The organism is Rhizobacter koreensis (assembly GCF_013366375.1).
Classification (GTDB): domain Bacteria; phylum Pseudomonadota; class Gammaproteobacteria; order Burkholderiales; family Burkholderiaceae_C; genus Schlegelella_A; species Schlegelella_A koreensis.
On sequence record NZ_JABWMJ010000007.1, the window covers coordinates 223,646 to 334,419 of the forward strand.

Sequence of the window (110,774 nt, forward strand, 5' to 3'; positions counted from 1 at the left end):
CGCCGCCGCGCCGACATCGCCGCGCCCCGGGCGCCGCTCGGCCGCCGAGCTGCAGCAGGACGTGCGACGCATCCTCGGGCGCGTCGCCCCCGACGCGCCGGTGCGGGCGCGCTTCCAGCACCGCATCGACGGCGTCGTCATGCACCCGGTGTGGGGGCTCGTGCTGCTCGCGGCCGTGCTGTTCCTGATGTTCCAGGCCGTGTTCTCGTGGGCCAACCTGCCGATGGACGCCATCAAGGCGGTGATGGCGGGCGCCGGCGCGTGGACCGGCGAGCACATGGCCGAGGGGCCGCTCAAGAGCCTGGTCGTCGACGGCGTGATCGCCGGCGTCGGCAGCGTGATCGTGTTCCTGCCTCAGATCCTCATCCTCTTCTTCTTCATCCTGCTGCTCGAGGACTCGGGCTACCTGCCGCGCGCTGCGTTCCTGCTCGACGGGCTGATGGGCAAGGTGGGGCTCTCGGGGCGCGCGTTCATTCCCCTGCTGTCGAGCTTCGCCTGCGCGATCCCGGGAATCATGGCGACCCGCACGATCACGAGCTGGCGCGACCGCCTCGCGACCATCATGGTCGCGCCGCTGATGACCTGCTCGGCGCGCCTCCCGGTCTACGCGCTGCTGATCGGCGCGTTCGTCCCCGACCGCGCCGTCGGCCCGTTCAACCTGCGCGGCATCACCCTGTTCGTGCTCTACGTCGCCGGGGTCGTGTCGGCGATGGCGATCGCCTGGGTGCTCAAGCGCGTCTGGATGAAGAGCCGCTACCAGCCGCTGATGCTCGAGCTGCCGCCCTACCGCGTGCCGAACCTCCGCAACCTGGGGCTCGGCCTCTGGGAGCGCGCGATGATCTTCATGCGCCGGGTCGGTGGAATCATCTTCGCGCTGATGGTGCTGCTGTGGTTCCTGTCGAGCTTCCCGGCGCCGCCCGAGGGCGCGACCGGGCCGGCGATCCAGTACAGCGTCGCCGGCATGATGGGACGCGCGCTCGAGCACGTGTTCGCGCCGCTCGGCTTCAACTGGCAGATCTCGATCGCGCTGGTGCCGGGCCTCGCGGCACGCGAGGTCGCGGTCGGCGCGCTCGGCACCGTCTACGCCATGTCGGGCGGCGACGAGGTCGCCGACGCGCTGACCCCGGTGATCGCCGCCGGCTGGCCGCTCGCCACCGCGTTCGCGCTGCTCGCGTGGTACGTGTTCGCGCCGCAGTGCATCTCGACGCTCGCGGTGGTGCGCCGCGAAACCAATTCGTGGCGCTATCCGCTGCTGATGGCGGGTTACCTGTTCGCGCTGGCGTACGTGGCGGCGTTCGCCACCTATCGCATCACGCTCTGGCTCGGAGGCTGACATGGCCCAGACGATCGTCGTCGCCCTGCTCGTGACCGCGTGCGCGGTCTACGCCATCTGGACGCTGCTGCCCGCGGCGGCACGGCGCGCCCTCGCGCGCCGCCTCGCGGACGTGCCGGCGCCGGGCGCCGTGCGCGGCTGGCTGCGCGCGCGCGCCGTCGCGACCAACGCCTGCGGCTGCGACGGCTGCGACAAGGCGCCGGGTGCGCCGAAGGCGGCTGGAGGCGATGCGGCCGGCGCTCGCGGCACCGTGACGGCGCAGCCGATCCGGATCCATCGACGCGTGACGCGCTGAGGCTGCGGGCGCTCCGCTCGCCCCGCGCCGCTACGCCTTCGGCGCGATCCCCATCGCCTTGTCGCCGAGGCCCAGCGGCAGCGGAAAGTGAACCGACTCGATCGCGCCCGGCAGGCTGCGGATCGAAACGGCGCCGAGCGCGCGCAGGCGCTCGATGACCTGCTGCACCAGGATGTCGGGGGCCGACGCGCCGGCGGTGAGGCCGACGCGACGCTTGCCGTCGAACCAGGCCGGATCGAGATCGTCCGGGCTGTCGACCATGTAGGCGTCGGTGCCGAGGCGCTCGGCGAGCTCGCGCAGGCGGTTGCTGTTCGAGCTGGTCGGGCTGCCGACGACGATGACGACGTCGACCGACGGCGCGAGCAGCTTGACCGCGTCCTGGCGGTTCTGCGTGGCGTAGCAGATGTCCTGCTGCTTGGGCTCGCGGATGCCCGGAAAGCGGCGCTTGACGGCAGCGACGATCTCGGCGGCGTCGTCGACCGACAGCGTGGTCTGCGTCACCACCGCGAGCGGCCGGTCGGCCGGCACCGTCAGGCGCTCGACGTCCTCGACGTCCTCGACGAGGTGGATGCCTTCGCTCAGCTGCCCCATCGTGCCCTCGACCTCGGGGTGCCCCTTGTGGCCGATCATGATGAAGTCGTAACCCTCGCGGTGCAGCTTGGCGACTTCGACGTGGACCTTGGTCACGAGCGGACAGGTCGCGTCGAACACGCTGAAGCCGCGCGCCGCCGCCTCCTGGCGGATCGCCTGCGAGACGCCGTGCGCGCTGAAGACGAGCGTCGCACCGGCGGGAACGGCGTCGAGCTCCTCGATGAAGATCGCGCCCTTGGCCTTGAGGTCCTCGACCACGTAGGTGTTGTGGACGATCTCGTGGCGCACGTAGATCGGGGCTCCGAACTTCTTGAGCGCGCGCTCGACGATCTCGATCGCGCGGTCGACCCCGGCGCAGAAGCCGCGCGGCTCGGCGAGCACGACCTCCTCGACCCCGCTCACGGGAGCGGCAGCGAGAGCGCCGATGGATGGTTCGATGGTGGTCAGGGTCACAGCACGCCGATCAGCTGCACGTCGAAGCGGACCGGCCGCCCCGCGAGCGGGTGGTTGAAGTCGAAGGTCAGCGTCTCGTCGTCCACCTCGCGGATGACGCCGGCGTAACCGCCGCCGCCGTCGGGTGTGGGGAAGCGCACCACGTCGCCGACCTGGTAGCCGCCCGCCCCGTCGCCGAGGCGCTCGACCATGGCGCGGCCGACCCGCTGCACGAGGTCGGGGCTGCGCTCGCCGAACGCCTCGCCGGGCGCGAGCTCGAAGGTCGCCGATTCGCCTTCCGCCATGCCGACGAGGCGCGCCTCGATGGCCGGCGCGAGGTCGCCGGTGCCGAGCGAAAGCGTCGCTGGCTGGCCGGCGAAGGTGTCGACCACCGCCTCGCCGTCGGGCCCGCTGAGGCGGTAATGAAGGGTGAGGAAGGACCCCGGCGTCACACGATTCAAGGGGGGTTCGGCCGCAGGGCCGCTTGGTAGACTGGCCAGCGATTTTACGAGGCACCCCGCGCGCCGCCCGAAAGCTTCGATGGTGCTGAAGGACATTCCCGCCGACGCGCGCCCCCGCGAGAAGCTGCTGGCCCAGGGCGCCGCTGCGCTCGCCGACGTCGAGCTGATCGCGCTGCTGCTGCGAACCGGCGCCGCCGGCGTCTCGGTGCTGCAGCTCGCCGAGACGCTGCTCGCGAGCTGCGGCGGGCTCGCCGGCCTGCTGCACGCGGGTCCCGCGCAGCTCGCGCGCGTGAAGGGGCTGGGACCGGCCAAGCGCGCCGAGCTCGCCGCCGTCGTCGAGCTCGCGCGCCGCTCGCTGGCCGAGCAGATGAGCGCGGCGCCGGTTTTCGACTCGCCGGCGCGCGTCAAGGACTACCTGCGGCTGCAGCTCGGCGAGCGCGACCACGAGGTGTTCGCCGTGATGTTTCTCGACGCGCAAAGCCGGCTGGTCAAGCTCGAGGAGATGTTCCGCGGCACCCTCACGCAAACCAGCGTCTACCCGCGCGAGATCGTCAAGCGCGCGCTCGACCTGCAGGCGGCGGCGGTGATCCTCGCGCACAACCATCCCTCGGGCGCCGCGGAACCCTCGCGCGCCGACGAGTACCTCACCCAGACCCTGAAGAACGCCCTGCAGCTCATCGACGTCCGCGTGCTCGATCACCTGGTGGTCGGGCGCGGCGCGTCGGTGTCGTTCGCCGAGCGGGGGCTTTTGTGAAGCGCGCACCGGCTGCGAAAACGCGTCGCCTCGACGACCTCGGCGGGCTGAAGGCCGCGCTGCGCAGCGCGCGCGAGGAGGCCGCGGCGCAGGCGGCTGCCGAACGGGCGCGCGAGGCCGAGTCCAGGCGCGAACGCGAGCTCTTCACGCGCACGGTCGGCACGGTGGTGCCGCTGCGCAAGGTGGCGCCCACGGTGGTGCCGCGGCCGCGCCCGCCGGCCGTCGCGCAGCAGCGCAGGCGCGACGAGGAAGCCGTGCTCGCCGAGTCGATCTCCGACGAGTTCGACGTCGAGACGCTGCTCGACACCGACGACGCGCTGTCGTTCCGGCGCCCCGGCATCGGCGTCGAGGTGCTGCGCAAGCTGCGCCGCGGCGTCTGGGCGCTGCAGGGCGAGATCGATCTGCACGGCAAGCGGCGCGACGAGGCACGCGAGGCGCTCGCCGCGTTCCTGCGCGACGCGGCCGGCAACGGCGTGCGCTGCGTGCGCATCGTGCACGGCAAGGGTCACGGCTCGCCCGGGCGCGAGCCGGTGCTCAAGGCCAAGGTCAAGACCTGGCTGGTGCAGCGCAAGGAGGTGCTGGCGTTCGTGCACGCGCGCGCCGCCGACGGCGGCCACGGCGCCCTCATCGTGCTGCTGCAGCCGTCGCGAGCCGGCGGCGCGGCGGCCGGCAAGGACTGACGGCCGCCCTCGCCGTCAGCCGAGCAGCCGACCGGCCGCCTGTCCGACCGCGAACGCCGCCGGCGAACCCGGCGTGAGCTCGAGCAACAGGCTGCGCTTGAGCACGGCCTCGCGCACCAGCGGGTCGATCGGGATCTCGCCGAGCAGGTCGAGCGCCAGGGGCTCGCCGTTCAGAGGCTTGTGCGGCACGACGAAGCGGTCGACCACCAGCTGCAGCTGGTTGCGCACGGTGCGCCCCTCCCCGGGCGCGCTGACCTGGTTGACGAGCACGCGGACCCAGCGGCGCTTCTGCTGCACCGCCAGCACCTTGATCGTCGCGTAGGCGTCGGTCATGGACGTCGGCTCGGGGGTCGCGACGACGAGCACTTCGTCGGCGAGCGAGACCGCGTAGAGCACCACGTCGGAGATGCCGGCGCCGGTGTCGAGCAGAATGCGGTCGTAGCGCGGCGCGAGCGTCTCGATGACCTGCACGAGCTGCTCGCGCACCTCGGGCGTGAGCCGCGAGTACTCGATCAGCCCCGAGCCGGCGAGCAGCACCGAGAAGCCACCGGGCGCGGGCAGGATCGCGTCCTCGACCGGGACGCCCTTGGTGAACACGTCGTGCAGGGTGACCTTGGGCACCAGGTTCAGCACCACGTCGAGGTTCGCGAGGCCGAGGTCGGCGTCGAGCACCAGCACGCGCTCGCCGCGCCGCGCCAGCGCGGCAGCCAGGTTGGCGGCGACGAAGGTCTTGCCGACGCCACCCTTGCCGCTGGTGATGGCGAGGATCCTGGCGCGGCTCATTCGAACTCCGCGAACTGCGAGGTGCCGAACAGCAGGCCCTTTTCCTCGGGGCTCACGATCGACACCGTCGGCTGCTCGAGGCACGAGCGATTACGGCCTTCCGACTTCGCCCGGTAGAGCTGCTGGTCGGCGCGCTCGACCCAGAGTTCGGCCGACGAGCGCACCCACTGCGGCGCGAACGCCCCGCCGACGCTCACCGACACCGAAACGCGCTGGCCGGGCCCGATCGCCACCGGCGACAGCAGCACGCTTTCGCGGATGCGTTCGGCCACGATGCGGCCGAACGCCGGCGCGCAGTTCGGCAGGATCATCGCGAATTCCTCGCCGCCGTAGCGCGCGACGGTGTCCATCGGACGGATGCAGTCGGCGAGCACGCGCGCCACCGACTTGAGCACCAAGTCACCGCTGGAATGACCGAAGGTGTCATTGACTTTCTTGAAGTGATCGATGTCGATCAGCAGCACGAGCGCCGGTTCGCCGGCGCGCGCGACGCGGTCGACCTCGCTCGCGAGCGCCATCTCGAAGTGGCGCCGGTTGGCCAGCCCCGTGAGCGGATCGCGGCTCGAGAGCTGGCACAAGCCGTTGATCACGTCCTGCAGCCACGCCGTGCTGCCCGCCGTCGCGGTCGGCGACAGCGCGTAACCGGATTGCTGAAGCAGTTGCAAAGCCCCGTCCAGCCGCAAGGCGGTGACGTCGCTCGGTTGGAATTCTTTGAGGAATTGCACGAAGGTCGGCGCGGGGCGAATCAGTCTAGCGACAGAGGTCGTGAATGCTGGCGTGAAAAGCGGACGCAATCCAGGGTTGTTGAAGGCCACGCGGTGGGGCGTTGTTGCGGCGCGTCGCGGGCGCGAACGCCTGCACGTTCGACGTGCCGTCGCGGCCGTCGCGCAGCGGGCCGACGGCGGCGACGGCGCGGCCGGACGCCCGCCGACTCACGCCGGCAGGAACAGCGACTGCAGGTCGCTCAGGAAGTCGAGGCCGCGCGCGGTCGGCCGCACGCGCACGAAGTCGCGCTCGATCAGCCCCTTGCGCTCGGCCTCTTCGAGCGGCCCGGCGATGCTGCCGAGCGGCAGCCCCGTGCGCTCGCCGAAGCGCGCCAGCTCGAAGCCGTCCACCAGGCGCAGCGCGTTCAGCATGAACTCGAACGCGAGCTCGCTGCGCCGCACCTCGCTCTCCTGCGAGAGCGCCGCGCCGGCGAGCGCGCCCTCCATGTAGCGGACCGGATCGCGCCAGCGCACCTGGCGGATCACGCGGTGCGCGAAGCTCAGCTTGCTGTGCGCGCCGGCGCCGATGCCGAGGTAGTCGCCGAACTCCCAGTAGTTGACGTTGTGCACGCAGCGGTGCCCCGGCCGCGCGTACGCCGACACCTCGTAGCGCTCGAGTCCTGCGTCGGCGGCGCGCGCGGTGATCGCGTCGAGCATGTCGAACGCGAGATCGTCGTCCGGCAACGGCGCCGCCGGCGCGCGCGTCGCGAACAGCGTGTTCGGCTCGATCGTCAGGTGGTAGATCGACAGGTGCGGCGGCACGAAGCCGATCGCGCGCGCGACGTCGGCCTCGAGCTCGGCCATCGTCTGCCCGGGCAGCGCGTACATCAGGTCGAGGTTGAAGGTCTCGAACGCAGCACGCGCCTCGGCGACCGCCGCCGCCGCCTGCTCGGCGTCGTGAACGCGGCCGAGCGCGTGCAGCTTGGCGTCGTCGAAGCTCTGCACGCCGATCGAGAGCCGCGTGACGCCGGCCTGGCGATAGCCCCGGAAGCGATCGCGCTCGAAGGTGCCGGGGTTGGCCTCGAGCGTGATCTCGCAGCCCGGCTCGAGTGCGACTCGCGCGCGGATGTCGGCGATCAGCCGGCCGATGGCCGTCGGCGAGAACAGGCTCGGCGTGCCGCCGCCGATGAACACGCTCACCACCCGACGGCCCCAGATGAACGGCAGCGCCGCCTCGAGGTCGGCGCAGAGGGCGTCGAGGTAGCGCTGCTCCGGCAGCTCGTCGGGGCCGGCGACGCCGACGGGCAGCGCATGCGAGTTGAAGTCGCAGTACGGGCACTTCCTCAGGCACCACGGGATGTGCACGTAGAGCGAGAGCGGCGGCAGCGCGCCGAGCGCGATCGTGCCCTCGCGCATGTAGCGCGCGAGCCGCTCGGCAGGGCTGCCATCGGGGGCAGCCGGCGTCTGCTCGGCGATCGGGATCACGGCGCGCCCCGGCGCGTCACGCGGTCGGCGGCCCGATGCGCCACGCCTCGGCGATCAGCTCGCGCATCGCGGCGGCGGCGCGCGCGCGGTGGCTGTGCCGGTTCTTCGTGCCGGCGTCCAGCTCGGCGACGCTCGTGCCGAGCGCGTCGACGAACACCAGCGGGTCGTAGCCGAAGCCGCCGCTGCCGCGCGGCGCGTCGAGGATGCGCGCGTCCCAGCGTCCGATCGCGACCAGCGGTTCGGGGTCGTCGGCGTGGCGCACCGCGACCAGCGTGCTGACGAAGCGGGCGCGGCGATCGGCCGTGCCGGACAGGCGTTCGAGCAGCAGGCGGTTGTTGGCCGCGTCCTGCAGCCGGCGCCGCGCCTCGCGCTCGGCACCTGCGGGCGCCTCGACGCTGCCAGCGTAGACGGCCGACTGCACGCCCGGTTCGCCGCCGAGCGCGTCGACGCAGAGGCCCGAGTCGTCGGCGAGCGCCGGCAGCCCCGCTGCGCGCGCGGCATGCCGTGCCTTCGCGAGCGCGTTCTCGATGAAGGTGAGGTGCGGCTCTTCGGCCTCGGCGATGCCGAGCGTGCCCTGCGCGACGAGCTCGACGCCGGCCGGCGCGAGCAGCTGCTGCAGCTCGGCGAGCTTCTTGGCGTTGTTGGACGCGACCACGACCCGGCGCGGCGTGCTGGCGGGCGTTGTCCCCATCGTCAGCGCGCGAGCCCGAGCGCCTCGCGCTGGCGCATCACGAGCTCGGCGATGCCATCGCGCGCGAGGTCGAGCAGCGCGTCCATCTCGGCGCGCGAGAAGGGCGCGCCCTCGGCCGTGCCCTGCAGCTCGACGAAGCCGCCGGAGCCGGTCATGACGACGTTCATGTCGGTGCCGCACGCCGAGTCCTCGACGTACTCGAGGTCGAGCAGCGGCGTGCCGTCGACGATGCCGACCGAGACGGCAGCGACCGCGTCGCGGATCGGCGAGCGCTGCAGCTTGCCTTGCGAGTGCAGCCAGCTCACCGCGTCGTAAGCGGCGACGAAGGCGCCGGTGATCGCCGCCGTCCGGGTGCCGCCGTCGGCCTGCAGCACGTCGCAGTCGAGCGCGATCGTGCGTTCGCCCAGCGCGCCGAGGTCGAACACGGCGCGCAGCGAGCGCCCGATCAGGCGCTGGATCTCCTGGGTGCGGCCGCTCTGCTTGCCGCGCGCGGCCTCGCGGTCGCCGCGCGTGTGGGTGGCGCGCGGCAGCATGCCGTACTCGGCGGTGAGCCAGCCCTCGCCGCTGCCGCGCTTGTGCGGCGGCACGCGCTCCTCGACCGAGGCGGTGCACAGCACCTGGGTGTCGCCATAGGCGATCAGCACCGAGCCTTCGGCGTGGCGCGTGAAGCCGCGGGTGATGGTGACGGGGCGCAGCGCGTCGTGTGCGCGGCCCTGGGTTCTCTGGAAGGTCATTGCCGGATTGTCGGCGAGCGGCGCGGCCGCGTCGCCGGCAGGGCGGCGGTCAGGTCTTCTTGTGCTGCGACGAGCGCTTGATCGCCTCGTTGATCTCGCGGATCGAGCGCTCGATCTCGGCATCGTCGAGCTCGTCCGGCTCGTCGGTGCCGAGCACGCCGGCCTGGATCGTCGACGCGAAGACGGCGTCGCCGAGTTGCTGGGTCTGGATGCCGCTGCTGCCCTGGCTGCCGCCGACGCCCTCGAACTCGACGGCGATCACCGACACGTTGTCGCTCTTGGCGCCGCCGTTGCGGAGCGCCTGCTCGACCAATTCGGGCACCGAATCGGAAATGGCAAGCGAGGCGAGCTGGTCGGTGATCACCGCGTCGGTGACGCTGCCCCAGAGGCCGTCGGAGCAGAGCATGACGCGATCGCCCGGCTGCAGCATCACCGGCCCGACCGTGTCGACCACGGGCTTGCCGGGGCTGCCGAGGCAGGTGAACAGGACGTTCCGGTTGTAGCGGTCCGGCATCGGGACCACCTGGCTCATGGTCTGCTGCAGCTCGCTGTACGAGTGATCGCGGGTCCGGGCGATCAGCTTGTCGCCGCGCACCAGGTAGAGCCGCGAATCGCCGCAGTGCGCCCAGTACGCCTCGTTGCCCTGCAGCACGCAGGCGACGATGGTCGTGCGCGGCGTGTCGAGCAGCGCCTTCTGGGTGGCGTAGCGCAGCAGCTGGTGGTGACCGGCGACGATCGCCTCCTGCAGGAAGCGCAGCGGGTCGGGAAGGGTCGGTTTGCACTCGCGCTGGAACATCGCCGCGAGCATCTGCAGCGAAAGCTGCGAGGCGACCTCGCCTTCCGGGTGACCACCCATGCCGTCGGCGAGCGCGAAGAGGCCGGCTTCGCGGGTATAGCAATACCCCATGCGGTCCTCGTTCTTCTCGCGGCCGCCGCGCCGGCTGATCTGATAGACCGAGAAGCGCATGCTCATGCGGCGTCTCCCGCCGCCTGCCGGGCGGCCGCCGTGCGCCGCGCGTGCGGCGGTTCGATGCGGCTCATCGTCAAGCCTTGGCCGTCAGGTTCTCGAGCTGGAGCTTGAGACGTTCGCTGAAGCTGAGCTTGGTGTACTGGCGCTCGGTCTCGCGCGAGAGCTCCTTCTGCAACGCGAAGACGCTCTGCGGGCGCGACAGCGGGTCGAGCGACATGCACCACTCGGTGACCTCGATCAGGTTGTCCGAGTAGACGTTGCGCAGGCGCGAGAGGCTGAGCGCGAGGCGGTCCTTCTCGATGCGCTGGGGTGCATCGTTCGGCGGATAGCCCTGCATGCAGGCGTAGACGCAGGCGCCGATCGCATAGATGTCGGTCCACGGCCCCAGCGAGCCGTCGCGGCGGTACATCTCGGGCGCGGCGAAGCCCGGCGTGTACATCGGCCGGATGAAGTTGCCTTCCTTGCTCAGCACCTCGCGCGCCGCACCGAAGTCGAGCAGCACCGCCTTGTTCTCGTTGGTGATGAAGATGTTGGCCGGCTTGATGTCCAAGTGCAGCATCTTGTGCTGGTGGACGATTCTGAGCCCGCGCAATATCTCGTCGAACAGCGAACGAATTGTCGATTCCCGAAACACCTTGTCACGCTTGAGGTCGCGTGCGGTGACGATGAAATCCTGCAGGGTATCGCCCTGCAGGTAATTCATCACCATGTAGACGGTTTCGTTCTCGCGGAAGAAATTGAGCACCGAGACCACGCTCGGGTGCGATATCTGGGCGAGCGAACGGCCTTCCTCGAAGAAACTCTTGAGGCCGAGCCGATAAAGCGGCTGCTTTTCCGGCTTGACGCGCGGCGTCAGCTCCCCGGGCGAGCGCTCGGCCAGCGACGACGGCAGGTATTCCTTGAGGGCGACCAGGTGGCGGTCGGCGTCCTCGCAGAGGTAAACCACCCCGAAACCGCCGGCGGCGAGTTTCTTGATCACCTGGTAGCCGCCCACCACCGTGCCCGACGGCAGAGGCGCTGGTTTCGGCTTTGACATAATGACCGGTTTGAGGGCGAAAGCGGCATGGCAGTTTACAGCATGACCGGCTATGCGAATGTCGGCGCCGACGGGGATCCCGGCCCAGCGGCAGCATTGCACGGTCCGGGCGCGAATCGCGATATCGACGGCGCGCCCGGCGCGTCGCTCTCGGTCGAGATCCGCTCGGTCAACGGTCGCTTCCTCGACCTCGCATTCAAGCTGCCGGACGAGTTCCGCACCCTCGAGCCGCAATTGCGCGAGCTGATGACCGCCCGCTTCAAGCGCGGCAAGATCGAGCTGCGCCTCACGAGCCGCAGCGACGCCGACCCCGCGGCGCGTGCGCCGGAGCCGGCGCAGCTTGAGCGGTTGGCGCAGCTCGAGTCGCTGGTGACCGCCCGCCTCAAGCACGCGCGCGGCCTCACCGTGTACGAGGCGCTGCAGTGGTGCCGCGGCGGGGCGCCGGTCGAGCGCGCCGACGACGGCCGTGCCCTTGCACTGGCGGCGCGCTGCATCGAGAGCCTAGCGCAGGCGCGGGCCCGCGAGGGCGCCCGCCTCGCCGCGATCCTGCTCGAGCGGGTCGAACTGCTGCGCTCGCTCGCGGACAAGGCCGAGCCGCTGGTCCCGGCGGCGGTGCAGCGCCAGCAACAGCGCTTCCTGGAACGCTGGAACGACGCGCTCGCGGCGAGCGGCGCCGCCGACACCGTGTCGCGCGAGGCCAGTGTCGAGCGCGCCCTCAACGAGGCGGCCGCCTACGCGATCCGCGTCGACGTGGCCGAGGAGCTCGGGCGCTTGCGCTCGCACCTCGACGAGCTCACGCGGCTCATCGACGCCGGCGGCGAGATCGGCAAGCGCCTCGACTTCCTGATCCAGGAGCTGCTGCGCGAAGCCAACACGCTCGGCTCGAAGTCGTCGTCGTTCGAGATGACCGCGATCGCGGTCGACATGAAGGTCGCGATCGAGCAGCTTCGCGAGCAGGTCCAGAACGTCGAGTGACGTGCATCACGGCGCCGGCGTCGCCTGCGCCCTTAGACTTTCGCCCTTCCCGAAACCGCCCCGCGCCAGCGCCGCGGGCCCTGATGGACTATCCCGGCAACCTCTTCGCAATAGCGGCGCCGAGCGGCGCAGGCAAGTCGAGCCTCGTCAAGGCGCTGCTCGAACGCGACTCGGACCTCATGCTGTCGATCTCGCACACGACCCGTGCGCCGCGCGGTCAGGAGCTCGACGGCCGCGAATACCACTTCATCGATCCCTCGACGTTCCGCACGATGATCGCGGCCGAGCAGTTCGTCGAGTGGGCCGAGGTGCACGGCAATCTCTACGGCACGTCGAAGGCGGCGATCGCCGACCGCATCACGCTCGGCCACGACGTCGTGCTCGAGATCGACTGGCAGGGTGCGCTGCAGATCAAGCGCCTGTTCCCGAACGCGGTGCTGATCTTCATCCTGCCGACCAGCTGGGACGAACTCGAGAAGCGCCTGCAGCGGCGCGGCGAAGACGGTGACGAGGTGATCGCGCGCCGCATGGCGAACGCCCGCGAGGAGGTCTCGCAGGTCCGCCACTTCGACTTCGTTATAATCAACGCCCTGTTCGACGCGGCGCTCGCGGACCTTATCGCGATCGTCCACGCGCAGCGGCTGCGCTACGCAGCGGTTCGCAGGCGCAGGCCCGCCGTGTTCGCCGCCCTCGATCTCTGATCGGGCGCTTCTTTTCCACTCCTCGGCTGCCGCGCCGGCCCCTGGCGCGTCGATCGTCATTCCAGGATCCCTCGCATGGCTCGCATCACCGTCGAAGACTGCCTCAACAAGATCCCGAACCGTTTCCAGCTGGTGCTCGCTGCGACCTACCGCGCGCGCATGCTGAGCCAGGGTCACGCGCCGAAGGTCGACACCAAGAACAAGCCGGGCGTCACCGCGCTGCGCGAGATCGCCGCCGGCGAGATCGGCCTCGAGATGCTGCGCAAGGTTCCGGTCTGACCTTCCCTCGCGGGGCCTGAGCCGCCCCGGGTGCGCAGGGCCGCGCCGGCAAAGACCAGCCCGCCGCCCCTCCGGCGGATTGGCGCTAAATTCAGGGCATGAGCCCGCCCTCCTCCGCGCTGCACGAAGCGCCCGCGACAGCCGGCAAGCGTGCACCGGCAGGGCTCCACGCGGCGCATGCGCCGACCCCTCCCGCTCCCCCGTCCGACGCCGCCGCCGCGTCGTTCGATGCGCTGACCGGGAAGCTCGATTACATGGACGCCGCCGACATCCGGCGCGTCCGCGACGCCTACCGCTTCGCCGACGAGGCGCACCTCGGGCAATTCCGCGCCAGCGGCGAGCCGTACATCACGCATCCCATCGCGGTCGCGGGCCTGTGCGCCGAGTGGAAGCTCGACGTGCAGGCGATCATGGCCGCGCTGATGCACGACGCCATGGAGGACTGCGGCGTCACCAAGCCCGAGCTGATCGAGCGCTTCGGCGCGCCCACCGCGGACCTCGTCGATGGTCTGACCAAGCTCGACAAGCTGCGCTTCTCGACCCGCGAGGAGTCGCAGGCCGAGTCGTTCCGCAAGATGCTGCTGGCGATGGCGCGCGACGTTCGCGTGATCCTCATCAAGCTCGCCGACCGCCTGCACAACATGCGCACGATGGACGCGGTCGAGCCCGCCAAGCGCAGCCGCATCGCGACCGAGACGCAGGACATCTACGCGCCGATCGCGCACCGCCTCGGGCTCAACCAGACCTACCGCGAGCTGCAGGAGCTCTCGTTCAAGCACCTGCACCCGTGGCGTCAGGCGGCGCTCTCCAAGGCGGTGCTGAAGGCGCGCGGCTATCGGCGCGACATCGTCGACCGGGTGCAGCGCGACGTCGAGAAGGCGTTCGCGCAGGCCAAGCTGGAAGCCCAGGTGTTCGGGCGCGAGAAGACGCTGTTCTCGATCTACCGCAAGATGCGCGAGAAGCACCTGACGTTCGCGCAGGTCAACGACGTGTTCGGCTTCCGCATCGTGGTCTCGACGCTGCCCGAGTGCTACCTCGCGCTCGGCGTGCTGCACCAGCTCTACAAGCCGATGCCCGGCCGCTTCAAGGACTACATCGCCATCCCGAAGGGCAACGGCTACCAGTCGCTCCACACCACGCTGGTGAGCCCGCTCGGCACCGCGGTCGAGTTCCAGATCCGCACCGAGCCGATGCACGCGGTGGCCGAGAAGGGCATCGCGGCGCACTGGCTCTACAAGACGCACGGGCAGGCGCAGGAGGCGCAGCGCGTGGGCGCGATGTGGCTGCAGTCGCTGATCGACATCCAGGACGAGACGCGCGACGCCAGCGAGTTCCTCGAGCACGTCAAGATCGACCTGTTCCCGGACGAGGTCTACGTCTTCACGCCGCGCTCGAAGATCCTGGCGTTGCCGCGCGGCGCGACACCAGTCGACTTCGCGTACGCGATCCACTCCGACGTCGGCGACCACTGCGTGGCCGCCAACGTGAACGGCGAGCCGGTCGCGCTGCGCACCGTGCTGCGCAGCGGCGACGTGGTCGAGATCATCAGCGCGCCGAACGCCCGGCCGAACCCGGCCTGGCTCAACTTCGTCTGCACCGGCCGGGCGCGCTCGCGGATCCGCCACTACCTCAAGAACATGGAGCTCGAGGAGTCGCGCGACCTCGGCGAGAAGATGCTGGCCCAGGCGCTGCGCGCCAAGGGTCTCGAGCTGCCGGGCGACGAGCCGCTGGAAGCGCAGATCTGGCAGCAGCTGCTGCGCTGGAGCGGCAACCGGGCGCGCGACGACCTGTTCACCGACATCGGGCTCGGCCGCAAGATCGCGACCATCGTGGCGACGCGCCTGGCCCGCCTGCTTGCCGAGCACGGGGTCAAGCCGGACGCGCTCACCCTCACCAAGGGCCGCTTCGCGGTCGACGACGTCGCCCCGGCACAGGGCCACGTGCTGATCGACGGCAGCGAGGGCGCCTCGGTGCAACTCGCGCCGTGCTGCCGGCCGATCCCCGGCGACACCATCGTCGGCAACCTGGGCCGCGGCGAGGGCCTGGTGGTGCACACCGCCGAATGCAGCGTCGGCAAGCGTCTGCTCGAGCGCGACAGCGAGCGCTGGATGGGCGTCGACTGGGCCGAGCAGCCGATTCGCGCGTTCGAGACCGCCGTGACGCTGCTGGTGCGCAACGGCAAGGGCGTGCTCGCACAAGTGGCGTCGTCGGTGAGCCACGCCGAGGCCGACATCACGCACATCGACATGGGCAACGACCCGGCCGCCGAGACCACCGAGCTGACGCTGCTGCTGAGCGTGCGCGACCGCCTGCACCTCGCGGAAGTGATGCGCACCTTGAAACGCTCGGCGCCGGTGCTGCGCGTCGCCCGCGTCAAGCCCTGACGCGCGGCGGGCGGCGCCCGCCTCAGCCGAGCCAGCCGAACACCAGCGGCATCAGGAACGCCGCGAGCACCACCTGCAGGCCGAGCGCGATGCCGGCGTAGGCGCCCGCGTCGGGATCGACCTGGAGCGCGCGCGCCGCGCCGATGCCGTGCGCCGCGGTGCCGATCGCGAAGCCCCGCACGGCGAACGAACCGATGCCGAGCGCGTCGAACAGGTACTTGGCCGAGAGCGCGCCGACCATGCCGGTGACGACCGCGAACACCGCGGCAAGCGCGGGAACGCCGCCGATGCGCTCGGCGATGCCCATGGCGACGGGCGCGGTCACCGACTTCGGGACGAGCGAACGGATCACGTCGAGCGGCAGCCCGAGCGCCCAGGCGAGCCCGACCGCGACCAGCGCGGCGGCCGCGCCGCCGGCGAGCGCCGCGAGGGTCAGCGCGACGCCGCGCCGGCGTACCTCGGCGCGGCGCAGCCAGAGCGGCCACGCCAGCGCGACCACCGCCGGGCCGAGCAGCACGTGGACGAACTGCGCACCGGCGAAATACGTCGGGTACGGCGTGCGCGTCGCGACGAGCACGACACCGATCGCGACCACCGACCAGAGCACGGGATTGGCCCACGGCGGCCGGCCGAGGCGCTCGTAGAGCCCTTGCGCGATGCTGTAGGTGAGGAGCGTCGCCGTCAGGCCGAAGAGCGGCGTCGACGCGAGGTAGACCCAGAGCTGGACGAAGTCAGCCACGCCCGGCCTCCCCGGTTGTTCGACCGTCGCGCAGCAGCGCGCGCAGCACGAGGGCGGTGACGGCCATGCCGACCCAGGTCGACAGCACGATCACCAGCAGCAGGCGCAGCCCGTACTCCGAGACGACGTGCAGGTGGGTGATCACGCCGGCGCCGACCGGCACGAACAGCAGCGAGAGGTGCGCGAGCAGCACGTCGGCGGCGGCGCCGACCGGCACCCGCACCGCGTCGACGCGCAGCGCCACCAGCAGCAGCAGAAGGCCGAGCACCGGCCCCGGCACCGGCAGCGCGAAGGCCCGCGCGATCGCCTCGCCGACCGCCTGCAGCAGCAGCAGGTAGGCGACGCCGCGCAGGGCGTTCATGGATTGATGGCTCGCCGGTCGCCGCAGGCGCGGGGCCTGCGGTCGTCGGCGCTCAGCCGGCCCGCGAGGTCCGCCCGGGGTGGCAGCCTGGGTCGAAGCGACGACTGGACGAGGGCAACGGCGCGCACGCTGCGATGATCGCCCAACGGCGCGTCCGGCGTGGCGACCCGCGCGACGTGGAACAAGCCCCGCGCCCGGCCCGCCGCATGTCCCGAGGCGCGCCACCTTGACGCTCGTCCGATCAGAATGTCCCTCAGCGCACCACCAAGGAGGCCCACTCATGGCGCTCTATCGCTTGCAGGGACACGCCCCGCAGGTCGCCCACTCCGCGTTCATCGCCGCCGAGGCGACACTGGTCGGCGAAGTGATCGTCGGCGAACACGCGAGCGTCTGGTTCGGCGCCAGCGCGCGCGGCGACAACGAGCCGATCCGCATCGGCGCCGCGAGCAACATCCAGGAAGGCGCCGTGCTGCACGCCGACCGCGGCTCGCCGCTCACGATCGGCGCCAACGTGACGGTCGGGCATCAGGCGATGCTGCACGGCTGCACGATCGGCGATGGCTCGCTGATCGGCATCCAGGCGGTGGTGCTGAACGGCGCGGTGATCGGCCGCGAATGCCTGGTCGGCGCCGGCGCCATCGTCACCGAGCGCAAGGTGTTCCCCGATCGCTCGCTCATCCTCGGCGCACCCGCCAAGGTGGTGCGCCAGCTCGGCGAGGAGGACGTGGCACGGCTCGCGCAGAGCGCGCGCGGCTACGTCGAGCGCGCCGCGGCGTGCCGCGACGGCATGGAGCGGGTCGGCTGATGGACGCCGGCACCGACAAGCCCGCCGCGAGTGGCGAGACCGGGATCGACCCGCGCTACCTGCACGACTGGAGCGGACTCGAGCGCGGCACGCCGCGCGTGCTGCACCGGCCGCGCAGCACCGAAGAGGTCGCCGCAATCGTCGCGGCGTGCGATCGGGACGGCTCGAAGATAACCGTGCAGGGCGGCCTCACCGGCCTCGCCGGTGGCGCGGTCCCGGCCGACGGCGACGTCGTCATCAACCTCGAGCGCATGAACGCGATCGAGCACGTCGACAGCCTCGAAGGGATCATGCAGGTGCAGGCCGGCGCCACGTTGCAGCAGGTGCAGCTCGCAGCCGAGGCGGCCGGCTGGTACTTCCCGGTCGACCTCGGCGCGCGCGGCAGCTGCCAGGTTGGCGGCAACGCATCGACCAACGCCGGCGGCATCCGCGTGATCCGCTACGGCACGATGCGCGACGCGGTGCTCGGCCTCGAGGTCGTGCTCGCCGACGGCAGCGTCGTCACGTCGTTGACGCGGCTCGTCAAGAACAGCGCCGGGCTCGACCCGCGCTTTCTCTTCATCGGCTCCGAAGGCACGCTCGGCATCATCACCCGGCTCACCCTGCGCCTGCAGCCCAAGCCCGGCGACACCGTCACCGCGTTCGCTGCGCTGCCGAGCCTCGACGGCGTGACGAGCCTCCTGCGCGACCTGCGGCGCGCGCTCGGGCCGTCGCTCAGCGCGTTCGAGTTCATGTCGACGCGCTTCGTCGACCTGTCGCTGCGGCTCACCGGCGTTGCGCGACCTCTGGAAACCGCGGCGCCCTGGTACGTGCTGCTCGACGCCACCGGCGCACCCGGAGCCGACGTCACGCCGGCGCTGCACCAGGCGCTCGAGCACGCGATGGCGGACGGACTGGTCGCCGATTGCGCGGTGGCCGCGAACGGCGCTCAAGGCCAGCGCTTCTGGCGCGTGCGCGAAGGCATTCCCGAGATCCTCACCGAGCTCAAGCCGCTGATCAACTTCGACGTCGGGCTGCCGTGGGTCGAGACCCGCGGCTTCATCGAGCGCGCCGAGGCGACGCTCACGGCGCGCTTTCCGGAGGCGACGCACCTCTTCTTCGGTCACCTGGGCGACAACAACATCCACGTGGTGAGCGGACCGCATCGCCCCGTGGACTTCCACGCCGTCGACGAAATCGTCTATGGCGAGCTGCACGGGCGGCGGGCGACGATCAGCGCCGAGCATGGCATCGGCTTCATCAAGAAGCCGTTCCTGCACGTCACGCGCAGCCCCGAGGAGATCGCGCTGCTGCGGCGCCTGAAGACGGCGCTCGACCTGAACGCCACGCTGAATCCGGGGCGTGTCTTCGATTGACCCTGCGCGGCGCGCCATCCGCGGCAGCGGGTGGCACGCCCGGCCGATCTGCGCGAGGATCACGGATCGCCGCCCTTGCGCGCACCTGACCAGACGGAGAGCTTCCTGATGACCGATTCACCCGAGAACCCGATGGGCCTGATGGGCTTCGAGTTCGTCGAATTCGCGGCCCCCGAGCCGAACACGCTCGAACCGATCCTCGAGCGCCTCGGCTTCACCCACGTGGCGACGCACCGCTCGAAGGACGTCGTGCTGTACCGCCAGGGCGACATCAACTTCATCGTCAACCGCGAGCCGAAGAGCTACGCCGCCTACTTCGCCGCCGAGCACGGCCCGTCGGCCTGCGGGCTCGCGTTCCGCGTGCGCGATTCGCACAAGGCGTACGCGCGTGCGCTCGAACTCGGCGCCCAGCCGATCGACCTGCCGACCGGGCCGATGGAGCTGCGCCTGCCCGCAATCAAGGGCATCGGCGGCGCACCGCTCTACCTGATCGATCGCTTCGAGGACGGCAAGTCGATCTACGACATCGACTTCGAGTTCATCGAGGGCGTCGAGCGCCGCCCGTTCGGTCATGGCCTCAAGTGCATCGACCACCTCACGCACAACGTCTACCGCGGGCGGATGGCGTTCTGGGCCGGCTTCTACGAGAAGCTGTTCAACTTCCGCGAGCTGCGCTACTTCGACATCGAGGGCGAGTACACCGGCCTCACCTCGAAGGCGATGACCGCGCCTGACAACAAGATCCGCATCCCGCTGAACGAAGAATCGTCGAAGGGCTCCGGCCAGATCGAGGAGTTCCTGATGAAGTTCAACGGCGAGGGCATCCAGCATGTCGCCTTGCTGACCGACGACATCCTGGCCACCATCGACGGCCTTGCGATGGCCGGCGTGCCGCTGATGACCGCCCCCAACGACGTCTATTACGAGATGCTCGAGGAGCGCCTGCCCGGCCACGGCCAGCCGATCACCGAGCTGCAGACGCGCGGCATCCTGCTCGACGGCAGCACCGACCCGGTCACCGGCCGCACGCGCCTGCTGCTGCAGATCTTCTCGGAGGCGCTGTTCGGCCCGGTGTTCTTCGAGTTCATCCAGCGGAAAGGCGACGAGGGTTTCGGCGAAGGCAACTTCAAGGCGCTGTTCCAGTCGATCGAGCGCGACCAGGTGCGGCGCGGCGTCATCGCCACCGCCTGATCGCGGCGCCAATAGGCAGCGCAGGAGCTTCGATGCAACGCCAGCTCAACGCACCGCTCAAGCACGGCGTCGCGGCCGCCGACCCGCAGCCGCCCGAGCGCCCCGACTGGACCGTCGACCAGGGCTGGGAGGCGTACAGCGCGCAGGACCACGGCGTCTGGCGCACCCTCTTCGAGCGCCAGCGCCGCCTGCTGCGCGGCCGCGCGTGCGACCCGTTCGTGCAGGCGCTCGACGACCTGCCGATCGGCCCTGACGAGATCCCCGACTTCCGGCGCCTCTCGGACATCCTGATGGCGCGCACCGGCTGGCAGGTCGTCGCGGTGCCCGGGCTGGTCCCCGACGAGGTGTTCTACGAGCACCTCGCGAACCGGCGCTTCCCCGCGGGCAACTTCATTCGCAAACCCCACGAGCTCGACTACCTCGAGGAGCCGGACGTGTTCCACGACGTGTTCGGGCACGTGCCGCTCCTCATGCATCCGGTGATCGCCGACTACACGCAGGCCTACGGCTTCGGCGGCCTGCGCGCCAAGCAGCTCGGCGTGCTCGACAAGCTGGCGCGCGTCTACTGGTACACGGTCGAGTTCGGCCTCGTGCAGCAGGCCGACGGTCTGCGCATCTTCGGCGCCGGCATCGCGTCGTCGGCCCTCGAGGCGGTGTTCGCGCTCGACGACCCGTCGCCGAACCGCCTGCGCTTCGACCTCGAGCGCGTGATGCGCACGCGCTATCGCATCGACGATCTGCAGGAAACCTACTTCGTCATCTCGGACCTCGACGAGCTGCTCGAGCTCGCGCGCATCGACTTCGCGCCGATCTACGCGCGCGTCGCCGAGCAGCCCGAGCTGGAACCCGGCAGCGTGCTGCCCGAGGACCGCGTGATCACCCGCGGCACCGGCACGTACCACGCGGCGCGCCACCCGGCGCGCTGAGCCGTCCACTGCGCAGACGCTGGCGCTCGTGGCGCCGCTCGGCATCGCCACGCCCCTCGGACGCGCGATGAGAAACGCCCGCACGAGGCGGGCGTCGGAAGGCGAGCGCGGCGCGCGATCAGCCCGCGACGTCAGTCGAGCTGAACCCCGCTGCGCTTGACCGTCTCGCCCCATTGCTGGAACTCGGTCCTGATGTAGGCTGCGGCCTCGTCGGGGCTCTTGCTGGTGCGCGGCAGCGCGCCGATCGCGAGCAGCTGCTGCTCCGTCTCTGGCATGCGCATCACGCTGTTGGTCGCCGTGAACGTGCGCTGCACGATCTCCTTCGGCGTGCCCGACGGATAGATCAGCATGATCCAGGTGACGGCGTTGAAGTCCTTGAAGCCCTGCTCGTCGAGCGTCGGGACGTTCGCGAAGGCGCCCGGCAGCCGCACCCGGCTGCCGACCGCGAGCACGCGGAGCTTGCCCGACTCGGCGAGCGGGCGCACCGCGGCGGCGGTTTCGAGCGCCATCGACACCTGGCCCGAAACCACGTCGGTGAGGCCGGGGCCGCTGCCCTTGTACGGCACGTGCACGACCTCGATGCCGGTGCGGCGCTTGAAGTTCTCCATCGCCAGGTGCGACACCGTGCCGTTGCCCGACGACGCGTTGGTCAGCTTGCCGGGGTTGGCCTTGGCGTGGCGCACCAGGTCCTGCACGCTCTTGACCGGCAGCGACGGGTTCACCGCGAGCACGAACGGCAGGTCGGCGACGAGGCCCACGGCCTCGAAGTCCTTCAGCGAGTCGTACGGCACGCTCTTGTAGAGGTGCGGGTTGGTGGCGACCGCCGACATGTGGGTCAGCATCATCACGCTGCCGTCACTCGGCGACTTGGCCGTCGCGCCCATGCCGATGCTGCCGCCCTGCCCCGGACGGTTCTCGATGATGTAGGTGTCGCCGGTCTGCGCGCGCAGCTTTTCGGCGAGCACGCGAGCGACCGCATCGGTGGCCTGGCCGGGCGGAAAGCCGACGATGATCTTGACGATCTTGCCGCCAGGTGCCGGTTGCGCGAAGGCGCTGCCGGCGACGACCGAGCCGGCGGCCGCCAGCAGCAGCTGCCGGCGGGTGGAATCGAGGGACATCTTCTTCTCCTGGGTGTGATCAGCGGGCGAACAGCACGCCGGCCAGCGTGAACAGCGAGCCGAGCGCGGCCGCCGGAGCGAGCCACCAGGTCGGCACCATCGGCCGATCGGTGGACGCGCTCGTGGCGAGCGGGGTCGATGCGGTGGAAGGCGCGTGAGCCGCCGGCAGCGTGGTCGCCACCGGCGCGCTGAGGGGCGGGAGCGCCGGCGCGGTCGTCGTGGTCGGCGGAGTCGGACTGGTGGCGGCGGCGGGGCTCGCCGTCGCGGCACTCGGCACGGCACCGCTGGCTCCCGGCGCGCTGCCGGCGCCGGTCACGCCGGCGAGGCCGGCGGTGGTACCGGCGAGGGGCGCCGCGCCGCCCGGCGACGCGACAGCGTCCGGTGCCGACGACGCGGCAGGCGCCGCTCGAGCGGCTTCAGACGCTGCCGAACCAGCGCCTGCCGAGGAGCCGGCGCCCGCGCCGCCCGCGGGCGGCGCGCCGCCCGCATCGTCGGCCGGCGCGACCTGCTTCCTGAACGCCTTGAAGAAGTCGTCCGACATCTTGCGGGCGACGCTGTCGATCAGGCGCGAGCCGACCTGCGCGAGCTTGCCGCCGACCTGCGCCTTGGCGGTGTACGCGAGTTCGGTGCCGCCGTCGGCGTCGCGCAGGCTGACGCTCGACGTGCCCTTGCCGAAGCCGACCGCGCCGCCCTGGCCTTCGAACACCATCACGCAGCTTTCGGGCGGCCGGGCCTCGGTGATCTTCAGCAGGCCGTTGAAACGCGCCTTCAGCGGGCCGATCGCCGCCGCGACGATGACCTTGAACTCGTCCGGGCTGGTGCGCTCGACCGACTCGCATCCCGGCAGGCACTGCTTGAGGACGGCGGGGTCGTTGAGCGCATCCCAGACCACCTGGCGGGGCGCGGGGATCTGCTGGAGTCCGGTGATTTCCATGGCTTGCTCGCTCCTGGCTGCTCAGTGCTTCTTCTTCATCTCGGCCGACGTGTTGACGATCGAGTGCAGGCTGCGCGCGTAATCGATCGCGCCCTGCTCGTCCATGCGCGGGGCCACGCGCAGGTACTCCTTGAGGCCGAGGATCGCCGGGCGCGGACGGCTCAGCAGCACGTCGCAGAAGCGCTGCACCTCGGCGTCGAGGCCGGCCGCCGGAACGACCGTGCTGACGATCCCGAGCGCCATGGCGCGCTCGGCGTCGATGAAGTCGGCGCCGTACGCCATCCACAGGATCGCGTTGCGGTTGACACGGTCGTAGAGCGCCGACATCACCATCGTCGGCATCACGTTGTGGGTGATCTCCGGGATGTTGAAGGTCGCCGCGTCGCTCGCGAAGCTGACGTCGCAGAGCGCCGCGATCGCGGTGCCGAAGCCCATCACGCGGCCCTCGAGAACGCCGATCACCGGGACCTGCGAACTGCGCATCGCCTTGTAGCTGTCGAAGATCGCGTTGTATTCGGGCCGCCGCGCGTACGCCTCGGCAGCCGGTGGCGGCATGCCGGGATCGCGCACGCGGCCGGTGCAGAAGTCGGGGCCGCAGCTGCGCAGGAGCACCGCGTCGGACGTCTCGTGCGCCTTCAGGATGGCCGCGCTGAACTCGGCGGCCATGGCGTCGGAGATGCCGTTGTCGCTCGGCCGGTTCAGGGTGACGCGCAGCAGGCGCCCGTCCTGTTCGATCTTCAGTTGCTCGCTCATTGCTTCTCCAGCAGGAAAGGTCAGGAATCGGTCGAGGTTGCGTCCGACCCGACGCGCTCGAAGTGGCGCAGCAGTGCCGCGTCGAACGCCTCGGGAGCGTCGATGTTCGGCAGGTGGCCGGCGTTCGGGATCAGCTCGAGCACCGAGCCCTCGATGCGGCCGCGCAGCTCCTCCATCGCCTGCGGCAGCACGCCGTCGTTGGCGCCGACGATCATCGTGGTCGGCACGCGGATGCGATCGACGCGGTCGAGGTAGTCGAGCCCCTGGATCGCGCGCGCGCAGGCCTCGAAGCCGTCGAGCGACACCCGGCCGGCGGCGGCGCGAAAGCGCTCGGCCACCTCCGGGTGCGATTCGACGAAGGCCTTGCCGAACCAGCGCTCGATGGTGGGGTCGGCAAGCACCCCGCAGCTGCCGCTTCGGCGCGCCTGCTCGATGCGCTCGTCCCACGGCGCGGCGACCGCCGGCGGCGCGTCGGCGCGGCCGTCGCAGAGCACGAGGCTGAGCAGGCGGTCGGCGTGGTCGATGCCGAGGCCGAAGCCGCTCATCGCGCCGAGCGAGAGCCCGACGTAATGCGCGCGCTCGAGGCCGAGGGCGTCGAACACGGCCAGGGTGTCGGCGCCGAGATCGTCCATCGTGCAGCGGTTGCTCTTGGCTTCGGACTCGCCGTGACCGCGGGTGTCGATCCGCACCACGCGAAAGCCGCGGCTCGCGAGGAGCTCCGCCTGGGCGTCCCACATCATGCTCGACGACAGGATCGAGTGCGCCATCACGACCGCCGGCGCGCCGGCGTCGCCCTGGATGCGGACGGCGATCGCGCCGTCGGGGCCTGCGATCTTGCGGGTCTCGATATCGCTCATGCAACCTCCTTCACGGGAGCCGGCGACGGCGCGGGTGCAGCGGCACCGCGCGGCGTGGCCGCGCGCAGCACGCGCCAGATCGCCTGCGGCGTCATCGGCAGCGCGTCGATCGAAGCGCCGGCCGGCGCCAGTGCGTCGTTGATCGCGCTCGCGATCGCGGCCGGGCCGCCCAGATAGCCCGCCTCGCCCGAGCCCTTCTGGCCGAACTCGGTCAGCGGCGACGGCGTGCAGTGATCGACGATCTTGATGCTCGGCACCTCGGTCGCGCTCGGCAGCAGGTAGTCCATGAAGGTGCCGGCGAGCAGCTGGCCTTCGTCGGAATACGCGAACTTCTCCATCAGCGCGGCGCCGATGCCGTGGGCGACGCCGCCGTAGGTCATGCCGTGGACGACGTCGGGGCTGATCATGACGCCGCAGTCGTGGCCGACCGCGTAGCGCCGGATCGTCGGCTTGCCGGTGTCGCGGTCGACCGTGACGAGCACCACGTGCGACTCGAACGAGTGCGCCGGGTACATCTGCACGCGGCCGTCCTCGGTCGGCATCTTGCCGCCGCCGGGAACCTCCCAGACGAACTTCTCCTGCAGGCCAGGCTCGATGCCCTCGGGCATGCGGTGGTAGTGGCGATGCGCGATCTCGACGAGCGCGTCCCAGCCGATGCGGCGCGACGGCTCGGCGCGCACGAACACGTTGCCGTCCTCGTAGACCAGCTGGTCCTCGGACACCTCGAGGTTGTGCGCGGCGATCTTCAGCAGCTTGGCGCGCAGGATCTTCGCGGCACCCGCCGCGGCGCCGCCGAGCATGATCGCCATGCGGCTGCCGACCGGGCTGTTCGACGGCAGCGCGCCGAGCGAGTCGGCGTGGATCACGCGGATGCCGTCGGGCTCGCGCTGCAGGATCTCGCCGACCACCGTCGAGACCAGCGTCTCGTGCGCCTGGCCCGAGGTCGAGGTGCCCATCAGCGCCGTGATCGAGCCGTTGAGGTCGATGCGCACCAGGCACGAGTCCATCCAGGTCGTGGTCTGGTTCTTCGGGTTGAAGAGCGGCTCGAAGGCCGAGTTGCCGCCCGACGGCTCGAGGCAGGTCGAGACGCCGATGCCGGCGAGCAGGCCTTGCGCACGCAGCCGGTCGCGCTCGGCGACGAGGTCGTCGTACGACGCCGCTTCGAGCGCCTTGTCGAGCACGGCGTCGTAGTCGCCCGAGTCATAGTGGGTGCCGCTCGGGATGAGGTACGGGAACTGGTCGGCCTTGATCAGGTTGCGGCGGCGCAGTTCCACGCGATCGATGCCGAGGAAGCGCGCGACTTTGTCCATGCCGAGCTCGATCGCATAGTTGGTCGGCGACTGGCCGAAGCCGCGCACCGCCTCCTGCGGCGTCTTGTTGGTCATGACCGAGATCGCGTCGTACGAGACGCTCTCGATCAGGTACGGGCCGACGATCGCGCCGACGGGCTTGCCGAGCTGCAGCGGCGAGCGCCCCGAGTACGCGCCGATGTCGTCGATGGCGCGCATGCGCATCGAACGCACCTTGCCTTCGCTGTCGAACGCGAGCGTGACGTCGAAGATGCGGTCCGGGCCCTGCATGTCGCCGCCGCGCATGTTCTCGAGGCGGTCTTCCAGGAAGCGCACCGGGCGGCCGAGCTTCTTCGCGAGATAGGCGACCACCAGCGTCTGCTTGAGGCCGCGCTTGACGCCGTAGCTGCCGCCGACGTCGACGTCGTAGTGCACGCGGACCTGGTTGCCCGGCAGGCGCATGTGCTTGGCGAGCAGGTCCGGGTACTTGGGCATCTGGATCGAGGCCCAGACGTCGAGCATCTGCGTCGCGTCGTTCCACGCGCAGGTGACGACGAAGGTCTCGATCGGCACCGTCGAGCTGCGCGCCCAGCGCGCCCGGTAGCTCAGGCGATGCGGCGCGGCGGCGAAGTGGTCGTCGACGTCGCCCCACACGAAGTGACGGCGCCAGATCACGTTGGAGCCGTGGCGCGGGTGAACCAGCGGCGCGCTCTCGTCCATCGCCTCCTCGGGATCGACGACGTGCGGCAGCGGCTCGTACTCGACCATCACCATCTCGCTCGCGTCCTCGGCGAGCGCACGCGACTCGGCGACCACCGCGACGACGTACTCGCCGGCATAGCGCACCACGCCCCGGGCGAGCGGGAAGCGCTCGACCGCGGGCGCGTCGACGCCCGGCATCATCGGGTCGATCGCCGCATTGAGCTCATCGCCGGTGATGACGTCGATGACGCCCGGCATCGCGAGCGCCGCCGAGGTGTCGATCGAGACGATTCGCGCGCTCGCGTAGGGGCTCGCGACGATCGCCACGTGCAGCAGACCCGGCGGCTGGACGTCGGCGGCGAACTTGCCGAGCCCGCTCACGAAGCGCTGGTGCTCGACGGCACGCCGGTGGCGCCCGATGTACTTGAAGGCCGCGTAGGCGGTGTACTTCGGCTCAGCCACGCTGCTCTCCTCGAATGGAGGTGTTGCCCGGGTCGGCAGCGCGCGCCACCGGGTTGCCCTTGGGCTCGTAGCCCGGTGTCGTCGCGAGTTTCACCGCGTCGACGATCTGCTGATAGCCGGTGCAGCGACAGATGTTGCCGCCGATGGCGTCGCGGATCTGGTCCTCGTTCGGCTGCGGCGTCTTCTCGACCAGCGCGTGGCAGGCGACCAGCATGCCGGGCGTGCAGTAGCCGCACTGCAGCGCGTGCGTCTCGCAGAACGCGTCCTGGATCTTCGAGAGGCAGCCGCGCGGCGCGAGGCCCTCGACGGTGGTGACTTCGGAACCGTCGGCCTGCACCGCGAACATGCAGCACGAGCGCACCGGGTCGCCGTCGAGCATCACGGAGCACGCGCCGCAGATGCCGTGCTCGCAGCCGACGTGGGTGCCAGTCAGGCCGAGCTGCTCGCGGATGAAGTCCACCAGCGTGGTGCGGGGCTCGACGGCACGCTGCCGCACGACGCCGTTGACCTTGATTTCGATGTTGACGAGAGAAGACATGACGAACCCGTTGAAGGCGCCTCAGCGCTGCGGCGCCGCGCCGGCCGCCGCGCGCTGGATCGCGCGGGTCAGCATGACGGTGGCAAGGTGGCGGCGGTACTCGGCGTCGGCGTGCAGGTCGGCGCCCGGTTCGGTGCGCGCCGCACAGGCATGCGCCACCTCGTCGGCGAGCGCGCCGTCGATGCGCGCGCCGACCAGCTGCTCGGCGTAGTCCGGAAAGGCGACGGGCGTGCCGTCGACGCCGCCGAGGCCGATGGCGGCGCGTCGGCACACGCCGTCGGCATCGAGCTGGAGCTGCGCGGCGGCGGCGGCCATTGCGAAGTCGCCGTGGCGCATCGCGGTCTCCTCGAACGCGGTGCCGATGCCGGGGCCGTCCCAGACCGGCCACTCGATTTCCACGAGGCACTCGGTCTCGCCGACGGCGGTGAACATCGGGCCGAGGAAGAAGTCGCTTGCGGCGAGCTCGCGGTCGCCGTCCGCCTGGCTGCGCAGCCTGAGCGTCGCGCCGAGCACGGTCGCCGCGAGCGGAATCTCGGCCGACGGGTCGGCATGCACCAGGCTGCCGCCGACCGTGCCGCGGTTGCGGGTCTGCACGTGGCCGACCCAGTGCAGCGCGTCTCGCAGCAGCGGCAGCCTCGTGTGCAGCGCGTGGTCGTCCTCGACGTCGCGCTGGCGCCTGGCCGCGCCCATGCGCACGCTGCCAACGCCGGCGTCGGCGTACTTGAGCGCATCGATGCGGTTGATGTCGATCAGCACCGCCGGACGCGCGAGCCGCATCGCCATCATCGGCACGAGGCTCTGGCCGCCGGCGATCAGCTTGGCGTCCCCACCGTGCTGGGCGAGCAGCTCGAGCGCGTGGTCGACGCCCTCGGCGCGCACGTAGTCGAACGCGGCCGCCTTCATCGGCAGCTCCGCAGGGTGCTGAGACGCCGCACGGGTGCGTGGCCGGGCGGCGTGGATGAGCGGTTGTTCAAGCCAGTCTCCGAGCTCTTGAGGTCCGGCGTCGCGCACGCGAAAGCCGCGCTGGGCGCCGAGGCGGCAGTGTGAACCGGGTCACGCGGCACGGCAAACCAGGAATCCTCACGTGGCGTGAGTCGGGCTCACCCGTGCCGGCCGCATGCTCGCTAGGTGTTCGCTCGCTGGACAGGGCGGCTCGCGTGAGAAAAACTCAGAAATACTCCGCCCGGACACAGCGCCGCCTCCGATGTCGAGAAGACTTCCGCCCCTCAATGCGATCCGCGCCTTCGAAGCCGCGGGCCGCTACGTGAGCTTCACCAAGGCCGCCGTCGAACTCAACGTGACGCATGGCGCGGTGAGCCGGCAAGTCGCGCTCCTGGAAGAGTGGCTCGGCACCTCGCTGTTTCGCCGCACCCCCTCTCAGCTCGCACTCACCGACGCCGGTCGCGCCTACCTCGCCGAGGTCACCGCCGCGCTCGACCGCATCGCGGTCGCCTCGCTGCAGCTCACCGATCAGGCTGCGCCGACCACGCTGCACATCAACGCGCCGCCCACCTTCGCGATGCGCTGGCTGATCGCGCGCCTCTCGGGCTTCCAGCGCAGACGCCCGGAGGTCGAGATCCGCATGACGACGTCGCTCGCGCCGGTGAACTTCCAGGAGCACACCTACGACGTCGCGATTCGCGGCGCGCAGGCGCCGCTGCTCGGGTGCGTCTCGAAGCCGTTCATGACCGAGCTCATCGTGCCGGTCTGCCACGTCGACCTCACCGAGAACGGGCGCCTGCGGGTGCCCGCCGACCTCGTCAACCAGTCGCTGATCGGCTACTCGACCGAGCCGTACGCGTGGGCCGACTGGCTGCAGGCCGTCGGCGAGCCCAACCTCAAGCCGGCCGGCATGCTGAAGTTCGAGCAGATGTACTTCGCGCTGCAGGCCGCCGCCGAGGGGCTTGGCGTGGTGCTGGTGCCGCTCTTCCTGGCCATCGACGACATCATCGCCGGGCGCCTCTGCACGCCGTTCGGTCCGCTCGCCGCCAAGCAGCGCCGCTACTACGCCAACGCCGCGCAAAGTGGCCCGGCGATCGATGCCTTCTTCGAGTGGCTGCTGCGCGAGGGTCACGACACCGAGCGCTCGATGGCCGAGTGGGCGCGCTCGGCCGGCTGGCCCGAGGACGCGCTGCCGCTGTAGCGATCGGGCCGAAGCTGCCGCTGCGGCAGGCGTCGCGCGCTGCGGCCGCGGTCCGCACTCCTCACCGTCGCGGGCTGCAGCTCCGCGTCTCGGCACGGTGCGAGATGCGAGTCACACCTTGGTGGCGCGACGCCGCAGCGTCCGCGCGCCTGCGCCCAGGACCCCGCCGCGCCACCGGCGCTGCACCGCGAAAGTCCATCGCTGCCGCGTGGCCGCGCCGATCCGCCGGCGTGAGCCTGTGTCGTGCTGCGCCACAAAAGCTCACTCCACGTGGAATGCGCTAATTGCACGACCGTGCGAATGCCACCAGAATGGTCTGCACATTCGAAACCGGCTGCGTTGCTGCGCCGGGCGCCCGCTCCACCACGCAAGGAACGCCGTGCAAGACATCGTCGTCGAACGCCAGCCGCATTGGCTCGAGATCACCATCAACCGGCCCGACAAGCTGAACGCGATTCGCGAGCAGACGGCGGTCGAGATCCTCGAGCAGATCCAGGAGGCCGAAGCCGACCGCGGCTGTCGCGCGATCCTGATCCGCGGCCTCGAGAAGGCGTTCTGCACCGGCGTCGACACCTCCGAGCAGAAGCTCGAGCCCGACGAGCTCTTCGAGCTCTGGCGGCGCCGCAAGCGCAACCGCAAGGTCAACCAGATGTTCCGCGCGCTGCCCGAAGCGACCAAGCCGGTGATCGCGGTGGTCGAGGGCTTCGCGCTCGGTGGCGGGTTCGAGCTCGCCCTGCTGTGCGACTTCATCGTGGCCGCCGAGGGCGCGCAGTTCGGGCTGCCCGAAGCCAAGCTCGGACTGATGCCGGGCGGCGCGGGCACCCAGACGCTGCCGCGGCTCATCGGCAAGCCGCTCGCGAAGGAGCTCATGTGGACCGGCCGGCGGCTCTCGGCGCAGGAGGCGCTGGGCTTGCGCATCGTGAATCACGTCGCCGAGAAAGGTCAGGCCATTGGCAAGGCGCGCGAGCTCGCGGCCTCGATCGCCGCGCAGGCCCCGCTCTCGGTGATGTTCAGCAAGCAGGCGATCGAACGCGGCTTCGACACCACGCTCGCCGAAGGCATGAACATCGAGGCCGACGCGTTCTTCGCCCTCGCCTTCTCGAGCGACAAGGAAGAAGGACTCGCGGCGTTCAAGGAGCGTCGCCCGGCCAATTTCACCGGCCGCTGAGGACGCGCATGACGACCAGGAAGAAGGACGTCGCGATCGTCGGTTACGGCGAGACGCCGATCGTGCTGCGCGGCGGGCGCAGCTCGTACGAGCTCGCGACCGAGGTGCTCGAGCAGGTCTTGATGCAGACCGGCATCGACAAGTCCGAGATCGACGGCATCGCGGTCTCCGAGACGATGAGCGAGACCAGCAACCCGTTCTGGGCCGTGTTCCTCGCGGAGCACCTGGGGCTCGAAACCAACTGGTGTCAGATCAACGGCCTCGGCGGCGCGTCGACGATCGCCGGCATCATGCGCGCGGCCGCCGCGATCCGCGACGGTCAGGCGCGCACCGTGTTCGTGGTGGCGTCGGACGCGCAATCGAGCTACCCGCCCACCGAGCAAGGCGGGCAACGCTGGGAGTTCCAGTACCCGATGGGCCTGCGCGGCCCGACCGGCGTGTTCGGCCTGCTGATGCAGCGCTACGCGCACCAGCACGGCCTGAAGGTCGAGGCGCTCGCCAAGCTCGCGGTGACGCAGCGCAACCACGCCCTGCTCAACCCCAACGCGACCGCGAAGCTGCGCACGCCGCTCACCGAGCAGGAGTACCTCGACTCCAAGTTCGTCTCGACGCCGCTGCGTGTGCTCGACAGCGTGATGGTGTGCGACGGCGCCAACGGCGTGCTCGTCACGTCGGCCGAGAACGCGAAGCGCCTGGGCCTCACGAAAGCGGTCTACCCGATCGGCTACGGCGAAGTGACCAACTTCAAGGTCGCCGACCCGACCGCCGACATCACCGAGAGCGGCTTCACGGTCGCCGGGCCGCGCGCGCTTGCGCAGGCCGGGTTGACGCCGGCCGACATCCGGATGTTTCAGCCGTACGACGACTTCCTCATCGCGATCCTGCTGCAGCTCGAGCAGGTCGGCTTCTGCGAGCGCGGCAAGGGCTCCGACTTCATCCTCGAGACCGACTTCGGCATCAAGGGCAAGCTGCCGCTCAACACCGGCGGCGGCCAGATCTCGGCCGGCCAGGCCGGGCTCGCCGGCGGCGGCACCAACCTCGTCGAGGCCGTGCGCCAGCTGTTCGGCGACGCCGGCGAGCGCCAGGTCGACGACCCGCGCAACGCGATGGTCACCGGCATCGGCGTGATCCCCTACGGCAAGAACTGGAGCGTCTCCAACGTCCTGATCCTGGAGCCTTGACATGACCGAAGCCACCCACGCGCCGGCGAAGCCAGCCAAGCCCGAACCCAGGAAGATCCCGCGCCCGCTGCCGCGCGCCGACATCTACGCGAAGACCAAGCCGTTCTGGGAAGCCGCCAACGAGGGCCGGCTGATGATGCAGTTCTGCAGGGACACGGCGCGCTTCCAGTGGTTTCCGCGCTCGGGCTCGGTCTACACCGGCAAGCGCAACATCGAGTGGCGCGAGGTGTCGGGGCGCGGCACCGTCTACTCGTGGACCGTCGCGGTCGCGCCATGGCCCGGTCACGAGGACCGCGTGCCGTACGTCTGCGCGCTCGTCGAACTCGACGAGGGCGTGCGCATGCTCGCCAACCTGTTCAACGTGCCGGCCGACGAGGTCGCGATCGGCATGCCCGTGAAGCTGATGTGGGAGCGTCTGTCCGAGACCTACAACTACCCGGCGTTCGAGCCGGCGTGACGAGGCCATGAAGTTCGGATCGTTCCTCGCGTCGCACGCCCTCCGCATGGGCGAAAAGGACGCGGTCGTGAGCGGCGGCGAGCGCATCGGCTTCGCCGAGCTCGAGGCGTCGACCAATCGCATCGCGCACGGCCTGCGCGCTGCCGGCGTCGAGGTGGGCGATCGCGTCGCCCTCTATCTGCCGAACGGCATCGCATTCGTGCAGGCGTTCATCGGCATCATCAAGGCCGGCGCGCTCGTCGTGCCGGTCAATCTGCCGCTCTCGGTGCCCGAGATCGCGCACCTATTGACCGACTGCGAGCCGAAGGCCGCGTTCATCGGCTCGAGCACCGCAGCCGCGTACGCGCGCGCGGCCGAAGGCCGGCCCCGCATCGTACGGATCGGCGCCGACGCGGCGTGCGCCGCCGACCTCACGCTGGCCGCGCTGATGGCGCGCGGCCAGGACGAGCCGCTCGACCTGCCGTACGCCGCCGACGACTGCATGGTCGCGTACACGTCGGGCACCACCGGGCGCGCCAAGGGCGTGGTGCTCACGCAGTCGAACTTCGTCTTCGTCAACGGCTACCTCAACGGCTACCACTGGCGGCTCGGCGCCGACGACGTCCAGCTCTGCACGACGCCGCTCGCGCATCGCACCGCGATGGCACGCCTGATGAACATGATCCTGCACGGGTCGACGCTGGTCGTGATGGCGCGCTTCGACGCCGCCGAGGCGACGCGCCTCGTGCGCGACGAGAAGGTCACCGTCTTCGGCATGGTGCCGACCGTGGGCCGCATGATGCTGCCCGAGATCGAGGCGCACCCGGAGCACTTCGCGTCGGTGCGCGTGATGACGGTCACCGGCGAGGCGTTCCCGCTCGACGTGAAGCGACGCCTCGCGGACGCGCTGCCCCAGGTGCGCTTCTATTCGTTCCTCGCGCAAACCGAGTGCGGTGCGATCACCGGGCTCGACTCCTCGGAGGCGTTCTCGCACCCCACGTCGGTCGGGCGGCCCTGGCCGGGCGTCGACGTGCGGGTGGTCGACGCCGACGGCCGCACGCTGCCGACCGGCGAAGCCGGCGAGATCTGGGTGCGCAGCGGAACGCCGGGGCTTTACTCGACGATGCGGTGCTACTTCCGGCGGCCGGAAGAGACCGCCGCGACCATCAGGGACGGTTGGCTCGCGACCGGCGACGTCGGTCGCTTCGACGCCGACGGCTACCTCTACCTGATGGACCGCAAGAAAGACATGGTGCTCTCGGGCGGCTACAACATTTACTCGAAGGAAGTCGAGATGGCGCTGATGTCGCACCCGGCGGTCGCCGACGCGGCGGTCATCGGCGTGCCCGACCCCGCGTTCGGCGAGGCGGTCTGCGCCTACGTCGAGCTCGAGCGCGGTGCCAGCGTCGACGCCGAGGCGCTCATCGCGCATTGCCGCGAGCAGATCGCGAGCTACAAGAAGCCCAAGCACCTGCTGTTCGTCGAGGCACTGCCGCGCACCAGCACCGGCAAGGTCCAGAAGGCGGTGCTGCGCGAGCAGTACGCGGCAAGGACCGCCGCGTGAGCGAGCAGCCCGTCTCGCACCGGGTCGCGCGGCCGCCGAGCGTGCCGTACCGCTCGCCGTGGCTGACGCCCGAGCTCGAGATGCTTGCCGACGCCGCCGCCCGCTTCTTCGAGGAGCGCTTCGTTCCGCGCGAGCCGCAGTGGTCGCGCGACGGGCTGATGGACCGCGGGGCGTGGAACGAGGCCGGACGGGTGGGCCTGCTCTGCGCGAGCATTCCCGAGGCCTACGGCGGTGGCGGCGGCACGCTCGCGCACGACATCGTGATCTTCAGCGAGCAGGCGCGCGCCCTCGTCGGCAGCTTCAGCAACACGGTGCACAGCGGCATCGTCGCGCACTACCTTCTGCACTACGGCAGCGAGGCGCAGAAGCGCCGCTGGCTGCCGAAGATGGCGAGCGGCGAAATGGTCGGGGCCATCGCGATGTCGGAGCCCGACGCCGGCTCGGACCTGCAGGCGATCCGCACCCGCGCCCGTCGCGACGGCGACCACTACGTGATCGACGGCGCGAAGACCTTCATCACCAACGGCTACCACGCCGACCTGGTGTTCGTGGTCGCGAAGACCGACTCGGCCGCGAAGGGTTCGCGCGGCACCTCGATCATCGTCGTCGAGACACGCGACCTTGCAGGCTTCCGGCGCGGCAAGGTGCTCGACAAGCTCGGCAACCGCGGCTCGGACACCGCCGAGCTGTTCTTCGACGGCGTGCGCGTGCCGGTCGAGAACCTGCTCGGCCCGGAGGAAGGCCAGGGCTTCCCGCAGCTGATGGCGCAGCTGCCGGCCGAGCGCCTCTACATCGCGATGAACGCGGTCGCGCAGATGGAGCGCGCGGTCGCGATGACGGTCGACTACGTGAAGGCGCGCACCGTGTTCGGGCAGCCGCTCTCGTCGCTGCAGAACACGCGCTTCAAGCTCGCCGAGTGCCGCAGCAAGGCGCAGATCGCGCGCGTCTACGTCGACAACTGCCTGGTGCGTTGCCTCGCGGACGAGCTGTCGAACGACGATGCCGCGGTCGCCAAGTGGTGGGTCACGCAGACCTGCAACGAGGTCGTCGACGAGTGCCTGCAGCTGCACGGCGGCAACGGCTACATCCTCGATTACCCGATCGCGCGGCTCTATGCGAACGCCCGCGTCGGGCCGATCTACGGCGGGTCGAACGAGATCATGAAGGAAATCATCGCGCGCGAGCTGTTCCGCTAGGGCGCGCGCGTCACCCGAAGGGAAACTCCATGCAGAAGAAGAGAGACGTCGCGATCGTCGCGTACGGCGAGACCAAGATCGCGACGAAGACCGGCCGCTCGGCCTACGACCTCGCCTCCGAGGTGTTCGAGCAGATCCTCGAGCGCACCGGCCTCGAGCCGAAGGACATCGACGGCCTCGCGGTGTCGGAAACGATGAGCGAGACCAAGAACCCGTTCTACTCGGTCTACATGGCCGACCTGCTCGGCCTCACGACGCGCTGGAACCAGGTCACCGGGCTCGGCGGCTGCTCGGCGCTCGCCAACATCGCGCGCGCCGCGTCGGCGATCCGCGAGGGCTATTGCGAGACGGTGCTCGTGATCGCATCGGACGCGCAGTCGTCGCTCGCGGTGCCCGCCGAGCAGGGCGCGCAGCGCTTCGAGTTCCAGTACCCGGTCGGCCTCAAGGGACCGGTCGGCGTGTTCGGCCTGATGACGCAGCGCTACAGGCATCTGCACGGCCTCAAGGACGAGGCGCTGGCCAAGCTCGCGGTGACGCAGCGCAACCACGCACTGCTCAACGACAACGCCTGCGAGAAGCTCAGGAAGCCGATCACCGAGCGCGACTACCTCGAGTCGAAGTTCGTCTCCGACCCGCTGCGCATGCTCGACAGCGTGATGGTCTGCGACGGCGCGAACGGCGTGCTCGTCACCAGCGTCGAGAACGCCGAACGCATCGGCGCGAAGCAACGCGTCTACCCGGTCGCGTATTCGGAGATCACCAATCACAAGGGCACCGACTTCACCGCCGAGGTCACCGACACGGGTTTCTCCGTGGTCGGCCCCGACGTGCTGCGCAAGGCCGGCATGTCGGTGAAGGACATCCGCATGCTGCAGTGCTACGACGACTTCCTGATCGCGCTGATGCTCGTGATGGAGGGCTTCGGCTTCTGCGAGGTCGGCCAGGCGTCCGACTTCGTGCTCGCCAACGACTTCTCGTTCAGCGGCAACCTTCCGCTCAACACCGGCGGCGGCCAGATCTCGGCCGGCCAGGCCGGGCTCGCCGGCGGCGGCACCAATCTCGTCGAGGCGGTGCGCCAGCTGTTCGGCGAAGGCGGCGCGCGCCAGGTGCCCAACCCGGTGAACTCGCTCGTCACCGGCATCGGACAGATCCCGTACGGCAAGAACTGGGGCGTCTCGAACGCCATGATCCTGGAGCAATGAGATGAACGCACCCGAAGCGAAGAACGCCCCCGAGGCGAAGAAGATCCCCCGACCGCTGCCCAGGCCCGACGTCTACATGAACACGGGCCCGTTCTGGGCCGCGGCCCGCGAACGCCGGCTGGTGATCCAGAAGTGCCCGCGCACCGGGCGCTTCCAGTTCTTCCCGCGCCCCGGCAGCGTGTTCACCGGCCGCCGCGACACCGAGTGGGTCGAAGTGAGCGGCAACGGCACGCTGTACTCGTGGACGCTCACCCGGTCGGCATGGCCGGGGCACGAGGACCGCGTGCCGTACATCTGTGCCTACGTCGACCTCGCCGAAGGCGTGCGCATCCTCTGCAACCTGTTCAACGCCGACGCCCAGACGCTGCGCATCGGCTTGCCGGTGAAGCTGATGTGGGAGGAACTGCCGAACGGCCAGCCCTACCCCGCATTCGAGCCGGCCTGAACGCCGCGCCGTTCGCCCTCGCGCTTTTCCCTCGTCCGATCGGACCGCCATGAACCGCAAGAACTTTCTGCTCGCCCTGCTCGCCGTCGCCGCCCTGACGCCCGCTTTCGGTCAGACCAATGCTTCCGCCGGCGACTTCCCGAACAAGCCGGTGACGCTGATCACCCCGTTCCCGCCCGGCGGCGCGGCCGACAAGATCGCGCGCACGGTCGCGGCGAGCCTGCAGCAGGCCTGGGGCCAGCAGGTGCTGGTCGACAACCGCGCCGGCGCGGGCGGCACGATCGGGGCCGAAGCGGCGGCGCGCGCCACGGGCGACCCGTACACGCTGTTCCTCGGCTCGATCGGCGTGATGACGGTCAACCAGCACATCTACAAGCAGATCCGCTACGACGCGACCAAGGACTTCACGCCGATCTCGCTGCTGGTGCGGATGCCGAGCTTCCTGGTCGTGAACTCGACCGTGCCGGCCAAGACCCTCGGCGAGTTCGTGAGCTACGCGAAGGCCAACCCCGGCAAGCTCAGCTTCTCGTCGGCGGGCAACGGCACCACCGAGCACACCAACGCCGTGATGCTCGCGCACATGGCCAATCTCGACATGGTGCACGTGCCGTACAAGGGCATCGCGCCGGCGATCACCGACCTGCTCGGCGGCCAGATCAACTTCATCATCGAGCAGGGCGTCGCCATCCTGCCGCACATCAAGGCGGGCAAGGTGCGGGCGCTCGCCGTGACCACCGCCACGCGCTCGCCGGCGCTTCCCGACGTGCCGACCTTCGCCGAGGCGGGCCTGCCCAACTACGAGGCGTCGGCCTGGTACGCGCTCTACGCGCCGGCCGGGATCCCGCGCGCGGTCCAGCAGAAGATCAACCGCGACCTCGCGCGCAGCTTCGCGACCCCCGAGATCAAGGCGCAGTTCCTCGAGACCAGCGCCGAGGTCACGGTGTCGACGCCCGAGGAGCTCGCGCGCTTCCAGAGCGCCGAGATCGCCAAGTGGGCGGCCGTCGTGCAGCGCGCCGGCATCAAGGTCGACTGACGCGGCACCCGCCACTGCCGCTCGCGAGCCTGCCGATGCCGAACGCTGCCGTCACGCGCCGCAAGCCCGCTCGCGCGAGGGCCGACGCCGCAGCGCCGCCTGACGCGCCGGTCGAGATCGGCGCGCGGCCGCGCCGCGTTGCCATCGAAGGCGCCGCGAACGACGGCGCGACGCCGCGCCGCAAGACGCTGCGCCAGGGCGAGGCGCTGACCCGCAAGCACGTGCTCGGCACCGTCTACGAGCTGATCTCGCGCGACGGCATCGAGAACCTCAGCATGCGCAAGGTCGCGGTCGCGGCGGGCCTCAGCACCGGCACGATCAACTACCACTTCGGCAACAAGCAGCGCCTGCTGATCGCCGCGCTCGAGAGCGCCTACGAGTTGCCGGACGACTGGGAGCGCTACCAGGGCTCGCCGGTCGCGCAGCTCGAACGCCTGCTCACCGGCTACGTGTGCCGGCTGCCCACCGACCGCTTCTGGCGCTTCTGGATCAACTACCTGGCGTCGAGCGTGCGCGATGCCGAGCTGCTGACGCACCAGACCGATCGCCTGCAGCGCCAGCAGCGCTTCTGGACCCGCCTCATCCATGACGGCATCGCCGCGGGCGAGTTGGCGAGCGGCGTCGATGCGGCGCGCAAGGCTGAGGAGCTGTTGATCCTCGCGCACGGCCTCGTGCTGCGCCAGCTCGCCGACCCGGGCGAGGCGAGCCGCGACCTCGCGCGCGAGCTGCTGCTCGGCCAGGTGCGGCAGATGCGCGCGCCGGCGCGCCGGGCCTCGACGGCCTGAGCCCATGCCCCGCAGCGCGCCGACACCGTGGCGAAGGCTTCTCCCGCAACGAACTCCATCTGCTTCGGCGGCATCGCGCCTGGCTGAAGCTCCCATTCCGCACGAACCAGGAGCCGTGATGAACCGCAGAAACCTGCTGATCGCCGCCGCCGCGCTCGCCGCCGTCACCGGGGCCTCGGCACAGTCCTACCCGACCAAGCCGATCCGCATCCTCGCGGGCGCGCCCCCGGGCGGCGCGTTCGACATGATGGCGCGCCTGGTGGCCGAAGGCCTCCAGAAAGCAACCGGCCAGTCCGTCATCGTCGAGAACCGCTCGGGCGCCGGCGGCACGATCGCGGTCGACGCGGCGGCGCGCTCGGCACCCGACGGCTACACGCTGGTGGTGGGCTCGACCGGTCCGTTCGCGGTGAGTCCGAGCCTCATCAAGAAGCTGCCGTACGACCCGGTGAAGGACTTCGTGCCGATCGCGCGTTTGTCGCTGATGCCGAGCTACCTGGTCGTCAACGGCAACGTGCCGGCGAGCAACGTCAAGGAGTTCCTCGCCTACGCCAAGGCGAACCCCGGCAAGCTGACGTACGCGTCGACCGGCAACGGCCTCTCGCAGCACACCAATGTCGAGCTGCTCAAGAACATGGCGGGCATCTTCATCCTGCCGGTCACGTATCGAGGCAGCGCGCCGGCGGTGACCGACCTGCTCGGCGGCCAGGTCGACCTGATGATCGAGCTCGGCCCGCAGGCGATCCCGCACATCAAGTCCGGCAAGCTCAAGGTGCTGGCAACAACCACCGCCAAGCGCACCGAGGCGATGCCCGAGGTGCCGACCCTCGCCGAAAGCGGCGTGCCGGGCTACGAGGCGTTCACCTGGTTCGCGCTCTACGCCCCGGCCGGCACGCCCGCCGACGTCGTCGCCAGGATCCACGCCGAGACGGTGAAGTACTTCAACCAGCCCGACGTCAAGGCGCGCCTCGCGGCCGCCGGCGCCGAGGTCGCGACGACGTCCGGCGACGAGCTCGCGCGCTTCCAGGCCGCCGAGACGAAGAAGTGGGCCGAGGTGATCCAGCGCGCCGGCATCAAGCCGGAGTGATGCGCGCGAGGCGGTTGCGCCTGGCGGCCGCCACACCGGCTCACCCGCGAACCGGCGGCGCTTTCGGGCGCCGCTCGCGTTCAGGCCATCGGTCCCGCGCAGCCGGGGCCACGCCGCTGCGGTCGCGTCAGCCGCGATCCGGCGCCGGGTACTCCACCGCCAGCACCTCGAGCGTTTCGACGCCGCCCGGGGTCGCGAGCTGCACCTCGTCGCCGACGCGCGCCTTCAGGAGGGCGCGCGCGATCGGCGCGACCCAGCTCACCTCGCCCTGGCTGCTGTCGGCTTCGTCGATGCCTTTGATCGTGATCGTGCGCTCCTCGTCGCGCTGGTTCACGTAGCGCACCGTCGCGCCGAAGAAGATCTGGTCCGACCCGTGATGCAGCGACGGGTCGACGACCTCGGCGAGGTCGAGCCGCTTGGTCAGGAAGCGGATCCGGCGGTCGATCTCGCGCAGCCGCTTCTTGCCGTAGAGGTAGTCGCCGTTCTCCGAGCGGTCGCCGTTCTTGGCCGCCCACGAGACCACCTCGACCACCTTGGGGCGCTCGTCGTCGAGCAGGCCGAGCAGCTCGGCGCGCAGACGCTGGTAACCCGCGGGGGTCAGGTAGTTGCGCGTGCCGGCGGGGATCGCCGGCGCCGCGGCGACCTCGTCGTCGAGGTCGTCGGCATCGGCATCGGTCTCGCGCGTGAAGGCCTTGTTCATCGTGTTTCGGCAATCGGTTTCGCAGCGCACGCAGGCGGTTCCCGCTGACGTCCCGCAGCGTCTCGCGGAGCACCGGCGCACCGCGCAGCGCAGCCGGCGCCGGCGCGCGCCGCGAGTCTAGGCCCGCGCGCGTCGCCGGGTCGGGCCGCGGATTTGCCATAGAGTGCGCGCTCGTCCGGACGCCTCGGCCGCGGCGCCGGGGCCGCGACCTGCCGGTCACCCGCTCGCATCATGAACCTCGCTTCCGTCGCCCTGCTCGCGTTCTCGATGTCGACCGATGCGTTCGCGGCCGCCATCGGCAAGGGCCTCGCCCTCGAGCGGCCGCACTGGCGCGAGGCCGTGCGCACCGGCCTCATCTTCGGCGTGATCGAGGCGCTGACGCCGGTAATCGGCTGGGCGCTCGGGCGCGTCGCCGCGAACTACGTCGAGGCGTGGGACCACTGGATCGCGTTCACCCTGCTCGGCGGCCTCGGCATGCGCATGATCCTCGCCAGCCTGCGCGCGCCCGATGACGAGGACGAGGCCAAGCCGAACCGCCATGGCTTCTGGCTGCTCGCGGTCACCGGCCTCGCGACCAGCATCGACGCGATGGTGGTCGGCGCGAGCCTGGCCTTCATCGAGGTCGAGATCGTGCCGATCGCGGCTGCCATCGGCCTCGCGACCCTGGTGATGGTGAGCGCGGGCGTGATGCTCGGCCGCGTGCTCGGCGTGATGGCCGGGCGCTGGGCCGAGGCGGTCGGCGGCTTCCTCCTGATCGGCATCGGCACCACCATCCTCGTCGAGCACCTGCGGATCGTCTGATCGATGGCGCAAGCGCGGACGCCGCCTCGCCGGCGCCGACGCGCTTCGAAAGCCCCGTGCCGGTGCGGCCCGCGACGGGCCTGCGCAGGGCTGCCCATAGACTCGGGCGTCCATGTGGCTGACCGTCGTCTTCGTCCTCCCCTTCCTCGGCAGCGCCGTCGCCGCGCTGCTTCCGACCCACGCGCGCAACCTCGAATCGCTCGCCGCCGGCCTCGTGGCGCTTGCCGTGCTGGTGCCGCTCGCGCTGGTCTACCCCGACATCCGCGACGGCCACGTGATCGTCGAGCGGCTTGCGTGGCTGCCGAGCCTCGGTCTCGATCTGGTGGTGCGCCTCGACGGCTTCGCGTGGATGTTCGCGATGCTGGTTGCCGGCATGGGCCTCCTGGTCGTCGTCTATGCGCGCTACTACCTGTCGCCGCACGACCCGGCGGCGCGCTTCTACGCGCTGCTGCTCGGGTTCATGGGCTCGATGCTCGGCGTCGTCGTCTCCGGCAACCTGCTGCAGCTGGTGCTGTTCTGGGAGCTGACCAGCCTCTTCTCGTTCCTGCTCATCGGCTACTGGCAGCACCGGCGTGACGCGCGCCGCGGCGCCCGCATGGCGTTCACGGTCACCGCCGCCGGCGGCCTGGCCCTGCTCGCCGGCGTGCTGGTGCTCGGGCAGATCGTCGGCAGCCACGACCTCGAGGTGGTGCTTGAGGCCGGCGAACGGGTGCGCGCGCATCCGCTCTACCCGCTCGCGCTCGGCCTCGTGCTGCTGGGCGCGCTCACCAAGAGTGCGCAGTTCCCGTTCCACTTCTGGCTGCCGCACGCGATGGCGGCGCCGACACCGGTGTCGGCCTATCTGCACTCGGCGACCATGGTCAAGGCGGGCGTGTTCCTGCTCGCGCGCCTCTGGCCGGTGCTCGCTGGCACCGACGCCTGGTTCTGGATCGTCGGTGGCGCCGGTCTCGCGACGCTGCTGCTCGGCGCCTACGTGGCGATGTTCCAGAACGACCTGAAGGGCCTGCTCGCCTACTCGACGATCAGCCATCTCGGCCTCATCACGCTGCTGCTCGGCCTCGACAGCCCGCTTGCCGCGGTCGCGGCGGTGTTCCACATCATGAACCACGCCACCTTCAAGGCGTCGCTCTTCATGGCGGTCGGCATCATCGACCACGAGACCGGCACGCGCGACATGCGCCGCCTCGACGGCCTGTTCCACGCGATTCCGATCACCGGAACGCTCGCGATGGTCGCGTGCGCGGCGATGGCCGGGGTGCCGCTCCTCAACGGGTTCCTCTCGAAGGAGATGTTCTTCGCCGAGACGGTGTTCCTGACCGCCAACCCGCTGGTCGAGGCCGCGCTGCCCGTCGCGGCCACGCTCGCCGGCCTGTTCGCGGTGGTCTATTCGCTGCGCTTCGGCCACGACGTCTTCTTCGGCCCGCTCACGCGCGACCTGCCGCGCCAGCCGCACGAGCCGGTGCGCTGGATGCGCGCACCGGTCGACCTGCTGGTGCTCGCCTGCGTGGTGGTCGGCGTGGCCCCCGCGCTCGCCGTCGGGCCGCTGCTCGCCACCGCGGCGCTGCCGGTGGTCGGCGGCAACCTGCCGACCTACAGCCTCGCGGTGTGGCACGGCGTGACGAGTCCGCTGCTGATGAGCCTGGTCGCGCTGGCCGGCGGCATCGCGGTCTACCGGCTGTTCGGCGAGCGCTTCAAGCGGCGCGGCGCGCGCCGCGTGCCGCTGCTCGGCGCGTTCGACGGCAAGCGCACGTTCGAGACCCTGCTCGTGCTCGCGAGCCGCGGCGCGCGCCAGGGCCTAAGGCTCGCCGGCACGCGGCGCCTTCAGCCGCAGCTGTTCTGGATGCTCGCGGTCGCCGGTGCCGCGGGGCTCGGCTCGGCGCTGATCGTGCCGCTGGTCTGGGGCGACCGGCCGCGCGTCCCGGCGACGCCCGAGTTCGTGATGCTGTGGGTGCTCGGCGGCAGTGCCGCCATCGGCGCGGCGGTGCAGGCCAAGTTCCACCGCCTCGCGGCGCTCACCATGCTGAGCGTGGTCGGCCTGGTGCTCTGCCTCACCTTCGCCTGGTTCTCGGCGCCCGACCTCGCGCTGACCCAGCTCGCGGTCGAGGTGGTCACCGTCGTGCTGTTCCTGCTCGGGCTGCGCTGGCTGCCGCGCCGGGTGGCGCAGGACGACCCCCTCACCGCGGCGCGCGCGCTCTGGCGCCGGCGCCGCGACTTCGTGCTCGCGGTCGCGATCGGGCTCGGCATGGCCGCGCTCTCGTACGCCATGCTCACGCGGCAGGCGCCGCAGAGCATCTCGCCGTTCTTCATCGACCGCGCCTTGCCTGAAGGCGGCGGCACCAACGTCGTCAACGTGATGCTGGTCGACTTCCGCGCCTTCGACACGCTGGGCGAGATCACGGTGCTCGGCATCGTCGCGCTCACCGTCTATGCGCTGCTGCGCCGCTTCAGGCCGCCGCGCGAATCGATCGAGCTGCCGCCGCAGCAGCGCGTGGTGCCGGCGAGCGAGCAGAGCGACCTGCTGGCGCGGCCCGACCGGAGCGAGGCGGCCGGCGGCTATCTGCTGGTGCCGTCGATGCTCGCGCAGCTGGTGCTGCCCGGCGCGGTGGTGTTCGCGCTCTACCTCTTCCTGCGCGGCCACAACGAGCCGGGCGGCGGCTTCGTCGCCGGCCTCGCGGTCGCGATCGCGTTCATCGCGCAGTACATGGTGGGCGGCACGCGCTGGGTCGAGGACCGGGCCAACCTCAGGCCGCCGCGCTGGATCGGTCTCGGTCTGCTGACCGCGCTCGTCACCGGCCTCGGTGCGCTCGCCTTCGGCCATCCCTTCCTCACCACGCACACGGCGCACGTCACGCTGCCGCTGGTCGGCGAACTGCACCTGCCGAGCGCGGCGCTGTTCGACTTCGGCGTGTTCGCGGTGGTGCTGGGCTCGACCCTGCTGCTGCTCACGGCGCTGGCCCACCAGTCGCTGCGCTCGCGCCGCAAGCCGCCGTCGCCGGACCGCCCCGGCGAGGCCGCCTGATGGAGATCGTGATCTCGCTGGCGATCGGCGTGCTGGCCAGCGCGGGCGTCTGGCTGGTGCTTCGGCCGCGCACGTTCCAGGTCCTGATCGGCCTCTCGCTGCTGTCGTACGCGGTCAACCTCTTCATCTTCAGCGTCGGAAGCCTCTCGATCGACAAGGAGCCGATCGTGCAGCCGGGCGTTCCGGCCAATCTCGTCAACTACAGCGACCCGCTGCCCCAGTCGCTGGTGCTGACCGCGATCGTGATCGGCTTCGCGACCACCGCGCTCTTCCTCGTGGTGCTGCTCGCCCTGCGCGGCCTGAGCGGCGGCGACCACGTCGACGGCCAGGAGGAGCGGCCGTGACCGACGCGCTCTCCCACCTCGCGGTCGCACCGGTGCTGCTGCCGCTGGCCACCGCGGCGCTGATGCTGCTGATCCCCGAGAAGCGCCGGCGCGCGAAATCGCTGCTCGGGCTCGTCTCGACCGCGCTCGGCCTTCTGGTTGCCGTCACGATGCTGATCGGCGTCGGCCGCCACGGCGCGCCGGGCGTGCTCGCGGTCTACCTGCCCGGCAACTGGCCGGTGCCGTTCGGCATCGTCCTCGTCGTCGATCGACTGTCGGCGCTGATGATGGTGCTCGCCGGCAGCATCGGCCTGGCGTCGCTCGGCTATGCGCAGGCGCGCTGGCAACGCGCCGGGGTCCACTTCGAGGCCCTGTTCCAGCTCCAGCTGATGGGGCTCTACGGCGCCTTCCTCACCGGCGACCTGTTCAACCTGTTCGTCTTCTTCGAGGTGCTGCTCGCCGCGAGCTACGGCCTGCTGCTGCACGGCGGCGGCGGCTCCCGGGTACGCGCCGGGCTGCACTACATCGCGATCAACCTGACGGCGTCGCTGCTGTTCCTCGTCGGCGTCGCCCTGCTCTACGGCGTGACCGGCACGCTCAACATGGCCGACCTCGCGCAGAAGCTGCCGAGCGTGCCGGCGACCGACCGCGGCCTGCTGCACGCCGGCGGCGCGATCCTCGGCATCGCCTTTCTCGCCAAGGCCGCGCTGTGGCCGCTCAACTTCTGGCTTCCGGGCGCCTACGCCGCCGCCGGTGCGCCGGTCGCCGCGCTGTTCGCGATCCTCACCAAGGTCGGCGTCTATGCGGTGCTGCGCCTCTGGACGCTGTGCTTTTCCGCGAGCGCCGGCGGCTCGTCGCTGTTCGGCGCCGACGTCCTGATCTGGGGCGGCGTGCTGACGATCGCGTTCGGCTCCGTCGGCATGCTGGCGTCGCAGCGCCTCAGCCGGCTCGCGGCGTTCAGCGTGATCACGTCGTCGGGAACGCTGCTCGCGGCGATCGGCTTCGACGTGCCGGCCCTCACCGGCGGCGCGCTCTTCTACCTCGCGAGCTCGACCCTTGCCGGCGCGGCGCTGTTCCTGCTCGCCGAGCTGATCGAGCGTGCACGCCAGACCGACGTCGCGCCGCCGCCGGTCGACGACGCCGACGACCACCTGCCGTTCTTCGTCGACGACGAGCCGCCGCCCGACATCAACCTCGACGACCAGGAAGAGCCGCTGGTCGGCCGCGCGATCCCCGCGGCGCTGGTGTTCGTCGGCGTGGGCTTCATCGTCTGCGCGCTCGTCGTCGCCGGCATGCCGCCACTCTCGGGCTTCATCGGCAAGATCGCGATGCTGTCGGCGCTGCTCGGCGTCGGCGTTGCGCCGGTTGCCCATTCGGTCGCCGCCTGGACCCTGTTCGCGCTGCTGATCGTGTCGGGGCTCGCAGCCGCGATCGCGTTCATGCGCGTCGGCATCCGCCACTTCTGGGCCGCGCAGGACCGCTGGGTGCCGCATCTGCGCCTGATCGAGGGCGTGCCGGTGCTGATGCTGCTCGGCGCCTGCGTGCTGCTGGTGCTGCACGGCGAGCGCGCGCTGCGTTTCGGCGCCGCCACCGCCGAGGCGCTGCACCGCCCCGTCGGCTACGTCGAGGCCGTGCTGGCGGCGCGCCCGGTGCAGCGCTCGCGCGGCGCCTCCGCGGCGGCACGCGCCGAAGCTGCGCCCGAGCCGGAGACGGAGGTCGCGCGTTGAAGCGCTGGCTGCCGGCGCCGCTGCTCTCGGCGGGTCTGTTCACGTTCTGGCTGCTGCTGCAGCAGAGCGTCGCCCCCGCACATCTGCTGCTCGGCGCGCTGATCGCGATCGCGGTTCCGCGCCTCACCGCCCCGTTGCGCGTCGCCGGCGGCCGGGTGCGCCACCCGCTGCGGCTGCTGCGCCTCATCGGCCATGTCGGCGGCGACGTCGTGCGCTCGGGCCTCGGCGTCGGCGCCGGGGTGCTGAAGGCGTCGCGGCACCCGCCGCGCGGGCGCTTCGTGGTCGTGCCGCTCGAGCTGCGCGACCCGCACGCGCTCGCGGCGCTCGCCATGATCACCGCCGTGGTGCCGGGCACCGTATGGTGCGAGCTCGCGCTCGACCGCAGCGCACTGCTGCTGCACGTGTTCGACGTCGCCGACGACGCCGCCTTCATCGCCCACTACAAGAGCCGCTACGAGCGGCCGCTCGTGGAGATCTTCGAATGAGTCCTCTGCTCGGCCACGCGATCACCGTCACCCTCGTCCTCTACGGGCTCGCGATGGCGCTCGGCCTCTGGCGCGTGATGCGCGGACCGAGCGCCCAGGACCGCGTGCTCGCGCTCGACTTCCTCTCGGTGGTCGGCATGCTGATCATGCTGGTGCTCGCGATCCGCTACGACAGCAGCATGTACTTCGAGGGCGCGCTGCTGCTCGCGCTGTTCGGCTTCGTGAGCTCGGTGGCGATGGCCAAGTTCCTGCTCCGCGGCGAGGTGATCGAATGAGCGACGCCATCGTCGCCGCGCTGCTGGTGTTCAGCGGCGTCGTCGTGCTGACCGCCGGGCTCGGCCTCTGGCGGCTCGACAACTTCTTCCTCCGCATGCACGCGCCGGCGCTCGCGTCGACGCTCGGCGCGTGGATCGTCGCGCTGGCGTCGATCGTCCACTTCTCGTCACGCGGCAACGGTCTCTCGCTGCACGTCTGGCTCGTGATCATCGTGCTCTCGATCGCGAGTCCGGTGACCGCGATGCTGCTGGCGCGCGCCGCGCTGTTCCGGCGACGCCAGGCCGGCGATCCGCTGCCGCCGCCGCTCGGCGGCGAGCGCCAGCCCTGACCGGCGCGCCTTGCCACGCCGCATGCGGTGCGCCGCCGCGCACGGCTGAGCGACGACCGCGTGAGCTCGCCGCTCACCCGTGCCGCGGCAAGGCGGTTCGGCGCGCGCGCGATCAGTCGTCGCCGAGCTTGAGCCGGCTCGGCAGCCGCCGCTCGAGCGAGAACTTGAGCAGCGCGGCGCTGCGATACACCGCGTGCGCGAACTTGCCGTACGGCAGGGTCGCGAAAAGGGCCATCACCACGCCCAGATGGACCGCCAGCAGCAGCGCCATCCAGCCGGTGTCGCGCCAGGCGAGCAGCGCCAGACCCGTTGCGCTGGTCAGCAGCAGCAGCGCGATGAACGCGCGGTCCATCGGGCGCTGGGCCGGGTCGCCCTGCGCGGGGTCGCGTCGCCGGGCCATCCACAGGAGCCCGATCGGTCCGACCACGAGGCCGATGCCGCCGAGCGTGCCGAGCAGCACCGGAAGGCTTGTCGGCGCGTAAGGCGCCGGCCGTCCGAGCACGTAGTGGTAGAGCGTCGCGACGCAGGTGGATGCGAAGCAGAGCATGAAGCCGTAGAACGTCGTCTGGTGCCAGCGCCGGCGCCACAGCGTGAAGCGATCGTCGGCGTCGTTGCAGCCTTCGCCGTGGCCACCGTCGAGATACTTCATGACGAGCACGTTCCGGATCGCCTCCAGGCCTGCGGCGGCACGCTCGCGGTACGGCCCGTCCCCCTCGCGCACGTCGCGCCAGAACGCACGCGCGCCGATGCCGAGCGCGACGATCGCGAAGCCGAACACGGCACCGAACAGCGCGACCAGCAGGTTGTGCGGAAAGATCGCGTAGAAGTCGCCGGCGAGCGGCTGGTGGAACAACGTGCCGGCGAGCGCGAGCGCCAGTACCAGGAACAGCGCCAGGCCGCCGGCGAGCGCCAGCGCAACGGTCAGACCATTCTGGCGATAGAGCGCGCCGAACGCCGCCGGCCACGCGTAGTCGGCGTAGGTGCTGCCGCGCACCTCGGCCAGCGCGCGCGGCACGTTGACCGCGAACTCGTGAGGCGGCGCGTACTGGCAGGCGTGCAGGCAGGCGCCGCAGTTGTGGCAGAGGTTCGCCAGGTAGTGGGTGTCCGCTTTCGCGAACTCGAGGCGCCGCGTCATCGCCGGAAACACCGCGCAGAAACCTTCGCAGTAGCGGCACGCGTTGCAGATCTGCAGGATGCGCGCGACCTCGCCTTCCGCCGCGGTCAGCGGCAGCACCGGGCGGATTGGCACCACGCGCGGGTTGGCGCTGCCGATGCCGTCGACATCGGCACGCGCTTGATCGATGAGGTCGGAGAGCGGATGCATGAGGGTCCGATCGTTGTCAGCGCGCCAGCGCCGCCCGTGCCGCCCGGGTCCCGGCGATCCGGCCGAACGCCGTGCCGATGCTCATGCCGACCCCGGCCGTGTAGCCCTTGCCGAGCACGTTGCCGGCCATCATCTCGCCGGCGACGAAGAGGTTCGGGCTCGGCTTGCCGCCGAAGCGCACCGCCGCGGTGTCGTCGACCTCGAGCCCGAGATAGGTGAAGGTGATGCCGGGGCGCAAGGGATACGCGACGAAGGGCGGCGTGTCGAGCGGCAGCGCCCAGTGCGTCTTCGGCGGCGCCAGCCCTTCGGTGTGACAGTCGTCGAGCGTGGTGTGGTCGAAGCGGCCGACGCGGCACGCCCCGTTGTAGTCGGCGACGGTGCGCAGGAACACGGTCTCGTCGAGACCGACCGCGCGCGCGAGCTCGCCGAGCGAGTCTGCGCGAGTGCCCGGAAACACCGGCGGCATGAAGCGGCCGATCGCCTTCTGGTCGATGATCGAATGCGCGATCTGCCCCGGCTGCTGGGCCACCAGGCGGCCCCAGATCGCGTAGCGCTTGGGCCAGAAGTCCTCGCCCTCGTCGTAGAAGCGCTCGGCGTCGCGGTTGACGACGATGCCGAGCGAGACGCAGTCGATGCGGGTGCAGATGCCGCCGTCGTAGAGCGGTGCGCGCGCGTCGATCGCGACGCAGTGCGATTGCGACGGGTCGCCGATCGTGTCGGCGCCGGCGTCGATCAGGTGGCGCAGCAGCACGCCCTGGTTGAAGCGGGTGCCGCGGATCAGGAAGTTGTCGGCCGGCCACTCGCCGCGTTCGTTCTGCCCCCAGGCCTCGCGCAGCCACGCGAGGTTCGATTCGAATCCGCCGGCCGCGAGCACGCAGCTCTTGGCGGTGAAGCGCCGCTCGCCCGAGCGCGCGGCGACGAAGCGGTCGCCGTCGAGCTCGATCGCATCGACCGGCGTCTCGTACTGCACCTCGACGCCGAGCCGCTCGGCGCTGCGGTAGTAGGCGTTGACGAGGGCGCGGCCGCCGCCCATGAAGAAGGCGTTGGTGCGCGCGACGTGCAGCGCGCCCGAGAGCGGCGGCTGGAAGTGCACGCCGTGGCTGCGCATCCAGTCGCGGCAGTTCGACGACGCACGGATGACGAGCCGCGCCAGCTTCTCGTTGGTCTGACCGCCGGTCACCTTGAGCAGGTCCTGCCAGTACTCCTCTTCGGAATAGGCGTCGACCAGCACGTCCTGCGGCGCGTCGTGCATGCAGCGGAGGTTGCGCGTGTGCTGCGAATTGCCGCCGCGCCAGGCCTTCGGCGCCGCCTCGAGCAGCCGCACGCTGGCACCGGCCTCGCACGCCATCAGCGCGGCGCACAAGGCGGCGTTGCCGCCGCCGATCACGAGGACGTCGGGGTGGGGGTTCACGAGAGCGGGGCGGTGTCGGCTCGCATCATAGAAAGCTCTGCTCGCGGCACTGACGAGGGCATGTAGCCGATCGCCTTCGCCACCACGACGACGATGTGGGCCGGGGTCGCGAGCAGGCCGACCGGTACGAAATCGCGACATGCGGCGCGTCGCCGGGCGCGGCAGGCGAGCGGTGCGCCGAGCCGCTCGGGCTCCCGTGAGACCCTGCTGCGCCCGACGTTGTCGATGATGCCGCCCGGCGCGTGGGGAACGACGAGCTCGACGACGCACGCGGGCCACGTGGCACGCGCGCGGCCCGGGCGCACGGCGAGACCGGCGCCTGGGTGGCGCGCAGCAGGGTGCGGCGGGTCGATGTCATGGCGATGCAGGTGCGGCGGCAGCGACTGCCGTCAGCCGCCCGCCGGCGCACAGGGTAGCCGCTTGCCGCGCGCGCGCTCGCTCGCGGCGTGATCGGGCAACGGTCGCGCGGGTGAACCCGGAGCGCACCATCAAACGATCGTCGTCACTCCGCCGCGGGCACCCCGAATGCTGCGGCGCCCTGCAGCGAAGGGGTCAGCGTGGATCGAACGGACGTGGTGGTGGTGGGCGGCGGGCCGGCCGGGCTGATCGGCGCGACCTATCTCGCCCGCTTCTGCCGCAGCGTGCGCGTCGTCGATGCCGGCCGCAGCCGCGCCGCGAAGATCCCGCGTTCGCACAACTACCCGGGCTTTGCCGACGGCATCGCGGGCGCCGACCTGCTGGCCAGCCTGCGCGCGCAGGTCGAGCGCTATGCGATCGCGACGTCGGTGGGCGAGGTCGAGCGCATCGAGCCTGAAGGCGACGGCTTCGTCGTCACCTGGGTCGACGGCGCGCTGCGCGCCCGCGCCGTGCTGCTCGCCACCGGCGCCAGCGACATCGAGCCGCCGCTGCCGTACGCCGCCGAGGCGCTGCGCGACGGCGCGCTGCGCTATTGCCCGGTGTGCGACGGGTTCGAGGTGGTCGGGCAGGCAGTCGGCGTGATCGGCGACGGGCGCCCGGCGGTCAACGAGGCGCTCTACCTGCGCGACTTCACCGACCGCCTCACGGTCTTCATGGCGGCAGGCGCCGCGGGCATCGGCGACGACGATCGGCGCCGCCTCGCCGCGGCCGGCATCGGCTGGGTCGCCGAGCCGGTGCGGAGCCTGCGCCTCTGGGAGCAGCGCGTCACGGTATGCCACGGCGACGCCGAGACGGTCTGCGACTCGGTGTACTCGGCGTTCGGCATGCGGGTGCACGCCGATCTCGCCGTCCGGCTGGGCGCAGAGGTCGACGCCGCCGGCTACCTGGCGACCGATCGCCACCAGCAGACCAGCGTGCCCGGGCTCTACGCGGCCGGCGACGTCGCGTCGGGTCTCAACCAGATCTCGGTCGCGAGCGGCGGTGCTGCGATCGCGGCAGCGGCGATCCACCAGGCGTTGCGCAAGCCCGCATAGCCGAGAAGGGCGCGAGCGCAGCGACGGCCTGCGCAGGGCTAGTCGGGGAACTGCCAGGTGGGCGGGCCCAGCGCCCCCGGGGCGCCGCCGGCGGCATCGGCCGCGGCGCCGCTGGGCAGCGAGGGGCTGACCGGGCCATCGGTGGACAGCGCCTCGCGCACGTGCTGCGGCGACTCGAGCCCCGGACCTTCGAGGGCGCGGATGCGGATCACCGGCGGGTTCGCGAGCACGTTGCCGAAGATCGTCGCGAACGCGACATCGGCGGCATCGCGTCCCGTCCCGATGCGGATGAAGCCCATCGGAACACCGGTGCCGGACGCGTCGAACAGGTACCAGCGGTCGCCGAGATAGACCTCGACGTAGGCGTGGAAGTCGGGCGGACCGAGCGCCGGATCGGCGCCGTAATCGGTGCCGGTGGCGATGCGCGCGGGGATGTTGAGGGCGCGGCAGAGCGCGATCATCAGGTGCGTGAAGTCGCGGCACACGCCGACCCGCTCGACCAGCGTGTCGATCGCCGAGGTTGAGGAGTTCGTGGTGTTCGACGTGAACGTGACGTGGCGTTGCACCCAGTGCTGGATCGCGAGGACACGGCTGTAGCCGGGCCAGAGGCCGCCGAACTCGTCGAACGCCAGCTTGAGCAGCCGGTCGGACTGGCAGTAGCGGCTCGGATAGATGTACGGGATGACCTCGGGCGGCAGGTGCCGCACCGGTACCTCGCCCAGCGTGTCGGGCTCGGCGCGATGGTGGTGCAGCGTCAGCGTGGCCGCGTATGCAACCTGCAGCGGCCCGGCCTCGGCGTGCAGCCGCATGAAGCGGGTGCCGGTCAGCGGGTCGTCGGCGACGTCCGGCGTGATCGGCTGGCTGAGCAGCAGGCGCTCGGCGTCGATGACCTGATGCGCGGTCGGCGCCGCTTGCACGTTGAACACGAAGTCCGCGCCGCGTGCATCGCGCACCTGATAGTTGAGCTCGAGCTCGAGTTCCAGACGAATCATGATGTTCCCGGGAGTCATCGGGCGGGTGGCAAGCCACGCTCCATGCGCGTTGGCGACATGTGGTCGTGGTGCGCCGTTGGCGCCGGGTATCCGAGGCCGACCCGCGGGCGGGCCGGTGCGGTTGCCTGGGCCCGGCGCGCGTCGGCAGTGCCGACCACCCTGCCGCTAGGCGGCCTTGCGCCCGCTCTTCTTCGCGACCGTCTTCGCGGCAGACGTCGCGCCAGCGCCCCTGGCGGTCTTCGCTCCCGACTTCTTCGCAGCAGCCTTTTTCGCGGGCGCGATCGCGGCAGACGCCTTTTTCGCAGCCACTTTCCTGACCGGCGCCTTCTTCGTCGGCGCCTTGTTCGTGGGCGGGTTCTCGGCCGTTGCCTTGGCCGGTGCCTTCTTGGCAGCCGCCTTCTTCGCGGCCGGCGTCTTCGCCGGCGCCTCACTTGCCGCCCCGCCCGACCCCGGCGCCCGCGCCGGACCCGCGCGGCCGGCCTTCTTCGCCGCTGCCGTGCCCTCGGCGGCGCCCGCCGGCTCGCCCGGCGTCGCCGTACCGAGCGACTTGCGAAGCAGCGCAACCAGGTCGATCACCTGCCCGCCGCCCTCGCCGTCGTCGTCGGGGTCCTCGAGCGACTCGAGCGAGATCACGCCCTGGCCGGACTTGGCCTTGCCTTCGGCGAACTTGCGCAGCTCCCCGGCCTCGAGATCTTCCATTTCCGCCGGATCGAGCGCGTCCTCGGCAAGTGCGTCGATCGCCTTGCCGAGCTCGCGAACCAGCGACGCGGGGGCGTCGACGGGCGCCGGCAGGCCGATCGTCTCGGGCGTTCGCACCTCGTCGGCGTAGCGCAGCACCTCGGCGCGCAGCATGCCGTTCTCGGCCAGGATCGCGACCAGGTACTCGTGGCTGCGCATCACGAAACTGCCGATGCCGGCCTTGCCGGCGCGCTCCATGGTCTGCGCGAGCAGCGCGTACGCCTTGCCGGCGCGCTCGTCGGGCGCCAGAAAGTACGGCCGATCGAAGAACGACGGCGGGATCGCGTCGAGCGGCACGAAACTCCTGAGCTCGATGTCGCGCGACTTCTCGGGCGCCGCGGACTCGAACTCCTCGTCGGTGATGACGACCATCTTGCCGGACTCGGTCTCGTAACCGCGCACCAGCTCGTCGTTGCCGAGCACCTTGTCGTGCTTGGGGCAGTAGTAGCGCCGGCCGAGCGCATGCCCCTCGGCATCGACCAGCTTCATCGACTTGCGGCGCGGGCGTGCCGCCGCGAGCAGGTCGACCGGAATACTGACCAGGCCGAACGTGATGGTGCCCGACCAGAATGGTCGGACCGGTGCGGCGGCAGCCTTCGCGTCAGGCAACCTTCTTCCCCTGCGTCGCGGCGAGGCTGGCGCGCAGGCTCGCCGCCAGGTCGTCGGTCGCCGGCTTCGGCTCGGCCTTCACGACGCGCAGCTTGGTGCCCTTGGCCTTGGCATCGATCAGCTGTTTGAGGCGTTCGCGCGACTCGTTGCGCCATTGCTCGGGCTCGAACGCGCCGGTGATCGAATCGATCAGCTGCTCGGCGAGCTTGATCTCGGCATCGGACGGCGTGCGTGCCTTGTCGGGCCGCACGAACGGCACCGCGAGCACCTGCTCGGCGCGCCGCAGCGTCGTCATCTGCAGGTAACCGCCGCTGACCGCGAGAGCGCCGAGGTAGCGCTTGTCGCGCATCACCCAGCGCGCGATCGCGACACGCTCGTTTCCGCCCAGCGCCTTGGCGAGCGCGAAGTACGCACCGTCGTCGCCGTCGGGCCCGAGGTAGTACGGACGGTCGAGCCACTGGTCGCCGAGCACCGCGCGCGGCACGACGCGCAGCAGGCAGATCGCGCGGCCGGCGTCGGGCTCGAGGGCCTCGAGCTCGTCGGGCTCGAGGATCACGGCCGTGCCGTCGTCGACCGGAAACGCCTTGCGCTGCGCCTCCCTCGGCACCTCCTGGCCGTTGTCCTTGCGCACGATGCGCTGCTCGACCGGCGTGAGGTCCTGGTCGTGCAGCAGGTGGAAATGCACCGCCTGGTCCTGGACCGCCGAATAGAGCTTGACCGGCACCTCGTGCTTGCCGATCACGACGCGGCCCTTCCACATCGCGCGGGCGCTCACGAGGCGTCCCTTTCAGTCGATGGTGCGGCGGCGTCGGCAGGCATGCCGCCGATTGTGCGAGGTTTCGGCGATCGCGACAGACGCAAACCCCGATGCACGACGCGCGCTGCGACGCTAAGGTGCGGGGCGCATCGCTGCCCGCGATTCGTCGCACCTCGACCAGGAACAGTCATGAAGAGACCGCTCGCCACCCTGCTGCTCGCCTTTGCCGCTGCGCTCGGCGCACAGGCCCAGACGTGGCCCGACCATCCGGTGACGCTGGTGGTTCCGTTCCCGCCCGGCGGCTCGACCGATCAGGTTGCCCGTGCGATCGCGCCCAAGCTCGGCGAGCGACTCGGCCAGACCTTCGTGATAGAGAACCGCGCGGGCGCCACCGGCACCATCGGCGCGAGCCAGGTGCGCCGCGCGCCACCCGACGGCTACACGTTTCTCGTCACCTCGCTCGGGCCACTGGTGATCGCCCCGCACCTCATCAAGCCGATGCCGTACGACGCGCTCAAGGACTTCGACTACATCACGGTTGCGGTGCAGGCGCCGAACGTGCTGGTCGTACCTGCGGCGTCGCCGCACAAGACGCTGGCCGACGTCGTCGCGTACGGCAAGGCCAACCCCGGCAAGATGAGCTTCGCGTCCTCGGGCAACGGCTCGAGCGACCACCTCACGGCCGCGCTGTTCTGGCAGCAGACCGGCACCAGCGGCTCCCACATTCCGTACAAGGGAGGCGCACCGGCGATCAGCGACCTGCTCGGCGGCCAGGTCGACGCGTCGTTCCAGAACGTCAATGCGGTGCTGCAGCACGTGCGGGCCGGCAAGCTGCGCGCGATCGCGGTGACGGGCGACAAGCGCTCGCCGGTGCTGCCCGAGGTTCCGACCATGGCCGAGGCCGGCGTCAAGGGCGTCGACGTCTACTCGTGGCAGGCGATCGCCGCGCCGCGGGGTCTGCCCGCCGACACGCGCAACAAGTTCCACGCCGCAGCCGTCGCCGCGCTCAACGATCCGCAGGTGAAGCAGCAGTTCGTCGGTCTGGGCTTCGAGATCGTCGGCAACACGCCGGCGCAGTTCACCGCGTTCCAGCAGGCCGAGTTCGCGCGCTGGAAGAAGGTGATCGAGACCGGCAAGATCACGGTGGACTGAGGCGGGTGGCGCACGCCGCGGCGAGCGGCGGCGGTGCTCGCACCGGCTCGTCCGCCGCGCCGCTGTCGTCGGCGCTCAGGTCACCGGCGCCGGATTGAACAGCACCAGCGCGTTGGCGAGCTTCAGGCGCTCGGCGTGGGTCTGGCGCCGCCCGCTCGCGACGTCGAGCATCAGGCGGAACAGCTCCCAGCCGACGTCGGCGATGCTCGCCTCGCCGGTCGCGATGCGGCCGGCGTCGACGTCCATCAGGTCGTGCCAGCGCCGCGCCAGGTCGCTGCGCGTCGCGACCTTGATCACCGGCACCTGCGCCAGACCATACGGCGTGCCGCGGCCGGTGGTGAAGACGTGCAGGTTCATGCCGGCGGCAAGCTGCAGGGTGCCGCAGACGAAGTCGCTCGCCGGCGTCGCGGCATAGATCAGGCCCTTGCTCGAGAGCTTCTCGCCGGGCGCCAGCACGCCCGCGATCGGCGCGCTCCCCGACTTCACGATCGACCCCATCGCCTTCTCGACGATGTTCGAAAGGCCCCCCTTCTTGTTGCCGGGCGTGGTGTTGGCGCTGCGGTCGACGCGGCCCCGGCCGAGGTAGGCGTCGTACCACGCCATCTCGCGGATCATCGCTTCGGCGATCTCGGGCGTCGCGGCGCGCGCGGTGAGCTGGTCGATGCCGTCGCGCACCTCGGTGACCTCGGAGAACATCACGGTCGCGCCGGCCCGCACCAGCAGGTCGGTGCAATAGCCGACCGCGGGGTTGGCGGTCACGCCCGAGAACGCGTCGCTGCCGCCGCACTGCACCCCGACCACGAGCTCGGACGCCGGCACCGTTTCGCGGCGCCGGTCGTTGAGGCGCTCGAGGTGCAGCAGCGCTGCGTCCATGATCGAGTCGATCATCGACTCGAAGCCGACGTGCTGCTCGTCCTGCAGGCAGACCACGTCGAGACCCGCTTCGGCGGTGACGCCGATGTCGGCGACGTTGCGCTCGTCGACGAGGGCGATGCTGCCGGGCGGCAGCAGGCGCTCGGGCTGCAGCTTCTCGCAGCCGAGGCTCACCACCATCACCTCGCCGCCGAAGTTCGGGTTGAGGCTGATGTTGCGCAGCGTGCGGATCGGAATCACCGCATCGGGCGCGTCGATCGCGACGCCGCAGCCGTAGCCGTGCTCGAGCGCGACCACGTCGTCGACGTTCGGAAAGCGCGGCAGCAGCTCGGCCTTGATGCGCCTCACGGCGAAGTCGACCACCCCGGCGACGCACTGCACGGTCTCGGTGATCGCGAGGATGTTGCGGGTGCCGACCGACCCGTCGGGGTTGCGGTAGCCCTCGAACGTGTAGCCCTCGAGCGGCGGCTGCGGCTCGGGCCGCACCGTCGCGATCGGCAGGCTGTCGTCGAGCGCGCGCGCCGCAGGCATCTCGAGCAGGCGCTCGTGGACCCAGCTGCCCGCGGGGATCGCCTTCATCGCATAGCCGATCGGCACGTCGTAACGGCGAACCGCGTCGCCGGCCGCGAGGTCGACCAGCGCGACCTTGTGGCCCTGCGGCACGTGGTCGCGCAGCACCAGCCCGGACGGCAACGTCGTGCCGGCGGCAAGGCCGCCGTCGTTGGCGACGATCGCGACGTTGTCGCGCTCGTGCATGGCGATCACGACCGGCGTCTTGGCCGGCGCGCGCGTCGGGCCTTCGGGCGAGAGCTGGGGCGGATGGCCGCCCGCCGGGGCGTTGCCGGTCTGCAGCATCGGGATTCCTGTCAGTGCCGGTCCGGCGCGTGGCCGGCAGCGCGGGAGCGCGGCCGTCGAATGCAAGGCGTCACGGCTGCACCTTGCCTTCCTTGACGACCTTCTGCCACTTGGCCAGCTCGTTGCGGTTGAACTCGGCGAACTGCACCGGCGTGTTGGGGCTGTGCTCGACGCCGAGCTGCTCCATGCGCGCCTTGATGTCGGGCTGGGCGACGATGCGCTCGAGCTCGGCGTTGAGCTGCTGCACGATCGCCGAGGGCGTTCCGGCGCGCACGTAGAACGCCTGCCAGCTCGCCACGTCGAAGCCCGGGATGCCCGCCTCCTGCAGCGTCGGCACGTTCGGCAGCGCGGGGCTGCGGCGCGCCGAGGTGACCGCCAGCGCGCGCACCTTGCCCGAGGCGATGTGCGGCGCCGCCACCGTCACGGTCTCGAAGCTCATCGGCACCTGCCCGCCCATCACGTCCTGGATGGCCGGCGCGCTGCCCTTGTACGGCACGTGCGTCATGTCGACGCCGGCGAGCAGCTTGAAGGTCTCGCCCGACATGTGCTGCGAGGTGCCCTGCCCTGCCGACGCGAAGCTCACCGCCCCCGGCTTCGCCTTGGCGGCCGCGATGATGTCGCGCACCGACTTGTACGGCGACTCGGCGCCGACCAGCACGACGTTCGAGATGCCGCCGATCAGGAACACCGGCGCGAAGTCCTTCAGCGCGTCGTACGGCATCTTCGGCATCAGTGCCGGGTTGATCGCGTGGGTCGCGATCGTGCCGAGCAGCAGCGTGTAGCCGTCGGCCGGCGCCTTGGCCACCGTGTCGGCGCCGATCACGCCACCGGCGCCGGCCTTGTTCTCGATGATCACGGTCTGCTTGAGCGACGCCTGCAGCTTGTCGCCGAACGCACGCGCGAGGATGTCGCTGGTGCCGCCGGCGGCGAACGGCACCACGATGCGGATCGGCTTCGACGGCCAGGCGTCCTGCGCCAGCACCGCACCGGGCAGCAGGCCGGCTGCCACGGCGAGTCCGGCGGCGACGAGGCGACGGCGCGGCCGCGACGCGGCGTGCGCAACGACGGGCGCGTGGGGACTGACGACGTTCATCGGAATGCTCCAGGAGGGGTTGACCGCCGCGGGTCGCGGCCGATGGCGGGCGTCAGGGTAACCCGCGGGCTCGCCGTCGGGCCAGCGCCACGGGTAAACACGAGACACGGCGCAGGTCGGCCGGCGGCGGCTCCGCGGTCGTGGTGGACCCGCGCGAACTCACGGCGCGGCGACCCGCGCGGCGCCCGCTCGCGCCCACACCAGCAGCAGGTTGTTGGCGGGCATCGCCACGCGCTCGCGCAGCACGAGCCCGGCGCCCGCTGCTTCCTCGGCCACCGTGTCGAGGCGGCGCAAGCCCCAGCCCGGATGGCGCGAGCGCAGATCGGCGTCGAACGCCAGGTTCGACGGCGCGGTGGGGACGTCGGCCTCGACATACGGGCCGTAGGTGACGAGCACGCCGTCGGTCGCGAGGTGGCGGGCGGCGCCGTGCAGCAGACCGACGCAGCACGTCCACGGCGCGATGTGAATCAGGTTGGCGCAGAAGATCGCGTCCAGCCCGGTCGGCACGCCCGGCCAGCCGGGCTGGCTCACGTCCAGCTCCAGCGGCGGCTCGACCCGTTCGAGCCCGGCGCACCAGGCGCGGATCGACGCCAATGCCGCTGGGTCGACGTCGCTCGTCAGCCAGCGCCAACCCGGCAGGCCCGCGCTGCACCAGGCCGCGTGCTCGCCGGTTCCGCTCGCCACCTCGAGCAGCGTGCCGCGCGCCGGCAGCACGCGCTGCAACTCGGCGAGGATGGGCGCGCGGTTGCGCGCCGCGGCCGGGCTGTGGCGGCGCAGGTCGCTCATGGCGCGACGCCGTCCCCGCTCGCGCGGCGCAAGGCCGCGGCGGCACCGTCGCGCGCTCACGCCGCCTCCCGCACCGTCGGCAGCGGCTTGCTGAGGAAGCGCGAACCGGCGAGCACGAAGCGCCACGGCAGCTCGCGTGACTTGCTGATGCCGATCCGCACGCCGGCCGCGACCTCGACCGGCTGCTCCGGCGCGACGAGACGAAAAGGCGGCCGATCGAGCCGCATGCCGTTGAAACCATGGTCGATGGCGAGCGCCTGGCACAGGCGCCCGGGCCCCGAGCAGAGCAGCCTTTCGTCGTCGACGCCGCGGCGAGCGCGCATCGTCTCGAGCCCGACGATCGGCTCGACGGCGCGGATCAGCACCCCGGCGCCGTGACCCGCCGGCATGCAGACGAAGTTGAGGCACCAGTGGATGCCGTACGAGCGATAGACGTAGGCGCGGCCCGGCGGTCCGAACATCGCGGCGTTGCGCGCGGTGTGGCCGGCGTAGCTGTGCGACGCCGGATCGGCCTGGTCGTAGGCCTCGGTCTCGACGATGCGGCCGCCGACGCCGTCGACGAACACGCCGACGCCGATCAGCGCGCGCGCGACGTCGATGGAGGAGCGCTCGAAGTCGATCGGCATGGCGCCGAGGATAAGGGGGCCCGCACCGCGCCCTGCGCAACCGTGCGTGTGCAACGCGCGGAATCCCGATACGCTCACGCGCCGGTTCGGCGGCCCGGGCGACACGCCCTGCAAGCGAACGCCGAGCCCGCGGCCGCAGCGCGCATTGACGCCGAGTTCGCGCGCTCGGAGCGCCCCATTCATCACCCGCCAGCCATTCGACCGGCCCGAGCTTCACAACGAGGAGTGCCATGACTACGTTCCGCCGCCGCCTGCTCACCGCTTCAGCCGCCGCCCTGCTCGTGCTCACGGGCTGCGCGCAGCCCGCCGCCAAACCCTTCGAGCCGACGGTCGGCCAGGCAGGCAAGGACGTGATCTGGGTGCCGACTCCCGACGCCGTGGTCGAACGGATGCTCGAGCTGGCGCAGGTGAAGAGCGGCGATCGTGTCGTCGACCTCGGTTCCGGCGACGGCAAGATCGCCATCGCGGCCGCCAAGCGTGGTGCCCGCGCGCGCGGCATCGAGTTCAACCCCGACATGGTCGCGCTCTCCAAGCGCAACGCGCAGGCGCAGGGCGTGCAGGTCGACTTCCGGCAGGGCGACATCTTCGCCAGCGACTTCTCCGACGCCGACGTGATCACGCTCTACCTGCTGCCGCACCTCAACGAGAAACTGCGCCCGATCCTGCTCGACATGAAGCCGGGCACGCGCGTCACCTCGCACCAGTTCCAGATGGGCGACTGGAAGCCCGATCGGACCGACGACCTCGAGGGCCGCCAGGCGCACCTGTGGATCGTGCCGGCCAAGGTGGCGGGTCGATGGAGCGTGCGCGTCGACGGCCAGCCCGAGCTCGCGGTGCACCTCGTCCAGCGCTACCAGGCGCTCGAGGGCCACCTCGAGCGCGGCGGCAGCCAGGTACCGCTGCAGGACGCCCGGGTCGAAGGCCCGCGCGTCTCGTTCGCCGTGCCGCAGGACGGGGGAACGGCGCGCTTCCAGGGCAGCACCGGGCATGGCGGGCCGATGGAAGGCACCGTCACGCTGGCCGACGGCACGCAGAAGCGCTTCATCGCGACGCGGCCCTGAGCGGCTGCTCCGGCGCGGAGCGCTGGGCCTGCCCGGTCGCCGCGGTCTCACGGACGCCCAGCGCCGCCGGCGCCGCTGGCGCCGCCCAGCGCCGGGCTCTGGTTCAGGCCGCCGCGGCTGCCGGCTCGAGGTAGGGCGCGATGTTGCGCATCGTCCGCGCGACGGTCTCGTCCTTCTCGCCCACCGGCGCGACGTAGTGGATCGCATCGCGGGCCGCGGCGACGCCTTCGAGACGCGCGATCACCCACGCCGCGAGGTACTGCGACGCCAGGCAGCCGCCCGACGTCGCGACGTTGCCGTTGGCGAAGAACGGCTGGTTCAGCACCGCGATCCCGGCCTCCTCGACCCAGGGCTTCGTCGTGAGGTCGGTGCACGCGGCGACGCCGTCGAGCAGCCCCAGCTTCGCGAGCACCAGCGTGCCGGAGCACTGCGCGCCGATCAGCTGGCGCGCCGGGTCGAGCCGCAGCTGTGCCATCAGCGCCGGGCTCGCGACCACCTCGCGCGTCTGCATGCCGCTGCCGACCAGCACCGCGTCGGCTTCAATCGCGTCGTGCAGCGAGGCCTGCGCTTCGATCACGACGCCGTTCATCGAGCGCACACGCGACGTCGGGCTCGCGATCGAGACACGCCAGCCCGGCTTCTTCACGCGGTTGAGGATGCCGAGCGCGATCAGCGAATCGAGCTCGTTGAAGCCGTCGAAGGTCAGGATGGCGATGTGCATGGTCGGAGGGTCGGGTCGGGCAGCAGGCGACGCGTGGCCGCGGCGGAAGTTAGATCGGCACGGTGCGCGCACTCAGCGCTCGTCGCGCAGCTCGGCGAAGCGCCTTTCGGATTCGATTCTCATCTCCTTGCGGACGATCGCGGCCGCGTGCCGGCGCCGCTCGTCCGGCGAGAACGGGCGCAGCGCCGGAACCGGCACCGGCTTGCCCTCGTCGTCGACCGCGACCATCGTGAAGAAGCAGCTGTTGACGTGCCGCGAACGCTGCGTCCGGATGTCCTCGGCGATGACCTTGATGCCGACCTCCATCGACGAGGTTCCGGTGTGGTTCACCGACGCGAGCAGGGTAACGAGCTCGCCGACGTGGACCGGCTGTCTGAACGTCACCTGGTCGACGCTGAGCGTCACCACGTAGCGCCCGGCGTAGCGGCTCGCGCACGCATAGGCGACCTGATCGAGCAGCTTGAGAAGCGTCCCGCCGTGCACCTTGCCGGCGAAGTTGGCGGTGTCGGGCGTCATCAGCACCGTCATGGCCAATTGGTGAGCGGGTAACTCCATCGCGACCTCCTGATGCGTGCGCCGGTCGATTGTCCGATGCCGGCTAGCCGCGAGGCTTCCAGAAGCGCTCCATCTCCAGATAGGTGAACGACGCCGACCAGGTGATCAGCACCAGCCCGACCAGCGACTCGGTGCCTGCGAGCAGCCGTACCGGGCCGCTCGGAACCATGTCGCCGTAGCCCACCGTGCTGAAGGTGATCGCCGAGAAGTAGACCGCATCGAGCAGAGGATGCGCGCGGCCCGTCAGCGCTCCGCACGCCGGCCACTCGAGCAGCCCCCAGAACGCGATACCGAAGATCCAGATCTCGGCCACGTGCAGGAAGAGCAACGAAACGATGGCGTAGAACACCTTCATGCGCTGGTCGCGAACCCGCACCGCGAGCCGCCGCGACAGGCCGAGCAGCCCCTCGTAGTGGGTCAGGATGCAGAGCGCGACGGCAAGCCCGGTGGTGGCAGCCACGGCCAGGTTCGCGATCCAGTCCTCGTACATGCGTGCAGGCGGAACGAATCAGGTGACGCCGGTGCCCGGCCGTTGCGAGTATGAGGCCACGCCTCGTTCAAGAGGCCAACCGCTCGCAGCGCATGGGCCGCATCGCTGCGACGTCTTTGCCGCGGTCGGCGCTCACGATGCGGCGCAGGGCTGCTCCGTCGCGGGTGCGCACTGCCGGCCTGCACGGTGAGGATGCCGTCGTCCGGAACCTTCGAGCCGGTGCGGCTCACGGCGTCGAGGTCGACGCCTCGGGTCGTCTCCGGGCGAATGGAACCTCGGATGCCGCCGCCCGCAGGCCGCGTGCGATGCCGGCAAGGCAACATCGCCGACCAACTGCGTCACGCGATGTCCGCCGAAGCCCTGCTCCTCGCCGCGCTGCGCCGCGCGCCGCGGCGTTACGCCCTGCCCGCCCTGCCCGCGAGCGTGGAGGAGGCCGCGGCCGAAGGGCCGGCGAGCGCGCTCGCGTTCTCGATCGAGCACGCGCGGGAGGCGCTCGCACGCGGTGCGACGCCCGCGGCCGAGCTGGGCCATGCGTTCACGGCGGCGCTCGACGCGCTGATCCGAAGCGCGCTGCAGCCCGGCACCGGCGACGCCGCGTTCCAGGCCGCGGTGCTGCAGGTGCGAGCGCCGGAGGTCGGCACCCATGCGCGGCTCGCCGCCCGCCACGAGCGCGATCGCCGCGCCGCGCGCGCGGCGGTCGACGCGCTGGCGCACCCGGGCAAGCTGCGCGCGCTGCCGTCGGGCACCTGGCGCGACGGTCTGGCCGGCCTGCACGCGCTCGCCGCGCGTGACGACTGGCCTGCCGTCACGCGCGCGCTCGACGCCTTGCACGCCGACGCGACCGCGGTCGACGCGACGGCACTCGAGCGCGTCCGCGCGCACCCGGCGATCGCAAGGCTCGTGCGCGCCGCCGAGCTGGCGACCACGCCCGCGGTCCGGCACTACGAGTCGCTGCGTGGCGACGGCGGGCCGCGTGCGGGCAGCGCCGGAGCCGCATCGACGGGCAAGCAAGCCAAGCGCCGCGGCGCCGCGACGGAGGCCCGCACGCTGGCCGCGCTCGCCGCCGTCGCGACGCGGCTCGATGCGGCCGATCCCGTCGGCCCCCGGCACCGTGCGGTCGGCGGGCTGCTGGTGCCGAAGGGCTACCCCGGCGACCCGGTGCGCGCCAAGAACGAGTGGGACGCCGCCCTCGTGCGCGAAGCCGCGACCGCCGACCACGGCGAGCTTTGCCTGCTCGTCGAAGCGAAGGCGTCGCCCGAGGCCGCCCATGCCGACCTGCCGCGCCTGTGGCGCGGGCTGCGCCGCCTCGCGGAGGCCCGCGCAGGCAGCGTCTATCGCTTCCCGACGCGCGACGGCATGGTCGCACTCGACGGCGACTCGCTGCGACGGCTGCAGCCGCCGGCGTCGGCGCTGCCGCCGACGGTGTTCTATTGCTGCGACGCCCCGGCCGACCACCCGCAGCGCCTCGACGCGGCAAGCCGCGGCATGCTGCTCAGCGAGCCGGCGTGCCTGGCGTTCGCCGCCCGGCTGCTCGACGGCGCCCTGGCGTCCTCCGACGAACTGACGCCGGTGTGGCGCGATCTGCTGCAGGCACGGCGTCTCGTGGCGGTGCTGCACCAGCACGCCAACGCCCGCACCGTGCGCGAGGCGATGCTGCACCCCGACGATCTGCTCGCCGCGTCAGACGCGGAGGGCGCCGGCTGAGCGTTCCGGCGATGAATCGGCGCGCCGCCGGTGCGCGCGTACTGCGACTTGCCACACCGAGCGACGGCGCGAGCGCCGCCGCGTCCGATGCGTCGCGTCAGCCGGAGCCCCGGCCGCCCCTGGTGCCGCCGAGCGCCAGCCAGCATCCCAGCGCCAGCCCGCCGGCGAGCAGCGCGACGCCGCCCGCCGCCCCGCGCGATGCCGCGACCGACGGCGCGCGCAGGCCGCCGTCGACGCCGTGCCCGACGGACGGCGCGAACAGGTTGCCGGCGGTCGCCGCGGTCGGCGGACTCTTGCGCAGGCTCCGCCCGAGCAGCAGGCGCAGCATGCGGGCGGTCAGGTTCGGCGCGAGCGCGTGGGCGATGCGGCTCGGCCAGGCGCTGGCCCCGAGCGTGAGCGTCGGCCGCGGCTCGCGCGCGAGCCGCACGATCGCCCGCGCGACCTCGCGCGGGTCGAGCTTGGGGCCGCCCGGTTGTAGCTCGTGGCCGCTGTAGTTGGCCCCGTGCGAAAGGCCGGGCGTGTCGACCACCGTCGGGTAGACCGCGCAGACGTGCACGCCGGGAATGTCGGCGACCTCGGCGCGCAGCGCCTGCACGAAGCCGTGCAGCCCGAACTTGGACGCGGTGTACGCCGTCGCGTACGGCAGCGGCGTCCACGCGCCGACCGAGATCATCTGGATCAGCGTGCCGCGGCGCTGGTGGCGCAGATGCGGCAGCGCCGCGTGCGCACCGTTGAAGCCGCCGACCAGGTTGCTTTCGATCACGCGCCGGTGCGCATCGATCGGCGTTCGGTCGAAGCGGCCCACCGCTCCGGTGCCCACCATGTTGATCCAGACGTCGATGCGGCCGTGGCGCAGCACCGCGGTATCGGCGAGCGCGCGCACCGCGGCGGCGTCGGTGGCATCGGTCCGTACGACCGACGCCGAGGCGCCGAGCTCGCGGCACTCGCGCGCGACGTCCTCGAGCGCCTCGGCACTGCGCGCCGCGAGCACCACGTCGGCGCCGGCATGCGCGAACGCGTGTGCCGAGGCGCGGCCGATGCCGCTCGATGCGCCGAGGATCACGACGACCGGGCGGCGCTCGAACCTGGGTCGGATCCCGTTCCCCTTTGTCGATCCGGTATTCGCTCGGCTGCTCGTGCTGCCCATGGTGATGCCTCCGTGTTGCCAGAGACGATGCGGGAGCATCCGCTGTGCCCAGGGCACCGGCAAGGCACACCAAGAGGTGCGACCCGGCGCGGCGGTGCCGGCTGCGAGACGGCGTGGCGAACGCGTCGTGGGGGGTCTCCGGCGGCCCGCTCCGGCAGGGTCGTCGCGCGTCGCGACCGCCGTGCCCGTTCACGCTCGCCTGGAGGGGGCCGCGTGTGGATGGGTCCGGATCCGGCGAGCGGCACTTGCGCCGCGCCGGCACCATGCAGGCCTGCCCGCCCCCGAACCGCCCGTGAACATCGCCAGCCTGATCCGCCTCCTCGCGCTCGCCGCCATCTGGGGCGCGTCGTTCCTCTTCATGCGGATCGCCGCGCCCGCGCTCGGGCCGGTGCTGCTGGCCGAGCTGCGTGCCGGTGTCGCCGCGCTGTTCCTCGCGGCGGTTGCGTTCGCGCTCAGGCGACCGCTCGACCTCCGCCGGCACTGGAAGCACTACCTGGTGCTCGGCGCGCTCAACTCGGCGCTGCCGTTCCTGTTGTTCAGCTACGCGGCGCAGACCCTCTCGGCGTCGCTGCTCTCGATCGTCAACGCGACCGCGCCGATCTGGTCGGCGCTCGTCGGCGCGTTGTGGCTGCGCCGATCGCTGTCGGGCGCGGCGGCCGCGGGGCTCGCGCTCGGAGTGGTCGGCGTCGCGGTGCTGGTCGGCTTCGACCCCGCAACGCTGCAGCCCGGCGCGGCGGCGGCGATCGCCGCCGGCCTCGGCGCCGCGTTCTTCTACGGCATCGCGACCCACTACGCGCGCTCGGCACCGGCGATCGAGCCGCTGGCCAACGCGCACGGCAGCATGTGGGCGGCCACGCTGCTGATCGCGCCGACGCTGCCCGCATTCGCGCACCCGGTGGTGCCGAGCCTGCCGGTGGCGCTCGCGGTGCTCGGCATCGGCGTCGTCTGCAGCGGCGTCGCCTACCTGCTGTACTTCCGCCTCATCGCCGACATCGGCGCCGCCCCGGCGCTCACGGTGACGTTCCTGATCCCGGTCTTCGGCGTGCTCTGGGGCCACCTCGTGCTCGGCGAGCCGGTCGGCTGGAGCACGCTGATCGGCGGCGCCATCGTCGTCGGCGGCACCGCGCTCGTCACCGGATTCGGCTCGCCGGGCGGCTTGTGGCGGCGCCGCGAAGCCGGCTAGGCTTGGCGACCGTGGCGAGGCCGCTGCCGCGCTCCCGCCCGCGCCGGCGCGGCGTCGCCGGCGCGCCGCCATCCACCTCGAAAGGCCTTCCATGCCCCTGCCCTCCGACCTCATCTCGCACCAGGTCCGCCTCGCTGCCCGCCCGGTCGGCCTGCCGACCGACGACGTCTGGCGATACACCGACGAGCCGGTCGGCGCGCCCGACGAGGGCGGCCTGGTGGTGCGCGTCGAGGCGCTCTCGCTCGACCCCGCGATGCGCGGCTGGATGAACGAGGGCAAGTCGTACATCGCACCGGTCGGCATCGGCGACGTCATGCGCGCCGGCGCCGTCGGCCGCGTGCTGGCGTCGCGCCACCCCGGCTTCGCCGAAGGCGACTGGGTTGCCGGCGCGCTCGGCGTGCAGACCGTCGCCCGCCTCGACGCCAGGACGCTCGCGAGTGCCGGCATGCACCGCATCGACCCGAGCCTCGGCACGCCGGCGCAGTGGCTGAACGTGCTCGGCATGCCGGGCATGACCGCGTACTTCGGCCTCAAGGAAGTCGGCCAGCCGCGCGCCGGGGAGACGCTGGTCGTGAGCGGCGCGGCCGGCGCGGTCGGGCAGACCGTCGGCCAGCTCGGCCGAATCCTCGGTCTGCGCGTCGTCGGCATCGCGGGCGGCGAGGCGAAGTGCCGCTTCGTCGTCGACGAGCTCGGCTTCGACGCCTGCGTCGACTACAAGGGCGGCGCGCTCAAGGAGGACCTGCGCGCGCACTGCCCGCAGGGCATCGACATCTACTTCGACAACGTCGGCGGCGACGTCCTCGACACCGTGCTGACGCGCCTCGCGCGCAAGGCCCGCGTCGTGATCTGCGGCGCGATCAGCCAGTACAACGCCACCTCGGCAGTCGCCGGCCCGAAGAACTACCTGTCGCTGCTGGTCAATCGCGCGCGCATGGAAGGCATGGTCGTGTTCGACTACGCCGACCGCTACGGCGAAGCCGTCGCCGAGCTCGCCGGCTACCTGAAGGACGGCCGCCTGCGCTCGCGCGAGGACGTCGTTCGCGGCAGCGTGCGCGACTTCCCGCGCACGCTGCTCAAGCTGTTCAGCGGCGAAAACCTCGGCAAGCTCGTCCTCGAGCTCGACGGCGCCGCAGCCTGAGGGAGCGGCGCGACCGAGCGTCGACGCCCGGGGGGCCGTCGCGACGACGCCGACGCGGCCGCGGCCGGGCGGCGGTGCAAGCCGTTAGCGCGAGGCGCCGGCCGGCGCGCAGCCTGCGGCGGCGGGTCCCGCAGCACCGGCACGCGACGCGGCCTCGAGCTCGTCCCTGAACGCGCGCAGCTCGCGCTTGCCGACCGGCGCGCCGCGCGCCGGCACCGCGAGCTCGAAGTTCGACCACATCAGGTGGTCGATCGCCGCGGTCCAGCCGGCCAGGCTGCCGCCCGACGCGCAGTCGGCGAGCGGGCTGCGGTCCGTGAACAACGCGCCGACCGCGACGACGCGCAGGTCGGGGAACAGGACCACGCTGTCGGCACCGGTGCGGCCGCTGCCGACGTGCTCGATCTCGAGCTGCAGCTCGTCGACGTAGAGCTGGTAGTCGGTGTCGTACGTCACCACCGCCGGTGGCGTGGCACCTGGCGCGATCTCGCCGAGGAAGGCCAGCGCGCGCCGCTGCACCAGCACCGGAACGCCGGCGGCGACGAAGCTCGCCGCATTGGCGCCGACGCCCGGCCCGGCGGCGGTCAGCACGACGCCGCGGATCGTGATGTCGGGCCGCCCGGTGAGGCGCCGGAGCTCGGTGAGCAGCGTGGGATGCGAGGCGGCGCGTGCCGGATCGACGACGACCGCGCCGCGCGTCCCGACGCGGACCAGCGCGCCGCCGTCGGCAACCCCGACGCGGTAGAGGCCGGGCCTGACCGCCTCGGCGCGCAGCGTCCCGGCGGCAAGAGCGGTTGCAGCCGTCTGAGGTGTCGGAGCCGCGCACCCGGCGAGCGCTGCCGCCAGCACGGCGGATGCGCCGGCGCGGCGCGCCAACGCGCGCGCCGACGCCGCGGGCGCGGGGACGAGGAAGGACAGCGACGCGGGGAGAGGCATGCGTGAAGGCGCGAGCTGGCCACGCGAAAGGAACGGGCTGCGGAGTCGAGCGCCGGGCCGGCTCCGGCGCGGGCGCAGTATCGCCGCCGCGCCGCGCCACCGTCGCCCGCGGCCGGCCGTGCTCGGGGCCATCGAGCCCATCGGGGAACGCCGCGGCCACGCTGGCCGCGGCAGGCGGGCGGCGTGGCGCCGCCCGCTAAGGTCACGCCGTCTCGGCAGCCTTGCGACGGCGCGCCGCGACGCCGGCGACGCCGAGCGCCATGAAGAGCAGCGCCGCGGTGCCCGGCTCGGGGACCGCGAACACGTTCGCCCACGCCAGGTACTGCATCGTGCGGGCCTGCGCCTCGGTGATGCCGAGATCGCGCGCGACCTGCTCGTAGCCGAGCGTGCGCGGGTCGATGCCGGTGAGCGTGCCGAAGATCGTGAGCGCCTCGAGGTAGCTGCCGAACATGCTGGCGTGGTAGCTGTCGCTCGCCCACAGGTTGACCTTGCCGGGGTCGATGCCGTTGTACGGGTTGCTGTCGGCGAACATGGCGCGGATCGCCAGGTCCCAGGCGCTGCCGACCTGGATCACGCTGTCGATCTCGGGGTTGGCGGCGGCCGCGGCCATGTAGCCGGCACGCACGTCGCGCGACATCGCGAAGATGTCCTGCCCGAACCAGGCGCCGTTCGCCGGATAGGTCTGGTCGGCGCGCGACCAGGTGGCCATCAGGTTGATCTGCACATTCGGATTGCGCGCCTCGAACAGGTCGACCAGGAGGCCCGTGTACTGGATCAGCTGCGCCGGGTTGCCGGGCGCGCTGGCGTTCAGCGTGCTGAACGTGTGCATCACGACGTTGTCCCACGGCCGGTCGATGACGGTGCGACGGTTGTTGTAGTGCCAGTCGAGACCGATGCCGGGCTGCGTCTCGAGATACACGTTGTAGTTGAGCCCGGCCTGCGACGTGAACGCCTTGAAGAGCGCCGGGATCCCGCCGATCGTGGTGCCGCCGTTGAGGTCGGTGACGGTGTTCGGGCGGTACGTCTGCACCGCCGAGCCCTGCCCGAACGTGAAGCTGTTGCCGATGAAGAGGATGGTGCCGGGGTTCGGCGTCACCGGCGCGGCGACCGCGGCGCCTGTGAACGAGCCGAGAACCGCCAGGGCCGCGGCGGCCGCGAGCGCGGTCCCGCGTGCACGCAGTGAGCAGGAAGCAGTCAAAGGAGTCTCCTTGTTGGTGTGGTGACGGCCCCGCGACGTTGCGACAGGGGGCGGCGCGCCACTCATGGGCGGCGCGGCGCCTATGGCAGACACCGTGCCATCGACTCGCGAGTACCTGTCAGATCAACAACTTAGCTGCGCGGGGGTGACGAACTGCCCAGCACCGCGAACCACTCTGTAAATCTTCTCGACACCCGGCGGGCGCGCGGTGCGGCACGCGCGGCACCGCGCGCGATGCGATCGCAGCTGCGGCCGTCGAGCGCGCACGCGAGCCTGGCGCCGGACCGCGCCGGAGGGTGACCGCGCCGGCTCGGGGGCACCCGCGCTTCGATGCAGACCCGCAGCCTCAGCGCAACCCTTCCCACCAGCGCCGGTTCTCGCGCGGTCGGCCGAGGGTCAGCACCTCGCCGATCTCGGGCGTCGCGAGCGCGATGCCCTTGCGCTCGGCGAGCGCGGCGACGCGCTCGAGCGGCTCGCGCCAGCCGTGGAAGGCGAGATCGAACGTGCTGTTGTGAACCAGGAAGAGCGTGCGCGCGCCGAGCTCCTCGAACGCCTGCACGGTTTCCTCGGGCGTCATGTGCACGCTCGGCCAGCCGGCGTCGTAGGCGCCGTTCTCCATGAGCGCGAGGTCGATGCGGCCGAGTCGCGTGCCGATCTCGCGAAAGCCGGGGAAGTAGCCGGTGTCGCCGCTGTAGAAGATGCGCTCGGCGCCGCTCGCGAGCGACCACGCGGCCCAGAGCGTGCGGTTGCGGTCCCACAGCGTGCGCCCCGAGAAATGCTGCGCCGGCGCAGCGGTGACGACGACGCCCGCCCACTCGCGCTGCTGCCACCAGTCGAGCTCCTCGATGCGGTCGGCCGGCACGCCCCACTCCCGAAGGCGTGCGCCGACGCCGAGCGGCACGAAGTAGCGCTGCACGCGGTCGCGCAGCGCCTCGATGGTGCCGGCGTCGAGATGGTCGTAGTGGTCGTGCGAGAGCACCAGGCCTTCGATGCGCGGCACCTCGGCGAGCGCGAGCGGCGGCGCGTGGAAACGCTTGGGTCCCGCGAACGAGACCGGCGATGCGCGCTCGCCGAACACCGGATCGATGAGCCAGTAGCGGCCCTGCAGCTTGAGCAGGTGCGACGAGTGGCCGAGCCGCACGATGTGGTTGGCCGCCGGGTCGAGTGCGTCGAGGGCGGCACGGTCCAGCCGGCGCACCGGGATCGGATCGACCGGCACGGTGCCGACCTTCGTCTCGAACAGGAACCGCGTCCAGTTGCGCCAGCCCGAGAGAGCCGGCTTCGCGTCGGGGTTGGGCGGGTTGCGGAAGCCGCACTCGTCGGACGCGAACTGCGGCGACGACTTAAACCGCGCCTCGCATGCGTCGGCGCCGACGCCGGTGGCGCAGGCGCTCGAAAGCAGGATCGCGACGCAGCTGAGGACTCGTCTCATGGCACCCCTCGAAGGCGCGCCAGCATAGCGGCTGTGCAACGGCGCAACTCGGCGGACGACCCCGCCTGCAGACTCGGCGCGCGCCTCGACCGGCTTCGGCGCGCCGACGCTCCCCGGCGCGAGATGCCGGGCGCTGCCGTGTTCCGGCACGGCAGCGCGGCGCGCGCGACTACGACGCGTAAAAGAGATAGTCCGCCGTGTACGGCACGCGCTCGCTCGCGCCGTGCGCCGCGCCGTCGCAGGCTCGCTGCGGCGCGACGCCGCCCGTGGTGTTGACGCGCTGGACGTGACTCACGCGTGAGAAGCGACCGGCGCCGCCGACCGAGCGCGTCGAGAGCAGCAGCCAGGGAATGGCGGCGCCCTGCGGCGCGTCGGCGCGCGCCTCGACGGTCCCGACGATGCGGCTGCCGTCGAAGGCCTCCCACGTCGGCCCGCCGCCGTGACGTCCGGCGGCGGCGCCGCGGGCATCGAGCAGCTCCGCCTCGGGCGCCACGAGAACCCAGCGCCCGCCGGCTGCCGCGCCGGCTTCGGGGCGGCACTCGTAGATCTGCACGCCCCGCGCCACGACCCGCTCGATCAGCGTCGATGCCCCCCGCGGCGCGAGGGCCTGCGGCACGCCCGCCGTGGCCGGCGCCTGCGCGACCTGCTGAACGGCGAGTGCACCGATCCGGCGCCCCATGTCGAGCCCCACCTCGACCGAGGTGCGGTAGTGGATGCCCTCCCAGATCCGCGCGTGCGCCACCTCGCGGGTGAAGGCGTCGACGCTGGCCCAGCGACGCGTGGCGCCGCCCGCGGTGGGGCTGCTGGTCGCGAGCTCCGGCATCGGCTGGCCGCCCGCCTCGGCCTTCAGGAGCTCGCCGAGCGCACCCGCCAGGATGCTGTGCGCGCTCGGGTACTCCGGATGCGTCGGGTTGTCGATCAGCGGCACCCAGCCATGCTCGACGTCGGTCGCGGGGCTGCCGTCGCGGTCGCCGTTGCGGATCGCCGTCACCGGGCGCCAGAACCCGTAGTGGTACTTGGCGTCGAGCACCGCGATCAGCGCGTCGTCCATGGCCTGACTCGCCGCTGCAAAGAGGCGCGCGTTCTGCGCCACGCTGCGGCCCGGCGCCGCGGCGACCGAGCGCAGCACCGCGTGGTAGATCGGCGGCAGCGAGTACTCCCAGAAGCGGGCAATCTCGTTCTGCTCGGGGGTGCGTTCGCGGCTCGCCTTGCTGCCGAGCGCCTTGACCTCGTTGTAGTCGCGCGCCCACGTCGCACTGTCCAGCGCTGGCGGCGGGCCCGGCCGGAACTGCGCGCCATCGCGCATCAGCCAGAGCTTGCGTTGCGGCCACTGCGGCGCCGCCACACCGGTGGTGGGCACGTACGCGCCCGGCGCGGCGTGTGGCCGGTAACGATCGGCCGCGTTCGCGCCGTCGTCGGAGCGCCAGGCCAGCACGCGCGCAGCGGCCTGTTCGCCGGCGGCGATGCCGGCCGATCGGGCGGTGCCGTCGGCGAGCCTGCCGATCGCCGTGTCGTACGCACCCGCGATCGCGGCAGCCTGCTGCGGCAGCAGCTTGACGAGGCTCGCGCGGTTGGCAGCGGCGACTGCCGCCGCGCTCGCGACGGCGTCGCCCGGGTGCTGCAATTCGGCGGCATTCACCGCCTCGTGGACGGCGGTCTGCACGATCGCCATCACGCGGTTCGCGGGTGGCGTTCCGATCTTCGCCTGCACGATCCAGTCGCCGGCGAGCATGTTCCAGTCGGTCACGACGTCGGCACGCGCGGGGGCGGCAACGGCGAGCAGCACGGCGACGCCGACGCAGGTGGCGGAGGTTCGAATGAGATGCTTCATGGTGAGGTCCTCGGTCGATGGGAAGGGTTGGTGGCCCGGCGTCTAGCGCCGCGTGACGACGATCTCGAGGTAGTCGCTCGGGATCACGACGTCGCCGCCGCCCGCGCGGTTGAAGCGCGCCATCAGGCCGACCAGGTCCTCGGCGAGCGCGCGCTGGCCGTCCTCGTCCAGCGTCGCGAACGCCTTCAGGATCGGCCCGTAGTAGCCGCGGAAGACGTCCAGCATGTGCTCGGGCGAGCGGTAGCGGAACGTGAACGCGCGCGTGCGGGTCTCGACATGCGACGCGTCGGCGCCGAACAGCTCGTCGATGCGCGCGCGCGTGCCCCAGAGCGCCGGCGAGCCGATGCCCGGCGGCGGCGCGACGTGCCGGCCGAGCGTCTTGAAGAGCTGTCCGATGTAGCCGTCGGGCGTCCAGTTCGCCATCGCGATCGTGCCGCCCGGGCGGCATACACGCAGCATCTCGGCGGCGACGCGAGGCGGGTTCGGCGCGAACATGCAGCCGAAGGTCGAGAGCACGGCATCGAAGCTGGCGTCGTCGAACGGCAGCGCCTCCACGTCGGCCTCGAGGAAGTCGACGCCGTGCAGCCGCTCGGCCGCCGCGCGCTCGCGGCCACGCTCGAGCAGCGCCGGCACGTAGTCGGTCGACGTGACCTCGCACCAGCGGCGCGCGGCCGCGAGGGTGGCGTTGCCGTTGCCGGCGGCGACGTCGAGCACGCGCTGCCCGGCGCGCAGGTCGGCGGCCTCGCACAGCGTCTCTCCGACGATCTGCAGCGTGGTGCCGACGACGGCGTAGTCGCCGGAAGCCCAGGCGGCTTTCTGGCGCGCCTTGACGGCGGCGAAGTCGGGTGCGCCGGGTGCGGTGGCGGCAACGGTGGCGGACAATGCGTTCATGAGGGCTCCAAGGGCACGTGAGGGATGGCGTGACCCGCTGTGCGGGGCGCTGGCGGCCGGCGGTGCCGATGCGCGAGGGCCGTTGCACCGCACTGTTCGGCCGGCGCGTGGAAGCGCCCGTGGTGCCGGGCGTGGAAATCGGCGTGGAAATTCGACCGCCGGTGCGTGATCCGGCAGCGACGCCGCGCACCGGCCCGCCATCGCCCGGCGCGCTGGCGCTGCGGCTGCTCGGGCCGCTGACCCTCCGTCGCGACGGCGTCGCGCTCGCGCTTCCCGCCTCCCGCAAGGTGCGCGCGCTGCTCGCCTACCTCGCGATGGCCAACCGGCCGGTCACGCGCAGCCACCTCTGCGAGCTGCTGTGGGACCTGCCGAGCGATCCCCGCGGCGAGCTGCGCTGGTGTCTCAGCAAGTTGCGGGGCGTGCTCGACGAGCCGGACCGGCCGCGCGTCGTCGCCAGCGGTGACAGCGTCGGCCTTGACCTCGCCGGCTGCCTCGTCGATGCCCGGGAGGTCACGGCGGCCATGCAGCAGGGAATCGCCGCGTTACCCGCCGCGCGACTGCAGGATTTGGCGACCCTGTGTTCCGGCAGCGACTTTCTCGAGGGCCTCGACCTGCCGCGCAGCCCTGCCTTCGCGGGCTGGCGGGTCGCCGAACGGCGGCGGCTGCGCGCCGCCCACGCCGCGCTGCTGGAGCACTGGGCCAAGGCGCTGCCGCCCGCAAGCGACGCGGCGCTCGCGGCGGTCGAGCAGTGGCTCGCGATCGCACCGTTCGACCGCCGTGCGCACGAGCAGCTGCTCGATGCGCTCGCCGCGCGCGGCCGCTTGCGCGAAGGGGACGAGCACCTCTCGTCGACCGCGCGCCGCTACGAGCTCGAGGGCCAGGACTGGGCGCCGATCGGTCACGCGTGGCGCGCCGCCAAGCTGCGCCACGGCCGCGGCGCGGGCGCGGTGCCCACGTCGCGCTTCGAAGCGCCGGCGCCGCCGCTGCCGGTCGACACGCTCGCGACCACGGCACGGCCGCTCGCCGCCGACGCCACCCGGCGCGCATCGCTCGCGGTGATGCCGTTCGCGGATCGCAGCCCGGGCGCGGCGCTGCGCGGCGGCCTCGGCGACGGCCTCGCGCACGACGTGATCGCGCGCCTGGCCAAGCTGCGCAGCATGTTCGTCATCGCCGAGGGAACGATGTTCGCGCTCGCCGAGCGCCACGTCGGCGCCGAGGATGCGGGGCGCCGGCTCGACGTCGACTACATCGCCAGCGGCTCGCTGCGGCGCGGACCCGACGCGCACGTGCGGGTCACGGTCCAGCTGATGGAGACGCGGCTGGCGCGGGTGCTGTGGGCCGACGAGTTCTCGGTGCGCCTCGACGACACGTTCAGGGTTCTCGACGAGATCGGCGACCGCATCGTCTCGTCGATCGCGAGCCAGATCGAGGTGGCCGAACGCAACCGCGCGATCCTGAAACCCCCCAACTCGCTCGACGCCTGGGAGGCACACCATCGCGGGCTCTGGCACATGGTGCGTTTCCATCGCGAGGACAACGAGCAGGCGCGCCATTTCTTCCGGACCGCGCTCCGCCTCGACCCGACCTTCTCGCGACCGTACGCGGGCCTCTCGTTCACCCATTTCCAGGACGCGTTCCTGGGCTGGGGCGAGCGCGACGACGCGGTCGAGCGCGCGTACGCGAGCGCCTGCGACGGCTTGATGGCCGACGAGCGCGATCCGGCGTCGCACTGGGCGCTCGGGCGCGCGCTCTGGTTGCGCGGCCACCAGGACGACGCCCTCGGCGAGCTGCAGAGCGCCGTCGAGCTCAGCCCGAATTTCGCGCTCGGCCACTACACCCTCGGCTGGGTTCACGCGCAGTCGGGCGACGCCGCAACGGCCATCGCGCAGACCGACCACTCGCGGGCGCTGAGCCCGTTCGACCCGATGCTGTTCGGCATGCTGGCCACGCGTGCGCTCGCCCTGCTGCGCCTCGGCCGTTACGAGGAGGCCGCGGATTGGGGCGTGCGCTCGGCGTCGCGGCCCAACGCCCACGTCCACATCCAGGCGATCGCGATGCTGTGCCTCGCGCTCGCCGGCCGCATCGACGACGCACGGGCGTTCGCGGCGACGATCCAGCGCGCGCGTCCCGGCTATGGTGTCGAGGACCTCCTCTCGGCCTTTCGGCTGAGCCCCGATGCCCGCGCGCTGGTGCGCAAAGCCACGCGCGCTCTCGACGTCTGAAACATGCCTGCCAACGCCCCTCCGTTTCGACTCGGCGATCTGCGCACGTCGGGGCTGTCGTCGCTGATCGACGCCGACGGCAGCGCGACGCTCCGCATCGAGCGCATCGAGGTGAGCGACCTCGCCCTTCAAACACCGCTCGGCCCGGTCAACGCGGCGAGCGCCGTGCTCTCGGACGTGACCGCCCGGCTCGGACCCGCGCGCGGCGACGCCGGCCTCGTCGATCGCATCGTGGGGGCCCGCATCGGCAGCTTGCAGCTGCGCGGCGCCAGCCTCGGACCCGTCGCGTGGCCCGCAGGCGGCGCGCCGAGCGCCCCGGTGCGCCGGCACTGGCGCTTCGAGCCGCTGGCCACGCTCGACGGCGCCGTGCACGCCGACATCAAGGACGCGGCATGGATCTTCGATGCGCACGTCACGATCCCGATCGCTCACGGGCGCGTCGACTTCAACCGCGCAACCGTCGAGCACATCGGGCCCGATTCGTCGATGGGCATCAGCCGGATGGGCATCTACGTCGACGCGCCCAATGGCCGCAACTACCTCTACCTGCTGTCGGCGACCCGAGTGCCCGGCGCCAACTTCGAGCGGCGCGGCGCGCTGCTGTCGTCGTGGTCGAGCGACCGCGGCTCGATCGACCTGCAGCCGTTCGCCGAGTGCTTCCTCTCCGGCGTGTCGATCGGCGCGCCCGCGCGCGGCAGCGCCGAGATGATCGCTCGCACGCGCATGCGCGCCGAGCTGAGGCTCGGCGATGGCGTCATCGGCGACGAGCGGGCCCGCGCGGTACTCACCGGGCGCGAGCGCGGCAGGAACCGCATCGAGCTGTCATCGTCGCCGTCGGGGCCCCAGCTCGTCGTTCGCGTCCTCGAACTCGCGGCCGCCGAGACGCACCTGGCGCTGTTCGGAATGCCGGTCTCGAGCGGGACGCTCGCCGGCACGCTGAGCGCGCAGATCACCGGCTCGCCCGGCGCGTCGAACGTCGTGGCAAACATCGGGGAGCTGACGCTGAACGACATCGTCTGTGGCGATCCCGCGGCCGTGGCAGCGAGCCGCCGCGACTAAGGGCGCGGCTTTCGCCCCGCGTCAGGCGCTCGCTCACGAGTCGGCCGGTCACTCCTCGTCCGCCACCTTGTACTGGCTGGTCAGCTGCTGCTGCAGGCTCGGGGGCACCGGCTCGTAGTGCGAGAAGTCGATCATGTAGCGGCCCTGGCCGCTGGTCAGCGCGTTGAGGCGGCTCTGGTAGCCGAGCAGCTCCGACATCGGCGCCTGCCCGCGCACCGTCATCGTGCCGATGCTGCCGTTGCTGGTGCCGCTCACCATGCCGCGGCGCGCCGCGAGGTCGCCGGTGATGTCGCCGAGCGCCGACTCGGGCGCGGTGATCTCGACCTGCACGATCGGCTCGAGGACGATCGGCCGCGCGGCGCGCAGCGCGGCGAGCAGCGCCTTGCGGCCCGCGGTGACGAACGCGACCTCCTTGCTGTCGACGCTGTGCGCCTTGCCGTCGTAGACGACCACGCGCACGTCGACCACCGGGTTGCCCGAGATCGCGCCGCTCGCCAGGCCCTCGCGCACGCCCTTCTCGACCGCGGGAATGAACGGCCCCGGGATCGTGCCGCCCTTGACCGCGTCGACGAACTCGAAGCCGGCCCCGCGCGGCAGCGGCTCGACGCGCAGGTAGACCTCGCCGAACTGCCCGGCGCCGCCGCTCTGCTTCTTGTGCCGGTGGTGGCCCTCGGCCGGCGCCGTGATCGTCTCGCGCAGCGGAACCCGGGGCGGGCGCGTGGTCACCTCGAAGCGATGCACCTCGCGCAGGCGCTCGAGCAGGACCCTGAGGTGCAGCTCGCCGAGGCCGTAGACCAGCGTCTCGTTGGTGCCGGCGGCCCGTTCGAGGCGCAGGCACGGGTCCTCGTCGACCAGCTTGCTGAGGATTTCCCACATGCGCTGCTCGTCGCCGTGGCGGCGCGGCTCGATCGCGAGGCCGTACGCCGGCTTCGGGAACGGCAGCGGCGCGAGGTGGATGTGATCGTCCTCGGCGGCGTCGTGCAGCACCGCGTCGAAGCGGATCTCGTCGATCTTGGCGACGGCGACGATGTCGCCGGGCACCGCCCGCGGCACCTCGACGTGTTCCTTGCCCTGCAGCATGAAGAGGTGTGCCGCCCGAAAGGGCTTGCGGCCCTCGCCGACGTAGAGAAGGCTGTCCTTCGTGACGGTGCCCTGGTGGACCCGGAACACGCCCAGACGCCCGACGAACGGGTCGATCGTGAGCTTGAACACGTGGGCGAGCACGTGGCGGTCGGGGTCGGGCAGCGCCTGCAGCGGCTCGGCGGCATCGCCCTCGCCGCGCAGGAACTCGGGCGGGTTGGCCTCGCCCGGGTGCGGCAGGAGCTTGACCACCACGTCGAGCAGCTCGGCGATGCCGGCGCCGCTGCGCGCCGACACGAAGCACACCGGGATCAGATGCCCCTCGCGCATCGCCTGCTCGAGCGGCGCGTGCAGCTCGGAGGCGTCGACGTCGCCGTCGTTGAGGTAGCGCTCGATGAACTCGGGGTCGACCTCGACCACCTGCTCGACGAGCGCCCGGTGCGCCGCGTCGACGCTGCCGAAGTCGCTGTGCCCGCTGCGGTTGTGGAAGCAGTCGACGACGCGCGAACCGCCGGCGTCGGGCAGGTTGAGCGGCAGGCACTCCTTGCCGAACGCGGCCTGGATCTGCGCCAGCAGGCCCGGCAGGTCGACCCCCGGAACGTCGATGCGGTTGACGACGATCAGGCGGTCGCGGCCGCGCGCGGCCGCGTGCTCCATCATCCGCACGCTCATCGGCTCGATGCCGGCCGCCGCGTTGATCACCACCGCGACCGTCTCGACCGCTTCCAGCGCCGGCAGGCTCTGGCCCAGGAAGTCGGGCGCACCCGGCGTGTCGACGAGGTGGATGCGCGTGCCGGCGTGCGTGCAATGCAGGACGCTCGAGCTCAGCGAATGCTGCATGCGCCGCTCGAGCGGATCGAAGTCGCTGACCGTGCTGCCGCGCTCGACGGAGCCGGGCGCGACGATCGCGCCGGCGCCGGCGAGCAGCGCCTCGGCCAGACAGGTCTTCCCGGAGGCCGCCGCGCCGACGAGCGCGAGCGTACGGATCGACTCGACGCCGCCGGCGGCGTCTCGGCTGGGACTGGGCATGCTGTCTCCTCCGTCCTTGCCCGAAGGCCTGCCGAGGCGCGCGGGCTCGGCCGATTATGTGATCGTGGGCGGCCCGCGGCGACTGCGATCGCGACTGCCGGCGCCGACGCACGCGGCCGCGGGGCGTAGTAGCCTCGCGCGGCCTCCAGCCCGTGGAAAGCCGCCATGCCGCCTCGCCTGACCTCGCACGACTTCGACCAGGAACTGCTGATCCTCTTCGACGCCTACGTTCACAACCAGATCGACCGGCGCGGCTTCCTCGAGAAGGCGCAACGCTTCGCCAAGGCGGGCGTGACCGCGGCCGGGCTGCTGGCTGCGTTGAGCCCGAACTTCGCGGCCGGTCAGCAGGTGAAACCGGATGACGCGCGCCTCACGACCGAACGGCCGAGCGTCGCCTCGCCACGCGGCACCGGCACGATCCGCGGCTATCTCGCGCGGCCCGCGTCGGCCGGGACGACCCGGCTTCCGTCGGTGCTGGTGATCCACGAGAACCGCGGCCTCAACCCGCACATCGAGGACATCGCGCGCCGCCTCGCGCTCGACGGCTTCATGGCATTCGCGCCCGACGCGCTGACGCCGCTCGGCGGCTATCCCGGCGACGAGGACAAGGCGCGCGAAGCGTTCGCGACGCTCGACCAGGCCAGAACCCGCGAAGACTTCCTTGCCGCCGCCACGTGGCTGCGCGCGCGGCCCGACGGCAACGGCAAGCTCGGTGCGGTGGGCTTCTGCTACGGCGGCGGCGTCGTGCACGGGCTGGCGACGCGCCTGCCGGACCTCGACGCCGCGGTGCCGTTCTACGGCAACACGCCGCCGCCGGACCAGGCCGCGAGCGTGAAGGCGCCGCTTCTGGTGCACCTCGCGGCGGTCGACGAGCGCATCAACGCGGCGTGGCCCGCCTACGAGAAGGCGCTGAAGGCCGCCGGCGCGGACGTGGAGGTGCACCAGTATCCGGGCACCCAGCACGGCTTCAACAACGACACCACGCCGCGCTACGACGCGGCCGCGGCGCGCCTGGCGTGGGACCGCACGCTGGCGTTCTTCAGACGCCATCTGGTCTGACCGTGCGGCCCGGCCCGTGAACTGATCGGCCCGCGAGCGCCATGGGGTCGATGCGGGTCGCGCGGGCAGCACGCCTGGCGGCGTGGTCGCTGCGAAGTCGGCGACGCGAGCTTTCGCCGGCGCGAAGTCGCAACCCGCTGCCGGCGCGGCCGTGCGTGACCGCGCGTACCGGCGCGGCCGGCGGCGTCGCGCAGCCGTACCTTGGCGACCGTATCAGGCTCGCCGGCGCCGCCAGCCGCGTCGCGCAGGCGAGCCGGAGGCGCCGCACTCGACCGCCGGCTGCCGTCGGCGACGTCGCGCGCGGGGTTTGCCCGACGCGCCGGGCGCGCCGCTTGCCGAACCGCGCTCTCGCCGCTCCGCCACCCGGGGCCCGCCCGGCGGCGCAGCCGCTCGCGCCGGCCGGCTCACCCCACCGGCTGCACGCCCGAGCGGCCGCCACTCTCAGCAAGGATCGACCCTCGATGGAAGAACCGAACCGCACCAGCCTCACGCGCCGCACTTTCCTGATCGTCAAGGCCGGCACCGCCGCGGCCGTGAGCCTGCCGCTCGCCGCGGCCGCGCAGGGCAGCGCCGCGCCGCGCCCGACGCTCGCGAAGGTGTCGCTGCAGGTCAACGGCCAGCGCCGCGAACTCGAGGTCGACACCCGCACCTCGCTGCTCGACGCGTTGCGGGAGCACCTGCACCTCACCGGCACCAAGAAGGGCTGCGACCAGGGACAGTGCGGCGCCTGCACGGTGATCGTGGACGGGCGCCGCATCAACTCGTGCCTCACGCTCGCGGTGATGCACGAGGGTGCCAGCGTCACCACGATCGAAGGCCTCGGCACGCCCGACAAGCTGCACCCGATGCAGGCCGCCTTCGTGAAGCACGACGGCTACCAGTGCGGCTACTGCACGCCCGGGCAGATCTGCTCGGCGGTCGCGATGCTCGACGAGCTGAAGGGCGGCATGCCGAGCCACGTCAGCGCCGACCTCGCCGCCGCGCCGCAGCTCACGCCCGCGGAGCTGCGCGAGCGCATGAGCGGCAACATCTGCCGCTGCGGCGCCTACTCGAACATCGCCGACGCCATCGTCGAGGTCGCGGGAGCCAAGGCATGAAGGCGTTCAGCTACGAGCGCGCGCGCACGCCGGCCGACGCCGCGCGGGCCGCAGCCGCGAACCCGGGCGCGAAGTTCGTCGCCGGCGGCACCAACCTGCTCGACCTGATGAAGCTCGAAATCGAGACGCCGACGCATCTGATCGACGTCAACGGCCTCGGCCTCGACAAGGTCGAGCCGGCCGACGACGGAGGCCTTCGCGTCGGCGCCCTGGTGCGCAACGGCGACCTCGCCGCCGACCCGCGGGTGCGGCGCGACTACCCGGTGCTGTCGCGCGCGCTGCTCGCCGGCGCGTCCGGCCAGCTGCGCAACATGGCGACCACCGCCGGCAACTTGCTGCAGCGCACCCGGTGTCCCTACTTCTACGACACCAACATGCCGTGCAACAAGCGCGTGCCCGGCAGCGGCTGCTCGGCCATCGGCGGCTACAGCCGGCAGCACGCGGTGGTCGGCGTCAGCGACGCCTGCATCGCGACGCACCCGAGCGACATGGCGGTCGCGATGCGCGTGCTCGATGCGCGCGTCGGCACGGTACGGGCCGACGGCTCGACGCGCGCCATCCCGATCGCCGACTTCCACCGCCTGCCCGGCGACACGCCGCACGTCGACACCGTGCTCGCGCGCGACGAGCTGATCGTCGACGTGACGCTGCCCAGGCCGGTCGGCGGCACGCAGAGCTATCGCAAGGTGCGCGACCGCGCGTCGTACGCGTTCGCGCTGGTCTCGGTCGCCGCGATCGTGCAGCGCGACGGCAGCGGCCGCGTCGCGTTCGGCGGAATCGCCCACAAGCCGTGGCGCGTCGAAGCCGCCGAGGCCGCGCTGCCGCGCGGCCCCAAGGCGGTCGCCGAGCAGGTGCTCGCCGGCGCCCGCACCACCTCCGACAACGCGTTCAAGCTGCCACTCGTCGAGCGCACGCTCGCCGCCGCGCTCGAGCCCGCGAGGACCTGACGCATGAAGTTCGACACCCCTGCGACCACCAACCCGATCGACCGCCTCGAGGCGGTCGGCAAGCCCTTCGACCGCATCGACGGCCGCTTCAAGACCACCGGCACCGCACCCTATGCCTACGAGCGCCACGACGTCGCGCCGAACGCGGCGTACGGCTACGTCGTGACGAGCGGCGTCGCCAAGGGCCGCATAGCATCGATCGACGTCGCCGCGGCGCGCGCCGCGCCCGGCGTGCTCGGCGTCGTGACTTGGCAGAACGCCGGCAAGCTCGGCCAGGCCAAGACGCACTACGCGCGCCTGCTCGGCGGGCCCGAGGTGCAGCACTACCACCAGGCGATCGGCCTCGTCGTCGCCGAGACGTTCGAGCAGGCGCGTGCCGCCGCCGGGCTGGTGCGCGTCGACTACGCGCGCGAGCCGGGCCGCTACGACCTCGCCGCGCAGCTCGAGACCGCCCCGCTGGTCGGCGGCGACAGCGGCGAAGGCAGCGCGTCGCCGCCGGTGCACCGCACCGGCGACTTCGAGGGCGCGTTCGCCGCCGCGCCGGTCAAGCTCGACGCCTGGTATTCGACGCCCGACGAGAGTCACGCGATGCTCGAGCCGCACGCCAGCGTCGCCGCCTGGGACGGCGACTCGGTGACGGTGTGGACGTCGAACCAGATGGTCGCCTGGGCGGTGCGCGATCTGTCCGAGACGCTGCTGATCCCGGCCGAGAAGATCCGCATCGTCTCGCCGTTCGTCGGCGGCGGCTTCGGCACCAAGCTGTGGATCCGCAGCGACGCGCTGCTCGCCGCGCTCGGCGCGCGAATGGCGGGGCGTCCGGTCAAGGTGAACCTGGCCCGCGCCCAGGTGCCCAACAACACCACGCACCGGCCGGCGACGATGCAGCGCGTGCGGCTCGGCGCGGCGCGCGACGGCCGCATCGCCGCGGTCGCGCACGAGAGCTGGTCGGGCAACCTGCCCGGCGGCAAGCCCGAGACGGCGACCGACCAGACGCGGCTGCTCTACGCCGGCGCCAACCGCCTGACGTCGATGCGCCTCGCGGCGCTCGACCTGCCGGAGGGCAACGCGATGCGCGCGCCGGGCGAAGCGCCCGGCATGATGGCGCTTGAGGTCGCGATGGACGAGCTTGCCGAGAAGCTCGGCATGGACCCGGTCGAGCTGCGCATCGTCAACGACACCCAGGTCGACCCTGAAAAGCCCGAGCGCCATTACTCGCAGCGCAACCTGGTGCGGTGCCTGCGCACCGGCGCCGAGAAGTTCGGCTGGAACCGGCGCAACGCGCGGCCGGGCCGCACGCGTGACGGCACCTGGCTGGTCGGCATGGGCGTCGCGGCGGCGTTCCGCAACAACCTGCTCACCAAGTCGGCGGCGCGGGTGCGGCTCGACGGGCGTGGCGTCGTCACCGTCGAGACCGACATGACCGACATCGGCACCGGCAGCTACACCATCCTCGCGCAGACCGCTGCCGAGATGATGGGCGTCGCGGTCGACCAGGTGGTGGTGCGGCTCGGCGACTCGCGCTTTCCGGTGTCGGCCGGCTCGGGCGGCCAATGGGGCGCCAACAACTCGACGGCCGGCGTCTACGCGGCGTGCGTGAAGCTGCGCGAGGCGGTCGCGGGCAAGCTCGGCGTCGATGCCGCGAGTGCCGTGTTCGCCGGCGGCGAGGTGCGCGCCGGCGGCCGCAACCTGCCCCTCGCGCAGGCCGCCGCCGGCGGCGAGCTCGTCGCGGAGGACGCGATCGAGTACGGCGAGCTCCACAAGAAGTACCAGCAGTCGACCTTCGGCGCGCACTTCGTCGAGGTCGGCGTCGACCGCTTCACCGGCGAGACGCGCGTGCGCCGCATGCTCGCGGTGTGCGCGGCCGGGCGCATCCTCAACCCGAAGTCCGCGCGCAGCCAGGTCATCGGCGCGATGACGATGGGCGTCGGCGCGGCGCTGATGGAGCACCTCGCGGTCGACAAGCGCCCCGACTACGGCTTCTTCGTCAACCACGACCTCGCCGGTTACGAGGTGCCGGTGCACGCCGACATCCCGCACCAGGACGTGATCTTCCTCGACGAGACCGACCCGCTGTCGTCGCCGATGAAGGCCAAGGGCGTCGCCGAGCTCGGCATCTGCGGCGTCGCCGCCGCGGTCGCCAACGCGATCTACAACGCCACCGGGGCGCGCGTGCGCGAGTACCCGATCACGCTCGACAAGGTGCTGGGGCAGTTGCCGGCGCGCGCCTGAGCGGCCGCCGGTCGAACGCTGGTCGCCACGGCACGGGGCGCGTCAACCGCCGAGCCGGTGGCGCGTTGGTCACGGGCCACCGCCAGCGCCTCTCGCGAAGCGCCGACCGGCGGAACTCTCGCAACCACGATCCCGGATCACGTCCATGAAGAACGCACTCATCGCTCTCGCTCTCGTCGTCGGTGCCGCCGGCGCGTACGCCCAGGCCGGCACGGCCGTCAAGGAAGCCGGCAAGGCCACCGCCGAGACCAGCAAGCAGGCCGCGGAGAACACCAAGGCAGCCGTGAGCAGCGAGCCCGCGAAGACCGTGCACAAGGCCAAGGCCGACGTTCACAAGGCCAAGGCGAGCCACGCCGCTCACGAGTCGAAGGAAGCGGCCAAGGCCGCGACGAAGTAAGCACGTCGTCGGCCTTCGAGCCGGACGCGCAGGAAGAAAACGCGGCCCCGGCCGCGTTTTTCGCTTGCGCGACGGCCGCGGTGCGAGGGCGCCGGCGGCTCAAGGATCAGGCGCGCGGGCCCCGCTCGCGAACGGCGCCGGGTACGGCGTCGTGCAAGCCTCGGGGCATGGCGACGTCGTCGATGCAGCCCCCGCGGGCCACACGCGACCGGCCTTGCGGACGCCGCGCGGCACGACGGGCGTGCCGTCACTCGCCGGCAGCGTGCGCCGGCGCGCCCGCGAGCTTGGCCTCGAGGCTCTGCCGATCGGCGAAGAGGCGCGCCCACGGATCGGGCCGCGCCAACGCGTTGCGCACGGTCGGGAGGCGCCAGCCGGCAGGGTCGGCGCTCGCGAGCTGGTCCCACGCCAACGGCATCGAGACCGGCGCACCGGCGAGACCCCGGGGCCCGTACGGAACGATGATCGACTTGCCGCGCACGTTCATGTTGAAGTCGAGGAACACCTTGCCGGTGCGCTTGCCGGTGTCCCATTCGGTCGTGATGGTCGCCGGGTGCGCGGCGGCGACGTGCCTGCAGATCATCGTTGCGACGCGGCGCACGACGTCGAAGCGCAGCGTGCGCTCGATCGGCACCAGCACGTGCAGCCCGGTCTTGCCGGACGTCTTCACGTAGGCGGCAAGTGCCATCGCGTCGAGCACCTCCTTGAGCCGGAACGCGACCTGCCGGCCCTGCTCGAAGCCTTCGGGGTTCGGCTCGGGCTCGTCGCCGCGCCGCTCGGCCCCCGAGTAGATGTATGGATCGATGTCGAACAGCATGTAGTCGGGAAAGTTGACCGCCGCCTTCGCGAGGCGCGCCGCCGAACCCGCCGCCGACGCCGTGGCGCCCGCGCCGCCCTCGGCGCTCACGCGTGCATGCCACGGATGGATCTCGAGCGCGCCGTTCTCGGCGAGCCAGAGCAGCGTCGCCAGGTTGTTGCAGAGCAGGTAGACGTCGTCGCTGCCCTTGGTCTCGGAAAAGATCGTCGCGGTCTCGACGTAGTCGGGGAGCGCCGTCTCCGGATGCTTCTGCAGCATGCGCCGGCCCTCGATGCCGCCGGGCCAGCGGAACAGCGTGAGCGGGCGGCCCTCCAGGAACGGCAGCATGCGCGGCGCGACCTCGACCAGATAGCGCAGCAGGTCGAGCTTGGTGATCGCGGGCTGATCGATCTCGGGAACGGCCGGCCAGTAGACGCGTTCGAGGCGGGTCAGCTTCACGCGTGCGCCGTCGACATCGAGGTTCGCGGGCTGCGCATCGAGCAAGGCGAGCAGACGGGCGGTGCCGTCGTCCGAAGTGACCGCTGTTGCAGGCCGCGCGTGTGCGAGCCGGCCTTCCGCTCGCACGCCGCGGGCGCCGTCGCGCGGCGCAGCCCTCGCGCCAACCCGGGTTCGCGAACCCGCCGCGTCCGACCGCGCGGCGGCGGGACCGGCCGGCGAATGCTCGGGGCCGTCCTGCGCATGGCGGGCCGCATCCGGCAGCGCGCTGCGGCGGCGCGACGACGCGCCGGCGGCGCCGGCCACCTGCGCATCGGCAGCCGCACCGGTGGCCGATGCCGCCCCGTTGCCGTCGCGCCGCACGCTGGCCGGATCGACGTCGTCGCGCAGGCGCAGGAACACCGGCGCGCGCAGACGCCCGCCCTCGGTCCAGTTCGCGAAGCTCACCTCGGCGACGAGCTCGGGGCGCAGCCACACGGTGCCGGCGCGCGTCGCCACCTTCTCGGCGAACGGCGAACGCGCCTCGGCGAGCGGCGCCATGCGCGCGAGCAGCGCGCCGATCGTCGCCTCGTCGAAGCCGGTGCCGACGTTGGCGGCATAGCGCAGCTCGCCGGCATCGTTCCGGTAGCCGACGACCAGCGAGCCGAAGCGTTCGCGCTCGCCCTTGCCCTTGCTGTAGCCGCCGATCACGAACTCGGCCGACGCGGTCTTCTTCACCTTGAGCCAGTCGGGCGAGCGCAGGCCCGGCCGGTACGGCGAACCGACGCGCTTGGCGACGACGCCCTCGAAGCCGCTCTCGATCGCCGCGGCGTAGAGCGCCGGCCCGTCGGCGTCGGCGTGCACCAGCTTCACGTGGGTGGCCGGCGGCAGCAGGGCCTCGAGCAGGCGCCGCCGCTCGATGTACGGCAGATCGCGCAGATTGCGGCCGGCGTGATGCAGCAGGTCGAACGCGAAGAACAGCGCCGGCGCGCGTCGCTCGGCCGCGGCGATCTCGGCATCTCCCGACAGGCCGGCGCGGTTCTGCAGCGCGTTGAACGACGGCCGGCCGTCCGGCCCAAGGGCGACGATCTCGCCGTCGACGATGCGATCGCCATTCGTCGTCCACCGCAGCTCGGCGACGATCGACGGGAAGAGCCGCGTGTAGTCGATTGCGCGCCGCGAGACGAGACGCACCACCTCGCCCTGCACGAACGCGAGCATGCGATAGCCATCGAGCTTGGGCTCGAACAGCCAGTCGGGGTCGCGGAACGGCGCCTCGACCAGCTGCGCCGCCATCGGCGTCAAGCGCGCCGGGAACGCCTCGGGCGTCCCCGGCGGGTCGATGCGCGGTCGGCGTGCGGGTGGCATGGTGGAGACGGAGCGGCGAAGGATCGTGGCACATGCCGTGCGCGTGACGCCCACATCGAACGGGACGCATCGCACGTTATGCGCGGCACGCCGCAGGCGTCGCTCGACGGGCACGCACACCGACATCGCCGCTCACCCCGCGACCGCTCACGGCCCACGGCCCAGGGCCACGGCTCACCGGCCACGCGTCGCCGCTCACCCGGCACGGAGCACGGCCCCGGGTCAAGGGTGACATCACGATGAACGGCCAACGAAGAATATGACGCTCGTCATATTTCGATGTACAGTGCCGTCCATGCCCCGTAAGTCCTCGCCCCATGCCGCCCCGAGCCGGCGCGACCTCACCCACGCGCGGATCCTCGACATCGCGGCGCGCGAGGTGCGCGCCAAGGGCTACGAGCGGGTCGGCGTCGCCGACGTGATGAAGCAGGCAGGGCTCACGCACGGCGGCTTCTACGCGCACTTCCCTTCACGCGACGCCATGCTGGCCGAGGCGATCGAGCACGCCGGGCGAACGAGCGCCGGGGTGCTGGCCGAGCGGATCGAAGCGCGTCGGCCGGGCGTCAGCGCGTTCGCCGCGCTGGTCGGGCACTACCTCTCCGAGGCGCATCTCGCCGGGCCCGAGCGCGGCTGCGTGGTCGCCGCGCTCGCCTCCGAGATGGCGCGCCAGCCGGCGGCGCTCGCCGACGCGGCGACGACACGCGTGCGCAGCCTCATCGCCACGGTCGAGCGCGCGCTGCCGCCCGGCTCGCCCGCCGACGCCGCGACGACCGTCGCCGCGACGCTGGTCGGCAGCCTGCAGATCGCGCGTGCGCTCGGCGCCGACGGCGGCGGCAAGGCGGTTCTCGCCGCCGCGCGACAGACGCTGATCGCGCAGTACGACGTGCAGGGCGACGCTGCCATGGCAGCCGGTTCCGCGTCGAATCCCCCGCGCCGCCGCGCCACGCACGCACCCAGCGACGGCTGAAACCCCGCGCCCAGGCCCGTGCCCGGTCGCTCGCCCATGAATATGACGGTCATCATATCGATGCACCACCACCGCAGGAGAACCTCTCGATGAAGCTGCAAGACGCCACCGTCCTGATCACTGGCGCGAACCGCGGGCTCGGCCGCGCCTTCGCCGAGGCCGCGCTCGCGCGCGGCGCACGCACGGTGTACGCCGCCGCGCGCGACCCCGCCCGCGTCGGCGTCGCGGGCGTGCGCCCGATCGCCATCGACGTGAACGATCCGCGCAGCGTCGCCGCCGCGGCGCGCGAGTGCGGCGACACCACGCTCGTCATCAACAACGCCGGCATCGCGAGCACCGGCGGCTTCCTGGCACCCGACGCGATCGACGCGGCACGCGCGCACCTCGAGACCAACTTCTTCGGCGTGCTGCGCATGGTGCAGGCGTTCGCGCCGGTGCTCGGGAAGAACGGCGGCGGCGCGTTCCTCGACGTGCTGTCGGTCGCGAGCTGGATCAACTCGCCGCTGCTCGGCACCTATGGCGCCAGCAAGTCGGCCGCATGGGCGCTGACCAACGGCATCCGCATCGAGCTCGCGGCTCAGGGTACGCAGGTGCTCGGGCTGCACGTCGGCTTCGTCGACACCGATCTCACCGCGGGCATGGACGTGCCGAAGGCGCGCCCCGCCGACGTCGTTGCCACTGCGCTCGACGGCCTCGAAGCCGGCGCGAGCGAGGTGCTTGCCGACGAGTTCACCCGCCAGGTGCACCGGGGCCTCTCGGCCCACCCTGCCGTCTACCTGCAGGCGATCGAGCGCGGAGCTGCGGCGTGAGCGCCGTCGCCGACGTCGTCACCTCCCGCGACGCCGCGGCGCGTCACGATGCCGCCCACCGGCCGCGCTCGCCGTGGCCGACCTTCTGGGTGGCGAGCATCGCGGTCTTCCTGGTGGCGCTCGACACCACCCTGCTCTACGCCGCCTTCGACGCGATCCGCGCCGGCTTTCCCGGCACCGAAGCGGCCGACCTGTCGTGGGTGCTCAACGCGTACACGGTCATCTACGCGGCGATGCTGATCCCGGCCGGGGGCCTCGCGGACGCGCACGGCCGCAAGAAGGTCTTCATGCTCGGCGTGACGCTGTTCCTCGCCGCCTCGGCCGCCTGCGGACTCGCGACCAGCGTCGGCTGGCTGATCGGGGCGCGCGGCGTGCAGGCGATCGGCGCGGCCCTGCTGACGCCGGCATCGCTGTCGATCGTGCTCGCCGCCTTTCCGCAGGAGAAGCGCGCGGTCGCGGTGAGCCTCTGGGGTGCGGTCGGCGGCCTCGCGGCGGCGATCGGCCCGAGCCTGGGCTCGCTGGTGGTCGCCAAGGCAGGCTGGCCGTGGGCGTTCTACCTCAACCTGCCGCTCGGCGCGCTGTCGCTCTGGCGCGGCGCGAGCCTCCTGGTCGAGGCGCGCAAGCCCGACGTGCGCCAGCACGTCGACCTCGTCGGCATGCTGCTGCTGATCGTCGGCGTCGGGGCGGTCGCGCTCGCGATCGTGCAGGCCGACTCGAGGTGGACGCGCGTCGAGATCGGCGTCGCGCTCGGCGTCGCGATGGTCGCACTGGCGGCGTTCGTCGCGTGGGCGCGCCACACCGCGCATCCGCTCGTCGACCTCACGCTGTTCCGGCATCGCACCTACACGTTCGTCAACCTTGCGACGTTCGCGTTCGGCATCGCCTTCGCGATGATGTTCTTCGCGTTCTTCTTCTACATGCGCGAGGTGTGGGGCTTCAGCCTGCCGCAGGCCGGCGTGGCGATCGTGCCGGGGCCGCTGCTGGTGGTGCCGTCGGCGATCGTCACCGGCCGCCTCGCCGCCCGACATGGACACCGCCCGTTCCTCGTCGGCGGCGCGTTGCTCTACGCGTGCAGCGGCCTCTGGTTCGCCGTGGTGCCGGGGCTGGAGCCGGCGTATCTCGCGCGCTGGCTGCCCGGGCTCGTGATGAGCGGCGTCGCGGTCGGCATGGTGCTGCCGTCGCTCTCGGCCGCTGCGGTGCATCGCCTGCCGGCGCCGCAGTACGCGGTCGGCACCGCGGTCAACCAGGCGACGCGGCAGATCGGCGCCGTGCTCGGCGTCGCCATCGTCGTGCTCGCGCTCGGCCATGCCGACGTCACCCGCGCCGACTTCACGCCGGTCTACGCGCTGCACGTGGCGCTCGCGCTGCTCACCGGCGCGCTCTGCCTCGCGGTCGACACGCGGCCGGCACGGCGCTGAGGCTCGAAAAGGTCCATCCATTCGGCTGCGACACGGGCCGGCGGACCGCCGCGCGGCGCAGCACGCCGGTTCTCCCGCGGTGGCAAGATCGCCGCTTCCACACCGGGAGAACCGACATGAACGTCAAGCCTGCTGCCTGGGTCCTCGCCGCGCTGCTTGCCGGCACGTCGCTGGCCGCCCGCGCGGCCGACCTGCTCGACGACGTGAAGGCACGCGGCAGCCTGCGCGTCGGCATGGAGGGCACCTACCCGCCGTTCAACTACCGCGACGAGAAGGGCGAGCTCGCCGGCTTCGACGTCGACATCGCCAAGGCGATCGCCGCGAAGCTGGGCGTGAAGGCCGAGTTCACGACCACCGAGTGGAGCGGCATTCTCGCGGGGCTGCAGTCGGGCAAGTACGACGTGATCGTCAACCAGGTCGCGGCCACCGACAAGCGCCGCGAGACCTTCGACTTCAGCGCGCCCTACGTCATCTCGTACCCGCAGCTCATCGTCCGTGCCAACGAGACGCGCAAGCTCGACACGCCCGCCGACCTGAAGGGCAAGAAGATCGGCGTCGGCCAGGGCAGCAACTACGCCGACCTCGCCAAGGGCATCGCAGGCGTTGAGGTCCGCACCTATCCCGGCGCGCCCGAGTACCTGCAGGACCTCGCGACCGGTCGCATCGATGCCGCGATCAACGACAGCCTGCTGATCCCCTACCTGCGCGAAAAGACGAAGCTTCCGGTGAAGGCCGGCGCGACGATCGGCAAGCCGGAAGGCAACGCGATCCCGTTCCGCAAGGGCAATCCCAAGTTCAAGCAGGCGATCGACAAGGCGCTCGAGGACCTCAAGGCCGACGGCAGCTACGCGAAGATCTCGACCCGCTGGTTCGAGCGCGACGTGAGCAAGCCGCCGGCCGCCGCTCGCTGACCGCACCGCCCGCATGGACCTGCCGTCGCTGCTCGCCCTCGCGTGGCCGGTGATGCTGCGCGGCACCGCGTACACGCTGCTGTTCGCGGTCGCGTCGATGCTGCTCGCGGTGCCGCTGTCGGCGGCAATCACGCTGGTGCGCGTGCTGCGGGTACCGCTCGCACGGCAGCTGGTCGCGATCTACGTGAGCGCGATCCGCGGCACGCCGCTGCTGGTGCAGGTGTTCATCGTGTACTACGGTCTGCCGAGCGTCGGCATCGAGTTCTCGCCGATCACCGCCGGCATCCTGGCGCTCACGCTCAACGTGTCGGCGTACATGAGCGAGAGCCTGCGCGGCGCGATCGATGCCGTCACGCACGGCCAGTGGCTCGCCGGCACCAGCCTCGGCCTCACCCGTGCCCAGACGCTGCGCTACGTGATCGCTCCGCAGGGGCTGCGGGCGGCGGTGCCGAGCCTGTCGAACAGCCTGATCAGCCTGATCAAGGACACATCGCTGGTCTCGGTGATCGCGGTGACCGAGCTGATGCTCGCGACCAAGGAACTCATCTCGACGACGTTCCAGCCGTTTCCGCTCTACCTTGCCGCGGCCGGCGTGTACTGGGTGCTGAGCTCCAGCTTCGAGCAGGTCCAGCGCTGGATGGAGCGGCGGCTCGCGTTCCCGAGCTAGGCAGCAGGCGCCCGCGGATCAGTCCAGCGTGATGCCGGTGCGCCGCGCGAGCAGCGCGTACTTCTCGATCTGCCGGCGCAGGAACTGCGCGAACGCGGCTGGCCCTGCCACCGAGACAACGAGCCCGCTCTGCAACAGCACGTTGCGAAGGCTCGGCGTCTGCAGCGCGCTCATGATCTCGGCGGCGAGCCGGTCGACGAACGCGGCGGGCGTGCGCGCGGGCGCGACGAAGCCGTAGAAGCCGTCGAGCTCGAAGCCGGGCAGCGACTCGGCGATGGTGGGAATCTGCGCGAACCCTGCGGCACGGCGCGCGCTCGTGATGGCCAGCGCACGGACGCGGCCGGCGCGCAGGTGCGGCAGCGCCGACTCGAGCGTCACGAACGCGAGCGGCAGGTCGCCGCCGATCAGCGCGCGATAGATACCGGTGCTGCCGTTGTACGGCACGTGCTGGAGCGCGACGCCGGCCTCCACCGCGAGCAGTTCGCCGGCGAGGTGCGACACCGACCCGATGCCGAGCGAGGCGTATTGCAGCGGGGGGTCGGCGCGGCGCATCGCGCGCAGCAGCGCGTCGACGCTGCTCGCCGCGAAGTCGGGCGCCGCCACCAGCACCACGATCGAATAGCCCCCGAGGCAGATCGGCTCGAAGTCGGCGAGCGCGTCGTACGGCGTCTTGCGACGCATGCCCTGGTTGATGGCGTGCGGCGAGAACACCATGCCGAACGTGTTGCCGTCGGGAGGCGCGAGTGCGACCGCCTGCGTGCCGATCACCGTGCCGCCCCCGGGGCGGCTGTCGACGATGACGGGGCGCTCGAGCGTGCGCGCGAGCTCGTTGGCCAGCAGGCGCGCCATGAAGTCGGCCGCGCCACCGGGCGCTTGCGGCACGATCATGCGCAGCACGCGGCCGGCGGCGTCGGCGGCCAGCGCGTCGCTGCCGGCCCAGGCGGCACACGCGAGCGCGCCGAGCCACGCACGGCGCGTGGCGAGCGGCCGTCCGTTCACCGCCGCAGCCGGCGGGAGGCGCGCCTGAACTCGGACGCGAGGGCCGCGGCCGACGCCGTCAGCGGTCGCATCATCGGCGTCATGAGGTACTGCACCACCGGCGGCAGGCCGACCTCGATCGCCAGCACCTTCAGGAGGCCGCGCTGGCGCAGCGGCTCGAGCGCGGCCAGCGTGTTCAGCGCCACGTAGTCGTTCTGCAGCAGCATGTCGACGAGCGCGCTCGACGAATCGCAATGCGCGATGAGCGTCGGCTCCGGCAACCCGCGCTCGCGCATGATCGAGACGATCGCCGGCTCGCCGCCCTGGCGCACGCTGTAGAGCCAGCCGTACGGCAGCAGCGCCGCGAGGTCGCGTGCGTCGGCGGCCGGATGGTCCGACCGAACGAAGATGCCGAAGTCGGAGCTGCACAGCTGCTCCGTGTGCAGGTCCGAGAGGCTCTGGTCGGTCGGCAGCGGGCCGACCGCGAAGTCGATCTTGGCTTCGCGCAGCGCGCCGACCGTCGACGCCGAGCGGCCGCCGAACACGCTGATCTGCGCGCGCGGCGCGACCTCGCGAAAGCGCGCCACCGCATCCGACAGCAGCATCGCCTCGGCGGTGGCCGACAGGCCGACGGTGACGAGGTCTTCGCGCTCGCTGCCATAGCGTTCGACCTCTTCCTGCAGGTGGCGCAGCTCGGCCTCGACCACGCGTGCGCGGCGCAGCACGATGCGGCCGAGTTCGGTGGGCTCGACGCCGCGCGCGGAGCGCACCAGCAGCGGCCGGCCGAGCGACTTCTCGAGGGCGGTGAGGTTCTTGCTGACCGCCGCCTGGGCCAGCCCGAGCTTGCGCGCGGCGGAGCGGACGCTTCCGGTTTCGACGACTGCGATCAGATCCCGCAAATGAGCCTGGCGCACTGGTCTGGTGGTCCTTTGTCCGCCGTGATCTTAGCGCCGCCTCCGCAGGGCCACGACCCGAGATTCCCCCTGCCCCGGCGTGCGAATCGGAGCCCGAAGCGCGCGCCGAAATGCGGAAAGCGGGCCGCAGCCCGCTTTCCGGATGCCCCGCCCGCGGGGCCGGTCCGCGCGGCACCGGCTCGCGAGAACCGGCACCCGCGCTGCCTGGCTCAGGTCTTCTGGCTCACCACCAGCTTGCCGCCGCGGTTCATGTAGCCGGCGGTCTTGAAGGTGCAGCCGGCCGTGCAGGCGATCGAGACGAAGCCGCTGTTGCCGGTGTTGTCCTGCACGATCACGCGGAAGCTCGCCGGCTTGCCGTCGAAGGTGCCGTTGCCGTCGATCTGCACGGCGTTCGTGCTGGCGGTGATGTCGCCCTCGGCATCGATTGCCGAACCGAGGCGCGTCACCGAGTCCATCTGCGCACGGTGGCCGAGACCTTCGACACTGACGCTGGCGGTCGGGCCGGCCTTGCTGCGGCTCGCCTCCACCGCGATCTGCAGCGTCCCGGTGCCGGTGTTGACTTCACCCTTGACGCTCGCGCTGCGGCTCATGCACGGGTTGTACTGCGGATTGGTCAGTTCGATCGAGACCAGGCCGCCCTGGTTCCAGCCCGTGTAGTAGAGGCAGTTCTCGGCGTCGTAGCGCGGGTCCGGACGCGTGAAGTCCATGCGATCGGGCGTGTGACGCTCCTTGACGAAGTACCCGATCTCCTTCGGAGCCGTCGGGTCGGTCCAGTCGGTGAAGCGGATGCCGCCCGAGGCCGCTGCATACACCGCCACGCGCATGTTGTTGCGGTCGTCGAAGTTCAGGTAGTGGACCATGGGGACGTTGCCGCCCTGCTCGACCAGCGTCGGGCAGACGCTCTTCTTGTTCGCGTCCTGCTTGTAGGTGCCGACGATCTTCGGGTTCTTCTCGTCCGAGATGTCGATCATGCGGCCGAAGCTCTGCTGGCGGCACTGGCCCGGCAGGCCGTTCGCGTTGCTGGTGGTCAGCGCGTACGACTCGTCGGTCGAGACGATGTACTCCTTGCCGTTGACGTGCTTGACCCACTCGGTGGCGTGCGTGGCGGCGGTCGACGACATGCGCGCGTAGCCGCCCTGCTCGAACTCGGGGTCGGGCTGCTGGTCGCACCACGACAGGTAGCTGACGTACTTCAGCTTCGGGTTGGCGACGCGATTGACGACGTCGGTCGCGTCGAGAATGAGCAGACCGTTCGAGCAGGTCTGGTCGTTCCAAAACGTCGTGTTCGCGGTCGGGATGTTGCCGGCGACCTGGCCGCCGCCCCCGTACACCGAGAGATAGATCCGCGTGCCGCTCGGATTGCTGCTGACGTCGTGGATGTTCGTCGTCGCCATGATCCGCCAGTTCTCGTTGTTCTTCACCTCGTCCGGCAGCATCGACCGGTTCCAGGTGAGCAGCACCTTCGGGTTCTTCGGATCGTCGAGGCTGGTGACGTGAAGGTCGACGCGGTTGGTGTTGATCGTGTAATTGGCCCAGTCCTTGTCGGTCGGCGACTTGCCGCCGGTGACGAGCTTGGGACCGCCGTCCTTGGCCGCCGTGCCGAACGGCACCCCGTACCAGGTCTTGGCGTCGGGCGTGAGCCAGCCGTCGTGGTGGCCGCCCGGCGCCTGGTAGCGCGCGTTCAGCACCACCGGGTGCAGACAGTCGCTGACGTCGTAGACGTCGACCATCTTGTTGTCCTTGTAGCCGGCGACCATGATGTTGCCGGACAGCTCGAGACCCGAGTACGCCTCGAGCGCCGCGGGCGTGCGCAGGATCTTGCCGTTCGGGTTGACCGGCATCGCGGTGGTGGTCTGCTCGCCCCACTTGTTGGTGCTGGTCTGGGCGACGTCTTCCGACGGCGCGGTACCGACGACGACGGTGTCCCCGCTCGCCGGCACGATCTGCATCTTCGACGGCGTCTTCATGTCGAAGACGATGATCCCGCTGGTCAGCGCGGCGTCGCCGCCGGCCGCGCCGTCACGGTTCGACGCGTATGCGCAGCGGCCGGTGGCGCTCGACTTGATCTGCAGGTCACCGAACGCGCCGCGGTTGAACAGGTTGTGCTGGGCGACCTTCCTCACGCCGCACCAGTAGCCCTGGAAGCCGTCCGGGTTGGCGGGGAACATCGCCGACAGCGGGATGTGACCGTTGATGCCCTCCGGGCGATCGCCGGGGCCGGGCTCGCACAGCCGCGGCGGCGCGACGTAGGCCTGCGCCTGCGAGCCCGCTGCGTCGGATGCGGCCGATGCGGCCCCTTGCGGTGCGGCCGCGCTCGACGAATCGCCCTTGCCACCGCCGCAGGCGACGAGCAATGCAGCCGTGGCCAATGCGGCCATCGAAAGGTTGAGTTTGGTGGTCACGGTTGTCTCCTCCAGTGTCATGAATGTCTGCTTGGCGAGGCGGCTCGGCGCCTCAGTGCCGGAACGGCGGCTTGAGATCCCACGGCGCCTCGCCCTCGGCCCATTTCGGCTGCTCGATCGGCGGCGCCGGGGGCGTCGCGTCGCGCGCGGCCGGCGCTGCGCTCTGCGCGGCGCTATCGGCCTCGATCACGACCGGCTGCCCGGCACCGCTCAGCACCACGCGGTCGGACTCGATCGCGCGGACCGCGAGGCCATCGACGCGGTCGCCGATGCGCAGCTGCAGCAGCTGCGCGTCGCTGGTGCGGACCGTGGCGAAGCTGCCGCTGCCGGCGAGCACGGTGCCGACCAGCGTGAGCGCGGGCTGCGGGGTGGCCGTGGCGTTCGCCGTCGGCAGGGCGGTAGGCGCAGCCGGCACGGGCGCGCGGTTCGCGGCGAGCGGAGCGGGCGCGGCAAGCGGCGCCTCGGCACTGGCGCGGTCGGCGCGCGGTTGCCACCACATCGCCATCGACACGCCGACCAGCGCGGCGGCGAGGCACCACCAGCCAGTGCGATCGGACAGGAAAGCTTGCATGACGTGTTCGTTCGATCCGCCGGCCCATGGCGGGCGGGCGGCGTAGGTTAGCCGTGGGCACTCCACGGCGGAAGACGATCGGCGGTTAAGGCGTTCATCGCAGGTGAGCACATTCGCCCCCGCGAAAACCCGCGCTTCGGGCCTTGCGCCACGGGCGTCAGAGGGTGCCGAGCATGTTGATCCCGAGCGCGCGGCATGCGCTCGAGGGTTGTCCCGCATGCCTTGCACGGGTCTGGATCGCTGGTGATACTTCGCGCCTTTCGGCAAGCGGACACGGATGACGATGGCGTCGGCATGGATCTCGACAGGCGCGCGCGCTGCGCTCACGGCGGCGGCCCTGCTGCTCACGCTCCACACCTCGGCCGAGCCGGCACGCCTCGACGGCGTGCAGCTCGCGGGTCACGACCCGGTCGACCCGGCGCTCAAGCGTTTCACCGGCAAGGTGACCGGCATCGGCGCGGCCGACAAGTCGGGCCGCGTGGCGACGCTCCGCTTCGACCCGCTCGGGCCGGGCATGGTGCCGCCCAGGGCCAACGAGCTGCGCGGCTGGCGCATCACCTTCATCAAGGGGCAACTCTTCGGTCAGACCTTATGGGTCAAGCGCAACACGCGGACCGAGCTGACCGTGCGCGACAAGGATCCGTCGCTTGCCGGCGTGGTCGCCGGCGACATCCTGATGATCGAGCTGATCGACCCGAAGGCCGCTGCCGCGCGTGCCGCCGACGATGACGCGCCGCGTGTGGTCTGACCAAAGGCGGGCGCTGCTCGCCGCCGCCGCCCTGCCGCTCGCCGGCGCGGCTGGTGCGCAGTCGGTCAAGCTGCCGGCCGATGCGGTCGACGGCTTTCATGCCGCGCTCAAGCGCAAGGACACCGCCGGCGCGCTGTCGCACCTCGACCGCAGCCTGGTGGTGTTCGAGTTCGGCAAGATGGACGCCACGATCGAGGCCTACGCGCTCAGCCACCTGCCGGGCGACATCGACATGGCGGCGGTGACCGACTGGAAGCTGCAGGCGCGCCGCCTCGGCGGCAGCGGCGACGAGCGCTGGGTGCTGAGCACCTATCAAGTGACCGGCAAGCGCCCGGACGGCAAGCCGATCGACCAGACCATGCTCGAGACGGCGATCGTGCGCCGCGCCGGCGACGGCTTTCGCATCGTCCACCTGCACTGGTCGAGCGACAAGAGCGACCTGCAGAACTGGGGGCAGCCGCGGCCCTGAGCCTGGCCGCCGTCAGCCGACGATCGGCTGCGCCATGATCCAGAGGCTGAGGCTGGTGTAGGCGACCATCAGCACCAGCATCGGCAGCTGGCCGAGCAGCACCGCTCGATGGCTCGCGAAGCGCCGCGCCGCCTCGATGTGGGCGACGATCACCGCCAGAACGTGGCCGACGACGATCAGGATCACCGCGGTGTACCAGTAGACCGCCGGGCTCAGGATGCCGAGGTCGACGCCGCGCCCGCGCGTCCCGAACAGGTTCCAGCCCCAGCCGAACGGATCGGACGCGAGCGGGACGATGAACTGCCCGGTCGTGATCAGGAGCGACGCGTAGTGCGCGAGGTGATACGCCACCGCGATCGGAACCAGGCTCCAGACCATCGCGTTGATGTCGGCGCCCGCGGTGCCGGGCGTAGACGGCCCGCCGGCGAGGCGCAGCATCCACGCACCGGTCGCGCGAAAGATCAGCACGAAGGCGATCGGAAACAGCACGAGGATCGCCGTGTTCAGCCACTGCGTCTCGTCGAGGCCGGTGGCCGACGCCAACGTGAACAGCGCCTCGGCGACGGGGCGCGATGCCTGCGCGGCGGTGCCGATGCGGTCCATCAGCGGCGTCTCGTGGAACCCGTCGAAAGTGACGGTGGCCAGCATCAACAGCACGAACGCGGCGACCGAGTTCGGCACCGGCTCATCGCGGAGCAGCCCGGCGCCGTAGAGGCGCAGGCCAAGCCGCGCCGGCTGCGTGGCCGTTGCGCTCCGCACTTCGAGCGGCGCGAAGCGGCCGAGTACCCGGAACACCATCGCAAAGGCATCGCCGTGCCGCCGCCATGCGTCGACGCCGAACAGCAGCATCGCGCACCAGCCGATCACCGCATAGCCGAGCAGCGCGCCCGCAAGCGCCCGCGGAACGTCCTTGTCCTGCCAGAGCAACTCGGCCCACGCGAACGCGAAGAACAGCAGCACCGCCGGCCACGCGCCGAGCCGCGCCGGATAGGTCCAACCGATCGACTCGCGCGTGCCGAGCACGCGGACGACGGCGCGATACAGCACCGGCAGGGGGTTGACCACGTCCCACACGTCGCCGACCAGCGCGCAGAAGAACGCCATGCCGACCCACCACAGCACCCAGACCATGGTGACGATGAGGTTGGCGTACGGATCCTGATGGCCGACAAAGCCGGTTGCCAGCGTCAGCACGAAAAGGAGAACGCCGATCGTGCGCAGCACGGCGGCGAGCGGATGCGCAACGCGCCGCAGCAACGGCCGTTGCAGCAGGTCGATGCTGGCGAGGAACGAACGGCCGAAGTCGCGCCGGCGCGCGAACAGCGCGAGTGCGACGAAGGTCAGCACGAGGGTCGCGCCGGCACCGGTGAGCCACAGCCACAGCGGCAGCGGCAGGTCGTAGCGCTGGCCGAAGCCGTGCGCGTGCACGGCCGACGTCGCGCACGCGACGAGCAGGAACGTGGCAGCGCGTCGGCCGCTCGGCAGTCGCGATGAAAGGCTCAGGGCTTGCCTACGGGTGGACTTCGATGAAGAGCGTCGCGCGATGGTTGCCCGGCCCTTCGCGATGCTCGTGCACCGGGAAGCGCCCGGCGACGTTCGCCTTGAACGCCAGCACCGCCGGCGCCGGCGGCACCACCTTGGCCTCGATGTTGTAGCCGTGCAGATGGAGCACGATCGGGCGGTCGCTGCTGAAGCGCACCTCGACCTGCTCGCCCTGGCGCACCTTGAGCGTGTCGCTGCCCTTGACGCGCCCGCCGGCGAGTTCGACCGAGAACGACTGCGTCGCGGCGGCGGCGATGCCGGTCACCGCCACCAGAACGAACGACGCGAGAACGCGCAGACTCGATCGGCGGGACGTGGGACGGGTCGTGCCGATCCGGGTGGCCGGTGTGCCTGCGGCCCGCGGGCCACGTTGACGGTGCTCCATGTCTCCTTCCTGTGCTCGATGACGCCTGGTGATCCGCCGTGATGTGCTCGACCCGCGCGCAGCCGCGCCGGTCGATGGCTTCACCGCAAGCGGAGGCGATCTTAGTGGTCGAGGCGGCACGCGCAGAAGCCCGCCGGTCGTTGAGCCGTTCGCCGCGGGTGAACGCCCGCGGTGTGGCAGCACCTGCCTCGACGGAATACGCGTCACCGGTGCTCGCGGCGGTCCGCTTCACGCGATGTACACATCGCCCGCATGTCATGGCACGACGGGTCGCGCAGGTGTATTCTTTTTCGCGCCGCTTCGTCGACGTCACGCGCCGACCACGACGAGCAGGCACGACCGGCAAAAGCCGGCGCAACAGAGCGAACAGGAGACAAGACTTGCAAGCCCAGGCAAGGGGCCACCGTTGCTCCTCGATGCGGTGCGCGATCGCCCTCGCCCGCCCGCGCACCGGGCGGCGCTGAGCGCCTCGCCGGGGCGACCGACGAACAAATCCATACCCCGGCAGCGTCCGGATCGACCAACGCCCGGTCACCACGCCAGCGCGCCAGGCGAGCGAGCCTGCGCATCGACGAAAGGGGCGTACCAGCGAGCCCGGCTCATCCCGAGCCTTTGTCCACCAGGAGGAGAAGACGATGTTCACGACCGCCGTGTCCGAGCGCTGCAAGCGACTGCTGCTGACATGCAGCCTGGTGTTGCTGCCGTACGCGACCTGCCTGGCCGCGCCGACGTTCTCGCTCGGCAGCCCTGGCGGCGTGCGCATCGGCGACACGCTGGTGCTGAGCGTGAACGCCAGCGACGTGACGGACCTCTACGCCTACCAGTTCACGCTGAACTTCAACCCTGCCCTCTTCCAAGCGGTGGCGGTGACCGAGGGCCCGTTCCTGCGCAGCGGCGGAGCGACCTTCTTCGACCCGGGCCTGATCGACAACTCGACCGGCACCATCTCGTTCGTGCTCGACTCGCTGCTCGGCCCCGTCAACGGCGTGAGCGGCGCGGGCGTCCTCGACACGCTGCAGTTCCGCGTGATCGGTCAGGCGCCCTTCGGTGTCTTCAGCTTCTCGGACGCGATCGCGCTGGACTCGAACCTCAACCTGATCGCGCTTCAGACCAGCGCGTTCACGCAGGCGATTCCGGAACCGGCGACGCTGCTGCTCGTCTTCGCCGGGGCGGCGGCCGGCCTCGCGCGTCGGCCGGCAAAGGCACGCGCGCGAATGGTCTGACCGACTACGGGCGGAACGTAGCGCCGCGTCCGCTTCGCACACGCCCGATCCTCTCGTTCGTCTTCACAAGGAGTCCACACATGATCGATCGACACGATCCAAGCCGGCTGCCGTGGCGCCTGTTCGGCCGCGTCGCTGCCGCGATGGCGGTGACGCTGTTCGTCGGCGCCGCGCCGGCCGCCCCAACCCCGCAGGCTCTCGACCACGCACGCTGGCTCGCGCATGCCTCCCAGGTGACGATCAAGCGCGACGACAAGGGCATCGCGCACGTGCACGGCAAGACCGACGCGAACGCGGTGTTCGGCATGGTCTACGCGCAGGCCGAGGACGACTTCAGCCGCGTCGAGCGCAACTACCTGGTCACGCTCGGCCGACTCGCCGAAGCCGAGGGCGAAGGCGCGATCTTCCAGGACCTGCGCTACCGCCTGTTCCTCGACCCCGAGGAACTCAAGGCCATGTACGCCGCGAGCCCGGCGTGGCTGCGCACGCTGATGGACGCATGGGCCGACGGCCTTAACTACTACCTCGCCACGCACCCCGAAGTCCGTCCGCGCGTCATCACGCGCTTCGAGCCGTGGATGGCGCTCAGCTTCACCGAGGGCAGCATCGGCCCGGACATCGAGCGCGCCTCGCTGGCCCAGCTCACCACGTTCTACAGCAACCCCGCGCTGATGAGCAGCAGCCAGAAGCCCGACGCCGAGGCACTCGCGCTCGCTGCAGCCGCGCCCGAGCCGATGGCCGACCCCGACCGCGGCTCGAACGGCATCGCGATCGCGCCGAGCCGTACCGTCGCGGGCCGCGCACTGCTGCTGATCAACCCGCACACCAGCTTCTACTTCCGCTCGCTCCTGCACATGAGCAGCGACGAAGGCTGGAACGTCTATGGCGCGGCGACCTGGGGCCAGCCGTTCATCTACCAGGGCTTCAACGCGACCGCGGGCTGGATGCACACCTCGAGCACGGTCGACAACGTCGACGAGTTCGCCGAGACGATCGTCACCGGCTCGAACGGCAGCCTTTCGTATCGCTACGGCAACGAGCTGCGGCCCGTGGCGACGAAGATGATCACGATCTCGTACCGCACGGCGAGCGGCACGTTGGCCCAGCGCACGTTCAAGACCTACGCCACGCACCATGGTCCGATCATTCGCCAGCTCGCCGACGGCCGCTGGATCGCGTTCGCGCTGATGAACAAACCGGTCGAGGCGCTGCAGCAGAGCATCCTGCGCACGAAGGCACGCAACCTCGCGGAGTATCAGCAGGTCGCCGAGCTCAAGGCGAACAGCTCGAACGACACCCTGTACGCGGATGCCGAAGGAAACATCGCGTTCCTGATGCCGCAGTTCATGCCGGTCCGCAACAACCAGTTCGACTACGCGCAGCCGGTCGACGGCAGCAACCCGGCGACCGACTGGCAGGGCCTGCACACCCTGACCAGCATGCCGTCGGTGCTGAACCCGAGCAGCGGCTGGGCGTTCAACTCGAACAACTGGCCGTGGACCTGCTGCGGCGTCGACAGCCCGAACGCGGCCAACTACCCGCGCTACTTCGACCGCACCGGCGAGAACGAACGCGGCATCCACGCGGTGCAGCTGCTCACCGGCCGCAGCAACTTCACGCCCGAGGGGCTGCGCGACGTCGCGTACGACACCTATCTCACGGCCTTCGCGCGCCTGGTGCCGCCGCTGGTCGCGGCCTGGGACGCGCTGCCGCAGGGCGACGCGCAGAAGGCGCGGCTCGCCGGCCCGATCGGCGTGCTGCGCAGCTGGGATTACCGCTGGGGCGTCGACTCGGTCGCGACCTCGCTCGCCGTGTTCTGGGGCGGCACCGGCAACACCGATGCGGCGCGGCTCACCGCGCTCGACACCGCGGTGGCGCGCCTCACGACCGACTTCGGCCGCTGGCAGGTGCCGTGGGGCGAGATCAACCGCATGCAGCGACTCGACGACGCCATCACCAACCCGACGTTCGACGACACGAAGCCGAGCATTCCGGTGCCCTTCGTCTCGGCCACCTGGGGCTCGCTCGCGTCGTATCCGGGCTCGCGCCGCAACACCGCCCGCTTCTACGCGACCAGCGGCAACACGTTCGTGGCGGTGGTCGAGTTCGGCCCGACGCTGCGCGCCTGGGCGGTGCGCGAAGGCGGCAACAGCGGCGACCCCGCTTCGCCGCACTTCTTCGACCAGGCCCAGGACTACGCCAACGGCAACCTGCGCCCGGTCTACTTCTACCCCAGCGATCTCGCCGGGCACGTCGAGCGCACCTACCAGCCGGGTGTATGCGCCGACCTCAAGGTCACGAGCAGCAGCGTGGGCCGGCGCAGCGGGCAGGCGGGCTTCAACGCCGCAGCCGACCTCGACGGCAACGGCGTGATCGACATTCGCGACATCGCGACCATCTCGCGGCTGGTCACGCCGGGCACCGCGTGCCCATGAGCGATGCCGGCAGCGCCGGCTCGCGCCGAGATCAGTTGCCGAGCAAGGCGCGCAGCCGGGCGACGACGCGGCCGCGCTCGTGCGCCTGCACCCGCGCAGCCTGCGCCGGATCGTCGTAGAGGCCGGCGCGCTGGTGGGCCTCGAGCATGCGGCTCATGTCGCGGACCGACGTGACGAGACCCGTCGCCACCGCCGACTCGAAGCCGCGCGCGACGATCGAGCCCGGCGCGCGCTCGGCTGCGCGCTTGCAGGCTGACGCGACGCGCCAGCGCCAGTCGGGGACGAAGTCGGTCAGCACCGGCGTCACCGGCTTGCCGCTGACCAGCGCCTCGGCCAGCATCGCTGCGCTGTCGGCGGTCACCACGAACTCGTCGGCCGCGCCGCGCAACGCCGGGTAGGGGTTGTCGGGCTCGCCCCAGGGCACGATGCGGTGGGGCCCTTCCATCGCCCCGCGCAGGCATGCCAGCGCCGAGGGCGGCGTGCGCGGGCTGGTCAGCACCCACGCGCTGCCGCCGCGCGATTGCAGGCGCGCGTTCACGGCGTCGGCCACGCGTCGCGCGGCACGCTGGGTGAGCACGTGAGGCCGGCTGTCGCCGCCGACCAGCACCACCGTCCACGGCCGCGGCAGCGCGGCCGCATCCGCGGCCCAGCGCGCTCCGAGCGCGGCTTCGGTCGGCCCCGACGCCAGCAGCGGCAGCAGGCACTCGAGCACGTTGTCGCGAGCGGGCAGCGCGTACTGCGGCGTGGTGACGACGAGGTCCCACCACGCGAGCGGCGTCCATGGCCGATGCACGCTGACGATGCGCGTGCGCCCGCCGGAGCGGCGCTTGACCCACAGCGCGGCGGCCGCGCTCTTGCGGCCGGCGACGATCACGAGCTTGGGCCAGGGTGCCTCGAGCGGCACGTCGCTGCGCCAGGACATGCGGCTGGGCAGCCAGTGCGCGGGCGGCACCCGAGCCAACGCGTTGAAGCGGAGCCGAACGGTGCGGAACGCAACCCCGAGTTCACCGGCCAGAGCGAGCACCTGGCGTGCGTCGCCGACCCGGTCGGCGGTCATGGCCCACACCGGAGCGACCGCCGTCTCGCCGATGGCAGGCGGCTCGGGCGCCGGCCGCGCATCCGGCTGCTTGGGGCCCTGCCCCGCACCGGTCCCGGTGCGCTCGATCGTGCGCGGGCTGAGGGCGACGGACATCGTCCGAGCCTAGGAAAAACGGCCTCGCGTGTCTGTCTGGCGCGACCTCCGGGTCCTGTCAGGCGGTGTCGTACGCCTATTCGCGGTTGAGCCCGCACCAGCGGATCGCGGCGAGCGTCAGCTCGGCGCCGTCGTCGAGTCCGATCTTCTCCTTGATGCGCGCGCAGTAGGTCTGCACCGTTTTTTGGCTCACGTAGAGCTCGTCGGCGATCCGCCGGGTGGTCTGCCCCTCGCCGAGCCGGCGGAACACCTCGAGCTCGCGGTCGCTGAGCCGGTCGACGTGGTCGATCTCGTCGCCTGCCGCCTGCGTGAGGCGCTCGGCCAGGCGCGAGAACACCTCCGGGGTCGCGTAGATCTTGCCCGAGTGGACCCAGCGGATCGCCGGGACGATCTGCCCGCTCGATGCACCCTTCATGACGTAGCCGCGCGCGCCCGCGCGCAGCGCACGCTCGACGTCGCGGATCTCCTCGTGCATCGAGAGCACGAGCACGCGCACCGCCGGCAGCCGGGCGCGCAGGGCCTTGATCAGCTCCATGCCCGAGCCGCGCCGCAGCGACAGATCGACCACCGCAACGTCGGGCGGATCGGCGCTCATGGCGGCGAGCGCGGCGGCCTGCTCGTCGGCTTCGCCGGTGACCTCGAAGCCCGGCTCGGTCTGCAGCAGCGCCTTGAGCCAGTCGCGCACCAGCGGGTGGTCGTCGACCAGGAAGACGCGGATCGCCGCGTCGCTCACGCCTCGGCCGCTCCGGCTCGCGGCAGCACGCAGACGACGCGCGTGCCTTGCCGTTCCGTCCGCTCGATCGACAGGCTGGCGCCGATGTACGCGGCGCGGTGCGACATGATCGGCAGCCCCATCCCGGAGCCGGAGCGCTCCTGCGACAACCCGTGACCGTCGTCCTCGACGACGAGCGACACGTTCTGCCGGTCGCCCGCGAGCGTCACGTCGACGCGCGTGGCCCCCGCGTGGCGGACCGCGTTGCGCAGCGCCTCCTGTGCGATGCGATAGAGCTGCGCGGCGGTCGCCGGATCGGCCACCGCGACGTCGCCGGCATGGCTGAAGCGGCACGCGAGGCCGCTGCTCGACGACTCGTCGACGAGGTCGTTGATGCGCTCGGGCAGCTGCTCGGGTGCGATCTCGGACAACAGCAGGCCGCGCGCGAGCTGGCGCGTCTTGCCGATGCCGGTCTCGATCAACGCGATGATCGCCTGCGCATCCTGCGCGAGCGGGTTCTGCTGCTGCGCGAGGCGCTGGCACAGCACCTGCGCGGCGAGCGTGGTGCCGACGAGGTGCTGGCAGATCTCGTCGTGCAGTTCCTGACCCATCAGGTTGCGCTCGTTGGCGCTCGCGTTCAGCAGTTCGCGCTCGAGCCGCCGGCGCTCCTGCGAGAGCATGAGGATCTCGCGCGTGCGCTCGGCGACGCGCTGCTCGAGCTCGCGGTAGAGCGTGATCAGATGGCCGCAGACCCAGACCACGAGCAGCAGCACGACCAGGGTCGAGGCGGCGTTCCACCAGATCCAGAACGGCAACGGCCCGCCCGACAGTTCGAACACGTCGCCGATCAGCTTGAACGCGATGCTCGCCACCGAGACCGCGACCGCCGCACGCGTGCCGAGCCAGCCGACGGCGAGCAGGATCGGCACGAAGTAGAAGATCGCGAGCGAAAGCCTGATCTCCGAGAGATAGTCCGCGAGCGCGATCGACAGGATCATGGCGACCACGATGCCGAGCGCCTGGTGCCGGCTCAGCGAGGCCTGACGTGCGAACTGGGTCAGGATCCAGTCGCTCGAGCCGGTCATCGTTGCGTTCATGCGAGCCTCGTGCGTCTTGTGTCACCGGAGCAATCGCGGCAGGGGTCGCGTGCGCGCCGTGCGAGCGGCGGCCCGGTCGCGGCAGAGAGTCGCCGGGTTGCCGTGCCCCTGTGCCCGCCGGCCGCGCGTCACCACAACTTCTGAAAGCTTCGGACAAAGAAAAACGGCCTAGCGATCGCGATCGCTAGGCCGTTGATCTTCTTTCAACTTGGTGCGGCTGGCAGGAATCGAACCCACGACCCCTTGGTTCGTAGATAACCAGACGCCGCCAAGTCATTGATTTTCAACACATTTCCGACGTTCATTCCTATCCAATCTGTCCTGTCCTGCACTGTACATCACGGGTCAGTCCCCCAATAGTCCCCCAGCTTCGGCGCCGTCTCGGATCCTCTCGGCGGGCCAAGAATCACGTAGCGAGACGCCTGTCGTACCACCGACGTCGCACTCGCTCGCGCGTAGAAATGAGAGTCAGGGTGTATCGGAGCGAGGACGCCCTTGAACTCCTCTTCGACCCCACGGGCGGCTCCCGCGCCAGACAGGTGCGGGTTCCCGTGCTCTTACCACCAAGGGCGGCGCTGGGCTGCGAGCGCCAGCCGGCCGGCCGCGTGTCCATGTTGCCGCATTGAAGTCCGCTGGCGTGCCGTACCCGGCAACCACCTGCTCCACAGGGGCACAAGACCCGAACACGCGAGTGATGCCGAGCAGGCCCTCGCTCGCGGCCTGGCTCCCCGCGTGCACACGCACTGATCTGTTCGTCTGCGTGGCGTGCGCCTCCGATAGGCGAACTGCCGCCGCCAGTTCCTGCCCGCCCCAAGCCTCGGCGGCTGCTTCACCGTGTTGGGCGACATGAAAAACTGACCCCCTGGCGACATTGAGAACTGACCCCCTTCAAGCGAAGGAGGTTCGAGTGGAAGAAGTTCAGGCCCAAGCTCCCACGATCGAGGATGGTCGAGGGGGTCAGACGATGTTGGCGCCGCAGGAGGTGCAGAAGATGCTGGCGCTGTCGGCGCTCGGCTGGGGGAGCAAGCGCATCGGCCACGAGCTGGGCTGCAGCCGCAACACGGTGCGCGAGTACCTTCGGCAAGGCGGCTGGCGGCCGATGGACGTGGCTCGCCGCAGCGGTGTGTTGGAGCCGCATCAGGAGTGGCTTGCCGAGCGCTTGCGACGCCACCGCGGCAACGCCGACGTCGTGCGGCAGGACCTGCAGCGCGAGCTCGGCATCGAGGTGGGCTTACGGACCGTGCAGCGCGCCGTGGTGCCGCTGCGGCGGGAGTTGCGCGCGGAGGCGCTCGCCACGATCCGCTACGAGACCGCGCCGGGACAGCAGCTGCAGATCGACTTCGGCAGCACGTCGGTCGTGATCGGCGAGGAACTTCAGCGGGTGCATCTGTTCGTCGCGACGCTCGGCTACAGCCGGCGCTGCCACGTGAGCGTCTTCCTGCATGAGCGCCAATCCGCCTGGCTGCAGGGGCTCGAGGCGGCGTTCCGTCACTTCGATGGCTTGCCCGTCGAGCTGCTGATCGACAACGCCAAGGCGCTCGTGCAAGACCACGACGTGCAGACACGGGAGGTCAAGTTCAACGATCGCTTCCACGCCTTCTGCCGCTACTGGGGCGTGGTCCCCCGGGCCTGCGCGCCGTACCGCGCGCGCACGAAGGGCAAGGACGAGCGCGGCGTCGGCTACGTCAAGCGCAACGCCATCGCCGGTCACCGCTTCGAGAGCGTCGAGGCGCTGCATGCTCACCTGCAGCAGTGGATGCGAACCGTGGCTGACATCAGGCTTCACGGCACCACCGGCGAGCCGCCGATCGTGCGCTTCGAGCGTGACGAGCGCACGCGGCTCAAGCCCTTGCCCGGCAAGGCGCCGTTCCTGCAGGTGCGCGAGCTGAGCCGGCGCGTTCACAACGATGCGTGCCTCGAGCTCGACACCAACCGCTACAGCGTGCCGTGGCGGCTCATCGGCGAAAGCGTCACCGTCATCGTTGCCGAGCGCTGCGTGCGGGTGCTCTACGCCGGGCAGGAAGTAGCTTGCCACGCGCAGAGCGCGCTTCGCCGAACGACGGTCATCGAGCGCGGCCACCTTGCTGGCATCGTCGGCGCCCAGTTCGCCGGCGTCACCTGGCTGCCTGCGACGCCGTTGCAACCGGCGCAGATGCCTGCCGAGTTGCTGCGGCCGCTGCAGCAGTACGAGGCGGCACTCGGGGGTGGCTGGTGAGCGCGGCCAAGAAGACCAAGCCGCCTGAGGCGATCGGCGAGCTCGAGCCGATGCTGACGCGGCTGAAGCTCACGGCGATCCGCGATCAGCTCGACACGCTGCTCGACCAGGCCGGCCGCGCCGAGCTGAACCTCAGGGAAGCCCTCACGATGCTGTGTACGGCGGAGGTCGCGCGCAAGGACGAGCGGCGCATCCAGATGGGGATGTCGATCGCGAAGTTCCCGTACGTTCGAACGCTCGAGGGCTTCGAGTACGACGCGCAGCCCTCGGTCGACCCCAAGCAGATCCGCGAGCTGGCGCTCTCGCGCTGGGTGGCCAACGGCGACAGCGTCCTGTTGCTCGGACCACCCGGTGTCGGCAAGACGCACCTCGCGGTGGCACTCGGGCGCGAGGCGATCGTGCGCGGCTACTCGACGCTGTTCGTGCCGGCCACCGGGCTGGTCACGCAGCTCGCTCGTGCGCACACAGAAGGAAGGCTCGAGGAGAAGCTGCTGCACTTCACCAAGCCGAAGCTGCTCATCGTCGACGAGCTCGGCTACCTGCCGTTCGAAGCGAATGCCGCACACCTGTTCTTCCAGCTGGTGAGTCGGCGCTACGAGCGCGGCTCCATGCTGGTGACGAGCAACCGATCCGTAGCCGAATGGGGCGGCGTGTTCGGCGACGCCGTTGTGGCGACAGCAATCCTGGACCGACTGCTGCACCACAGCCACGTGATCACCATTCGTGGTGACAGCTACAGGCTGCGGACGAAGCGGCGCGCTGGCCTGGTTAACCAGGCCAGCGCAACCACGGCAACCGTCGCCAACTGATCAACCGGGGGGTCAATTCTGGACGTCGTCAGGGGGTCAGTTCTGGATGTCGCTTGACACACCGCGCGTGCTGCCGGTCGGCGCCGCGGGCTGAAGTGACACTACGCAGCTCATGGCGGCACCCGGGTCCCGGTGAGCCCTCCTCGCAACAGCCGCTTTCGAAGGTGGAGCCGACGATCACATGGTGTCGACCGGCCGCCGCGGTTGAACGACCGCTGGCGATCCGCCGATCGGCAGAAGTCGACCCGTTGCGGAAGTACGCTTCGCCAATCTCGCCGCCCGAAATCAGTCGCTCAACATTCAAGCTTAGGGAAGCTCTGCAAAACCGGCCCGCAGCTTGCATGATTGAGGCCCATGATCGCCAAGCGCGCTGAAGCCATGAAGCAGTTGGGCCTGGGTTTGAATCTGTCGACCAAGAAGACGCGCAAGC

At 71.4% G+C, this 110,774-nt stretch carries 102 protein-coding genes (1 of these 102 cut by a window edge); 54 read left to right on the forward strand and 48 right to left on the reverse strand.

Annotated elements, in window-relative coordinates; genetic code table 11:
• Both feoB and HQN59_RS16010 read left to right on the forward strand, forming a co-directional pair.
• Positions 1 to 1,333, forward strand: partial view of a ferrous iron transporter B gene (gene feoB, locus HQN59_RS16005; protein WP_176070118.1) — the 3' portion only. Its footprint begins 545 nt before the window's first position; the window shows 1,333 of its 1,878 coding nt (coding positions 546-1,878); the start codon falls outside the window, past its left edge; the stop codon is at positions 1,331 to 1,333.
• A gap of 1 nt (position 1,334) precedes the next feature.
• Positions 1,335 to 1,628 (forward strand): DUF6587 family protein, encoded by a 294-nt coding sequence (locus tag HQN59_RS16010; protein ID WP_176070119.1) that lies wholly within the window; start codon positions 1,335 to 1,337, stop codon positions 1,626 to 1,628.
• Positions 1,629 to 1,658: 30 nt separating this feature from the next.
• Here the strand turns inward: HQN59_RS16010 and ispH are convergent, their stop codons facing one another.
• A complete protein-coding gene (gene ispH / locus HQN59_RS16015; protein WP_217704181.1) occupies positions 1,659 to 2,666 on the reverse strand; it encodes a 4-hydroxy-3-methylbut-2-enyl diphosphate reductase in 1,008 nt (335 codons plus the stop codon).
• 2 nt (positions 2,667 to 2,668) lie between these two features.
• Complete coding sequence (locus HQN59_RS16020; RefSeq protein ID WP_246294950.1) at positions 2,669 to 3,112, reverse strand: FKBP-type peptidyl-prolyl cis-trans isomerase; 444 nt, start codon at positions 3,110 to 3,112, stop codon at positions 2,669 to 2,671.
• Between the two features lie 79 nt (positions 3,113 to 3,191).
• Between HQN59_RS16020 and radC the strand changes: the two genes are divergently transcribed.
• Together radC and HQN59_RS16030 are read left to right on the forward strand one after the other, a co-directional pair.
• Positions 3,192 to 3,866 (forward strand): RadC family protein, encoded by a 675-nt coding sequence (gene radC / locus HQN59_RS16025; protein ID WP_176070121.1) that lies wholly within the window; start codon positions 3,192 to 3,194, stop codon positions 3,864 to 3,866.
• Positions 3,863 to 4,546 carry a Smr/MutS family protein gene (locus HQN59_RS16030; protein WP_176070122.1) on the forward strand — a complete coding sequence of 228 codons (684 nt, stop codon included), beginning with the start codon at positions 3,863 to 3,865 and terminating at the stop codon, positions 4,544 to 4,546. The genes radC and HQN59_RS16030 overlap by 4 nt, the downstream gene beginning before the upstream one ends.
• A 15-nt stretch (positions 4,547 to 4,561) precedes the next feature.
• Here the strand turns inward: HQN59_RS16030 and HQN59_RS16035 are convergent, their stop codons facing one another.
• From HQN59_RS16035 to HQN59_RS16065, 7 genes are all read right to left on the reverse strand, one after another.
• Entirely contained in the window at positions 4,562 to 5,329 is a 768-nt protein-coding gene (locus tag HQN59_RS16035) for a MinD/ParA family protein (RefSeq protein ID WP_176070123.1), read from the reverse strand.
• Positions 5,326 to 5,994 carry a GGDEF domain-containing protein gene (locus HQN59_RS16040; protein WP_342451223.1) on the reverse strand — a complete coding sequence of 223 codons (669 nt, stop codon included), beginning with the start codon at positions 5,992 to 5,994 and terminating at the stop codon, positions 5,326 to 5,328. Before HQN59_RS16040 ends, HQN59_RS16035 begins: the two co-directional genes overlap by 4 nt.
• 267 nt (positions 5,995 to 6,261) lie before the next feature.
• Positions 6,262 to 7,518 (reverse strand): radical SAM family heme chaperone HemW, encoded by a 1,257-nt coding sequence (gene hemW, locus HQN59_RS16045; RefSeq protein WP_425342734.1) that lies wholly within the window; start codon positions 7,516 to 7,518, stop codon positions 6,262 to 6,264.
• Between the two features lie 16 nt (positions 7,519 to 7,534).
• Entirely contained in the window at positions 7,535 to 8,209 is a 675-nt protein-coding gene (locus HQN59_RS16050; protein WP_176070124.1) for a non-canonical purine NTP pyrophosphatase, read from the reverse strand.
• 2 nt (positions 8,210 to 8,211) lie between these two features.
• Positions 8,212 to 8,943, reverse strand: coding sequence for a ribonuclease PH (gene rph, locus HQN59_RS16055; RefSeq protein WP_176070125.1), 732 nt, complete (start codon positions 8,941 to 8,943; stop codon positions 8,212 to 8,214).
• Between the two features lie 49 nt (positions 8,944 to 8,992).
• Complete coding sequence (locus HQN59_RS16060; protein ID WP_176070226.1) at positions 8,993 to 9,910, reverse strand: PP2C family protein-serine/threonine phosphatase; 918 nt, start codon at positions 9,908 to 9,910, stop codon at positions 8,993 to 8,995.
• Between the two features lie 76 nt (positions 9,911 to 9,986).
• Complete coding sequence (locus HQN59_RS16065) at positions 9,987 to 10,949, reverse strand: serine/threonine protein kinase (protein ID WP_176070126.1); 963 nt, start codon at positions 10,947 to 10,949, stop codon at positions 9,987 to 9,989.
• Between the two features lie 27 nt (positions 10,950 to 10,976).
• Here HQN59_RS16065 and HQN59_RS16070 point away from each other — a divergent pair, with 27 nt between their 5' ends.
• From HQN59_RS16070 to HQN59_RS16085, 4 genes are all read left to right on the forward strand, one after another.
• A complete protein-coding gene (locus HQN59_RS16070) occupies positions 10,977 to 11,924 on the forward strand; it encodes a YicC/YloC family endoribonuclease (protein WP_176070127.1) in 948 nt (315 codons plus the stop codon).
• Positions 11,925 to 12,007: 83 nt separating this feature from the next.
• Positions 12,008 to 12,625 (forward strand): guanylate kinase, encoded by a 618-nt coding sequence (gmk, locus tag HQN59_RS16075; RefSeq protein WP_176070128.1) that lies wholly within the window; start codon positions 12,008 to 12,010, stop codon positions 12,623 to 12,625.
• A gap of 75 nt (positions 12,626 to 12,700) precedes the next feature.
• The gene (gene rpoZ / locus HQN59_RS16080) at positions 12,701 to 12,904 is read left to right on the forward strand and encodes a DNA-directed RNA polymerase subunit omega (RefSeq protein WP_176070129.1); all 204 of its coding nucleotides are present in this window, start codon (positions 12,701 to 12,703) and stop codon (positions 12,902 to 12,904) included.
• A 98-nt stretch (positions 12,905 to 13,002) separates the two neighbouring features.
• The gene (locus tag HQN59_RS16085) at positions 13,003 to 15,288 is read left to right on the forward strand and encodes a RelA/SpoT family protein (protein WP_176070130.1); all 2,286 of its coding nucleotides are present in this window, start codon (positions 13,003 to 13,005) and stop codon (positions 15,286 to 15,288) included.
• Positions 15,289 to 15,310: 22 nt separating this feature from the next.
• Here HQN59_RS16085 and HQN59_RS16090 read toward each other — a convergent pair whose 3' ends face one another.
• Positions 15,311 to 16,027 (reverse strand): LrgB family protein, encoded by a 717-nt coding sequence (locus HQN59_RS16090; RefSeq protein ID WP_176070131.1) that lies wholly within the window; start codon positions 16,025 to 16,027, stop codon positions 15,311 to 15,313.
• Complete coding sequence (locus tag HQN59_RS16095) at positions 16,020 to 16,388, reverse strand: CidA/LrgA family protein (protein WP_176070132.1); 369 nt, start codon at positions 16,386 to 16,388, stop codon at positions 16,020 to 16,022. Before HQN59_RS16095 ends, HQN59_RS16090 begins: the two co-directional genes overlap by 8 nt.
• A 280-nt stretch (positions 16,389 to 16,668) precedes the next feature.
• Here HQN59_RS16095 and HQN59_RS16100 point away from each other — a divergent pair, with 280 nt between their 5' ends.
• From HQN59_RS16100 to phhA, 4 genes are all read left to right on the forward strand, one after another.
• Positions 16,669 to 17,193 (forward strand): gamma carbonic anhydrase family protein, encoded by a 525-nt coding sequence (locus tag HQN59_RS16100; RefSeq protein ID WP_176070133.1) that lies wholly within the window; start codon positions 16,669 to 16,671, stop codon positions 17,191 to 17,193.
• Positions 17,193 to 18,548, forward strand: coding sequence for an FAD-binding oxidoreductase (locus tag HQN59_RS16105; protein ID WP_176070134.1), 1,356 nt, complete (start codon positions 17,193 to 17,195; stop codon positions 18,546 to 18,548). The genes HQN59_RS16100 and HQN59_RS16105 overlap by 1 nt, the downstream gene beginning before the upstream one ends.
• Before the next feature lie 108 nt (positions 18,549 to 18,656).
• The gene (gene hppD, locus HQN59_RS16110; RefSeq protein WP_176070135.1) at positions 18,657 to 19,739 is read left to right on the forward strand and encodes a 4-hydroxyphenylpyruvate dioxygenase; all 1,083 of its coding nucleotides are present in this window, start codon (positions 18,657 to 18,659) and stop codon (positions 19,737 to 19,739) included.
• Between the two features lie 32 nt (positions 19,740 to 19,771).
• On the forward strand, positions 19,772 to 20,665 hold the full coding sequence (phhA, locus tag HQN59_RS16115; RefSeq protein WP_176070136.1) for a phenylalanine 4-monooxygenase: 894 nt from the start codon (positions 19,772 to 19,774) through the stop codon (positions 20,663 to 20,665).
• Between the two features lie 131 nt (positions 20,666 to 20,796).
• On the opposite strand, the gene HQN59_RS16120 is transcribed toward phhA, so the two are convergent.
• Genes HQN59_RS16120 through HQN59_RS16150 form a run of 7 tightly spaced genes read right to left on the reverse strand, consistent with a single transcriptional unit; the run spans position 20,797 to position 28,221 of the window.
• Positions 20,797 to 21,783, reverse strand: a complete 987-nt coding sequence (locus tag HQN59_RS16120) for a Bug family tripartite tricarboxylate transporter substrate binding protein (RefSeq protein ID WP_176070137.1) — start codon at positions 21,781 to 21,783, stop codon at positions 20,797 to 20,799.
• 19 nt (positions 21,784 to 21,802) lie between these two features.
• A complete protein-coding gene (locus HQN59_RS16125) occupies positions 21,803 to 22,717 on the reverse strand; it encodes an SRPBCC family protein (RefSeq protein ID WP_176070138.1) in 915 nt (304 codons plus the stop codon).
• 21 nt (positions 22,718 to 22,738) lie between these two features.
• On the reverse strand, positions 22,739 to 23,470 hold the full coding sequence (locus HQN59_RS16130) for an enoyl-CoA hydratase/isomerase family protein (RefSeq protein WP_176070139.1): 732 nt from the start codon (positions 23,468 to 23,470) through the stop codon (positions 22,739 to 22,741).
• Between the two features lie 20 nt (positions 23,471 to 23,490).
• The gene (locus tag HQN59_RS16135; RefSeq protein ID WP_176070140.1) at positions 23,491 to 24,327 is read right to left on the reverse strand and encodes an alpha/beta fold hydrolase; all 837 of its coding nucleotides are present in this window, start codon (positions 24,325 to 24,327) and stop codon (positions 23,491 to 23,493) included.
• Entirely contained in the window at positions 24,324 to 26,780 is a 2,457-nt protein-coding gene (locus HQN59_RS16140) for a molybdopterin cofactor-binding domain-containing protein (protein WP_176070141.1), read from the reverse strand. The genes HQN59_RS16135 and HQN59_RS16140 overlap by 4 nt, the downstream gene beginning before the upstream one ends.
• A complete protein-coding gene (locus HQN59_RS16145) occupies positions 26,773 to 27,318 on the reverse strand; it encodes a (2Fe-2S)-binding protein (protein WP_176070142.1) in 546 nt (181 codons plus the stop codon). The genes HQN59_RS16140 and HQN59_RS16145 overlap by 8 nt, the downstream gene beginning before the upstream one ends.
• Before the next feature lie 21 nt (positions 27,319 to 27,339).
• Complete coding sequence (locus HQN59_RS16150; protein ID WP_176070143.1) at positions 27,340 to 28,221, reverse strand: FAD binding domain-containing protein; 882 nt, start codon at positions 28,219 to 28,221, stop codon at positions 27,340 to 27,342.
• A gap of 301 nt (positions 28,222 to 28,522) precedes the next feature.
• On the opposite strand from HQN59_RS16150, the gene HQN59_RS16155 reads away from it, so the two are divergent.
• The 11 genes from HQN59_RS16155 (at position 28,523) to HQN59_RS16205 (ending at position 39,555) form a co-directional block, all read left to right on the forward strand.
• On the forward strand, positions 28,523 to 29,461 hold the full coding sequence (locus HQN59_RS16155; RefSeq protein WP_176070144.1) for a LysR substrate-binding domain-containing protein: 939 nt from the start codon (positions 28,523 to 28,525) through the stop codon (positions 29,459 to 29,461).
• A gap of 379 nt (positions 29,462 to 29,840) precedes the next feature.
• Positions 29,841 to 30,629 (forward strand): enoyl-CoA hydratase/isomerase family protein, encoded by a 789-nt coding sequence (locus tag HQN59_RS26840; protein WP_217704168.1) that lies wholly within the window; start codon positions 29,841 to 29,843, stop codon positions 30,627 to 30,629.
• A gap of 8 nt (positions 30,630 to 30,637) precedes the next feature.
• Complete coding sequence (locus tag HQN59_RS16165; protein WP_176070146.1) at positions 30,638 to 31,810, forward strand: thiolase family protein; 1,173 nt, start codon at positions 30,638 to 30,640, stop codon at positions 31,808 to 31,810.
• A 1-nt stretch (position 31,811) separates the two neighbouring features.
• Positions 31,812 to 32,267 (forward strand): Zn-ribbon domain-containing OB-fold protein, encoded by a 456-nt coding sequence (locus HQN59_RS26685; protein WP_176070147.1) that lies wholly within the window; start codon positions 31,812 to 31,814, stop codon positions 32,265 to 32,267.
• 7 nt (positions 32,268 to 32,274) lie between these two features.
• The gene (locus HQN59_RS16175; protein ID WP_176070148.1) at positions 32,275 to 33,810 is read left to right on the forward strand and encodes a class I adenylate-forming enzyme family protein; all 1,536 of its coding nucleotides are present in this window, start codon (positions 32,275 to 32,277) and stop codon (positions 33,808 to 33,810) included.
• Positions 33,807 to 35,006, forward strand: coding sequence for an acyl-CoA dehydrogenase family protein (locus HQN59_RS16180; protein ID WP_342451224.1), 1,200 nt, complete (start codon positions 33,807 to 33,809; stop codon positions 35,004 to 35,006). The genes HQN59_RS16175 and HQN59_RS16180 overlap by 4 nt, the downstream gene beginning before the upstream one ends.
• Before the next feature lie 29 nt (positions 35,007 to 35,035).
• Positions 35,036 to 36,208, forward strand: a complete 1,173-nt coding sequence (locus tag HQN59_RS16185) for a thiolase family protein (RefSeq protein WP_176070149.1) — start codon at positions 35,036 to 35,038, stop codon at positions 36,206 to 36,208.
• 1 nt (position 36,209) lies between these two features.
• A complete protein-coding gene (locus HQN59_RS16190; RefSeq protein WP_176070150.1) occupies positions 36,210 to 36,653 on the forward strand; it encodes a Zn-ribbon domain-containing OB-fold protein in 444 nt (147 codons plus the stop codon).
• 49 nt (positions 36,654 to 36,702) lie between these two features.
• A complete protein-coding gene (locus tag HQN59_RS16195; protein ID WP_176070151.1) occupies positions 36,703 to 37,686 on the forward strand; it encodes a Bug family tripartite tricarboxylate transporter substrate binding protein in 984 nt (327 codons plus the stop codon).
• A gap of 35 nt (positions 37,687 to 37,721) precedes the next feature.
• Entirely contained in the window at positions 37,722 to 38,471 is a 750-nt protein-coding gene (locus HQN59_RS16200; RefSeq protein WP_176070152.1) for a TetR/AcrR family transcriptional regulator, read from the forward strand.
• A 118-nt stretch (positions 38,472 to 38,589) separates the two neighbouring features.
• A complete protein-coding gene (locus HQN59_RS16205) occupies positions 38,590 to 39,555 on the forward strand; it encodes a Bug family tripartite tricarboxylate transporter substrate binding protein (RefSeq protein WP_176070153.1) in 966 nt (321 codons plus the stop codon).
• A 127-nt stretch (positions 39,556 to 39,682) separates the two neighbouring features.
• Here HQN59_RS16205 and greB read toward each other — a convergent pair whose 3' ends face one another.
• Positions 39,683 to 40,255, reverse strand: coding sequence for a transcription elongation factor GreB (gene greB, locus HQN59_RS16210; protein WP_176070154.1), 573 nt, complete (start codon positions 40,253 to 40,255; stop codon positions 39,683 to 39,685).
• A gap of 231 nt (positions 40,256 to 40,486) precedes the next feature.
• On the opposite strand from greB, the gene mntP reads away from it, so the two are divergent.
• The 7 genes from mntP (at position 40,487) to mnhG (ending at position 47,214) form a co-directional block, all read left to right on the forward strand.
• Positions 40,487 to 41,056: a manganese efflux pump MntP gene (mntP, locus tag HQN59_RS16215; RefSeq protein WP_176070155.1), complete on the forward strand. Its 570-nt coding sequence runs from the start codon at positions 40,487 to 40,489 to the stop codon at positions 41,054 to 41,056.
• A gap of 112 nt (positions 41,057 to 41,168) precedes the next feature.
• Positions 41,169 to 44,075, forward strand: a complete 2,907-nt coding sequence (locus HQN59_RS16220) for a monovalent cation/H+ antiporter subunit A (RefSeq protein ID WP_176070156.1) — start codon at positions 41,169 to 41,171, stop codon at positions 44,073 to 44,075.
• Positions 44,075 to 44,419, forward strand: a complete 345-nt coding sequence (locus HQN59_RS16225; protein WP_176070157.1) for a Na+/H+ antiporter subunit C — start codon at positions 44,075 to 44,077, stop codon at positions 44,417 to 44,419. The genes HQN59_RS16220 and HQN59_RS16225 overlap by 1 nt, the downstream gene beginning before the upstream one ends.
• Complete coding sequence (locus tag HQN59_RS16230) at positions 44,416 to 46,125, forward strand: monovalent cation/H+ antiporter subunit D (RefSeq protein ID WP_176070158.1); 1,710 nt, start codon at positions 44,416 to 44,418, stop codon at positions 46,123 to 46,125. Before HQN59_RS16225 ends, HQN59_RS16230 begins: the two co-directional genes overlap by 4 nt.
• Positions 46,122 to 46,610 carry a Na+/H+ antiporter subunit E gene (locus HQN59_RS16235; protein ID WP_176070159.1) on the forward strand — a complete coding sequence of 163 codons (489 nt, stop codon included), beginning with the start codon at positions 46,122 to 46,124 and terminating at the stop codon, positions 46,608 to 46,610. Before HQN59_RS16230 ends, HQN59_RS16235 begins: the two co-directional genes overlap by 4 nt.
• A complete protein-coding gene (locus tag HQN59_RS16240; protein WP_176070160.1) occupies positions 46,607 to 46,885 on the forward strand; it encodes a K+/H+ antiporter subunit F in 279 nt (92 codons plus the stop codon). The genes HQN59_RS16235 and HQN59_RS16240 overlap by 4 nt, the downstream gene beginning before the upstream one ends.
• Positions 46,882 to 47,214, forward strand: a complete 333-nt coding sequence (mnhG, locus tag HQN59_RS16245) for a monovalent cation/H(+) antiporter subunit G (RefSeq protein ID WP_176070161.1) — start codon at positions 46,882 to 46,884, stop codon at positions 47,212 to 47,214. The genes HQN59_RS16240 and mnhG overlap by 4 nt, the downstream gene beginning before the upstream one ends.
• 112 nt (positions 47,215 to 47,326) lie before the next feature.
• On the opposite strand, the gene tcuB is transcribed toward mnhG, so the two are convergent.
• Together tcuB and tcuA are read right to left on the reverse strand one after the other, a co-directional pair.
• Positions 47,327 to 48,538 (reverse strand): tricarballylate utilization 4Fe-4S protein TcuB, encoded by a 1,212-nt coding sequence (gene tcuB, locus HQN59_RS16250; RefSeq protein WP_176070162.1) that lies wholly within the window; start codon positions 48,536 to 48,538, stop codon positions 47,327 to 47,329.
• Between the two features lie 16 nt (positions 48,539 to 48,554).
• A complete protein-coding gene (tcuA, locus tag HQN59_RS16255; protein WP_342451225.1) occupies positions 48,555 to 49,949 on the reverse strand; it encodes an FAD-dependent tricarballylate dehydrogenase TcuA in 1,395 nt (464 codons plus the stop codon).
• 557 nt (positions 49,950 to 50,506) lie between these two features.
• Here tcuA and HQN59_RS16260 point away from each other — a divergent pair.
• A complete protein-coding gene (locus HQN59_RS16260; protein WP_176070164.1) occupies positions 50,507 to 51,400 on the forward strand; it encodes an FAD-dependent oxidoreductase in 894 nt (297 codons plus the stop codon).
• Between the two features lie 38 nt (positions 51,401 to 51,438).
• Here the strand turns inward: HQN59_RS16260 and HQN59_RS16265 are convergent, their stop codons facing one another.
• The 3 genes from HQN59_RS16265 to ku (HQN59_RS16275) all read right to left on the reverse strand — a co-directional run bounded on the left by HQN59_RS16265 (position 51,439) and on the right by ku (HQN59_RS16275) (position 54,514).
• Entirely contained in the window at positions 51,439 to 52,392 is a 954-nt protein-coding gene (locus HQN59_RS16265) for a transglutaminase-like domain-containing protein (protein ID WP_176070165.1), read from the reverse strand.
• 165 nt (positions 52,393 to 52,557) lie between these two features.
• Complete coding sequence (gene ku, locus HQN59_RS16270; protein ID WP_176070166.1) at positions 52,558 to 53,739, reverse strand: non-homologous end joining protein Ku; 1,182 nt, start codon at positions 53,737 to 53,739, stop codon at positions 52,558 to 52,560.
• On the reverse strand, positions 53,732 to 54,514 hold the full coding sequence (gene ku / locus HQN59_RS16275; RefSeq protein ID WP_176070167.1) for a non-homologous end joining protein Ku: 783 nt from the start codon (positions 54,512 to 54,514) through the stop codon (positions 53,732 to 53,734). Before ku (HQN59_RS16275) ends, ku (HQN59_RS16270) begins: the two co-directional genes overlap by 8 nt.
• Before the next feature lie 171 nt (positions 54,515 to 54,685).
• Between ku (HQN59_RS16275) and HQN59_RS16280 the strand changes: the two genes are divergently transcribed.
• On the forward strand, positions 54,686 to 55,648 hold the full coding sequence (locus HQN59_RS16280; protein ID WP_176070168.1) for a Bug family tripartite tricarboxylate transporter substrate binding protein: 963 nt from the start codon (positions 54,686 to 54,688) through the stop codon (positions 55,646 to 55,648).
• 75 nt (positions 55,649 to 55,723) lie between these two features.
• On the opposite strand, the gene garD is transcribed toward HQN59_RS16280, so the two are convergent.
• From garD to HQN59_RS16300, 4 genes are all read right to left on the reverse strand, one after another.
• Positions 55,724 to 57,277, reverse strand: coding sequence for a galactarate dehydratase (gene garD, locus HQN59_RS16285; RefSeq protein ID WP_246294970.1), 1,554 nt, complete (start codon positions 57,275 to 57,277; stop codon positions 55,724 to 55,726).
• A gap of 169 nt (positions 57,278 to 57,446) precedes the next feature.
• On the reverse strand, positions 57,447 to 58,469 hold the full coding sequence (locus HQN59_RS16290) for a tripartite tricarboxylate transporter substrate binding protein (protein ID WP_176070170.1): 1,023 nt from the start codon (positions 58,467 to 58,469) through the stop codon (positions 57,447 to 57,449).
• Positions 58,470 to 58,628: 159 nt separating this feature from the next.
• Positions 58,629 to 59,255 carry a DUF938 domain-containing protein gene (locus tag HQN59_RS16295; RefSeq protein WP_176070171.1) on the reverse strand — a complete coding sequence of 209 codons (627 nt, stop codon included), beginning with the start codon at positions 59,253 to 59,255 and terminating at the stop codon, positions 58,629 to 58,631.
• Between the two features lie 56 nt (positions 59,256 to 59,311).
• Positions 59,312 to 59,881: a DNA-3-methyladenine glycosylase gene (locus HQN59_RS16300; RefSeq protein ID WP_176070172.1), complete on the reverse strand. Its 570-nt coding sequence runs from the start codon at positions 59,879 to 59,881 to the stop codon at positions 59,312 to 59,314.
• A gap of 230 nt (positions 59,882 to 60,111) precedes the next feature.
• Here HQN59_RS16300 and HQN59_RS16305 point away from each other — a divergent pair, with 230 nt between their 5' ends.
• On the forward strand, positions 60,112 to 60,942 hold the full coding sequence (locus HQN59_RS16305; protein ID WP_176070173.1) for a class I SAM-dependent methyltransferase: 831 nt from the start codon (positions 60,112 to 60,114) through the stop codon (positions 60,940 to 60,942).
• Between the two features lie 103 nt (positions 60,943 to 61,045).
• Here the strand turns inward: HQN59_RS16305 and HQN59_RS16310 are convergent, their stop codons facing one another.
• The 3 genes from HQN59_RS16310 to HQN59_RS16320 form a co-directional block, all read right to left on the reverse strand.
• Positions 61,046 to 61,663, reverse strand: coding sequence for a DJ-1/PfpI family protein (locus HQN59_RS16310; RefSeq protein ID WP_176070174.1), 618 nt, complete (start codon positions 61,661 to 61,663; stop codon positions 61,046 to 61,048).
• A 72-nt stretch (positions 61,664 to 61,735) separates the two neighbouring features.
• Entirely contained in the window at positions 61,736 to 62,218 is a 483-nt protein-coding gene (locus HQN59_RS16315; RefSeq protein WP_176070175.1) for an acyl-CoA thioesterase, read from the reverse strand.
• Positions 62,219 to 62,261: 43 nt separating this feature from the next.
• Positions 62,262 to 62,708 carry a potassium channel family protein gene (locus tag HQN59_RS16320; protein ID WP_176070176.1) on the reverse strand — a complete coding sequence of 149 codons (447 nt, stop codon included), beginning with the start codon at positions 62,706 to 62,708 and terminating at the stop codon, positions 62,262 to 62,264.
• 345 nt (positions 62,709 to 63,053) lie between these two features.
• On the opposite strand from HQN59_RS16320, the gene HQN59_RS16325 reads away from it, so the two are divergent.
• Positions 63,054 to 64,412, forward strand: a complete 1,359-nt coding sequence (locus HQN59_RS16325; RefSeq protein WP_176070177.1) for a hypothetical protein — start codon at positions 63,054 to 63,056, stop codon at positions 64,410 to 64,412.
• Between the two features lie 97 nt (positions 64,413 to 64,509).
• Here the strand turns inward: HQN59_RS16325 and HQN59_RS16330 are convergent, their stop codons facing one another.
• Positions 64,510 to 65,559: an SDR family oxidoreductase gene (locus tag HQN59_RS16330; protein ID WP_176070178.1), complete on the reverse strand. Its 1,050-nt coding sequence runs from the start codon at positions 65,557 to 65,559 to the stop codon at positions 64,510 to 64,512.
• A 292-nt stretch (positions 65,560 to 65,851) separates the two neighbouring features.
• On the opposite strand from HQN59_RS16330, the gene HQN59_RS16335 reads away from it, so the two are divergent.
• Together HQN59_RS16335 and HQN59_RS16340 are read left to right on the forward strand one after the other, a co-directional pair.
• A complete protein-coding gene (locus HQN59_RS16335; protein WP_342451226.1) occupies positions 65,852 to 66,742 on the forward strand; it encodes a DMT family transporter in 891 nt (296 codons plus the stop codon).
• A gap of 91 nt (positions 66,743 to 66,833) precedes the next feature.
• Complete coding sequence (locus tag HQN59_RS16340) at positions 66,834 to 67,880, forward strand: NADP-dependent oxidoreductase (protein ID WP_176070180.1); 1,047 nt, start codon at positions 66,834 to 66,836, stop codon at positions 67,878 to 67,880.
• An 84-nt stretch (positions 67,881 to 67,964) separates the two neighbouring features.
• Here HQN59_RS16340 and HQN59_RS16345 read toward each other — a convergent pair whose 3' ends face one another.
• The 5 genes from HQN59_RS16345 to HQN59_RS16365 form a co-directional block, all read right to left on the reverse strand.
• Positions 67,965 to 68,813 (reverse strand): MBL fold metallo-hydrolase, encoded by an 849-nt coding sequence (locus HQN59_RS16345; RefSeq protein WP_176070181.1) that lies wholly within the window; start codon positions 68,811 to 68,813, stop codon positions 67,965 to 67,967.
• Between the two features lie 202 nt (positions 68,814 to 69,015).
• Positions 69,016 to 70,011 (reverse strand): PEP-CTERM sorting domain-containing protein, encoded by a 996-nt coding sequence (locus HQN59_RS16350; RefSeq protein ID WP_217704169.1) that lies wholly within the window; start codon positions 70,009 to 70,011, stop codon positions 69,016 to 69,018.
• Between the two features lie 346 nt (positions 70,012 to 70,357).
• The gene (locus HQN59_RS16355) at positions 70,358 to 71,443 is read right to left on the reverse strand and encodes an MBL fold metallo-hydrolase (protein ID WP_176070183.1); all 1,086 of its coding nucleotides are present in this window, start codon (positions 71,441 to 71,443) and stop codon (positions 70,358 to 70,360) included.
• A gap of 169 nt (positions 71,444 to 71,612) precedes the next feature.
• Positions 71,613 to 73,274: a DUF3455 domain-containing protein gene (locus HQN59_RS16360; RefSeq protein WP_176070184.1), complete on the reverse strand. Its 1,662-nt coding sequence runs from the start codon at positions 73,272 to 73,274 to the stop codon at positions 71,613 to 71,615.
• A gap of 42 nt (positions 73,275 to 73,316) precedes the next feature.
• Positions 73,317 to 74,156: a class I SAM-dependent methyltransferase gene (locus HQN59_RS16365; protein ID WP_425342737.1), complete on the reverse strand. Its 840-nt coding sequence runs from the start codon at positions 74,154 to 74,156 to the stop codon at positions 73,317 to 73,319.
• A gap of 152 nt (positions 74,157 to 74,308) precedes the next feature.
• On the opposite strand from HQN59_RS16365, the gene HQN59_RS16370 reads away from it, so the two are divergent.
• Positions 74,309 to 76,387 carry a transcriptional regulator gene (locus HQN59_RS16370; protein WP_342451227.1) on the forward strand — a complete coding sequence of 693 codons (2,079 nt, stop codon included), beginning with the start codon at positions 74,309 to 74,311 and terminating at the stop codon, positions 76,385 to 76,387.
• A 3-nt stretch (positions 76,388 to 76,390) separates the two neighbouring features.
• Positions 76,391 to 77,446, forward strand: coding sequence for a hypothetical protein (locus tag HQN59_RS16375; RefSeq protein ID WP_176070186.1), 1,056 nt, complete (start codon positions 76,391 to 76,393; stop codon positions 77,444 to 77,446).
• Between the two features lie 48 nt (positions 77,447 to 77,494).
• Here the strand turns inward: HQN59_RS16375 and fusA are convergent, their stop codons facing one another.
• On the reverse strand, positions 77,495 to 79,555 hold the full coding sequence (fusA, locus tag HQN59_RS16380) for an elongation factor G (protein ID WP_176070187.1): 2,061 nt from the start codon (positions 79,553 to 79,555) through the stop codon (positions 77,495 to 77,497).
• 165 nt (positions 79,556 to 79,720) lie between these two features.
• Here fusA and HQN59_RS16385 point away from each other — a divergent pair, with 165 nt between their 5' ends.
• The 5 genes from HQN59_RS16385 to HQN59_RS16405 all read left to right on the forward strand — a co-directional run bounded on the left by HQN59_RS16385 (position 79,721) and on the right by HQN59_RS16405 (position 85,284).
• Positions 79,721 to 80,614 (forward strand): dienelactone hydrolase family protein, encoded by an 894-nt coding sequence (locus tag HQN59_RS16385; RefSeq protein WP_176070188.1) that lies wholly within the window; start codon positions 79,721 to 79,723, stop codon positions 80,612 to 80,614.
• A 461-nt stretch (positions 80,615 to 81,075) separates the two neighbouring features.
• Positions 81,076 to 81,711: an aldehyde dehydrogenase iron-sulfur subunit PaoA gene (gene paoA / locus HQN59_RS16390; RefSeq protein WP_176070189.1), complete on the forward strand. Its 636-nt coding sequence runs from the start codon at positions 81,076 to 81,078 to the stop codon at positions 81,709 to 81,711.
• On the forward strand, positions 81,708 to 82,658 hold the full coding sequence (locus tag HQN59_RS16395) for an FAD binding domain-containing protein (RefSeq protein ID WP_176070190.1): 951 nt from the start codon (positions 81,708 to 81,710) through the stop codon (positions 82,656 to 82,658). The genes paoA and HQN59_RS16395 overlap by 4 nt, the downstream gene beginning before the upstream one ends.
• Positions 82,659 to 82,661: 3 nt before the next feature.
• A complete protein-coding gene (gene paoC / locus HQN59_RS16400) occupies positions 82,662 to 84,887 on the forward strand; it encodes an aldehyde oxidoreductase molybdenum-binding subunit PaoC (RefSeq protein WP_176070191.1) in 2,226 nt (741 codons plus the stop codon).
• Positions 84,888 to 85,032: 145 nt separating this feature from the next.
• Positions 85,033 to 85,284, forward strand: a complete 252-nt coding sequence (locus HQN59_RS16405) for a hypothetical protein (protein WP_176070192.1) — start codon at positions 85,033 to 85,035, stop codon at positions 85,282 to 85,284.
• Between the two features lie 247 nt (positions 85,285 to 85,531).
• On the opposite strand, the gene ligD is transcribed toward HQN59_RS16405, so the two are convergent.
• A complete protein-coding gene (gene ligD, locus HQN59_RS16410; protein WP_176070193.1) occupies positions 85,532 to 87,880 on the reverse strand; it encodes a non-homologous end-joining DNA ligase in 2,349 nt (782 codons plus the stop codon).
• A 295-nt stretch (positions 87,881 to 88,175) separates the two neighbouring features.
• Between ligD and HQN59_RS16415 the strand changes: the two genes are divergently transcribed.
• The 5 genes from HQN59_RS16415 to HQN59_RS16435 all read left to right on the forward strand — a co-directional run bounded on the left by HQN59_RS16415 (position 88,176) and on the right by HQN59_RS16435 (position 92,652).
• Complete coding sequence (locus tag HQN59_RS16415) at positions 88,176 to 88,847, forward strand: TetR/AcrR family transcriptional regulator (protein WP_176070194.1); 672 nt, start codon at positions 88,176 to 88,178, stop codon at positions 88,845 to 88,847.
• An 89-nt stretch (positions 88,848 to 88,936) separates the two neighbouring features.
• A complete protein-coding gene (locus HQN59_RS16420) occupies positions 88,937 to 89,656 on the forward strand; it encodes an SDR family oxidoreductase (protein WP_176070195.1) in 720 nt (239 codons plus the stop codon).
• Entirely contained in the window at positions 89,653 to 91,074 is a 1,422-nt protein-coding gene (locus tag HQN59_RS16425) for an MFS transporter (protein ID WP_176070196.1), read from the forward strand. The genes HQN59_RS16420 and HQN59_RS16425 overlap by 4 nt, the downstream gene beginning before the upstream one ends.
• A 116-nt stretch (positions 91,075 to 91,190) precedes the next feature.
• On the forward strand, positions 91,191 to 91,985 hold the full coding sequence (locus tag HQN59_RS16430) for a transporter substrate-binding domain-containing protein (protein ID WP_176070197.1): 795 nt from the start codon (positions 91,191 to 91,193) through the stop codon (positions 91,983 to 91,985).
• A 13-nt stretch (positions 91,986 to 91,998) separates the two neighbouring features.
• Entirely contained in the window at positions 91,999 to 92,652 is a 654-nt protein-coding gene (locus tag HQN59_RS16435; protein ID WP_176070198.1) for an amino acid ABC transporter permease, read from the forward strand.
• Between the two features lie 18 nt (positions 92,653 to 92,670).
• On the opposite strand, the gene HQN59_RS16440 is transcribed toward HQN59_RS16435, so the two are convergent.
• From HQN59_RS16440 to HQN59_RS16455, 4 genes are all read right to left on the reverse strand, one after another.
• Entirely contained in the window at positions 92,671 to 93,651 is a 981-nt protein-coding gene (locus tag HQN59_RS16440; RefSeq protein WP_176070199.1) for a tripartite tricarboxylate transporter substrate-binding protein, read from the reverse strand.
• A complete protein-coding gene (locus tag HQN59_RS16445; protein WP_176070200.1) occupies positions 93,648 to 94,529 on the reverse strand; it encodes a LysR family transcriptional regulator in 882 nt (293 codons plus the stop codon). The genes HQN59_RS16440 and HQN59_RS16445 overlap by 4 nt, the downstream gene beginning before the upstream one ends.
• A gap of 224 nt (positions 94,530 to 94,753) precedes the next feature.
• Complete coding sequence (locus tag HQN59_RS16450) at positions 94,754 to 96,946, reverse strand: LVIVD repeat-containing protein (RefSeq protein WP_176070201.1); 2,193 nt, start codon at positions 96,944 to 96,946, stop codon at positions 94,754 to 94,756.
• Positions 96,947 to 96,998: 52 nt separating this feature from the next.
• A complete protein-coding gene (locus tag HQN59_RS16455) occupies positions 96,999 to 97,517 on the reverse strand; it encodes a hypothetical protein (protein WP_176070202.1) in 519 nt (172 codons plus the stop codon).
• 283 nt (positions 97,518 to 97,800) lie between these two features.
• Between HQN59_RS16455 and HQN59_RS16460 the strand changes: the two genes are divergently transcribed.
• Together HQN59_RS16460 and HQN59_RS16465 are read left to right on the forward strand one after the other, a co-directional pair.
• Positions 97,801 to 98,265, forward strand: a complete 465-nt coding sequence (locus HQN59_RS16460; RefSeq protein WP_176070203.1) for a hypothetical protein — start codon at positions 97,801 to 97,803, stop codon at positions 98,263 to 98,265.
• Positions 98,255 to 98,734 (forward strand): Cif family virulence factor, encoded by a 480-nt coding sequence (locus HQN59_RS16465; RefSeq protein WP_176070204.1) that lies wholly within the window; start codon positions 98,255 to 98,257, stop codon positions 98,732 to 98,734. The genes HQN59_RS16460 and HQN59_RS16465 overlap by 11 nt, the downstream gene beginning before the upstream one ends.
• A 12-nt stretch (positions 98,735 to 98,746) precedes the next feature.
• Here HQN59_RS16465 and HQN59_RS16470 read toward each other — a convergent pair whose 3' ends face one another.
• Entirely contained in the window at positions 98,747 to 100,162 is a 1,416-nt protein-coding gene (locus HQN59_RS16470) for a hypothetical protein (protein WP_176070205.1), read from the reverse strand.
• 82 nt (positions 100,163 to 100,244) lie between these two features.
• Entirely contained in the window at positions 100,245 to 100,661 is a 417-nt protein-coding gene (locus HQN59_RS16475; protein ID WP_176070206.1) for a cupredoxin domain-containing protein, read from the reverse strand.
• 635 nt (positions 100,662 to 101,296) lie between these two features.
• Here HQN59_RS16475 and HQN59_RS16480 point away from each other — a divergent pair.
• Together HQN59_RS16480 and HQN59_RS16485 are read left to right on the forward strand one after the other, a co-directional pair.
• Complete coding sequence (locus tag HQN59_RS16480; RefSeq protein ID WP_176070229.1) at positions 101,297 to 101,884, forward strand: cohesin domain-containing protein; 588 nt, start codon at positions 101,297 to 101,299, stop codon at positions 101,882 to 101,884.
• A gap of 80 nt (positions 101,885 to 101,964) precedes the next feature.
• On the forward strand, positions 101,965 to 104,319 hold the full coding sequence (locus tag HQN59_RS16485; RefSeq protein WP_246294952.1) for a penicillin acylase family protein: 2,355 nt from the start codon (positions 101,965 to 101,967) through the stop codon (positions 104,317 to 104,319).
• Positions 104,320 to 104,350: 31 nt separating this feature from the next.
• Here HQN59_RS16485 and HQN59_RS16490 read toward each other — a convergent pair whose 3' ends face one another.
• The 3 genes from HQN59_RS16490 to HQN59_RS16500 all read right to left on the reverse strand — a co-directional run bounded on the left by HQN59_RS16490 (position 104,351) and on the right by HQN59_RS16500 (position 107,320).
• Positions 104,351 to 105,511 (reverse strand): ELM1/GtrOC1 family putative glycosyltransferase, encoded by a 1,161-nt coding sequence (locus tag HQN59_RS16490; RefSeq protein ID WP_176070207.1) that lies wholly within the window; start codon positions 105,509 to 105,511, stop codon positions 104,351 to 104,353.
• Between the two features lie 76 nt (positions 105,512 to 105,587).
• Positions 105,588 to 106,244: a response regulator gene (locus tag HQN59_RS16495; RefSeq protein ID WP_176070208.1), complete on the reverse strand. Its 657-nt coding sequence runs from the start codon at positions 106,242 to 106,244 to the stop codon at positions 105,588 to 105,590.
• Positions 106,241 to 107,320, reverse strand: coding sequence for a sensor histidine kinase (locus tag HQN59_RS16500; protein ID WP_176070209.1), 1,080 nt, complete (start codon positions 107,318 to 107,320; stop codon positions 106,241 to 106,243). The genes HQN59_RS16495 and HQN59_RS16500 overlap by 4 nt, the downstream gene beginning before the upstream one ends.
• 964 nt (positions 107,321 to 108,284) lie before the next feature.
• Here HQN59_RS16500 and istA point away from each other — a divergent pair.
• Positions 108,285 to 109,535 (forward strand): IS21 family transposase, encoded by a 1,251-nt coding sequence (gene istA, locus HQN59_RS16505; RefSeq protein WP_176070231.1) that lies wholly within the window; start codon positions 108,285 to 108,287, stop codon positions 109,533 to 109,535.
• Positions 109,532 to 110,344: an IS21-like element helper ATPase IstB gene (istB, locus tag HQN59_RS16510; protein ID WP_342451229.1), complete on the forward strand. Its 813-nt coding sequence runs from the start codon at positions 109,532 to 109,534 to the stop codon at positions 110,342 to 110,344. Before istA ends, istB begins: the two co-directional genes overlap by 4 nt.
• The last annotated feature ends 430 nt before the right edge of the window (positions 110,345 to 110,774 follow it).

Excerpts from the sequence above, each read along its gene's own strand:
- HQN59_RS16010 (WP_176070119.1), top strand. The coding sequence starts at position 1,335 with ATGGCCCAGACGATCGTCGTCGCCCTGCTCGTGACCGCGTGCGCGGTC.
- radC (WP_176070121.1), top strand. The coding sequence starts at position 3,192 with ATGGTGCTGAAGGACATTCCCGCCGACGCGCGCCCCCGCGAGAAGCTG.
- HQN59_RS16035 (WP_176070123.1), bottom strand. The coding sequence starts at position 5,329 with ATGAGCCGCGCCAGGATCCTCGCCATCACCAGCGGCAAGGGTGGCGTC.
- HQN59_RS16050 (WP_176070124.1), bottom strand. The coding sequence starts at position 8,209 with ATGGGGACAACGCCCGCCAGCACGCCGCGCCGGGTCGTGGTCGCGTCC.
- rph (WP_176070125.1), bottom strand. The coding sequence starts at position 8,943 with ATGACCTTCCAGAGAACCCAGGGCCGCGCACACGACGCGCTGCGCCCC.
- HQN59_RS16060 (WP_176070226.1), bottom strand. The coding sequence starts at position 9,910 with ATGCGCTTCTCGGTCTATCAGATCAGCCGGCGCGGCGGCCGCGAGAAG.
- HQN59_RS16065 (WP_176070126.1), bottom strand. The coding sequence starts at position 10,949 with ATGTCAAAGCCGAAACCAGCGCCTCTGCCGTCGGGCACGGTGGTGGGC.
- HQN59_RS16070 (WP_176070127.1), top strand. The coding sequence starts at position 10,977 with ATGGCAGTTTACAGCATGACCGGCTATGCGAATGTCGGCGCCGACGGG.
- gmk (WP_176070128.1), top strand. The coding sequence starts at position 12,008 with ATGGACTATCCCGGCAACCTCTTCGCAATAGCGGCGCCGAGCGGCGCA.
- rpoZ (WP_176070129.1), top strand. The coding sequence starts at position 12,701 with ATGGCTCGCATCACCGTCGAAGACTGCCTCAACAAGATCCCGAACCGT.
- HQN59_RS16085 (WP_176070130.1), top strand. The coding sequence starts at position 13,003 with ATGAGCCCGCCCTCCTCCGCGCTGCACGAAGCGCCCGCGACAGCCGGC.
- HQN59_RS16095 (WP_176070132.1), bottom strand. The coding sequence starts at position 16,388 with ATGAACGCCCTGCGCGGCGTCGCCTACCTGCTGCTGCTGCAGGCGGTC.
- HQN59_RS16100 (WP_176070133.1), top strand. The coding sequence starts at position 16,669 with ATGGCGCTCTATCGCTTGCAGGGACACGCCCCGCAGGTCGCCCACTCC.
- HQN59_RS16105 (WP_176070134.1), top strand. The coding sequence starts at position 17,193 with ATGGACGCCGGCACCGACAAGCCCGCCGCGAGTGGCGAGACCGGGATC.
- hppD (WP_176070135.1), top strand. The coding sequence starts at position 18,657 with ATGACCGATTCACCCGAGAACCCGATGGGCCTGATGGGCTTCGAGTTC.
- phhA (WP_176070136.1), top strand. The coding sequence starts at position 19,772 with ATGCAACGCCAGCTCAACGCACCGCTCAAGCACGGCGTCGCGGCCGCC.
- HQN59_RS16120 (WP_176070137.1), bottom strand. The coding sequence starts at position 21,783 with ATGTCCCTCGATTCCACCCGCCGGCAGCTGCTGCTGGCGGCCGCCGGC.
- HQN59_RS16125 (WP_176070138.1), bottom strand. The coding sequence starts at position 22,717 with ATGGAAATCACCGGACTCCAGCAGATCCCCGCGCCCCGCCAGGTGGTC.
- HQN59_RS16130 (WP_176070139.1), bottom strand. The coding sequence starts at position 23,470 with ATGAGCGAGCAACTGAAGATCGAACAGGACGGGCGCCTGCTGCGCGTC.
- HQN59_RS16135 (WP_176070140.1), bottom strand. The coding sequence starts at position 24,327 with ATGAGCGATATCGAGACCCGCAAGATCGCAGGCCCCGACGGCGCGATC.
- HQN59_RS16145 (WP_176070142.1), bottom strand. The coding sequence starts at position 27,318 with ATGTCTTCTCTCGTCAACATCGAAATCAAGGTCAACGGCGTCGTGCGG.
- HQN59_RS16150 (WP_176070143.1), bottom strand. The coding sequence starts at position 28,221 with ATGAAGGCGGCCGCGTTCGACTACGTGCGCGCCGAGGGCGTCGACCAC.
- HQN59_RS16155 (WP_176070144.1), top strand. The coding sequence starts at position 28,523 with ATGTCGAGAAGACTTCCGCCCCTCAATGCGATCCGCGCCTTCGAAGCC.
- HQN59_RS16165 (WP_176070146.1), top strand. The coding sequence starts at position 30,638 with ATGACGACCAGGAAGAAGGACGTCGCGATCGTCGGTTACGGCGAGACG.
- HQN59_RS26685 (WP_176070147.1), top strand. The coding sequence starts at position 31,812 with ATGACCGAAGCCACCCACGCGCCGGCGAAGCCAGCCAAGCCCGAACCC.
- HQN59_RS16175 (WP_176070148.1), top strand. The coding sequence starts at position 32,275 with ATGAAGTTCGGATCGTTCCTCGCGTCGCACGCCCTCCGCATGGGCGAA.
- HQN59_RS16185 (WP_176070149.1), top strand. The coding sequence starts at position 35,036 with ATGCAGAAGAAGAGAGACGTCGCGATCGTCGCGTACGGCGAGACCAAG.
- HQN59_RS16190 (WP_176070150.1), top strand. The coding sequence starts at position 36,210 with ATGAACGCACCCGAAGCGAAGAACGCCCCCGAGGCGAAGAAGATCCCC.
- HQN59_RS16195 (WP_176070151.1), top strand. The coding sequence starts at position 36,703 with ATGAACCGCAAGAACTTTCTGCTCGCCCTGCTCGCCGTCGCCGCCCTG.
- HQN59_RS16200 (WP_176070152.1), top strand. The coding sequence starts at position 37,722 with ATGCCGAACGCTGCCGTCACGCGCCGCAAGCCCGCTCGCGCGAGGGCC.
- HQN59_RS16205 (WP_176070153.1), top strand. The coding sequence starts at position 38,590 with ATGAACCGCAGAAACCTGCTGATCGCCGCCGCCGCGCTCGCCGCCGTC.
- greB (WP_176070154.1), bottom strand. The coding sequence starts at position 40,255 with ATGAACAAGGCCTTCACGCGCGAGACCGATGCCGATGCCGACGACCTC.
- mntP (WP_176070155.1), top strand. The coding sequence starts at position 40,487 with ATGAACCTCGCTTCCGTCGCCCTGCTCGCGTTCTCGATGTCGACCGAT.
- HQN59_RS16220 (WP_176070156.1), top strand. The coding sequence starts at position 41,169 with ATGTGGCTGACCGTCGTCTTCGTCCTCCCCTTCCTCGGCAGCGCCGTC.
- HQN59_RS16225 (WP_176070157.1), top strand. The coding sequence starts at position 44,075 with ATGGAGATCGTGATCTCGCTGGCGATCGGCGTGCTGGCCAGCGCGGGC.
- HQN59_RS16240 (WP_176070160.1), top strand. The coding sequence starts at position 46,607 with ATGAGTCCTCTGCTCGGCCACGCGATCACCGTCACCCTCGTCCTCTAC.
- mnhG (WP_176070161.1), top strand. The coding sequence starts at position 46,882 with ATGAGCGACGCCATCGTCGCCGCGCTGCTGGTGTTCAGCGGCGTCGTC.
- tcuB (WP_176070162.1), bottom strand. The coding sequence starts at position 48,538 with ATGCATCCGCTCTCCGACCTCATCGATCAAGCGCGTGCCGATGTCGAC.
- HQN59_RS16265 (WP_176070165.1), bottom strand. The coding sequence starts at position 52,392 with ATGATTCGTCTGGAACTCGAGCTCGAGCTCAACTATCAGGTGCGCGAT.
- HQN59_RS16280 (WP_176070168.1), top strand. The coding sequence starts at position 54,686 with ATGAAGAGACCGCTCGCCACCCTGCTGCTCGCCTTTGCCGCTGCGCTC.
- garD (WP_246294970.1), bottom strand. The coding sequence starts at position 57,277 with ATGCACGAGCGCGACAACGTCGCGATCGTCGCCAACGACGGCGGCCTT.
- HQN59_RS16290 (WP_176070170.1), bottom strand. The coding sequence starts at position 58,469 with ATGAACGTCGTCAGTCCCCACGCGCCCGTCGTTGCGCACGCCGCGTCG.
- HQN59_RS16295 (WP_176070171.1), bottom strand. The coding sequence starts at position 59,255 with ATGAGCGACCTGCGCCGCCACAGCCCGGCCGCGGCGCGCAACCGCGCG.
- HQN59_RS16300 (WP_176070172.1), bottom strand. The coding sequence starts at position 59,881 with ATGCCGATCGACTTCGAGCGCTCCTCCATCGACGTCGCGCGCGCGCTG.
- HQN59_RS16305 (WP_176070173.1), top strand. The coding sequence starts at position 60,112 with ATGACTACGTTCCGCCGCCGCCTGCTCACCGCTTCAGCCGCCGCCCTG.
- HQN59_RS16310 (WP_176070174.1), bottom strand. The coding sequence starts at position 61,663 with ATGCACATCGCCATCCTGACCTTCGACGGCTTCAACGAGCTCGATTCG.
- HQN59_RS16315 (WP_176070175.1), bottom strand. The coding sequence starts at position 62,218 with ATGGAGTTACCCGCTCACCAATTGGCCATGACGGTGCTGATGACGCCC.
- HQN59_RS16320 (WP_176070176.1), bottom strand. The coding sequence starts at position 62,708 with ATGTACGAGGACTGGATCGCGAACCTGGCCGTGGCTGCCACCACCGGG.
- HQN59_RS16325 (WP_176070177.1), top strand. The coding sequence starts at position 63,054 with ATGTCCGCCGAAGCCCTGCTCCTCGCCGCGCTGCGCCGCGCGCCGCGG.
- HQN59_RS16330 (WP_176070178.1), bottom strand. The coding sequence starts at position 65,559 with ATGGGCAGCACGAGCAGCCGAGCGAATACCGGATCGACAAAGGGGAAC.
- HQN59_RS16340 (WP_176070180.1), top strand. The coding sequence starts at position 66,834 with ATGCCCCTGCCCTCCGACCTCATCTCGCACCAGGTCCGCCTCGCTGCC.
- HQN59_RS16345 (WP_176070181.1), bottom strand. The coding sequence starts at position 68,813 with ATGCCTCTCCCCGCGTCGCTGTCCTTCCTCGTCCCCGCGCCCGCGGCG.
- HQN59_RS16355 (WP_176070183.1), bottom strand. The coding sequence starts at position 71,443 with ATGAGACGAGTCCTCAGCTGCGTCGCGATCCTGCTTTCGAGCGCCTGC.
- HQN59_RS16360 (WP_176070184.1), bottom strand. The coding sequence starts at position 73,274 with ATGAAGCATCTCATTCGAACCTCCGCCACCTGCGTCGGCGTCGCCGTG.
- HQN59_RS16375 (WP_176070186.1), top strand. The coding sequence starts at position 76,391 with ATGCCTGCCAACGCCCCTCCGTTTCGACTCGGCGATCTGCGCACGTCG.
- fusA (WP_176070187.1), bottom strand. The coding sequence starts at position 79,555 with ATGCCCAGTCCCAGCCGAGACGCCGCCGGCGGCGTCGAGTCGATCCGT.
- HQN59_RS16385 (WP_176070188.1), top strand. The coding sequence starts at position 79,721 with ATGCCGCCTCGCCTGACCTCGCACGACTTCGACCAGGAACTGCTGATC.
- paoA (WP_176070189.1), top strand. The coding sequence starts at position 81,076 with ATGGAAGAACCGAACCGCACCAGCCTCACGCGCCGCACTTTCCTGATC.
- HQN59_RS16395 (WP_176070190.1), top strand. The coding sequence starts at position 81,708 with ATGAAGGCGTTCAGCTACGAGCGCGCGCGCACGCCGGCCGACGCCGCG.
- paoC (WP_176070191.1), top strand. The coding sequence starts at position 82,662 with ATGAAGTTCGACACCCCTGCGACCACCAACCCGATCGACCGCCTCGAG.
- HQN59_RS16405 (WP_176070192.1), top strand. The coding sequence starts at position 85,033 with ATGAAGAACGCACTCATCGCTCTCGCTCTCGTCGTCGGTGCCGCCGGC.
- ligD (WP_176070193.1), bottom strand. The coding sequence starts at position 87,880 with ATGCCACCCGCACGCCGACCGCGCATCGACCCGCCGGGGACGCCCGAG.
- HQN59_RS16415 (WP_176070194.1), top strand. The coding sequence starts at position 88,176 with ATGCCCCGTAAGTCCTCGCCCCATGCCGCCCCGAGCCGGCGCGACCTC.
- HQN59_RS16420 (WP_176070195.1), top strand. The coding sequence starts at position 88,937 with ATGAAGCTGCAAGACGCCACCGTCCTGATCACTGGCGCGAACCGCGGG.
- HQN59_RS16430 (WP_176070197.1), top strand. The coding sequence starts at position 91,191 with ATGAACGTCAAGCCTGCTGCCTGGGTCCTCGCCGCGCTGCTTGCCGGC.
- HQN59_RS16435 (WP_176070198.1), top strand. The coding sequence starts at position 91,999 with ATGGACCTGCCGTCGCTGCTCGCCCTCGCGTGGCCGGTGATGCTGCGC.
- HQN59_RS16455 (WP_176070202.1), bottom strand. The coding sequence starts at position 97,517 with ATGCAAGCTTTCCTGTCCGATCGCACTGGCTGGTGGTGCCTCGCCGCC.
- HQN59_RS16460 (WP_176070203.1), top strand. The coding sequence starts at position 97,801 with ATGGCGTCGGCATGGATCTCGACAGGCGCGCGCGCTGCGCTCACGGCG.
- HQN59_RS16475 (WP_176070206.1), bottom strand. The coding sequence starts at position 100,661 with ATGGAGCACCGTCAACGTGGCCCGCGGGCCGCAGGCACACCGGCCACC.
- HQN59_RS16480 (WP_176070229.1), top strand. The coding sequence starts at position 101,297 with ATGTTCACGACCGCCGTGTCCGAGCGCTGCAAGCGACTGCTGCTGACA.
- HQN59_RS16485 (WP_246294952.1), top strand. The coding sequence starts at position 101,965 with ATGATCGATCGACACGATCCAAGCCGGCTGCCGTGGCGCCTGTTCGGC.
- HQN59_RS16490 (WP_176070207.1), bottom strand. The coding sequence starts at position 105,511 with ATGTCCGTCGCCCTCAGCCCGCGCACGATCGAGCGCACCGGGACCGGT.
- HQN59_RS16500 (WP_176070209.1), bottom strand. The coding sequence starts at position 107,320 with ATGAACGCAACGATGACCGGCTCGAGCGACTGGATCCTGACCCAGTTC.
- istA (WP_176070231.1), top strand. The coding sequence starts at position 108,285 with ATGTTGGCGCCGCAGGAGGTGCAGAAGATGCTGGCGCTGTCGGCGCTC.